This window comes from Homoserinimonas flava (genome assembly GCF_054969005.1).
The window spans coordinates 395,861-506,790 of record NZ_JBUEQS010000003.1; the positions used below are offsets into that span (position 1 = coordinate 395,861).

Annotated in this window: 121 protein-coding genes, 3 tRNA genes and 3 pseudogenes (2 of these 127 running past the window's edge); 55 read left to right on the forward strand and 72 right to left on the reverse strand. The window is 64.8% G+C overall.

Annotated features, from left to right (window positions below; all coding sequences use genetic code 11):
- Together ACY48M_RS10700 and ACY48M_RS10705 are read right to left on the reverse strand one after the other, a co-directional pair.
- Positions 1–917, reverse strand: partial view of a flagellin N-terminal helical domain-containing protein gene (locus tag ACY48M_RS10700; RefSeq protein WP_462820273.1) — the 5' portion only. 223 nt of this gene lie to the left of the window's left edge; the window shows 917 of its 1,140 coding nt (coding positions 1–917); the start codon lies at positions 915–917; its stop codon lies off the left edge, out of view.
- Between the two features lie 113 nt (positions 918–1,030).
- Positions 1,031–1,861 carry a sigma-70 family RNA polymerase sigma factor gene (locus ACY48M_RS10705; RefSeq protein ID WP_462820274.1) on the reverse strand — a complete coding sequence of 277 codons (831 nt, stop codon included), beginning with the start codon at positions 1,859–1,861 and terminating at the stop codon, positions 1,031–1,033.
- Between the two features lie 417 nt (positions 1,862–2,278).
- Between ACY48M_RS10705 and flgN the strand changes: the two genes are divergently transcribed.
- The 4 genes from flgN to fliW are packed head-to-tail and all read left to right on the forward strand — an operon-like array spanning position 2,279 to position 5,478.
- Positions 2,279–2,761 carry a flagellar export chaperone FlgN gene (gene flgN / locus ACY48M_RS10710; RefSeq protein ID WP_462820546.1) on the forward strand — a complete coding sequence of 161 codons (483 nt, stop codon included), beginning with the start codon at positions 2,279–2,281 and terminating at the stop codon, positions 2,759–2,761.
- Between the two features lie 3 nt (positions 2,762–2,764).
- Complete coding sequence (gene flgK, locus ACY48M_RS10715) at positions 2,765–4,189, forward strand: flagellar hook-associated protein FlgK (RefSeq protein WP_462820275.1); 1,425 nt, start codon at positions 2,765–2,767, stop codon at positions 4,187–4,189.
- A gap of 3 nt (positions 4,190–4,192) precedes the next feature.
- Positions 4,193–5,101, forward strand: a complete 909-nt coding sequence (locus ACY48M_RS10720) for a flagellin N-terminal helical domain-containing protein (protein WP_462820276.1) — start codon at positions 4,193–4,195, stop codon at positions 5,099–5,101.
- The gene (gene fliW / locus ACY48M_RS10725) at positions 5,098–5,478 is read left to right on the forward strand and encodes a flagellar assembly protein FliW (protein ID WP_462820277.1); all 381 of its coding nucleotides are present in this window, start codon (positions 5,098–5,100) and stop codon (positions 5,476–5,478) included. The genes ACY48M_RS10720 and fliW overlap by 4 nt, the downstream gene beginning before the upstream one ends.
- 12 nt (positions 5,479–5,490) lie before the next feature.
- Here fliW and ACY48M_RS10730 read toward each other — a convergent pair whose 3' ends face one another.
- Complete coding sequence (locus tag ACY48M_RS10730; protein WP_462820278.1) at positions 5,491–6,018, reverse strand: DinB family protein; 528 nt, start codon at positions 6,016–6,018, stop codon at positions 5,491–5,493.
- A 45-nt stretch (positions 6,019–6,063) separates the two neighbouring features.
- Between ACY48M_RS10730 and ACY48M_RS10735 the strand changes: the two genes are divergently transcribed.
- Both ACY48M_RS10735 and ACY48M_RS10740 read left to right on the forward strand, forming a co-directional pair.
- Positions 6,064–6,360 carry a DUF2470 domain-containing protein gene (locus ACY48M_RS10735; RefSeq protein WP_462820279.1) on the forward strand — a complete coding sequence of 99 codons (297 nt, stop codon included), beginning with the start codon at positions 6,064–6,066 and terminating at the stop codon, positions 6,358–6,360.
- A 96-nt stretch (positions 6,361–6,456) separates the two neighbouring features.
- Entirely contained in the window at positions 6,457–7,107 is a 651-nt protein-coding gene (locus ACY48M_RS10740; protein WP_462820280.1) for a biliverdin-producing heme oxygenase, read from the forward strand.
- 11 nt (positions 7,108–7,118) lie between these two features.
- Here the strand turns inward: ACY48M_RS10740 and ACY48M_RS10745 are convergent, their stop codons facing one another.
- Positions 7,119–8,408, reverse strand: coding sequence for an ATP-dependent DNA helicase (locus ACY48M_RS10745; RefSeq protein ID WP_462820281.1), 1,290 nt, complete (start codon positions 8,406–8,408; stop codon positions 7,119–7,121).
- Positions 8,409–8,495: 87 nt separating this feature from the next.
- Between ACY48M_RS10745 and ACY48M_RS10750 the strand changes: the two genes are divergently transcribed.
- A complete protein-coding gene (locus ACY48M_RS10750; RefSeq protein ID WP_462820282.1) occupies positions 8,496–9,497 on the forward strand; it encodes a hypothetical protein in 1,002 nt (333 codons plus the stop codon).
- A gap of 33 nt (positions 9,498–9,530) precedes the next feature.
- Here the strand turns inward: ACY48M_RS10750 and ACY48M_RS10755 are convergent, their stop codons facing one another.
- Entirely contained in the window at positions 9,531–11,507 is a 1,977-nt protein-coding gene (locus tag ACY48M_RS10755; protein ID WP_462820283.1) for a cytochrome c oxidase assembly protein, read from the reverse strand.
- Positions 11,508–11,676: 169 nt separating this feature from the next.
- Between ACY48M_RS10755 and ACY48M_RS10760 the strand changes: the two genes are divergently transcribed.
- The 4 genes from ACY48M_RS10760 to ACY48M_RS10775 all read left to right on the forward strand — a co-directional run bounded on the left by ACY48M_RS10760 (position 11,677) and on the right by ACY48M_RS10775 (position 15,198).
- Positions 11,677–12,975: an acyl-CoA dehydrogenase family protein gene (locus ACY48M_RS10760; RefSeq protein WP_462820284.1), complete on the forward strand. Its 1,299-nt coding sequence runs from the start codon at positions 11,677–11,679 to the stop codon at positions 12,973–12,975.
- Complete coding sequence (locus ACY48M_RS10765; RefSeq protein ID WP_462820285.1) at positions 12,972–13,622, forward strand: nuclear transport factor 2 family protein; 651 nt, start codon at positions 12,972–12,974, stop codon at positions 13,620–13,622. Before ACY48M_RS10760 ends, ACY48M_RS10765 begins: the two co-directional genes overlap by 4 nt.
- 95 nt (positions 13,623–13,717) lie before the next feature.
- Positions 13,718–14,395: a TetR/AcrR family transcriptional regulator gene (locus ACY48M_RS10770; RefSeq protein WP_462820286.1), complete on the forward strand. Its 678-nt coding sequence runs from the start codon at positions 13,718–13,720 to the stop codon at positions 14,393–14,395.
- 104 nt (positions 14,396–14,499) lie between these two features.
- On the forward strand, positions 14,500–15,198 hold the full coding sequence (locus ACY48M_RS10775; RefSeq protein ID WP_462820287.1) for a TetR/AcrR family transcriptional regulator: 699 nt from the start codon (positions 14,500–14,502) through the stop codon (positions 15,196–15,198).
- 17 nt (positions 15,199–15,215) lie between these two features.
- Here the strand turns inward: ACY48M_RS10775 and ACY48M_RS10780 are convergent, their stop codons facing one another.
- The 4 genes from ACY48M_RS10780 to ACY48M_RS10795 form a co-directional block, all read right to left on the reverse strand.
- Positions 15,216–15,737, reverse strand: a complete 522-nt coding sequence (locus tag ACY48M_RS10780) for a hypothetical protein (protein WP_462820288.1) — start codon at positions 15,735–15,737, stop codon at positions 15,216–15,218.
- Positions 15,737–17,188, reverse strand: a complete 1,452-nt coding sequence (locus tag ACY48M_RS10785; protein WP_462820289.1) for an acyl-CoA dehydrogenase family protein — start codon at positions 17,186–17,188, stop codon at positions 15,737–15,739. The genes ACY48M_RS10780 and ACY48M_RS10785 overlap by 1 nt, the downstream gene beginning before the upstream one ends.
- 101 nt (positions 17,189–17,289) lie before the next feature.
- On the reverse strand, positions 17,290–17,838 hold the full coding sequence (locus ACY48M_RS10790; RefSeq protein WP_462820290.1) for a flavin reductase family protein: 549 nt from the start codon (positions 17,836–17,838) through the stop codon (positions 17,290–17,292).
- Positions 17,839–17,995: 157 nt separating this feature from the next.
- On the reverse strand, positions 17,996–18,604 hold the full coding sequence (locus tag ACY48M_RS10795) for a TetR/AcrR family transcriptional regulator (protein ID WP_462820291.1): 609 nt from the start codon (positions 18,602–18,604) through the stop codon (positions 17,996–17,998).
- Positions 18,605–18,720: 116 nt separating this feature from the next.
- Here ACY48M_RS10795 and ACY48M_RS10800 point away from each other — a divergent pair, with 116 nt between their 5' ends.
- The 3 genes from ACY48M_RS10800 to ACY48M_RS10810 are packed head-to-tail and all read left to right on the forward strand — an operon-like array spanning position 18,721 to position 21,252.
- Positions 18,721–19,494 (forward strand): alpha/beta fold hydrolase, encoded by a 774-nt coding sequence (locus ACY48M_RS10800; RefSeq protein WP_462820292.1) that lies wholly within the window; start codon positions 18,721–18,723, stop codon positions 19,492–19,494.
- Positions 19,491–20,186, forward strand: a complete 696-nt coding sequence (locus tag ACY48M_RS10805) for an esterase/lipase family protein (RefSeq protein WP_462820293.1) — start codon at positions 19,491–19,493, stop codon at positions 20,184–20,186. The genes ACY48M_RS10800 and ACY48M_RS10805 overlap by 4 nt, the downstream gene beginning before the upstream one ends.
- 19 nt (positions 20,187–20,205) lie before the next feature.
- Positions 20,206–21,252, forward strand: coding sequence for a YihY/virulence factor BrkB family protein (locus ACY48M_RS10810; RefSeq protein ID WP_462820294.1), 1,047 nt, complete (start codon positions 20,206–20,208; stop codon positions 21,250–21,252).
- 27 nt (positions 21,253–21,279) lie between these two features.
- On the opposite strand, the gene ACY48M_RS10815 is transcribed toward ACY48M_RS10810, so the two are convergent.
- The 12 genes and pseudogenes from ACY48M_RS10815 to ACY48M_RS10870 form a co-directional block, all read right to left on the reverse strand.
- The gene (locus ACY48M_RS10815; protein WP_462820295.1) at positions 21,280–21,567 is read right to left on the reverse strand and encodes an HU family DNA-binding protein; all 288 of its coding nucleotides are present in this window, start codon (positions 21,565–21,567) and stop codon (positions 21,280–21,282) included.
- Positions 21,568–21,698: 131 nt separating this feature from the next.
- Positions 21,699–22,004 (reverse strand): 30S ribosomal protein S14, encoded by a 306-nt coding sequence (gene rpsN / locus ACY48M_RS10820; RefSeq protein ID WP_462820296.1) that lies wholly within the window; start codon positions 22,002–22,004, stop codon positions 21,699–21,701.
- A 3-nt stretch (positions 22,005–22,007) separates the two neighbouring features.
- Positions 22,008–22,175 carry a 50S ribosomal protein L33 gene (gene rpmG, locus ACY48M_RS10825; protein WP_462820297.1) on the reverse strand — a complete coding sequence of 56 codons (168 nt, stop codon included), beginning with the start codon at positions 22,173–22,175 and terminating at the stop codon, positions 22,008–22,010.
- Positions 22,175–22,411 carry a 50S ribosomal protein L28 gene (rpmB, locus tag ACY48M_RS10830; RefSeq protein WP_123044529.1) on the reverse strand — a complete coding sequence of 79 codons (237 nt, stop codon included), beginning with the start codon at positions 22,409–22,411 and terminating at the stop codon, positions 22,175–22,177. Before rpmB ends, rpmG begins: the two co-directional genes overlap by 1 nt.
- A gap of 151 nt (positions 22,412–22,562) precedes the next feature.
- Positions 22,563–22,979 (reverse strand): Fur family transcriptional regulator, encoded by a 417-nt coding sequence (locus ACY48M_RS10835; RefSeq protein ID WP_462820298.1) that lies wholly within the window; start codon positions 22,977–22,979, stop codon positions 22,563–22,565.
- Positions 22,976–23,872 carry a metal ABC transporter permease gene (locus tag ACY48M_RS10840; protein WP_462820547.1) on the reverse strand — a complete coding sequence of 299 codons (897 nt, stop codon included), beginning with the start codon at positions 23,870–23,872 and terminating at the stop codon, positions 22,976–22,978. Before ACY48M_RS10840 ends, ACY48M_RS10835 begins: the two co-directional genes overlap by 4 nt.
- Complete coding sequence (locus ACY48M_RS10845; RefSeq protein WP_462820299.1) at positions 23,869–24,693, reverse strand: metal ABC transporter ATP-binding protein; 825 nt, start codon at positions 24,691–24,693, stop codon at positions 23,869–23,871. The genes ACY48M_RS10840 and ACY48M_RS10845 overlap by 4 nt, the downstream gene beginning before the upstream one ends.
- A 43-nt stretch (positions 24,694–24,736) precedes the next feature.
- Positions 24,737–25,774 carry a metal ABC transporter solute-binding protein, Zn/Mn family gene (locus tag ACY48M_RS10850; protein ID WP_462820300.1) on the reverse strand — a complete coding sequence of 346 codons (1,038 nt, stop codon included), beginning with the start codon at positions 25,772–25,774 and terminating at the stop codon, positions 24,737–24,739.
- Between the two features lie 119 nt (positions 25,775–25,893).
- Entirely contained in the window at positions 25,894–27,204 is a 1,311-nt protein-coding gene (locus tag ACY48M_RS10855; protein ID WP_462820301.1) for a dihydrolipoamide acetyltransferase family protein, read from the reverse strand.
- Positions 27,205–27,262: 58 nt separating this feature from the next.
- Positions 27,263–28,327 carry an alpha-ketoacid dehydrogenase subunit beta gene (locus ACY48M_RS10860; RefSeq protein ID WP_462820302.1) on the reverse strand — a complete coding sequence of 355 codons (1,065 nt, stop codon included), beginning with the start codon at positions 28,325–28,327 and terminating at the stop codon, positions 27,263–27,265.
- Positions 28,328–28,527: 200 nt separating this feature from the next.
- Positions 28,528–29,421, reverse strand: a pseudogene (locus ACY48M_RS10865) (thiamine pyrophosphate-dependent enzyme); the annotation flags it as partial.
- 85 nt (positions 29,422–29,506) lie between these two features.
- Positions 29,507–30,610, reverse strand: a complete 1,104-nt coding sequence (locus ACY48M_RS10870) for a histidinol-phosphate transaminase (RefSeq protein WP_462820303.1) — start codon at positions 30,608–30,610, stop codon at positions 29,507–29,509.
- Positions 30,611–30,690: 80 nt separating this feature from the next.
- Here ACY48M_RS10870 and ACY48M_RS10875 point away from each other — a divergent pair, with 80 nt between their 5' ends.
- Complete coding sequence (locus ACY48M_RS10875; protein WP_462820304.1) at positions 30,691–31,095, forward strand: phage holin family protein; 405 nt, start codon at positions 30,691–30,693, stop codon at positions 31,093–31,095.
- Positions 31,096–31,105: 10 nt separating this feature from the next.
- Here the strand turns inward: ACY48M_RS10875 and ACY48M_RS10880 are convergent, their stop codons facing one another.
- Together ACY48M_RS10880 and ACY48M_RS10885 are read right to left on the reverse strand one after the other, a co-directional pair.
- Positions 31,106–32,509: a hypothetical protein gene (locus ACY48M_RS10880; RefSeq protein WP_462820305.1), complete on the reverse strand. Its 1,404-nt coding sequence runs from the start codon at positions 32,507–32,509 to the stop codon at positions 31,106–31,108.
- Positions 32,502–32,723, reverse strand: coding sequence for a hypothetical protein (locus ACY48M_RS10885; RefSeq protein WP_462820306.1), 222 nt, complete (start codon positions 32,721–32,723; stop codon positions 32,502–32,504). The genes ACY48M_RS10880 and ACY48M_RS10885 overlap by 8 nt, the downstream gene beginning before the upstream one ends.
- Before the next feature lie 195 nt (positions 32,724–32,918).
- Here ACY48M_RS10885 and ACY48M_RS10890 point away from each other — a divergent pair, with 195 nt between their 5' ends.
- Complete coding sequence (locus ACY48M_RS10890; RefSeq protein WP_462820307.1) at positions 32,919–33,440, forward strand: low molecular weight protein-tyrosine-phosphatase; 522 nt, start codon at positions 32,919–32,921, stop codon at positions 33,438–33,440.
- The gene (purB, locus tag ACY48M_RS10895; protein WP_462820308.1) at positions 33,437–34,822 is read left to right on the forward strand and encodes an adenylosuccinate lyase; all 1,386 of its coding nucleotides are present in this window, start codon (positions 33,437–33,439) and stop codon (positions 34,820–34,822) included. The genes ACY48M_RS10890 and purB overlap by 4 nt, the downstream gene beginning before the upstream one ends.
- A 60-nt stretch (positions 34,823–34,882) precedes the next feature.
- On the opposite strand, the gene ACY48M_RS10900 is transcribed toward purB, so the two are convergent.
- The 10 genes from ACY48M_RS10900 to rpsF all read right to left on the reverse strand — a co-directional run bounded on the left by ACY48M_RS10900 (position 34,883) and on the right by rpsF (position 41,675).
- A complete protein-coding gene (locus tag ACY48M_RS10900; protein ID WP_462820309.1) occupies positions 34,883–35,140 on the reverse strand; it encodes a hypothetical protein in 258 nt (85 codons plus the stop codon).
- Positions 35,137–35,820: a DUF308 domain-containing protein gene (locus ACY48M_RS10905; RefSeq protein WP_462820310.1), complete on the reverse strand. Its 684-nt coding sequence runs from the start codon at positions 35,818–35,820 to the stop codon at positions 35,137–35,139. Before ACY48M_RS10905 ends, ACY48M_RS10900 begins: the two co-directional genes overlap by 4 nt.
- A 34-nt stretch (positions 35,821–35,854) precedes the next feature.
- Positions 35,855–36,583: a formylglycine-generating enzyme family protein gene (locus tag ACY48M_RS10910; protein ID WP_462820548.1), complete on the reverse strand. Its 729-nt coding sequence runs from the start codon at positions 36,581–36,583 to the stop codon at positions 35,855–35,857.
- Positions 36,584–36,718: 135 nt separating this feature from the next.
- Positions 36,719–37,201 (reverse strand): hypothetical protein, encoded by a 483-nt coding sequence (locus ACY48M_RS10915; protein WP_462820311.1) that lies wholly within the window; start codon positions 37,199–37,201, stop codon positions 36,719–36,721.
- Positions 37,202–37,381: 180 nt separating this feature from the next.
- Positions 37,382–37,864 (reverse strand): hypothetical protein, encoded by a 483-nt coding sequence (locus ACY48M_RS10920; protein WP_462820312.1) that lies wholly within the window; start codon positions 37,862–37,864, stop codon positions 37,382–37,384.
- Between the two features lie 229 nt (positions 37,865–38,093).
- Entirely contained in the window at positions 38,094–39,473 is a 1,380-nt protein-coding gene (gene dnaB, locus ACY48M_RS10925) for a replicative DNA helicase (RefSeq protein ID WP_462820313.1), read from the reverse strand.
- Positions 39,474–39,950: 477 nt separating this feature from the next.
- Complete coding sequence (gene rplI, locus ACY48M_RS10930; protein ID WP_462820314.1) at positions 39,951–40,403, reverse strand: 50S ribosomal protein L9; 453 nt, start codon at positions 40,401–40,403, stop codon at positions 39,951–39,953.
- Between the two features lie 11 nt (positions 40,404–40,414).
- Complete coding sequence (gene rpsR, locus ACY48M_RS10935) at positions 40,415–40,675, reverse strand: 30S ribosomal protein S18 (protein WP_462820315.1); 261 nt, start codon at positions 40,673–40,675, stop codon at positions 40,415–40,417.
- A 46-nt stretch (positions 40,676–40,721) separates the two neighbouring features.
- The gene (locus tag ACY48M_RS10940; RefSeq protein ID WP_462820316.1) at positions 40,722–41,231 is read right to left on the reverse strand and encodes a single-stranded DNA-binding protein; all 510 of its coding nucleotides are present in this window, start codon (positions 41,229–41,231) and stop codon (positions 40,722–40,724) included.
- 3 nt (positions 41,232–41,234) lie between these two features.
- Positions 41,235–41,675 (reverse strand): 30S ribosomal protein S6, encoded by a 441-nt coding sequence (rpsF, locus tag ACY48M_RS10945; RefSeq protein ID WP_462820317.1) that lies wholly within the window; start codon positions 41,673–41,675, stop codon positions 41,235–41,237.
- Between the two features lie 156 nt (positions 41,676–41,831).
- On the opposite strand from rpsF, the gene ACY48M_RS10950 reads away from it, so the two are divergent.
- On the forward strand, positions 41,832–42,914 hold the full coding sequence (locus ACY48M_RS10950; RefSeq protein ID WP_462820318.1) for an inositol-3-phosphate synthase: 1,083 nt from the start codon (positions 41,832–41,834) through the stop codon (positions 42,912–42,914).
- A gap of 6 nt (positions 42,915–42,920) precedes the next feature.
- Here ACY48M_RS10950 and ACY48M_RS10955 read toward each other — a convergent pair whose 3' ends face one another.
- Complete coding sequence (locus ACY48M_RS10955; RefSeq protein ID WP_462820319.1) at positions 42,921–44,348, reverse strand: CCA tRNA nucleotidyltransferase; 1,428 nt, start codon at positions 44,346–44,348, stop codon at positions 42,921–42,923.
- A 113-nt stretch (positions 44,349–44,461) separates the two neighbouring features.
- On the opposite strand from ACY48M_RS10955, the gene ACY48M_RS10960 reads away from it, so the two are divergent.
- The 6 genes from ACY48M_RS10960 to ACY48M_RS10985 all read left to right on the forward strand — a co-directional run bounded on the left by ACY48M_RS10960 (position 44,462) and on the right by ACY48M_RS10985 (position 51,808).
- Complete coding sequence (locus ACY48M_RS10960) at positions 44,462–46,267, forward strand: DUF6049 family protein (protein ID WP_462820320.1); 1,806 nt, start codon at positions 44,462–44,464, stop codon at positions 46,265–46,267.
- Positions 46,264–47,919 carry a murein biosynthesis integral membrane protein MurJ gene (gene murJ, locus ACY48M_RS10965; protein WP_462820321.1) on the forward strand — a complete coding sequence of 552 codons (1,656 nt, stop codon included), beginning with the start codon at positions 46,264–46,266 and terminating at the stop codon, positions 47,917–47,919. Before ACY48M_RS10960 ends, murJ begins: the two co-directional genes overlap by 4 nt.
- Before the next feature lie 98 nt (positions 47,920–48,017).
- Positions 48,018–48,998, forward strand: a complete 981-nt coding sequence (gene trxB / locus ACY48M_RS10970; protein ID WP_462820322.1) for a thioredoxin-disulfide reductase — start codon at positions 48,018–48,020, stop codon at positions 48,996–48,998.
- Between the two features lie 34 nt (positions 48,999–49,032).
- On the forward strand, positions 49,033–49,359 hold the full coding sequence (gene trxA, locus ACY48M_RS10975; protein ID WP_462820323.1) for a thioredoxin: 327 nt from the start codon (positions 49,033–49,035) through the stop codon (positions 49,357–49,359).
- A gap of 106 nt (positions 49,360–49,465) precedes the next feature.
- Positions 49,466–50,803 (forward strand): aminotransferase-like domain-containing protein, encoded by a 1,338-nt coding sequence (locus ACY48M_RS10980; RefSeq protein ID WP_462820324.1) that lies wholly within the window; start codon positions 49,466–49,468, stop codon positions 50,801–50,803.
- Between the two features lie 39 nt (positions 50,804–50,842).
- Entirely contained in the window at positions 50,843–51,808 is a 966-nt protein-coding gene (locus ACY48M_RS10985) for a D-alanine--D-alanine ligase family protein (RefSeq protein ID WP_462820325.1), read from the forward strand.
- Positions 51,809–51,900: 92 nt separating this feature from the next.
- Here ACY48M_RS10985 and ACY48M_RS10990 read toward each other — a convergent pair whose 3' ends face one another.
- The 8 genes from ACY48M_RS10990 to rpmH all read right to left on the reverse strand — a co-directional run bounded on the left by ACY48M_RS10990 (position 51,901) and on the right by rpmH (position 57,091).
- Complete coding sequence (locus tag ACY48M_RS10990) at positions 51,901–52,866, reverse strand: ParB/RepB/Spo0J family partition protein (protein ID WP_462820326.1); 966 nt, start codon at positions 52,864–52,866, stop codon at positions 51,901–51,903.
- A gap of 43 nt (positions 52,867–52,909) precedes the next feature.
- The gene (locus ACY48M_RS10995) at positions 52,910–53,887 is read right to left on the reverse strand and encodes a ParA family protein (RefSeq protein WP_462820327.1); all 978 of its coding nucleotides are present in this window, start codon (positions 53,885–53,887) and stop codon (positions 52,910–52,912) included.
- A gap of 135 nt (positions 53,888–54,022) precedes the next feature.
- Complete coding sequence (rsmG, locus tag ACY48M_RS11000; protein ID WP_462820328.1) at positions 54,023–54,652, reverse strand: 16S rRNA (guanine(527)-N(7))-methyltransferase RsmG; 630 nt, start codon at positions 54,650–54,652, stop codon at positions 54,023–54,025.
- Positions 54,653–54,673: 21 nt separating this feature from the next.
- Positions 54,674–55,144 (reverse strand): Jag family protein, encoded by a 471-nt coding sequence (locus ACY48M_RS11005; protein ID WP_462820549.1) that lies wholly within the window; start codon positions 55,142–55,144, stop codon positions 54,674–54,676.
- Between the two features lie 60 nt (positions 55,145–55,204).
- A complete protein-coding gene (yidC, locus tag ACY48M_RS11010; RefSeq protein WP_462820329.1) occupies positions 55,205–56,149 on the reverse strand; it encodes a membrane protein insertase YidC in 945 nt (314 codons plus the stop codon).
- 9 nt (positions 56,150–56,158) lie between these two features.
- A complete protein-coding gene (yidD, locus tag ACY48M_RS11015; protein ID WP_462820330.1) occupies positions 56,159–56,536 on the reverse strand; it encodes a membrane protein insertion efficiency factor YidD in 378 nt (125 codons plus the stop codon).
- Positions 56,537–56,538: 2 nt separating this feature from the next.
- The gene (gene rnpA, locus ACY48M_RS11020; RefSeq protein WP_462820331.1) at positions 56,539–57,015 is read right to left on the reverse strand and encodes a ribonuclease P protein component; all 477 of its coding nucleotides are present in this window, start codon (positions 57,013–57,015) and stop codon (positions 56,539–56,541) included.
- The gene (rpmH, locus tag ACY48M_RS11025; protein ID WP_010204566.1) at positions 56,954–57,091 is read right to left on the reverse strand and encodes a 50S ribosomal protein L34; all 138 of its coding nucleotides are present in this window, start codon (positions 57,089–57,091) and stop codon (positions 56,954–56,956) included. Before rpmH ends, rnpA begins: the two co-directional genes overlap by 62 nt.
- Positions 57,092–57,381: 290 nt before the next feature.
- Between rpmH and dnaA the strand changes: the two genes are divergently transcribed.
- The 9 genes from dnaA (at position 57,382) to ACY48M_RS11070 (ending at position 67,541) form a co-directional block, all read left to right on the forward strand.
- A complete protein-coding gene (dnaA, locus tag ACY48M_RS11030; RefSeq protein ID WP_462820332.1) occupies positions 57,382–58,791 on the forward strand; it encodes a chromosomal replication initiator protein DnaA in 1,410 nt (469 codons plus the stop codon).
- 387 nt (positions 58,792–59,178) lie between these two features.
- Positions 59,179–60,327, forward strand: a complete 1,149-nt coding sequence (gene dnaN, locus ACY48M_RS11035) for a DNA polymerase III subunit beta (RefSeq protein ID WP_462820333.1) — start codon at positions 59,179–59,181, stop codon at positions 60,325–60,327.
- 2 nt (positions 60,328–60,329) lie between these two features.
- On the forward strand, positions 60,330–61,502 hold the full coding sequence (gene recF, locus ACY48M_RS11040; RefSeq protein ID WP_462820334.1) for a DNA replication/repair protein RecF: 1,173 nt from the start codon (positions 60,330–60,332) through the stop codon (positions 61,500–61,502).
- Positions 61,495–62,004, forward strand: coding sequence for a DciA family protein (locus tag ACY48M_RS11045; protein ID WP_462820335.1), 510 nt, complete (start codon positions 61,495–61,497; stop codon positions 62,002–62,004). The genes recF and ACY48M_RS11045 overlap by 8 nt, the downstream gene beginning before the upstream one ends.
- Before the next feature lie 165 nt (positions 62,005–62,169).
- Positions 62,170–64,224: a DNA topoisomerase (ATP-hydrolyzing) subunit B gene (gyrB, locus tag ACY48M_RS11050; protein WP_462820336.1), complete on the forward strand. Its 2,055-nt coding sequence runs from the start codon at positions 62,170–62,172 to the stop codon at positions 64,222–64,224.
- 41 nt (positions 64,225–64,265) lie between these two features.
- Positions 64,266–66,839, forward strand: coding sequence for a DNA gyrase subunit A (gene gyrA / locus ACY48M_RS11055; RefSeq protein WP_462820337.1), 2,574 nt, complete (start codon positions 64,266–64,268; stop codon positions 66,837–66,839).
- A 41-nt stretch (positions 66,840–66,880) separates the two neighbouring features.
- Positions 66,881–67,288: a DUF3566 domain-containing protein gene (locus ACY48M_RS11060; protein ID WP_462820338.1), complete on the forward strand. Its 408-nt coding sequence runs from the start codon at positions 66,881–66,883 to the stop codon at positions 67,286–67,288.
- Positions 67,289–67,354: 66 nt separating this feature from the next.
- Positions 67,355–67,428: transfer RNA gene (locus ACY48M_RS11065), tRNA-Ile, on the forward strand.
- A gap of 40 nt (positions 67,429–67,468) precedes the next feature.
- Positions 67,469–67,541, forward strand: a tRNA-Ala gene (locus ACY48M_RS11070).
- A gap of 80 nt (positions 67,542–67,621) precedes the next feature.
- Here ACY48M_RS11070 and ACY48M_RS11075 read toward each other — a convergent pair.
- A complete protein-coding gene (locus ACY48M_RS11075) occupies positions 67,622–68,248 on the reverse strand; it encodes a hypothetical protein (protein WP_462820339.1) in 627 nt (208 codons plus the stop codon).
- 141 nt (positions 68,249–68,389) lie between these two features.
- On the opposite strand from ACY48M_RS11075, the gene ACY48M_RS11080 reads away from it, so the two are divergent.
- A complete protein-coding gene (locus ACY48M_RS11080; protein ID WP_462820340.1) occupies positions 68,390–68,923 on the forward strand; it encodes a peptidylprolyl isomerase in 534 nt (177 codons plus the stop codon).
- Between the two features lie 222 nt (positions 68,924–69,145).
- Complete coding sequence (locus ACY48M_RS11085; RefSeq protein ID WP_462820341.1) at positions 69,146–69,811, forward strand: rhomboid family intramembrane serine protease; 666 nt, start codon at positions 69,146–69,148, stop codon at positions 69,809–69,811.
- 125 nt (positions 69,812–69,936) lie between these two features.
- On the opposite strand, the gene ACY48M_RS11090 is transcribed toward ACY48M_RS11085, so the two are convergent.
- Complete coding sequence (locus tag ACY48M_RS11090) at positions 69,937–70,179, reverse strand: cell division protein CrgA (protein WP_462820342.1); 243 nt, start codon at positions 70,177–70,179, stop codon at positions 69,937–69,939.
- A 40-nt stretch (positions 70,180–70,219) separates the two neighbouring features.
- On the opposite strand from ACY48M_RS11090, the gene ACY48M_RS11095 reads away from it, so the two are divergent.
- From ACY48M_RS11095 to ACY48M_RS11105, 3 genes are read left to right on the forward strand one after another with little or no spacing between them, the layout of a single operon-like run.
- Positions 70,220–71,011 carry a class E sortase gene (locus ACY48M_RS11095; RefSeq protein WP_462820343.1) on the forward strand — a complete coding sequence of 264 codons (792 nt, stop codon included), beginning with the start codon at positions 70,220–70,222 and terminating at the stop codon, positions 71,009–71,011.
- The gene (locus tag ACY48M_RS11100; RefSeq protein WP_462820344.1) at positions 71,011–71,166 is read left to right on the forward strand and encodes a hypothetical protein; all 156 of its coding nucleotides are present in this window, start codon (positions 71,011–71,013) and stop codon (positions 71,164–71,166) included. Before ACY48M_RS11095 ends, ACY48M_RS11100 begins: the two co-directional genes overlap by 1 nt.
- Complete coding sequence (locus tag ACY48M_RS11105) at positions 71,163–71,801, forward strand: anthranilate synthase component II (RefSeq protein ID WP_462820345.1); 639 nt, start codon at positions 71,163–71,165, stop codon at positions 71,799–71,801. The genes ACY48M_RS11100 and ACY48M_RS11105 overlap by 4 nt, the downstream gene beginning before the upstream one ends.
- Positions 71,802–71,866: 65 nt before the next feature.
- Here the strand turns inward: ACY48M_RS11105 and pknB are convergent, their stop codons facing one another.
- The 7 genes from pknB to ACY48M_RS11140 form a co-directional block, all read right to left on the reverse strand.
- Positions 71,867–73,561 carry a Stk1 family PASTA domain-containing Ser/Thr kinase gene (gene pknB, locus ACY48M_RS11110; protein WP_462820346.1) on the reverse strand — a complete coding sequence of 565 codons (1,695 nt, stop codon included), beginning with the start codon at positions 73,559–73,561 and terminating at the stop codon, positions 71,867–71,869.
- Positions 73,562–73,640: 79 nt separating this feature from the next.
- A complete protein-coding gene (locus ACY48M_RS11115; protein ID WP_462820347.1) occupies positions 73,641–75,344 on the reverse strand; it encodes a serine/threonine protein kinase in 1,704 nt (567 codons plus the stop codon).
- Positions 75,341–76,780, reverse strand: a complete 1,440-nt coding sequence (locus ACY48M_RS11120) for a peptidoglycan D,D-transpeptidase FtsI family protein (protein ID WP_462820348.1) — start codon at positions 76,778–76,780, stop codon at positions 75,341–75,343. The genes ACY48M_RS11115 and ACY48M_RS11120 overlap by 4 nt, the downstream gene beginning before the upstream one ends.
- A gap of 1 nt (position 76,781) precedes the next feature.
- A complete protein-coding gene (locus ACY48M_RS11125; RefSeq protein WP_462820349.1) occupies positions 76,782–78,167 on the reverse strand; it encodes an FtsW/RodA/SpoVE family cell cycle protein in 1,386 nt (461 codons plus the stop codon).
- On the reverse strand, positions 78,154–79,392 hold the full coding sequence (locus ACY48M_RS11130; protein WP_462820350.1) for a Stp1/IreP family PP2C-type Ser/Thr phosphatase: 1,239 nt from the start codon (positions 79,390–79,392) through the stop codon (positions 78,154–78,156). The genes ACY48M_RS11125 and ACY48M_RS11130 overlap by 14 nt, the downstream gene beginning before the upstream one ends.
- Positions 79,393–79,394: 2 nt before the next feature.
- A complete protein-coding gene (locus tag ACY48M_RS11135; protein WP_462820351.1) occupies positions 79,395–79,898 on the reverse strand; it encodes an FHA domain-containing protein FhaB/FipA in 504 nt (167 codons plus the stop codon).
- The gene (locus ACY48M_RS11140) at positions 79,895–80,629 is read right to left on the reverse strand and encodes an FhaA domain-containing protein (RefSeq protein ID WP_462820352.1); all 735 of its coding nucleotides are present in this window, start codon (positions 80,627–80,629) and stop codon (positions 79,895–79,897) included. Before ACY48M_RS11140 ends, ACY48M_RS11135 begins: the two co-directional genes overlap by 4 nt.
- Before the next feature lie 193 nt (positions 80,630–80,822).
- On the opposite strand from ACY48M_RS11140, the gene ACY48M_RS11145 reads away from it, so the two are divergent.
- A tRNA-Leu gene (locus ACY48M_RS11145) sits at positions 80,823–80,908 on the forward strand.
- Between the two features lie 45 nt (positions 80,909–80,953).
- Here the strand turns inward: ACY48M_RS11145 and ACY48M_RS11150 are convergent.
- The 5 genes from ACY48M_RS11150 to ACY48M_RS11170 are packed head-to-tail and all read right to left on the reverse strand — an operon-like array spanning position 80,954 to position 85,148.
- Entirely contained in the window at positions 80,954–81,550 is a 597-nt protein-coding gene (locus ACY48M_RS11150) for an energy-coupling factor transporter transmembrane component T family protein (protein ID WP_462820353.1), read from the reverse strand.
- Positions 81,547–82,227, reverse strand: a complete 681-nt coding sequence (locus ACY48M_RS11155) for an energy-coupling factor ABC transporter ATP-binding protein (protein ID WP_462820354.1) — start codon at positions 82,225–82,227, stop codon at positions 81,547–81,549. Before ACY48M_RS11155 ends, ACY48M_RS11150 begins: the two co-directional genes overlap by 4 nt.
- Positions 82,224–83,372 carry a thiolase family protein gene (locus ACY48M_RS11160; RefSeq protein WP_462820355.1) on the reverse strand — a complete coding sequence of 383 codons (1,149 nt, stop codon included), beginning with the start codon at positions 83,370–83,372 and terminating at the stop codon, positions 82,224–82,226. The genes ACY48M_RS11155 and ACY48M_RS11160 overlap by 4 nt, the downstream gene beginning before the upstream one ends.
- A complete protein-coding gene (locus ACY48M_RS11165) occupies positions 83,365–84,531 on the reverse strand; it encodes an AMP-binding protein (RefSeq protein ID WP_462820356.1) in 1,167 nt (388 codons plus the stop codon). Before ACY48M_RS11165 ends, ACY48M_RS11160 begins: the two co-directional genes overlap by 8 nt.
- The gene (locus tag ACY48M_RS11170; RefSeq protein ID WP_462820357.1) at positions 84,528–85,148 is read right to left on the reverse strand and encodes a biotin transporter BioY; all 621 of its coding nucleotides are present in this window, start codon (positions 85,146–85,148) and stop codon (positions 84,528–84,530) included. The genes ACY48M_RS11165 and ACY48M_RS11170 overlap by 4 nt, the downstream gene beginning before the upstream one ends.
- Before the next feature lie 104 nt (positions 85,149–85,252).
- Between ACY48M_RS11170 and ACY48M_RS11175 the strand changes: the two genes are divergently transcribed.
- Together ACY48M_RS11175 and aroQ are read left to right on the forward strand one after the other, a co-directional pair.
- Positions 85,253–85,885 (forward strand): TetR family transcriptional regulator, encoded by a 633-nt coding sequence (locus ACY48M_RS11175; protein ID WP_462820358.1) that lies wholly within the window; start codon positions 85,253–85,255, stop codon positions 85,883–85,885.
- Between the two features lie 12 nt (positions 85,886–85,897).
- On the forward strand, positions 85,898–86,344 hold the full coding sequence (gene aroQ, locus ACY48M_RS11180) for a type II 3-dehydroquinate dehydratase (RefSeq protein ID WP_462820359.1): 447 nt from the start codon (positions 85,898–85,900) through the stop codon (positions 86,342–86,344).
- Positions 86,345–86,370: 26 nt separating this feature from the next.
- On the opposite strand, the gene nhaA is transcribed toward aroQ, so the two are convergent.
- Entirely contained in the window at positions 86,371–87,717 is a 1,347-nt protein-coding gene (nhaA, locus tag ACY48M_RS11185; protein ID WP_462820550.1) for a Na+/H+ antiporter NhaA, read from the reverse strand.
- 223 nt (positions 87,718–87,940) lie between these two features.
- On the opposite strand from nhaA, the gene ACY48M_RS11190 reads away from it, so the two are divergent.
- From ACY48M_RS11190 to ACY48M_RS11200, 3 genes are read left to right on the forward strand one after another with little or no spacing between them, the layout of a single operon-like run.
- A complete protein-coding gene (locus tag ACY48M_RS11190; protein WP_462820360.1) occupies positions 87,941–88,993 on the forward strand; it encodes a type III polyketide synthase in 1,053 nt (350 codons plus the stop codon).
- Positions 88,990–89,502, forward strand: coding sequence for an isoprenylcysteine carboxyl methyltransferase family protein (locus tag ACY48M_RS11195; RefSeq protein WP_462820361.1), 513 nt, complete (start codon positions 88,990–88,992; stop codon positions 89,500–89,502). Before ACY48M_RS11190 ends, ACY48M_RS11195 begins: the two co-directional genes overlap by 4 nt.
- Positions 89,499–90,542, forward strand: a complete 1,044-nt coding sequence (locus tag ACY48M_RS11200; protein WP_462820362.1) for an NAD(P)/FAD-dependent oxidoreductase — start codon at positions 89,499–89,501, stop codon at positions 90,540–90,542. The genes ACY48M_RS11195 and ACY48M_RS11200 overlap by 4 nt, the downstream gene beginning before the upstream one ends.
- A 16-nt stretch (positions 90,543–90,558) precedes the next feature.
- Here the strand turns inward: ACY48M_RS11200 and ACY48M_RS11205 are convergent, their stop codons facing one another.
- The 5 genes and pseudogenes from ACY48M_RS11205 to ACY48M_RS11225 form a co-directional block, all read right to left on the reverse strand.
- A complete protein-coding gene (locus ACY48M_RS11205) occupies positions 90,559–91,215 on the reverse strand; it encodes an HAD hydrolase-like protein (protein WP_462820363.1) in 657 nt (218 codons plus the stop codon).
- Positions 91,216–91,254: 39 nt separating this feature from the next.
- Positions 91,255–91,539, reverse strand: a complete 285-nt coding sequence (locus ACY48M_RS11210; RefSeq protein WP_462820364.1) for a YciI family protein — start codon at positions 91,537–91,539, stop codon at positions 91,255–91,257.
- 15 nt (positions 91,540–91,554) lie between these two features.
- A complete protein-coding gene (nucS, locus tag ACY48M_RS11215; protein WP_462820365.1) occupies positions 91,555–92,250 on the reverse strand; it encodes an endonuclease NucS in 696 nt (231 codons plus the stop codon).
- Between the two features lie 90 nt (positions 92,251–92,340).
- Positions 92,341–92,652 (reverse strand): DUF7010 family protein, encoded by a 312-nt coding sequence (locus ACY48M_RS11220; protein WP_462820366.1) that lies wholly within the window; start codon positions 92,650–92,652, stop codon positions 92,341–92,343.
- Between the two features lie 9 nt (positions 92,653–92,661).
- A pseudogene (locus ACY48M_RS11225) lies at positions 92,662–92,814 on the reverse strand (endonuclease NucS); the annotation flags it as partial.
- A gap of 102 nt (positions 92,815–92,916) precedes the next feature.
- On the opposite strand from ACY48M_RS11225, the gene ACY48M_RS11230 reads away from it, so the two are divergent.
- On the forward strand, positions 92,917–93,786 hold the full coding sequence (locus ACY48M_RS11230; RefSeq protein WP_462820367.1) for an SDR family oxidoreductase: 870 nt from the start codon (positions 92,917–92,919) through the stop codon (positions 93,784–93,786).
- Positions 93,787–93,817: 31 nt separating this feature from the next.
- Here ACY48M_RS11230 and ACY48M_RS11235 read toward each other — a convergent pair.
- The 4 genes and pseudogenes from ACY48M_RS11235 to ACY48M_RS11250 all read right to left on the reverse strand — a co-directional run.
- Positions 93,818–93,970, reverse strand: a pseudogene (locus ACY48M_RS11235) (endonuclease NucS); the annotation flags it as partial.
- 68 nt (positions 93,971–94,038) lie between these two features.
- Positions 94,039–96,189, reverse strand: a complete 2,151-nt coding sequence (locus tag ACY48M_RS11240) for an AAA family ATPase (RefSeq protein WP_462820368.1) — start codon at positions 96,187–96,189, stop codon at positions 94,039–94,041.
- A gap of 172 nt (positions 96,190–96,361) precedes the next feature.
- Positions 96,362–96,643, reverse strand: a complete 282-nt coding sequence (locus tag ACY48M_RS11245; RefSeq protein ID WP_462820369.1) for a ribbon-helix-helix protein, CopG family — start codon at positions 96,641–96,643, stop codon at positions 96,362–96,364.
- Positions 96,644–96,740: 97 nt separating this feature from the next.
- Positions 96,741–97,970 (reverse strand): MFS transporter, encoded by a 1,230-nt coding sequence (locus ACY48M_RS11250; protein ID WP_462820370.1) that lies wholly within the window; start codon positions 97,968–97,970, stop codon positions 96,741–96,743.
- A gap of 65 nt (positions 97,971–98,035) precedes the next feature.
- On the opposite strand from ACY48M_RS11250, the gene ACY48M_RS11255 reads away from it, so the two are divergent.
- A complete protein-coding gene (locus ACY48M_RS11255) occupies positions 98,036–99,139 on the forward strand; it encodes a LacI family DNA-binding transcriptional regulator (RefSeq protein ID WP_462820371.1) in 1,104 nt (367 codons plus the stop codon).
- Positions 99,140–99,157: 18 nt separating this feature from the next.
- Here ACY48M_RS11255 and ACY48M_RS11260 read toward each other — a convergent pair whose 3' ends face one another.
- A complete protein-coding gene (locus tag ACY48M_RS11260) occupies positions 99,158–100,471 on the reverse strand; it encodes an MATE family efflux transporter (RefSeq protein ID WP_462820372.1) in 1,314 nt (437 codons plus the stop codon).
- 151 nt (positions 100,472–100,622) lie between these two features.
- On the opposite strand from ACY48M_RS11260, the gene ACY48M_RS11265 reads away from it, so the two are divergent.
- From ACY48M_RS11265 to ACY48M_RS11290, 6 genes are all read left to right on the forward strand, one after another.
- Complete coding sequence (locus tag ACY48M_RS11265; protein WP_462820373.1) at positions 100,623–102,590, forward strand: M13 family metallopeptidase; 1,968 nt, start codon at positions 100,623–100,625, stop codon at positions 102,588–102,590.
- Between the two features lie 4 nt (positions 102,591–102,594).
- Positions 102,595–103,515 (forward strand): serine hydrolase, encoded by a 921-nt coding sequence (locus tag ACY48M_RS11270; RefSeq protein WP_462820374.1) that lies wholly within the window; start codon positions 102,595–102,597, stop codon positions 103,513–103,515.
- A gap of 97 nt (positions 103,516–103,612) precedes the next feature.
- Positions 103,613–103,924, forward strand: a complete 312-nt coding sequence (locus tag ACY48M_RS11275) for a YtxH domain-containing protein (protein ID WP_462820375.1) — start codon at positions 103,613–103,615, stop codon at positions 103,922–103,924.
- A 9-nt stretch (positions 103,925–103,933) separates the two neighbouring features.
- Positions 103,934–104,347, forward strand: a complete 414-nt coding sequence (locus ACY48M_RS11280) for a phage holin family protein (RefSeq protein ID WP_462820376.1) — start codon at positions 103,934–103,936, stop codon at positions 104,345–104,347.
- A 65-nt stretch (positions 104,348–104,412) separates the two neighbouring features.
- Complete coding sequence (locus ACY48M_RS11285; RefSeq protein ID WP_462820377.1) at positions 104,413–104,685, forward strand: DUF3618 domain-containing protein; 273 nt, start codon at positions 104,413–104,415, stop codon at positions 104,683–104,685.
- Between the two features lie 162 nt (positions 104,686–104,847).
- Positions 104,848–105,627: a uroporphyrinogen-III synthase gene (locus ACY48M_RS11290; RefSeq protein WP_462820378.1), complete on the forward strand. Its 780-nt coding sequence runs from the start codon at positions 104,848–104,850 to the stop codon at positions 105,625–105,627.
- 46 nt (positions 105,628–105,673) lie between these two features.
- Here ACY48M_RS11290 and acuI read toward each other — a convergent pair whose 3' ends face one another.
- From acuI to ACY48M_RS11305, 3 genes are read right to left on the reverse strand one after another with little or no spacing between them, the layout of a single operon-like run.
- Positions 105,674–106,660 carry an acrylyl-CoA reductase (NADPH) gene (gene acuI / locus ACY48M_RS11295; protein WP_462820379.1) on the reverse strand — a complete coding sequence of 329 codons (987 nt, stop codon included), beginning with the start codon at positions 106,658–106,660 and terminating at the stop codon, positions 105,674–105,676.
- A gap of 26 nt (positions 106,661–106,686) precedes the next feature.
- Positions 106,687–107,097: an aspartate 1-decarboxylase gene (gene panD / locus ACY48M_RS11300; RefSeq protein ID WP_462820380.1), complete on the reverse strand. Its 411-nt coding sequence runs from the start codon at positions 107,095–107,097 to the stop codon at positions 106,687–106,689.
- A gap of 34 nt (positions 107,098–107,131) precedes the next feature.
- The gene (locus ACY48M_RS11305; RefSeq protein WP_462820381.1) at positions 107,132–108,157 is read right to left on the reverse strand and encodes a 6-phosphofructokinase; all 1,026 of its coding nucleotides are present in this window, start codon (positions 108,155–108,157) and stop codon (positions 107,132–107,134) included.
- Positions 108,158–108,318: 161 nt separating this feature from the next.
- Here ACY48M_RS11305 and ACY48M_RS11310 point away from each other — a divergent pair, with 161 nt between their 5' ends.
- Positions 108,319–108,825 (forward strand): hypothetical protein, encoded by a 507-nt coding sequence (locus ACY48M_RS11310; RefSeq protein WP_462820382.1) that lies wholly within the window; start codon positions 108,319–108,321, stop codon positions 108,823–108,825.
- Positions 108,826–108,841: 16 nt separating this feature from the next.
- Here ACY48M_RS11310 and trhO read toward each other — a convergent pair whose 3' ends face one another.
- Complete coding sequence (gene trhO, locus ACY48M_RS11315; protein WP_462820383.1) at positions 108,842–109,717, reverse strand: oxygen-dependent tRNA uridine(34) hydroxylase TrhO; 876 nt, start codon at positions 109,715–109,717, stop codon at positions 108,842–108,844.
- Positions 109,718–109,795: 78 nt separating this feature from the next.
- Here trhO and ACY48M_RS11320 point away from each other — a divergent pair, with 78 nt between their 5' ends.
- Complete coding sequence (locus ACY48M_RS11320; RefSeq protein WP_462820384.1) at positions 109,796–110,347, forward strand: thioesterase family protein; 552 nt, start codon at positions 109,796–109,798, stop codon at positions 110,345–110,347.
- 3 nt (positions 110,348–110,350) lie between these two features.
- Here ACY48M_RS11320 and ACY48M_RS11325 read toward each other — a convergent pair whose 3' ends face one another.
- Positions 110,351–110,557: a hypothetical protein gene (locus tag ACY48M_RS11325; RefSeq protein WP_462820385.1), complete on the reverse strand. Its 207-nt coding sequence runs from the start codon at positions 110,555–110,557 to the stop codon at positions 110,351–110,353.
- Positions 110,558–110,703: 146 nt separating this feature from the next.
- On the opposite strand from ACY48M_RS11325, the gene ACY48M_RS11330 reads away from it, so the two are divergent.
- On the forward strand, positions 110,704–110,930 hold the start of the coding sequence (locus tag ACY48M_RS11330; protein ID WP_462820386.1) for a proline dehydrogenase family protein. It continues 3,112 nt past the right edge of the window; 227 of the gene's 3,339 nt are visible here — the first part of the coding sequence; its start codon is at positions 110,704–110,706; its stop codon lies off the right edge, out of view.

Sequence of the window (110,930 nt, forward strand, 5' to 3'; positions counted from 1 at the left end):
GCGCTCGAGATGGCCGTGATCTGCGTGTCGATCGAGGTGATCGCTGCCTGAGCCTCTGCAGCGGAACCGAAGCCGACCGTCACCGAGCCGGTGGCGGCAGCGGCGATGTCGACGAAGGTGCCTGCAGTGGCGCTGTCGTCGGCGATCGCGATCGTGTCGGTGCTCGTGGTCTTCGAGGTCACGACGAGGGCGCCATCGGCGTCCTCCGTGGCGACGAAGTTCTGCGAGAACGCCGTGTTGGCGTTCAGCTCCTCCGCGAGGCCCTTCACGTCGGTTGCGGCGCCGGCGGCAACCGTGACGACGGTGTCGCCCTGCGTGAACTGCAGGTCGGCGGTGAAGTCGAGGTCTGCAGCCGCCGTGGTCGACGTCTGCTTGGCCGTGGCGCCGAAGTTGAGCGCACCTGCAACCGTGGCGACGTTCGAGGTCGACAGGTCGACACTGATCTGGCTGGCGGCGTCACCGTTTGCACCGACCTGGAAGGTCAGGTTCGCGCGGCTGCCGTCGAGCAGGTTGATGCCGTTGAAGTTGGTCGACTCCGAGATGCGAACGAGCTCCTCCTGGAGGGCTCCCGCCTCGGTGGCGATCGCGGTGCGCGACTCGGTGTTGTTCGAGTCGTTACCCGCCTGGACCGCGAGGTCACGCATGCGCTGCAGGATCGAGTGAACCTCCGTCAGGGAGCCTTCAGCGGTCTGGATGACCGAGATGCCGTCCTGAGCGTTGCGGGCAGCGACCGTGAGGCCGTTGACCTGGGCGCGGAGGCCCTCGGAGATCGCAAGACCAGCGGCGTCGTCCGCCGCACGGTTGATGCGGAGACCGCTCGAGAGCTTCTCAAGCGACTTGGACAGGTCGTTCTGCGTGTTGGACAGGTTGCGGTACGCGTTGAGCGCGGCAACGTTGGTGTTGATCTGCATACCCATGGTGTTTTCCTCCGTGATGTGGGTTCTGTTCCCCGGCCCATCCATGGGCCGGTAACTCTAGCTATCGACCGACGCGAAGCATCCGTTAGTCGCCCGTCGAACTTTTTCTTGCCTCAGGATGCGACGGTGTCGAAGACGGGCTTCGCGCCGGGCATCGTCGGCGCCGCCATACGGCTCATGCCGCTGAACGCCTGGTCGGCGAGGCGGGCCAGGTAGGCGCTGCGGCTCGCGGCCGAGATGCGCGATTCGGGCTCGTGCGTTGCCTCGTCGTCGGCGAAGTGCGTGTTCATGCCGTCGCGGAGCAGGCGAATAGCCTCTGAGCGCTGCTGCGACACCGCCGAGTGGGTGATGCCGAGCTCTTCGGCCACCTCTTTGACGGTGCGGTCGTCGAAGTAGATGGCCGTGATGATGTGGCGCATCTTTTCGGGGAGCACCTCGACGGCGGAGCGCACAAACCCTGTGCGCTCGTCTTCGAGCACCGAATCTTCTGGCAACACGGTTTCGGCGACGAGGTGGTCTGCCGTCACGTCATCGAGGGTGGTGAGGTGGCGACCGGCGTCGGCAATGGCTTCGCGCGCAGCATCCCGATCGATCCCGAGTGAGTTCGCGACCTCATCGACGCTGGGGGTGCGACCGAGGGCCGCCGTGAGCTGCTCTTCGACGGCGAGCGTCTCTTTGATGCGGCGGCGGGTGCCTCGGCTTGCCCAATCGGCGGAGCGAAGCTCGTCGGCGAAGGCGCCGGTGATGCGCTTGCGGGCGTAGGCCCCGAACGGGATGCCGAGCTCGGGCTTGAACGATTCGGCGGCCGCAATGAGGCCGATGGCGCCGGCTGAGGCAAGGTCGTCACGCGAGAGGTGGCTGGCTCGGGCGCACAACTCCGAGACGAGATACCCCACCAGTGGCAGGTTCTCGACCACCAGCGCGTTCCGTGCTTCGCGATTCACAGCATTTCCCCTGTCGTGCCACAAAAAAGAATCTGAGACTGCATTTTTGGGTAAGCGACGTGCTGGATTTCGGGTCCACGTCAGTGTCTGCATCACAGTTGGATTGGAACCTCCTATGAAGCAGTTGTGACTCTAGGGGTGCCCACGGGACGAGGGAACGGTATTTGGCTCATTGCATTAGCGGGCTGGCCCCCCAAGTGGGGAACGCCTCCCCATAACTGGGGTACGGGAGATTCTCAATGGGGTACATGGGGGTCCCCCTGACATTCGCTACCTCCTTGGGCGCGATTCGGCAGGTCATTCACCTAACGGCGGCGATACCCTTGCCGATAGTTCACTTCGGCGACGCTCAGGCGGCGTGTGCCTGACAGTCCAGCGGTCACCTCGATCTCAGAGGTCACGATGAACGGAGCAAGCGTGGGAGCGAATGAGGTCTCGGCCACCCTGTGGCGTGAGCGCGAGCTCCTCGAACTCCTCCTCTTCAAGCTCGAAGAAGAGCAGCTGCTGCTCACGACGGGCAAGACCCGGTGGCTGCAGCACGCCACGCGCGAGGTTGAGCAGGTGCTGGAGCGGCTCAGGGGCCTCGGCCTCACCCGCACCGTCGAGGTATCGGAGCTCGCAGAGGAGTGGGGAGCCACAGCGGATGCCACGCTTCGCGACCTGATTGCTGCGGCGCCGGCAGGCCCGTGGGGCGAGATCTTCGCACACCATCTCGCGGCGATGAGTGAACTCACCGCCCAGATCGCGCAGCTGCGCGACGTCAACGAGCAGTTCTTGCGCTCGGCCCTGCGATCGACGCAGGAGACCCTGGCTGGAGTCACTGGTGACTCCGGCACGTACGGGGCGAGCGGCCAGAACATCGACACCGACGCGGCTCGGCTCATCGACGAGAAGCTCTGAGTCATGAGCACGTTCAGTGGTCTCAACACGTCATACACGGCGCTCAATGCCGCGAGGCAGGGCCTCGATGTGGTCGGCCAAAACATCGCGAACGTCAACACGACCGGCTACACCCGCCAGCGCGTGACCACGTCGTCGATCGGCGGCGTCGCCCAGACGGGAGCGATCGCACACGGCACCACGCCCGGGCAGGGGGTCTCGGTCGACGGCATCGCCAGACTCGGTGACATCTTTCTCGACTCGAAGGTGCGCTCGTCAGCAGCATCTGCCGGGTTTTGGAACGTCAGGGCCACGGCGCTCAGCAACATCGAGAACGGGTTGCAGGAGCCAGGCGAGAACGGCATCTCCGCGCAGCTCTCCGAGTTTTGGGCTGCGTGGCAGGACGTCTCGAACAGTGCGGGTGAGCCGGCGGCGGCGGGCGTGCTGCTCGAGCAGGCCGGCGTGCTGACCTCGCGCATCGGCCAGGCCTACACCGGCATCGAGAACGAATGGGCTGCCCTGCGCTCCGAAACCGACGGCATGGTCGCCGAGCTGAACTCGGCCGCCCAGCAGGTTGCTGACCTCAATTCCCGCATCCGCACTGCGACCGCCGCTGGCGGTTCAGTCAACGAACTGCTCGACCAGCGCAGCCAGCTCACCGCGACCATTGCTGCCCTCGCCGGCGGCACGGCGCGCGAAACCGCCGACGGCACGGTCGAGGTGCTCGTTGGCGGCAATACGATCGTCTCAGGCGACACCTTCCGGCCGATCACCGTCAGCGGCGGGTACCGCATGGAAGACGGCGCCGTCGATGCTGTTCGTCTCGAATGGGCGCACCGCCCAGGTGCCGCCATCGCGCTCGACGGCGGAGAGATCGCGGCGGCCGTCGGCGTGCTCGCACCGGCCGACGGCTCCGGCACCGGCGGCGCGTTCGCCGAAGCCGCCGAAGCGCTCAACGTCTTTGCCACCACGCTCGCCGACAAGGTCAATGCCGTACACCGCACTGGCGAGAGCAGCACTGGGGCAAGCAACCTGGATTTCTTCGGCTTCGCCGCCGGCATCCCGGCGGCAAAAGCCATCACCGTCATCCCAACCTCGCTCGACGGCATCGCCTCCGCCACCCCCGGCAACGGCGCCCTCGACGGCGGCATTGCCGACGCGATCGCGCAGATCGCGAACGACCCCGCCGGGCCGAACTCGGTCTGGTCGTCGTTTGTCACTGGCATCGGCGTCGCCTCCCGCACGGCGGCACAGCAGTCGACGCTCGCCGACCTGAGCTCGAATGCGGCGGTGAGTGCCCAGCTCGCCCACTCTTCGGTCGACCTCGACGAAGAGAACGTGAACATGCTCACGTTCCAGCTCGCCTACCAGGGGGCGGCCCGCGTCATGACCGCGGTCGACGAAATGCTCGACACCCTCATCAACCGCACCGGAATCGTGGGGAGGTAGATCGTGATCACCCGGACGACGACCAGCACGCTCATGCGATCGGCACAGCTCAACCTGCAGGGGGCCGCCAACGCCCTCGCAACCGTGCGTGACCGCGCCACGACCCTGCAACGGATCTCAAAACCCTCTGACGACCCCATCGGCACCGCAAACTCGCTGCTTGTGCGGGCCGAGCAGCGCGCGACCGACCAGTACAGCCGCAACATCACCGACGGTTTGGGGTGGCTCACGACGGTCGACTCAACCCTCGGCACCGCAACCGATCTCGTCGGCAAAGTGCGCGACCTTACGGTGCAGGGCGCAAACGATGGCGCAATGTCGCCAACCTCAAAAGAGGCGATTGCGGTGGAGCTCGAAAGCATCCGGGCCGACCTGCTCACGCAGGCCAACACGAACTATCTCGGCCGCAGCATTTTTGCTGGCAACTCCGACGCCGGGGCCGCATTCATCGAAGACAGTGACGGCGATGGCGTGGCCGACTACGCCTTTACGGGCGTGGCAGGCAGCACAGTGGAGCGCCGCATCGATGCCGCAACGACCGTGCAGGTCGACGGCGACGGCGAGGCGATTTTTGGCAGCGGCGCCGGCTCCGTCTTTGCGCTCATCGACTCGATCATCAGCGATCTGCGGAGCGGCACCAATGTCGGCCCTCGACTCAATGAGCTCGATGCACGACTCGAAACCATGAACGGGCATCGCGCCACGATCGGCACGCGGCACGGCCAGATGATGCGGGCTGAGGAGACCAACTTGCAGCAGACCATCGCACTCGAGACGCAGCGCTCGGGAATCGAAGACCTCGACATATCGAAGGCGATTCTTGACCTGCAGTCGCAAGAAGTCTCATACCAGTCCGCCCTTGCCGTCACCGCTCGTGTGCTGCAGCCGACCCTCATGGACTTCTTGCGATGACCGCCAAGCTCAGCTTCATCGTCTCCCCTCCCGGCTTCGCACCGCACGTCGACTTCATCCTCGATGAGGTGCAGGGCGCGATCGGGCTCTTCACCCTGCGGGCGGTTGAGCCAGGAGCCCCCCGGCTCTACGTGCTCGATGCGGGCGTGTACCTGCCCGCCTACACGCCGGAACTCAGCGACCAGCAGGTCGCGAGCCTCGGCCTCACCTCGCCGCATGATGCGCTCGTGCTCGTCGTCGCCAACCCCGGCACCGACGGCACCACGACGACGAACCTCATGGCCCCCATCGTCGTCAACTCGACGAGCGGCGCGTGCGCCCAGTTCATTCTCGACAACCAGGACTGGCCGCTCCGCGCAGAGCTCGCCCGCGCCTAGCCCTCCCGCTACTCAAGCAGCGCGCTTCTCCACATCCCACACGTGGTGTTCCACATCGTGGAGCAGGTACTTCGCGAACGTCTCGACCGTGAACACCGCGCCATCGCTTCGGCGACCGGTGCGATGCCACTGCTCCGGGAGGAGTGCGGCGTATTCGGCCGCGATCGCCTCCCCAGCTGCAGCGACCTCAGCCCCAACCGTGGCCGGATGCTGCTGGTCGTAGCGTTCGGCGAGCGCCGTCGCATCCTGGTCCCAGTTGTCGAACTGTGGGTCGATCTCGTCGAGCATGAGCCGGAGCCGCGCGTGAAAGAGTCGGTAGACGTCGCGCACGTGGGCACCGTATTCGAGTGTTGACCAGGTCGACTCGTCGGGGCGCACCGTCGCGTCGTCGTTCTCGAGAAACCCAGGCCAAGCCCGCGCGTTCGCGCGAATCATGCCGGGCACTTCGGCAGCACCGAAGGTCGAGGCGTCGAAGTGGCATTCCGGGCAGGGGCGGTCGAGCACCCACGTCCAGTCTTTGGTGTCTGGCGTTATCGGCATGCCAATCATGATCGCAGGACGGGATCACCCGCTACCGTAGATTTCGTGCCAGTCTTCTCCCCCGACATCGTTGCCGCTGTGCTCCACCACATGAACGACGACCATCGCGACGACAACCTGCTCATCGCTCGCGCGTTCGGCGACCGGACCGCGGATGCCGCCACCATGGTCGGTCTCGATGAGCACGGCGGTCAGTGGACGTACTCCGCCGGGTCGCTCGAGCACGAGCTGACGGTGCCGTGGTCGTCGACGATCGGCGAGCGCGCGGAAATCCGCCGCGAGGTTGTCGCGCTCTACGACCGCGCCTGCGCCGAACTGGGTCTCACACCTCGCCCCCATTGAACTGGTGGCGCTGGCTCTGAGCTGGTGGAGCTGGGCTGCTGACACGAGGGCCGCAGTTCGCTATGGTTAGGTAACCCTAACCTCTGGAGTTGCACTGTGACCTCGATTCCTTTCTCGCAAGCGCTGCGCGAGCGCACCTGGTCGAGCCACGGCGAGAGCGAGGGCGCCGGCTTCATGACCGACCTCATGAAGGGCACTGGCACACTCGACGACTACACGAAGCTCGTGGCACAGCACTGGTTCATCTATGACGTGCTTGAGCGCGCAGCATCCGGCATGGCCGACGACCCTGTGGCCGGCCCGCTCATGGCATCCGAACTCACGCGCTTGCCGGCAATCGAGGCCGACCTCGACCACCTCATGGGCGACGGATGGCGCGAGCGCATCACCCCCGTCCCCGCAACCGTGCGCTACTGCGAGCGCATGCGCGAGGTCTCGTCGTGGAACGGTGGCGTCATCGCCCACCACTACACGCGCTACCTCGGTGATCTTTCCGGCGGGCAGCACATCGGCAAGGTCATGCAACGGCACTTCGGCCTCGGCGATGAGGGGGTCGCGTTCTACCGCTTCGAAAACATCCCTTCGGCGACCGACTTCAAGGACTCCTACCGCGGCAAGCTCGACGCGATCGAGTGGACTCCGGAGGAGCGCGATCGCGTCATCGACGAGGTGCTTGTCGCGTATGCGTTTAACACCGAGCTGTTCCACGACCTCGGCGCCTACAAGGCGGGCGCCCTCGCCGGTTGAGTACCGAAGCCTCAACCGGCCGCGATACCCGGCGTCATCGCCGCCCGCGACATGAACCGCCTCACGTTGTCATCGACGATGATGTCTGAGGGGCGCAGCGGTCGCGAGAGGTAGAGCCCGTCGAGTGCTGAGATGCGGCTCAGCGCGACATACGTCTGCCCTGGGGCGAATGAACGCTGACCAAGGTCGACGATGGCGCGGTCATAGGTTTTGCCCTGCGACTTGTGGATGGTCACAGCCCAGGCGGCACGGAGCGGAAACTGGGTGAACTCGGCGACGATGTCACGCCGCAGCTGCTTCGTGGCGGGCGAGTACGTGTACTTGATCTTCTCCCACACGGCGGGCAGCACTTCGTGCTCTTCTCCGTCGACCTCGACCCGCACGTTCGCGTCAATACGGGTCACGGTGCCGACGGTGCCGTTCACCCAGCGCTGGTCGGCGTCGTTGCGCAAGAACATGACGCGCGCGCCCACCTTGACCTCGAGGTTTTCGTCAGCCGGATAGGCGCGACCGCCGAAGTCGCCCGTGATGTCGGCTTTTGCCGTGAGGGCCCGCCCCGGCAGCCGCGCGAGCGAGGTCGCGTTGATGCGATTGACGGTGTCGTTGCGCGTTGCCAGCGTGATGGCGTCGTCGATGGGCGGCGTCCGCGCCCCCGTCTCGTTGAGGCGCTGCGCGATCTCGGCCGTCACCATGCCGTGGCGCACCGCGTTGAGCATGAACTTGAACTCTTCTTCGTGCTGGCGGTGGATCACCTGCAGTTCGAAGATGCGCAACTCCGTTTCATCCCACACCTTCGCGTCAAAGAACCACATGGAGCGGTAGGTGTCGGCGAAGTAGGCGCGCTCGTCGGCATCGCCCGGCACCGGCGCGAGCTGGTACGGGTCGCCGAACATGACGACTTGCACCCCACCGAATGGCTCGTTGCGCCGCTGCCGCGCCTGCCGCAGGCTTCGATCCATCGCATCGACCAGGTCAGCGTTGACCATCGATACTTCGTCGATCACAAGGGTGTCGATCGTGTTGAGGAGTTTGCGCAGTTCGCCATTCTGTTCGATGTCGTGATCGGCGATGACCCCGATCGGCAAGCGGAACAGTGAATGGATGGTCTGCCCGCCAACATTGAGGGCGGCGACCCCGGTCGGAGCGCAGATCACCACCTGCTTCGAGGTGTTCCACGCCAGGTGATTCAGCAGGGTCGACTTGCCGGTGCCGGCACGACCGGTGACGAAGATGTTCTCGCGGGTGTGCTCGATCGTGTCGAACACGGCCGCCTGCTCGGCGGACAGGGTGAGTTCGCTCATACGCCACCTCTCCGACCGAACAACCCTCCCAATCTACCCGCCCACCGCTCGGCGAGGGCTGCCGCGCCGGAGTCTAGGATTGTGCCCATGACGACCGGCGCCGTGGAGGAGACGAAGAGTCTCCCGTCCCGGCTCGCGATCATCTGGGCCGTCGCGTTCGGCCTGCTCATCGTCGCCTTCGCGGCGACCGTCATTGCGCTCAATGCGACCGTGTTCTCAGCATCCGGATTCGTTTCGGCCTATCTGCAGTCGCTCGCGCGCCACGACGTCAGCGCCATCGTTGCAATGGCCGGCGTCGAGGCCGATGACGATGCAAGCGATGCGCTCCTGCGGCGCGACGCGCTCGGCACGCTCAGCGACATCGAGCTCATCGATGATGAAGACCGCGGTGGTGGCGAGCATCACGTGACCTTCTCGTACCGCATCGACGGCGAGCGCGGGCGCACGACCTTCGTCGTGCAGCATACGGGTCCAAATATGGCGGTGTTTTCGGGGTGGGAGTTCACCGAATCGCCGCTCACGGTGGTCGAGGTGATTCCGCGCAACACTGTCGATTTCGAGGTCAACGGTGTGCCCGTCGTTGCACAATCGGGTGCCGGCGAGATCAACCGCTACCAGGTGCTCGTGCCGGGTGCCTATACCTTCAACCACGAATCGCTCTACCTCGAAGCCGAAGCAACGACCCTCCCGATCACGACAACCCATCGCGGAGAAGAGTTCACGCTCGAGGTGCAGGCGAGCCAAGAGTTCGAAGATGCGGTCGAAGACGAACTCGCCGCCTACCTCGACCGCTGCGCGCAGGAACAGGTGCTGCAACCGACCGGATGCCCGTTCGGCACGACGATCGCAAACCGCATCGCCTCCACCCCAACCTGGAGCATCACCGACTATCCGGCCGTCGATATCGAGCCCGGTACAGAAGCTGGCACCTGGATCGTTGGGCCGACCACGGGCGTCGCAAGCCTCAGTGTCGACGTCATGTCCCTGTTTGATGGCACGGTGTCGCAGTTCACCGAGAGCACCTCGTTCGCCGTCTCCTACCTTGTGACGTTCACGGCCGACGGCGGGCTCACCCTCACACCCCGGTAGCGCCAATCCGCGCAGAAGCTTACCGCTGAGGAACTACCGCTGCGGCGTCTTCGCGTCGCGCTCGGCGGTCTTCGCAAGCATGTCGTTGTAGGCGTTGAGCTCGGCGTCGCCATCGCGGTCGGCCTTGCGGTCGAGTCGTTTCGAGAGTTTGGTGTCACTCCGAGACCAGGCGATCGCGACACTGATGGCCAAGATGATGGTGGGCACCTCCCCCACGCTCCACGCAATGCCGCCACCGCGTTGCTGGTCGGCGAGCGCATCCGTGCCCCATCCCATCGCCCCGTACCAGTCGGCGAGCAGCAACCCTTCGCCCATCATGATGCCGAGACCGAAGAAGGCGTGGAAGGCCATGGTGCCGAGCAGCAGGATGAGCCGCAGCGGGTATGACGCGCGGTATGGCACCGGGTCGGTGCCGATGAGTGCCATGACGAAGAGGTAGCCGCTGATGAGAAAGTGCACGAGCATCCATTGGTGGCCGAGGTGTTCGGTCGTGGCCCAGCGGAAGAGCGGTGAGTAGTAGAAGACCCAGAGCGAGCCGGCAAAAATGATGGCGGCGACAACCGGGTTGGTGAGAATGGCCGAGACCCTGGTGTGCACGGCCCAGAGGAGCCATTCGCGCACGCCGCGGCTGCCGTCGTTGCGTTTCGCGATCGCCCTCGACGCCAGGGTGACGGGGGCGGCGGGCACGAGCAGCACCGGGATCATCATCGTGAGCAGCATGTGGCCGAGCATGTGCACGCTAAAGAGGTAGCGCTCATAGACGTTGAGCGCGCCGTTCGTGACGTAAAACAGCAGCACGAGCCCGGCGATCCAGCTCACGGTTCGCAGCACGGGCCATCGGTCGCCGCGCCGGCGAAGTCGCCACACCCCAGCGAGATAGAAGAAGGCGAGGAACGCCGCGATGAGCGTCCACAGCACGTCGAAGCGCCACTCGGTGATGAAGCTCATGGGGGTGAGCTCGGGCGGGAGAGGCTCGCCCGTCAAGATCATCGCGGGGGTGAGATCGGCCTGCTCCTCCCCCACCGGCGTCGCCGTGCGCGCGAGGGCGGATGCCACACCAGACGCGATGCCCATGAACCCGAGTTCCGCCACCGCGAGCCACCAGAACCAGCCGCGCCCGCCGTCGGGGCCGGCGGCGCGCATCCGTCGGATGACGTAGCGGCGGTGCAGGAGCCCGAACGCCCCGAGCGCGAGCAGGGCGAGCACCTTGATGAGCACCAGGACGCCGTACGGAGTGAGCAACGCGTCGAATTCGCCGACGCGGAGTGCCGCGCTGACGTAGCCCGAAATGGCGACGACGATGAAGCTCACAAGAGCGAGCGTCGAATACCGCTCGAGCACGACGACAAGCCGGCCCCCCGTGAGCTTGCGCTGCAGCAGCACCAACGCGAGGAGACCGCCGAGCCACACCGCGGCGAAGACAAGGTGCAGGCCGAGCGCGTTGACGGCGGCATCATGGCCGGCTGTGCCGGCGGCGTGGCCCTGGGTCGCCATGGGCACGAGGCCCGCAACAGCGAGCACCGCGGTGAAGGCGACCGCGGTCGGATGGCGCACCGCGAAGGCGAGCGCGGTAACAGCAGCCGCGATAAGCACGGTCACCAGCCACGCGATGCCGAGCTCGGTTTCGGTGATGAACTGGCCAAGCACCTGACCGAACGCCGGATCCGTCGAGATGGGTTGCTGGTAGACGCTGAGGAAGGTGAGAAAGCCCGTCGCGGCCGACGCGACTGTCCACACGCCGGCACCCGCGGCAGCAATGTCAATCGCTGGTGCCCACGCGGCTTCATCGCGCGCGAGCGCGAAGCACGCGAGGACGAGCGAACCAATGGCCGCCGCCGCCCCGAGATCCACAAAAAGCTTGGCGATCGGCAGGCCGTAGCGCACCACTTCGCCTGGATCGGTGATGGGCGCGGCATCCGCTCCACCGCCGTACGCCAGTGCGGCGATGAGTGCCACGAGCGCAACCATCAGCAGCACGGCTGGGCCGGCGACGCGTACAAGCCTGATCACCCATCAAGCCTAGGCGAGCGCGGATGTGCGCCGCTGTCGCCAAAATTTCGCAACTGGGAGTTCCTTTTGCGAAAGATGAACTGTACCGTACAGTTTGAAGTATGATACGTATGAATCCACACGCGTGCGCTCCGCACATCCTGGGGGTTCGAATCAAAGGAGATCCCACGTGACCAATGACCGTCCCGGACCGCCGCCAGAGGCGCCCGCCGGCCCAGTAGAACCCGTCGCCGCTCGGTACCTCACCCCGCAGGGCGTGAGCATGGCAGCTGAGATCGAAAAGATCCTGCCAACCATTCGCGAGCTCGCCCCACAGTCCGAGATCGATGGGCGGCTCTCGCCCGAGGTCATCAAGGCACTGACCGAGATCGGCATTTACAAGTCAGTTGCGCCCATCGAATACGGCGGATACGCCCTCGGCGCCCGCGATCTTGCCGAGATCGCCATCGCACTCGGACGTGGCGATGCCTCTGCCGGGTGGACGTTCTTCGTCGCCTGCAGCCTCCGCATGGTGACCTCGTTCCCGAAGCCGCTCGTTGACGACCTGTACAGCCGTTTGGAGTCGCACACGGGACCACTCGCGGCGGGTGGCTCGACCTTCGCTGCGATCACCGGCACCGCCACTCGCGTGGACGGCGGCTGGCAGGTCGAGGGCAAGTGGACCTACACCTCGGGCAACCACGACGCGGCCTGGCTGTTTGGCGGTGTCGCCTGGACCGACGGCGATCGCTCGGGTCACGCCATCGTGATGATGGAGCCCTCCGAGCTGGAGCCACTCGACGACTGGCATGTCTCCGGAATGGCCGCCTCCGACTCGAACTCTGTCGTCACGCCAAAGCCGATGTTCGTGCCTGACACCCGTTTCGTCGACATGGCGCAGCTTCCCATGCACATGAACTCGGTGGCAGAACGCTTCGAGGGGCTGGCCTATCAGGCTCGGGCCCGCGCCTCGATGCTCACCGTCGCAACCCAGAACATCGCGATCCTCGTTGGTATGGCTGAGGGCGCCTTCGAGGTCTTCGCTGACCTCGCCCAGAAGCGCAAGCCGTTCAGCCCGCCGTACCCCTCGATCGCCGAGATGCCATCGGCACAGGTTGCCGCGGGCAAGGCGCGAGCGATGATCAACATCGCGAAGGCAACCCTGCTGCAGTACACCGATCAGATCGATCACTACGCAACGACCGGTGGCGACTTCAGCGCGGATGCCGAAGCTCAGGGCTCAATGGATCTCGCCTACGCCGGTGCCCTGTGCCAGGAGTCGATCAACCTCGGGCTCAGGATCATCGGATCGTCGGCAATGGCGCTCTCAAATCCGCTCCAGCGCTACTCCCGCGACGCGCAGGTCATTCTGTCGCACGGCGCACTGCGTCAGGAGTCTTTGGCCGAGATCACCGGTCGCCGCCTCCTCGGCCAAGCGCCGTTCGACATGTTCGCAGCTGGCCTGCAGAATAAGGCCCCGTCGAAGTGACAGCGGATGTCAAAGCCGTCGCCATCGAGCGTCTGAGCACGTACCTCGAAACGTTCACGCCCGAGTTCATCATCGCCGAAGATGATCTCGTCACGGTGGCTGTTCACGAAGACCGCGGAGACGCTGGGGACTTCTTCACGTTCTACACCTTCCGTGTCACCGATGGAGTGATCACGGAGGAGTGGAACAACGATGCCATCGGGTCCGCTCCGATCGGTTCGGGCGTCCCGAACCCGGATCGCGCTCCTGTCGAAGTCGGGCAGGGCGATCCGAAGGTGAACAAGCGGGTCGTTGCGGACTTCTACCGCTGCGTCTTCGATGCGCACAACGCCGATGCTGTTCGTGACTTCGTCGCAGAAGATTACGCGCAGCACACGACGCACTTGCCAGAGGGCCGGGCGGGCCTCGAGGGCTTCGTTCGCTCCATATTTCCTGATGGCGCAATTGAGACTCCCGAGACGGCGAGCATCCCTCCCGCAATCCTCATGGGAGAGGGAGAGCTCGTTGTCATCGCTGCTGGCATTCCCCAGTCGACACCAAGCGGGGACATGAAGCTGCGGTACCTCTATGACGCCTACCGGGTGCGCGACGGGCTCCTTGCCGAGCACTGGAGCGGCGTCGACCCCGCAAATCCAAGCGGAATGTAGTTGGTGAGCGGCCGCATCTCGGCGATTGGCGAGATGTGGCCGCTTCTCACCTGTACTGTACGGTGTTGGCCAGACGATGACGTTGAGGAGGAGCCATGCCGCAACCGCACCCACACGGCACGACGACGAAGCACGATGCAATCCTCGACGCTGCCGCTGAAATCCTGCTCGCGAACGGGTTTGACGGCACATCGATGTCAGCCGTCGCCGTCAAGGCCGGAGTGTCAAAGACAACGGTCTACGCTCACTTCGCAGACAAGGGCAAGCTGTTCCACGCCGTCATGGTGCACGCGTCGGCGGCCCTGCTTCCCAACCTCGAAAAGGCCCTCGATCCTCTCCCGGATCTCAGCAGCACACAGCGGCTCACGGTCGCCCTCACCGAGGTGCTTCGTGCTGCAACGTCTCCGGAACTCATCGCCTTCTTCCGCGTGCTCATCGCTGAGCAGGGGCGTCGCGGCGAGCTCCGCGACGCGCTCAAGCAGGCTCGAACCGAGATGGATACGCCGACCGTGATCGAGATCCTCTCGCCCTTCCTCATCGCCGCGACGGAGGAGCGGGGCGTGACGCTTGCAGATCCCGACCTGTTGTCGGTTTTTCTGCTTCGATTGGCAGCGCCGACATTCCAGTTCGACATGCTCACGAGCGATTTTGTGCCCTCCGAAGAGCTTCTCCACCTCCACGCAGAACTGGTGGTGCGCGTCTTCCTCGACGGAGTGCTCCCCCTTGGTGACTCGACAGATTCGGTGCCCTTCGGCTACGCGAACTACCCGTAAGGCTCAACATTTGAGCGCGATCGCTCCGGCGTGAACTGGACTGGTCAGTGTAGGTTTGGTTCGTCACCACGGGGTGCGAGGCGACACGAAGACGAGGAGAAGCGATGTCGCAATCACGCGCGAGCAACAAGCGGTCGAAGCGCGACGCAATCCACGCCGCGGCGGTGGAGCTGGTGCTCGCAAACGGCTTCGACGGCACGTCGATGGATGCTGTCGCCGCGAAGGCCGGCGTCTCCAAGACGACCGTATACGCCCACTTCACCGACAAGGTAGACCTCTTCCGCGCAGTGATGGCGCATGCCTCGTCAACGCTCGTGCCTCGGCTGCGCATCGCGCTCGACCTCATCCCAGATCTCAGCACCGAACAGCGCCTCACCATCGCGCTGACCGAGGTCGTCCGTGCCGCGACAGCGCCCGAGCTCGTCGCGTTCTTCCGCGTGCTCATCGCCGAGCATGAGCGTCGAAGCGAGCTCAAAGGCGTGCTCGACGTGGCGCGCAACGACGCTGGCACCCCGAGCGTCGTCGAGATTCTTTCACCGTTCCTGGTCGCCGTGGCCGAGGAGCGCAAAGTGACGCTGTCAGACCCGGACCAGTGGTCGATCTTCTTGCTGAGACTGGCAGCACCAACGCTGCAGTTCGACATTCTCTCGTCGCCATTCACACCGAGTGATGAACTCATTGAGATCCACGTGCGCCTCGTGGTGCACGTCTTTCTCAATGGGGCATTCCCGGGCGAGGGAATGACGGCGTCGATCCCCCACGGATACGAGACGTACCCGTGGGGGCCGGCGTTCGAGCGCTAACTGGCTCGCTTCCCCGCTTAGAGCTGCGGCACCCCTGGTGGCATCTTGCGCATGGTCGTCCAGTGCTCGACGAACTGGAGGTTGCGCACCCGGAAGGTGGTGATCATGTACCACTTGTAGGTCTTGCCCGGTTCGACCGGGTCAGGCAACGGCATGCTCATCATGATGGTCGCAAGCTCACCATCGACCGACACTGAGACGACGGGCGGTGGCACCACTCCGGTGTCGGTCGGCACCATCTTGAAGTACTCGATGAGAGCGTCGCGGCCATCGCCGGGCGCGTTCGGGTCGTGCTGGATGTACCGCTCACCCGAAACGTACCGCTCCATGACCTCGGTGACGTTCTCTTGCACCGTGTTGTCACGCACGATCCTGGCCATGTCGGCCTCGAAGTCGACGCAGAGACGCTTGATGGCAGCGATCTCCGGCGAAGGATGCGCGGCAACTGCCTCCTTGAAGTCCTCGCGGTCGATCCAAGTGGAGTAGAGCTCTGGGTTGTGGATCTCGGCGACGCCGCCAACGATCTCGAAGTCGTTCACTAGTTCTCCTTGTTGTTTGGAAAGGCACCGGGAAAATCCGGAGGAGTGCCTGGCATGTCCGGGAGGTTGCCGGGCATGGGGGGAAGGTTGCCCATGTCCGGGAGATTGCCAGGCATGGGAGGAAGGTTGCCAGGGGCTCCATGGGTTTCAGCGCGGCGTTCTGGCACAGCGCCACCAAACATGGCGAACGGGGGCTGCCCGAGAAGCCGGCGACCGTTGATTTCGGCCTGAGGATCGAGGCGAATAGCCCCGTGAGAGGTGAGCACGCGGGCATCCCGAGCAAAACGCTGGATCGGGTTGCTGAGCACAACGGTCGACGAGCCGAGCGTCCTCTGCAGGAGGATGATGGCGTCTTCACACAGGTTGGCTGCATAGGCCAGAGCCAGGCTGATTCTGCTCTCTTCTTCGTGGGAGAAGTCGAGGCCCTCTGCAGCGCGAGCATCAACCTGATCGGCGATGCCCTCGACGGTTGCCGCCGAAACGTCAATCATTGCGAGCGCCTTGCCTGCTGCAACCTGCGCGCTCACCATTTCAGAAACGGTGGGGTACGGAAGGCTGAACGGCTTGCGCTTGAGCGCCTGCTCCGAGAAGCAGCTCAGCGTGCCCCGCGCCATACCGATGTTGATTGCCACATTGGCGAGCGCCACCGAGATAAGCAGTGCGGTGCCGCGCTGCTGGTAGGCCGGGCCGGTGTAGCGCTCGTGAAGGTGCTGGAAGCGAAGCGGGTACTCCGAGAGGTCGATGTAGCGACGCTCTGGAACGAACACCTCGTCGGTGACCTTGAGGCTGTTGCTCGCGGAGCCAGACAGACCAGCAACGTGCCAGTCATCCACGATCTCGTATTGGTCGCGCTCGAGGAGCACGGCGGCACGGCCAGAGCCCTGATGCGTCGACGGGTCGTATTCGATGCCGACCAGAGCCCACCGCGCGTGCTTGCAACCGCTGCCGAAGGCCCAGCGGCCCGAAACCATCCAGCCACCATCGACCCGGCGACCACTGCCGACATTGGTCGCAAACACCGAGGCACCCACGATTGCAGGGCCGACCCAGTTTTCGGTGTCGATGCGGACTTCTTCGACAACCTCGTCATCAAGCGCCAGAAGGTTCTTCACGCCGACGCCGACGAACGATGCCCAGCCGGCCGATCCGTCGCCTTCGCCGAGCGCTGCGACGACCTCAATGAGGTCACGGGTGCCAAGAGCAGAGCCACCCCACTCGTACGGCATGCTCATCTTGTAGATGCCGGCCTCGTTGAGCGCCTCAAGCACGCGCGGCGTCAATGATCCGATGCGCTCGCCCTCAGCGGCATCCTCGCGAATGAGGGGGATAAGTTCGCGCACACGATCGCGAATCTCGCGACCAGCATCGGTAAGCCACGGGGATTCGATAGAACCGACCGGGGCAGTGGGAAAGGGGGGCGGCGGCATTACAGCGCCTGCGGGTTGATTCATTGCAATCTCCTAGTGCTTGTCAAAACGACAGTGTTTCGTTTCTATTCGGGATAGATGGGGGGTGCTCTTGCTCAGCACGCCCACGAGGTCTTACGGCGTGGTCATCCGATTGCCTCGGCGGGGTCAAGCTGAAACCACTGCCGATTCACATACGCGAGCGGCTTGCGGTTCGGATCTTCGTCGATCTCAGCATCGAGCACGCCCACGACGACAAGGGTGGAGCCCCCCATGCGCAGCGTGGTCACGACCTCGCCCCGAAGACGGTTCGCCGGACCACAGAAGTAGGGCTCGCCTGTCGGCAATGTCGACCAAGAATCGCGATCGGCGAAGCGATCGATTCCGCTGGTGGCACCGAGACGAGCGAGATCCAGGTCGTCTGCCGAGAGCATGTGAATCACGAGCGTCGATGCGTCGCGCAACACGCCGGCAGCTGACGACATGTCTGATAGCGAGAACGCGACGAGCGGCGGCTGGGCACTGAGGGAGATGAAACTCGTCGCGGTCAGCGCGACCGGTCCGTGCGGCCCGGCCGCAGTGACGATCACGACTCCAGCCGGATGGTGGCGAAGCGCCAGCTTGTAGCGGTCGGGGCCGATGCCCCGCCCCGGGGCCTCGTCCACGCGCTCGGTCGCGACTACCTGTGTGCTCATCAATCGCTTCCCGTCGACATTGACCAAATCCAACGAAACAAAAGTGTTTCGATGGAGACGATAGTGCTCTCCGCGAGAGATGGCAAGCTCGACCGCGCGCGCTCGCCCTCCTCAATGCAAAGTTTCAGGTGACGTCAATGCAAAGTGTCAGGTGACGTCAATGCAAAGTGTCAGGTGACGCCGCCCCTGGGCGGGCGCCGAGCACTGGCATCAGGATGGTGTCAACGAAGCCCTCAAGGTAACGACGATCGGGACTGCTGCCCTCAACGAGGTGTCGCGCGAGAAAGATCGACATCATCACATGATGGGTATAGCGCCTCGTCTGATCTGAAAGATCAATCTCGCGGCGTTCGACCGCACGGTCGAACACCCGGTCGAGCGGCGTCACCGCAGGCGCAGCCAGCTCCCGACGGATGGTCAATGCGAGCTGATCATCGCGCATCGACGCGTGCGTGAGGGCGGCAAGCAGCGCCAACTCGGATTCGGCCAGCGAGGCGAGCTGTCCGACGACAGCCGCGAGGTCACCCCGGAGTGTCCCCGTATTCGGAACGTCTGGCACGTTGGGGCGACGAGCCTGCAGCGCCGCTGCGACCAATCCAGACTTGCCATTCCACTGTCGATACAGCGTCGCGGTGCTGCACCGTGCCCTCGCCGCGACGGCGGGCATCGCGAGCCCCTGATAGCCCTCCTCTTCGAGCAGCACCAGCGCAGCGTCGAGGATCTCTGACTCCCGCTCCGAAGAGAGGCGTCGTCGATGATTCTCCATGCGCTGCGGCTACCCCTCTGGTTGACGTCGAAGCAGACTCTACCGTCGGGGGCGAACGCGACCAAGCCTCAGGCGTCGCGCTCGGCGCTCCCATCCTTCGCGCGTACGCTCTCCCCATGCCTACCATCCGCACCCGAGTGACCGTCGAACAGCTCGACGTCGATGTCTTCTCCTCCCCCGAAGTACCGCGTGGTCATGTCGTGGTGCTCATTCACGGAATCGGGATGTCGCACCGCTACTTTGCGCGGCTGCAGGCCCGCCTGGCGGCAACCGCGACGGTGCATGCCATCGACCTGCCGGGGTTCGGCTCGACCCCGCGACCCGAGCACGCCCTCGCGGTGGAGGATCACGCGCGCATCATCGGGGCGACGCTCGACACGCTGGCCGTCGCATCCGCCACCATTGTCGGCCATTCGATGGGTACCCAGTTCGCGATCGAGCTCGCCCGCCAGAGGCCAGAGCTTGTCGAGCGTCTCGTGCTCATGGGGCCCGTCGTTGACCCGCGCCGCCGCTCTGTGCTCCAGCAGGCGCTCGCCCTCACGCTCGACGGTCTGCGCGAACCCGTCGGCGCGAATGCGCTTGTCTTCAGCGACTACCTGCGCGCAGGCCCCCGCTGGTACTTGCAGACGCTGCCGACGATGATGGACTACCCCACTGAGCAGCGCATCCGCGATGTCGCCTGCCCTGTGCTGGTGCTCCGCGGTGAACACGATCCCGTCGCAAGCCCCGAGTTCTGCCGCCAGCTCGTCGCCGCAGCACCGGATGCCCGGCTCCTGCAGCTCGCGGGTCGAGCGCACGTGCTGCAGCACGCCGCCCCAGGGTCGGTCGCTGCAGCCATCACGCGCTTCACCGCCGAAACGTTCGCCCGGGCGATGCTGGACGACTCGTGATTCGGCGCGCCTTCTGGTGGTGGCTCGACTACGCGTATGCCGGGTGGTGGCAGGTGCGAAGCCTGCTGCCGGGGCCTCGGCCGTCACGCTTTGCCGACGGCGACCGGCGACCGGTCGTCATCATCCCCGGCATCTACGAGACGTGGCGGTTCATGCAGCCCATTGTCACGGCGTTGCATGACGCCGGCCACCCCGTTCACGTCATGACGGCGCTGCGCCACAACCGCAGGTCGGTCACCGTCTCCGCCTCCGTCATCGCCGACTACCTCGCGTCGCACGACCTGCGCGATGTCGTCATTGTCGCGCACAGCAAGGGCGGGCTCATCGGCAAATTCCTCATGCTCGATGAGGGGGTGGGTGAGCGCATCACATCGATGGTCGCAGTGTGCACGCCGTTCTTCGGTTCCCGCTACGCGCGCCTCATGCTCATGCCGAGCCTCCGTGCGTTCTCCCCTCGTGAGCCCACCACGCTGCACCTTTCGGAGGAGCGCGGCATCAACACGTGCATCCGATCCGTGTACGGGGTTTTCGATCCGCACATCCCGGAGGGCAGCGAGCTGCCGGGTGCCGACAACGTGCGCCTGCCTGTCGGCGGGCACTTTCGCATTCTCGGCGACCGCCGCACGGTCGAACTCGTGCTCGATGCGGCCGCCAACGGGGTGGGCCAGGGTCGCGCTGCAGGGCACGCCTAGAGTCGAAGGGGAGGTACCAATGGCGAAGCAGCGCACCGAATCGCACGGAATCAGCGTGCCGAGGCTTGTCGACATTGCCCCGGCGACGTGGGCGTATGCCGCAAAACGCAGCGTGCGCGAGTTTCTCGACGACGACTGCATCACCCTCGCCGCCGCGCTGACGTTCTATGCGCTCCTCTCCATCTTTCCCGCGCTCCTCGCCCTAGTCTCCACACTGGGCCTCTTCGGCCAGAGCGAGCGCATCGTGGATGTTTTCCTCGACATCATCAACACGCTGGCCACCCCCTCCGTCGTCGATGTCATCGAAGGCTTCCTCACCGAGCTCACAGAGTTTTCGGGTGCCGGCTTCGCCTTCGGTGTCGGAATCGCCGGCGCGCTCTGGACGGCATCCATCTACGTCAACGCGTTCGCCAGGGCCATGAATCGCATCTACGAGGTTGACGAGGGTCGCCCCCTCTGGATTCTGCGCCCGATCATGATCGGCATCACCCTCGCCATGCTGCTGATCGCGCTCATTGTGGCGTTCGTGCTCGTCGCATCCGGACCGGTCGCCCAGGCCATTGGCGCTGCACTCGGACTCGACGACACCGTTCTCGCGGTGTGGAATGTGGCCAGGTGGCCGGTGCTCGCCGTCGTCGCGGTGCTGCTCGTCGCCGTGCTCTATCACGCCACACCAAACGTGCGTCAGCCGAGGCGGCGGTGGCTGAGCCCCGGCGGCACCCTCGCGCTTGCAGCGTTATCGCTCGCGTCGCTCGGGTTCTTCTTCTACGTCTCGAACTTCGGCAACTACAACGCCACCTATGGCAGCCTCGGCGGCATCATCGTGCTGCTGCTCTGGCTTTGGATCGCGAACCTCTCGCTGCTCTTCGGTGCAGAGTTCGACGCCGAACTGGAGCGCGGCCGTCAACTCCAGGGCGGCATCGTCGCGGAGGAGCGCATCCAACTGCGCCGACGCGACACCCGTCAGATCGAGAAGACCCGGGACCGGGAGCAGAAACTGGTCGACCGCGGACGGGAAATCCGTGAACACCACGGGAACGACGAAGGCGCCCACCCCGAGGGGTGAGCGCCTTCGTGACAGGCTGGCGAGAAGTTACTTCGCGGCGGCCTTGAGCTTGCTACCAGCGGAAACCTTGACGCCGTAGCCGGCAGCGATCTGGATCGCCTCACCGGTGGAGGGGTTGCGGCCCGCGCGTGCGGCACGGTGGGTGCGCTCGAAGGAGACCCATCCGGGGATGGTGATCTTCGTGCCCTTGCCGACCTCTTCGGCGACCGTGTTGAAGAGGGCGTCGAGCGTGGAGTTGACGGCGGCCTGGCTCTGGCCGGAGGCAGCTGCGACAGCAGCGACGAGCTCAGTGCGGTTGAGTGACTTGTCAGCCATTTAGTAGTCCTCCTCGGACGTTGTGCTCTGCAGTACAAACATGGCTGCTCGTGAGAACAGTCGTTGTATCTCGATTGGTTGGCATGGAACTCAGAGTCGTCGTAGTGACTGCCCCGGTTTCCAGCCCGAACTTACCAGCTTGACTTGGTAATTCCAGGCAATTCGCCCCGGTGCGCCATGTCACGGAAGCGAACACGGGAGACGCCGAACTCGCGGAGGAATCCACGGGGACGACCATCGATCGCGTCACGGCCGCGGAGGCGGACGGGCGAGGCGTTGCGGGGGAGCTTCTGGAGACCCAGGCGGGCTGCCTCACGCTGCTCATCGGTCGAGGTCGGGTCGACCAGGGCCTTCTTCAGCTCGGCACGCTTTGCGGCGTACCGCGCAACGATGACCTTGCGCTGCTCGTTCTTGGCAATCATGCTCTTCTTCGCCATGGTTTAGCGCTCCTCACGGAATTCGACGTGCTTGCGGATGACAGGGTCATACTTCTTCAGCACGAGACGGTCGGGGTTGTTGCGGCGGTTCTTGCGGGTCACGTAGGTGTACCCGGTTCCAGCCGTGGAACGCAGCTTGATGATCGGACGGATGTCCTGTGCTTTTGCCATCAGATCTTCTCCCCACGTGCGAGCAGGTCCTTGACGACCGACTCGATGCCCCGAGCGTCAATCACCTTGATGCCCTTGGCGCTGAGCGTCAAGGTCACGTTGCGGCGAAGCGACGGAACGTAATACGTCTTCTTCTGCACGTTCGGGTCGAAGCGGCGCTTCGTGCGGCGGTGCGAATGTGAAATGTTGTGTCCGAAGCCGGGAACGGCTCCGGTCACCTGGCAGGTTGCTGCCATGGGTGCCCTCTTCTCGATACCGTAAGGCGGTCTGCCTTACCCAAGATCTCTTGTCGGCATGACCCAACACCCTGAAACTGCGTTTGGGTGGGAGATCACACTGTGAGCAGATTGCTCAACCTGAACATGGTACGCGGTGGGCGGCGTTTTCTCAAACCTGCGCGCCTGACGACGTCGCCTCCCGACCCGCCGCCGTGCACGCCGGGCACAGCCCGAAGACATCGACGACGTGCTCTGCCTCGGTATAGCCGTTCTGTGCCGCGACCGAGCGCGCCCACGATTCGACGGCATCCGCCTGGATTTCGACCGTGTCGCCGCAGCGACGGCAGATGAGGTGGTGGTGGTGGCCGGTCGAAGCGCACGCGCGATACAGGCTCTCGCCCTCGAGCTGGAGGCTGTCGGCCTCGCCATCACCGACGAGCTGGGTGAGGGCGCGGTAGACCGTGGCAAGCCCGATCGTGCTGCCGCCGTCGCGCAACGAGGCATACAGCGACTGCGCGCTCACGAATCCGCCGCCAGTGCCGAGCGCCTCGCGCACCGCCTCACGCTGCCAAGTGTTGCGCTTCATGCAGTCACCCCGTTCAGCGTGTTGCGCTGGGCGGCGCGGCGCCCACTGAGCCCGCGACGGTCGAGCTGCCACCCCACGAGACGGCACACGAGGTAGATCGCGAACGAGATGGTCGTGACGAACGGGCTGATCGGTAGGGCGCCGCCGAGCGAGAGCAGGATGCCGCCGACAACCGACACCACGGCAAAGATTACGCTGAGGATGGGGGTGATGAGCGGCGACGAGGTCACGCGCATGGCGGCGGCGGCCGGGGTCACCAGCAGCGCAAGCACGAGCAGCGCGCCAACGATCTGGATGCTGATGGCCGTCGCGAGACCGAGCAGCACCATGAAGGCGATCGAGATGCCCGTGACGGGCACGGCGCGGGCGGCCGCGACATCCGGGTCGACGCTCGCGAAGGTGAGGGGGCGCCACATGATGATGAGGCCGATGATGACTACGACGGCGATGGCGACGAGGAGGCCGAGCTGCGGGTTGTCGACTGACACGATCTGGCCCGTGAGGAGGCCGAACTTGTTGGCGGTGCGACCCTCGTAGAGGGCAAGAAAGAGTATGCCGAGCCCCAGCCCGAATGGCATCATGACGCCGACGATGGAGTTGCGTTCGCGTGCGCGTGCCCCGAGAATCCCGATGATGAGCGCGGCGGCGAGCGACCCGCCGATCGACCCGGCGACGACGTTGATGCCAAGCAGGAGCGCTGCGGCCGCGCCCGCAAACGAGAGTTCGCTGATGCCGTGCACCGCGAAGGCGAGGTCACGGCTCATGACGAAGGGCCCGATGAGGCCGCCGACGATGCCGAGCACGGCGCCCGCGATGATGGAGTTGCGCACGAGGTAGAGCAGGTCACCGTAGTCGGTGAAATCGAAGAGTTGCGCCCACAGGTCGGGGTTCATCGCAGCCACGCTTCATCGTGGTGGTGTTCGAGGTGGTCGTGCACACCGTAGCCCTCCGGCGCCCCGAGCACGGCAACGCGACCGCGGGTGCGAATGACCTCGATGGGGGTGCCGTACATGTATGAGAGCACTTCGGAGCGCAGCACCTCCGACGGGGTGCCAACCCGGAAGCGCCCGCCAGCGAGATAGAGCACCCGATCGACCTTGTCGAGGATGGGGTTCACATCGTGGGTGACGAAAACGACGGCGGCCCCGGTGTCGCGGCGCTGCTCATCGATGAGGTCGCTCACGACCTGCTGATGGTTGAGGTCGAGTGAGCTGAGCGGCTCATCGCAGAGCAACAGTTCGGGGCGGCCGGCGACCGCCTGGCCGACGCGGATGCGCTGCTGTTCCCCGCCCGAGAGCATCGCGACCGGAACGTTCGCAAACGCCGTTGCCCCGACGCTCGCGAGCACCTCATCGACCCGGCGGCGCGTGGTGGCGGAGGTCACGGGCAAACCCCAGCGGTGGCCATCGACGCCGAGCGTGACGAGGTCGCGGGCGCGCAGTGGCGTGCCCTGCTCGATGAGTTTCTGCTGCGGGATGTAGCCGATGCCGAGGCTTCCGCGGCGCACCGGTTCCCCCTTCAGCGTGATGGTGCCGGAGGTGAGTTCGCGCTGCCCGAGGATCGCCTTGAGCAGGCTCGTCTTGCCGGTGCCGTTCGGGCCGAGCACGGCCACAAACTCCCCCGGCTGCACGTCGAGCGTGAGTTTGCTCCACAGCATGCGGTCGCCGAAGGCGAGCGTCGCGGAGCGCAAGCTCAGCACTGGCTGCTCGGTCATGGTGTCCTTGTTGGTGGTGGGTGCTCGCTGGGCACCCGCGCCGCTACTGCAGGGCGGCGTCGATCGCGTCGATGGTCTCGCCCATCCAGTCGAGGTAGCTGGTGTCATCCGGCAGGGTCTCGGCGATCACGACCACCGGAATCCCTTCGGCCTCGGCAAGCGCAAGGAGCTGCTCAGTCTCGGCGCCGGCAGTCTGCCCATTGTATGCGAGCAGTTGCACGGTGCCCTCCTCGAGCAGAGCCCGGGTTTCGAGCAGCACGGCGGGCGCGACATCCGTGCCGTTCTCAATCGCACTGCTGAACGCTTCGGGGGTCGCGTTGACGAGGCCGAGTTCTTCGAAAAGCAGCAGGGGCGCCGGTTCCGTGACCGCGACAGACACGCCGCCGTGGATGTCACGGAGCTCATGCACCCGCTCGATGAGGTCGTCGATGCCGGCGGTGAAGGCTGCAGCGTTCTCCTCATAGGCCTCGGACCCTTCGGGGTCGAGCTCCCCGAGGTGGTGCGCGATCTCGTCCGCCAGCAGCGCCACCGTCTCAAGGCTGTACCAGACGTGCTCGTTGCCGTCGCCGTGGGCGTGGTCATCGTCGGCTGTTTCGTCTTCGGCGTGCTCGTCCTCGGCATGCTCGTCATCGGCGTGCTCATCCTCGGCATGCTCGTCATCGGCGTGCTCGTCGTCAGCATGCTCATCTTCGGCGTGCTCATGCGCCTCTTCATCAGGAAAGAGCCCCGAGATTGCGGTTGCCGTGAGCACGTCCGGCTCGGTGTCGATGGCCGAGAGCATGGTGTCGATGAAGGGGTCGAACCCTCCACCGTTTTCGATCACGAGGTCGGCGCGGGAGAGCGCGAGCTGGTCCCGCGCGGTCGCTTCGTAGCTGTGGGGGTCTTGTGCGGTGCCGGAGATGATGCTCGTCACGGTCGCGCGGTCACCGGCGATCGTGGCGGCGATGTCGCCGTAGACATCGGTGGAGGCGACGATGCTGAGTTCGTCGTCAGCCGATGAGGTGCTCGGTGCGCAGCCGGCAAGAGCGAGCGCGGTTGCGCCGCTGACGACAATGGCGATGGTGCGGATGGTGCCCTTCATGTGGAAGGTTCCCTGTCTAGCTCGATGACTGTGGCTCGGTGCGGCCGAGCACAACGCTAAAGCTATTGATAACCATTGTCAAAACGGTCACCAGCTGCCGAAGGTCGCCAGCCGCCGAATCAGTCGAGCAGGAGGGCAGGCTCCTCGATGATGCTCGCGACGTCGGCAAGGAACCGGCTCGCAACATCCCCATCGACCACTCGGTGGTCAAAGCTCGCCCCGAGGGTCGTCACAAACCGCGGGCGCACCTCGCCGTCGACCACCCACGGCTTCTGCTTGATGGTGCCGAGGGCGACGATGCCGACCTCGCCGGGGTTGAGGATCGGCGTGCCCGTGTCCATGCCAAAGACGCCGATGTTCGTCACCGTGATGGTGCCGTTTGCCATGTCGCTCGGCTGCAGTTTGCCGTCGCGCGCCACATTCGTCATCGACTCGATCGCCTGCGCGAGGTCGCGCAGCGAAAGCTCCTGCGCATCCTTGATGTTCGGCACGACGAGCCCGCGCGGGGTTGCCGCCGCGAACCCGAAGTTCACGTAGTGATGCACAATGATCTGCTCGTCGGTCCACGTCGAGTTCACGGTGGGGTTGCGGCGCACCGCCCAAATCATGGCCTTCGCCATGACGAGCATGGGGGAGACCTTGACGCCCGCGAAGTCGGGGGAGTTCTTGAGGCGCTTCACGAATTCCATCGTGCGCGTCGCATCCACATCGACGAACACCCCGACGTGCGGCGCCGTGAAGGCACTCTTCACCATGCCGGTCGCGATCGCCTTGCGCACACCCTTGACTGGGATGTACTCCTCACGGTCGCTGCCCCATGCCGGCGTCTCGATGTTGCGGAACACGCTCGCCTGCGACGCTTCGCGCACCACGTCTTCACGCGTGATCTCGCCAGCCAGCCCCGTCGGATTCACAGTCGACAGCTCCACCCCGAGATCTTTGGCGAGCTTGCGGATCGGCGGCTTCGCGATGACGGATGCCGCGGCCGCAGCCGGCACGCGCGATGGGCGCACTGGCGCAGAGGCAGAGGGTGAGCGGTTGCGGCGCGAACTCACATGCCCCTTCAGCCCGTAGCCCACGAGAACCGCGCCTGGGGCATCATCGGCACGCTCGCGGGAGATGGTGTCGGCGGTGTCGGCAACCGTCTCTGCCGAAGCATCCGGGGCCTGATCTGGAGCCTCCGCTTCGCCGTCGGTCGCGACGGAAATGATGGGCGTGCCGACATCGACCGTGGCACCCTCATCGACGAGCACGGCGCGCACGATGCCGCTGAAGGGCGACGGCAGCTCGACGATCGACTTCGCCGTCTCGATCTCCACGATGACCTGGTTCACCGTCACGGTGTCGCCCGCTTTGACCCGCCACGAGACGATCTCGGCCTCGGTGAGGCCCTCGCCGACGTCGGGGAGGAGAAATTCTGAGGTGCTCACGGTGGTCCTTGTCTTGATGCCCGGCCGGCGTGTGGGCGCCGGGTCGGGCGATCTGGTCTCAGTAGGCGAGCGCCCGGTCAACCGCTTCGAGCACGCGGTCGGCGTCTGGCAGGTAGGCGGTCTCCAGTTTCGCAGGCGGGAAGGGCGTATCGAAGCCCGAAACGCGAAGCACGGGAGCCTCGAGCGAATAGAACGCCTGCTCGGTCACGGTCGCGGCGATCTCGGAGGGGATGCTCACAAACCCTGGCGCCTCGGATGCGACGACAAGTCGACCCGTCTTGCGCACCGACTCGAGGATGGGGGCGTAGTCGATGGGGGAGAGTGAGCGCAGGTCGACGACCTCGATGCTCGTGCCCTCGACCTGGGCGATCTCGGCGGCCTGCATGAGCACATTCACCATGGCGCCGTGGCCGACGAGCGTGACATCGGTGCCCGTGCGGACGACCTTGCTCGAGTGGAGGGCGGCGGGGTTCGCGGCGAAGTCGACCGGGCCCTTGTGCCAGTAGCGGCTCTTCGGCTCGAAGAAGAGCACGGGGTCGTTGCTCGCGATGGCCTCCTGGATCATCCAGTACGCGTCGTGCGGCGTGCTCGGGCTCACCAGCCGCAGGCCGGCCGTGTGGGCAAAATACGCCTCGGGGCTCTCCTGGTGGTGCTCGACCGCGCCGATGTGACCGCCGTAGGGAACCCGGATGACGACGGGCATCGACATGGCGCCCTGGTGGCGGTTCGTCATCTTGGCGAGCTGCGTCGTGATCTGGTCGAAGCCGGGAAAGATGAAGCCGTCGAACTGGATCTCGCACACGGGCCGGTACCCGCGCATGGCAAGCCCGATGGCGGCACCGATGATGCCGGATTCGGCGAGGGGCGTGTCCATGACCCGCTTCGCGCCGAAGTCACGCTGCAGGTGCTCGGTGACGCGGAACACCCCGCCGAGCGGCCCGATGTCCTCGCCCATGAGCAGCACACGGTCGTCATCGGCGAGCGCCGCGCGAAGCCCCGCATTGAGCGCCTTCGCGAGTGGCAGCTCACGCACATCGGCGGCGGTCGCGGCATCCGAAGTGCCGGTCAATGCTGCCTCGATCTCGGCAGCCTCAATCTCGGCTATTACGTCCTGCTCGCTCATGCGTCGCCTCCGAAGGATGCCTCGTAGTCGCGCAACCAGCGCTGCTGCGCCTCGGTCACGGGGTGCGGTTCGCTGTAGACGTGCTCGAACGCGAGCGACACGGGCGGCGCCTCGAGCGCGAGCGTGCGGCGGCGCACGTCGGCGGCGAGGTCTTCGGCCTCGCGCGTCACCTCGGCAAAGAAGGCATCGGATGCCCCGCGTCCGCGAAGATAGGCCTCATAGCGGGCGATGGGGTCGCGGGCACCCCACGACTGCTCCTCGTCGCTCGTGCGATATTTCGTGGGGTCGTCGGAAGTGGTGTGCGCCCCCATCCGGTAGGTGATCGCCTCGATAAGGCTCGGGCCTTTGCCCGCGCGCGCATCGTCGAGGTGCTTCGCCGAAACGGCGTAGCTCGCGAGCACGTCGTTGCCGTCGATCTGCACGCTCGGGATGCCGAAGCCTCGCGGGCGCAGGTAGAGGGGCACGCGCGACTGCACGCTCACAGGCACCGAGATGGCCCACTGGTTGTTCTGGATGAAGAACACCTGGGGGGTCTGGTAGCTCGCGGCAAACACAAACGCTTCGCTGACATCACCCTGGGATGTCGCGCCGTCGCCGAAATACACGATGACGGCTTCATCCGTGCTGCGGTCGCCCGTGCCGACGGTGCCGTCGAGCGCGATGCCCATGGCGTAGCCGGTCGCGTGGAGGGCGTGCGAGCCGATGACGAGCGTGTAGAGGTGAAAGTTGTTGGTCGCTGCAGGGTCCCAGCCGCCGTGGCTGTTGCCGCGCATCATCTCGACGATCTTCACGGGGTCGAGGCCGCGCACCATTCCGACGGCGTGCTCACGGTAGGCGGGAAAGATGTGGTCCTGGGGGAGGGCAGCGTGGGCCGAACCAACCTGGGCGGCCTCCTGGCCGCGATTCGGCGGCCAGAGCGCCATCTGCCCCTGACGCTGCAGGTTCTCGGCCTCCATGTCGACGTGACGGCTCAGCACCATGTCACGGTGGAACCGTTCGAGCTGAGGCTCGTCGAGCGCCTCGATGTACTGGAGGTATTCGGCGGCGACGTCATCCGTGCGCAGCTCCCCGCTCGGGGTGAGCACCTGCACCATGCTTGGGGCTTCTTCCACGCTGCTGACCTCGCTGTCCTTGGGTCTCGGGGTCGTGGCCTGCACGCCGGTCAGGCGCAACAAGGTTCTAATCTAACGCGGGCATCTGTGCCGCTGATGCAAGAAGTTCCACAACCTCCGCCGCAGCGCTTAGGAGTGTATCGACAGATTCCTCTTCGCCGATCGACACCCGCACGCCCTCGCCAGCGAACACCCGGGCGACGATCCCGTGTGCCAGGAACACCTCGGCGACGGCCGCAGTCTGCTCGCCCGCGGCAAACCACACGAAGTTGCCGTGCGGCTTCGGCACCCCCGCGCCGAGCGCTTCGAGGCGATCCCACACGTCGTCGCGTCGCGCAGCAATCTCAGCAACCTGCGCCAGGAGTTCGACCTGCAGGTCGAGCGCGACGAGGGCGGCGCGCTGCCCCGCCTCGGTGACCGAGAGCGGAATCGCGGCGGTCCGCGCGGCACCGAGCACCACCGGATGCCCCAGTCCGTAGCCGATGCGGAGCCCCGCGAGCCCATACGCCTTTGAAAACGTGCGGAGCACCACGAGGTTGTCGAATTCGCCAAGGAGTTCGGTGCCGCGGACCGCGTCGGGGTCGCTGACGAACTCGATGTAGGCCTCGTCGAGCAGCACGAGCACATCCGATGGCACCGCGGCCATGAGGCGACGGAACTCGTCGCGCGTCACGATCGTGCCGGTCGGATTGTTGGGGGAGCACACGATGATGGCGCGCGTGCGTGGCGTCACCGCCGCGATCATCGCATCGATGTCGTGACTGTGGTCGGCGCGATTCGGCACCGTCACACTCGTAGCGCCGGTCACCGTGACGAGCCCGGGGTAGGCCTCGAACGACCTCCACGAGTACAGCACCTCATCGCCCGTGGTGGCCACGGCAGCGATGAGCTGCCCGATCACCGACACCGAGCCGGCGCCGACGTGGACCTGCGCAGCGTCGAGACCGTAGACCTCGGCAAGGCGCTGACACACTTCGCCAGCACGGGCATCCGGATACCGGTTGGGGTGCGTGTCGGCGATGGCCGCCATGATCGCCGGATGCGTCGGGTAGGGATTCTCGTTCGACGACAGCTTGAAGGCATTGGGCGGTGCCGCCTTGCCCTGCTGATAGGCGACCGACTGGAGGATCTCTGGGCGGATGCGCACTGGCGCCTGCTCGTTGCTGCTCACGCTCTCAACTCTACGGTTCGCCTCCGCGTCGCCGCCTCGCGTTCATTGTCGTTCGCAGGGCGGGCTGAGATAGTGGTCGCATGCGATTCTTTCTCCGCCTCCTCATCAACGCGTTCGCCCTCTGGCTGACGACCCTCATCGTCGGCGGGGTCAGGGTCGTGTCCTACGAGGAGGGCGACACCCTTGCGACGGTGCTCACCTTCTTGCTGGTCGCCCTGATTTTCGGTGTCATCAACGGCGTGATCGGCACCTTCATCCGCATTGTCGCGTTCCCCCTCTACATCCTCACCCTCGGGCTCATTGCGCTGATCGTCAACGGCCTCCTCCTGCTGCTGGTCGCCTGGGTCTCCGACCTGATCGGTTTTGGCCTCGTCGTCGATGGGTTCTGGTGGGGTGTACTCGGCGCCCTTGTGCTCGCGTTGCTGAGCTGGCTCATCTCGGTCGTCGTGCGCCCCGTCGTCGGCAGCGAGATGCGGCGCCGCTAGGGCGTCACTCTCAACCACCGGCGTGCGCACGCTTCGCCTGCCACGTTGTCGACGTGACACTCTGTGCTCCTCGCGTGAAGTCATCCATGCTCTCGCGCACCCCGACGACCCGAACTTCGGTCGCAGTGTCGAGCAGCGCAGCGCTTTCGCGGTAGCGCTGCAGCTCGTGGGCGGGCAACTGCGAGGTGTTCGGCACCGCCGTGTCGCTAAACAGCGAGCGCTGCACGACGACCGTATCGACGTCAGCGTGGTGCCCGCCGAGCGCCACCACCACATCTTCCGAGTGTTCGAGCGCGAGGTACGGGGTGTCGTCGGGGACGTCGAGCTGGCCGGTGGGGCCGCCGACGGTGAAGATCCCACGGGTGTCGTAGTCGCCGGAGTTGGCGAGCGTCACGGCGACGATCGCCCCCTGCGAATACCCGGTGAACTGCACGGGGGTTTCGGCCGTGATTCCAGCCTCCTCCATCGCCATCTCCACGGCCCGCACAGAGCCAGCGTCGCCCATCGCCATCGCGGTGAGGTTGCTCGACATGTCGAAGGGTTCGTCGGTCGCGATGAGGGACCCGTCGCGGGTGCCCCCGACATACACCTCGAAGCGGTCGGGCTCTCCGGGGATCTCGTAGCGTTCGATTCTGATCTGGGACGAGTGGGCGGGGATGCGCTTCGCCCGGTCTTCCATTCCGGTGGGTGCAGCAGCGTGCACATTCGAGCCCGTGCGATTCACCGTCACCGGCGTCTCGGTCGCGCCGCCGAACGCACGCGCGACCATCGTCACTATGCCGGCACTCGCGGAGAGGCCGAGCACTCCGAGGGTTTCGCTGCCGAAGAGACCGATGAGCTGCGGCGGCAGGTGCACCATGCCGGCACCGATCTCGTCGGTGCTCATCGCCGCGAGGCGAACAAGTTCGACCAAACGGGGGTCGCTGAGGGCATCGCCGTGCGAGTCGAGCCAGTCGATGATGCGCTGCCGTCGCTCCTCCGGCGAGAGGAACCACGTGCCGGCGGTCGCCGTGATAGACGGCGCGAGCCAGCCGATGACGAAGGGGAACGTTGCGCCGAGTCCGTAGGCGAAGTACGCCGCAAGCTGCTGGGAGAACTGCTGCGAAAGGTGCTCCGCGAGGCCATACGTGTCGGCTGCCGACGCGAGGCCAACCTGAATCAGGTCTGCCTCGCGAAGTGCCCACCCCAGGATGTCGCTCGCTTCGCTGAGGCTCGATTCGGCCCTCACGGCCGACCACGGAACATCCATCGCCTGGAGTTGCCCCGCCGACAGAAGCCCGTCGATTGTGGCAATCCTCGAGCGCACCCCCTGCAATGCGGATGAGTACTGCTGGAGCTGCGCCGAGTACGTCGCCATCGCCTCGGTCGAGACGCGAACCATGCCGCCTCCCGAGACGGTGAAGTCGTCAGCCACGATCGCTCACCGTGTCGACAGCGGTCGAAGTGAGTTGCAGTGCCGTCCGCAGGTGCGTCGTCGCCGCCTCGATGTCACTCCTCAGCTTGAGGTCCAGACTCTCGAAGATGGTTCTCGCCGCACCCTGCCACTCCTCGGACTGCATCTTCGGCATCGCGGCCGTCGCCTGTTCGAGCAGCGCCAGCTCGCGGCTGAGCAGCGTCTGCTGTCTCACAAGTGCATCCTCCACGGGGGTCCTTTCTTCGCTGACGGATGTCGCCCGCCGCCGCCTGCCGACGAGCTTCGCAGTGTCATCCAGCAGGCTCGCGTCCGGAGTTTCTGCCGGGGGAGCGGAGCTGCATCCTCCGCCTGTGGAGGGGGGCACGATTCCGGTACTGCGCCGACCACCGAACTGCGAGACAATGGCCGCATGAGCTTCGATCGCCCCCTCGACGATTCGGCGCTCTTTCGCATCTGCTTCGTGTGCACCGGCAACATCTGCCGCTCACCGATGGCCGAGGTGGTGTTTCGCGATCTGGTCGCGAAGGCCGGCTGTGAGTCACTCATCTCGGTCATGTCGGCCGGCACCGGCGACTGGCATGTTGGCGAGCGTTCCGACGGGCGCACGCTCACCGCGCTCACCGCGCACGGCTACGACGGCGCCTCACACCGCGCCAAACAGTTCGACCCAAGCTGGTTTGAGCGGCTTGACCTTGTCGTCGCATTCGACCGCAGCCAAGAGCGCATCCTCAAAAACTGGGCGCCGACCGCCGCCGAACGCAGCAAGGTCCATCTGCTCCTCAGCTTCGACGCCGAGCAGCAGCTTGTCGATGTGCCAGACCCCTACTATTCCGATGCGGCGTTGTTTGACAACGTGCTGCGGATGATCCACCAAGCCAGCGCGGCACTGTTCCGCCAAATAGAGCCGGCCCTCCGGCGAGGAGTTTCATGACCCCCCTTCCCCTTCAGCCCCTCAGTCCGCTCGACGGACGCTACCGTGGCGCCGTGAGCGACCTCGGCGAGCACCTCTCCGAGGCGGGGCTGAACCGAGCTCGGGTGCAGGTCGAGGTTGAGTGGCTCATCTTTCTCACCGACCGCTCGCTGTTCGACTCCTCCCCCCTGTCCGAGTCGCAGAAGGCCGCGCTCCGCGCCGTCGTCACCGACTTCGGGCAGGATGCTATCGATGCGCTCGCCCGCGAAGAGGCCGTCACCCGGCACGATGTGAAGGCCGTCGAGTACTACGTGCGGGCGCAGCTCACGCGGCTCGGCCTTGACGGGATTGCCGAGCTCACCCACTTCGCCTGCACGAGCGAAGACATCAACAACCTCTCGTATGCCCTCACGGTGCGCTCGGCGGTCACAGAGGTCTGGCTGCCGCGCATCCAGACGCTCATCGACACGCTTGAGCAGCGCGCGCTCGCCCACCGCGACGTGCCGATGCTCGCGCTCACGCACGGGCAGCCGGCCACCCCGACGACGATGGGCAAGGAGCTCGCGGTGTTCGTGCACCGCGTCCGCCGCGTGCTTGCCCGCATCGAGCGGGTCGAGTACCTCGGCAAGTTCAGCGGCGCGACTGGAACCTTCGCGGCCCACGCCGTCGCCGAGCCCGCGCAGGACTGGCCGGCGCTCGCTCAAGAGTTCGTCGAGGGCCTCGGGCTCACGTTCAACCCCCTGACGACGCAGATCGAGTCGCACGACTGGCAGGCCGAGCTCTATCAGGCGGTCAACCATGCGGGTCGCATCCTCCACAACCTGTGCACGGATGTCTGGACCTACATCTCGATGGGCTACTTCACGCAGACCCCGGTGAAGGGGGCGACGGGCTCCTCGACCATGCCGCACAAGATCAACCCGATCCGCTTCGAGAACGCGGAGGCGAACCTTGAGCTCGCGGGTGCGCTGCTCGAATCGCTCGCACAAACGCTCGTCACCTCGCGCCTGCAGCGCGACCTCACCGACTCGACCACGCAGCGCAACATCGGGGTCGCGTTCGGTCACTCGCTGCTTGCGATCGACAACATCCAGCGGGGGCTCGCCGAGATCAACCTCAACGAGGCGAAGCTTGCGGCAGATCTCGACGCCAACTGGGAGGTCCTTGCCGAAGCGATTCAGACGGTCATCCGGGCCGAGGTGACGGCGGGGCGGAGCAGCATCGCCGACCCCTACGCCAAGCTCAAGGACCTCACGCGCGGCAACCGCGTCGACCAGGCACAGCTCCTCGAGTTCGTCGACACCCTCGATATCGGTGACGACGCGAAGGCGCGCCTCGCCGCGCTCACACCCGCCGGGTACACAGGGCTCGCGTCACTGCTCGTCGACCGTCTCGGCGACTGACCGCACTCTAGAGGCGGCCAGAGGGTTCGACGCGGCCCGGAGTCAGTCAGTCAGCGCGGCTTAGTGCGGTGATTTCGGCTCGTCGTCTTTCGACTGCGCCTCGAGGTCCTTGAGCTCTGCCTCGCTCGGCTTCATGGCGAGCGCGAGCAGCGCGAGCGTCATGAGGGAGATGATGAAGACGACGCCGAAGCCGATGGCACCGATGATGATGTCTCGAGTCGTGGCGAAGATGACGATGCCGGCGAACAGCGCGAGAACGCCAGCAAACGCGAGGTACTCGTACGGGCGCATGAGGTCTTTGCGGCTCGGCTGGGTCATGGTGTTGCTCCTGTGCTCGGCTCGGCGGCCGCTCGCTGGTCGTTGATGGCGCGCTCGTCGTCACTGGAGAGCTCATCGATACTGGCGCGCCCATCGATACTGGCGCGCTCTGCCGGCTTCGCCCACCGGAGCGACAGCGCAGCGATGACGAGGTAGACGCCGAGAATGACGCTGTAGGCACCGATGAGGCCGACCGTCAGCACTGAATCGGCGGGAATGACGAGCAGGACGAGGGCGAAAAGCATGGTGCCACCGCCGACCGTGAGCCAGTCACGACCGACCGTCGTCGACCTCGTGCGGTAACCGGCATACAGTTCGAGCACGCCGGTGAGCGCGGTGAACATGGTGGCGACAAGCAGGAGGGTTCCGATGCCGGCGGCGCTCGCACCGAGCGCGAGGGCTGCAGCGCCAATCACTGCCGCGATGACCCCCTGCGCCGTGAACACCCTGGCGGCGGTGCGGTCGGCGATGCGGGATCGACTGAACACCGCGATGACGAGCCCGCCACCGAGCGCGATCGTGCCGATGGCGTAGAGCCCGATGTGGGGGCCGTGGTCGGCAACGAACGTGACGGCTGTCCCGACCGCGATCGCGACGATTGCGCGAGCGAGCGGCACCGGCCAGTAGCTGGCGAGGCGCTCACTGCTTGCGACAGTGGGCGGTTTCAGGGCTTGTGACACGGAGCTTCTTCCTGCGGACGCGGACCCGCCCAGTCTACCGGCGCGGTGTCCACCCCGAGGGCAGGGGGCCATCGACCGCGGCCCGCTCGAGGTCGACCTGCGCCGACCAGCCCTGTGCGGCATCCGTCGTGTCGAAGCCGCCGCGCGCCACCCGGAATCCGACATCGTCGTGGTGCATCCTCGGCGCCCCACCCCGCCGGGTCGAGGCGCGCACGCTCCACGCATCGTCAGCGAAGCCGCCCCCGCGGAACACCCGGTACTCGGCATAGCGCGCCGGGTCGAGCAAGTCCCAGCACCACTCCCACACGTTGCCGAGCGTGTCGAACAGCCCGTTGAGATTCGGATGCTTCGCCCCCACCTCCTGCGGCACGCTCACGCCGTCGGCGCTCGTCCACGCCACCTCACTGAGCGGGCCGTAGTGTGCGCCCGTCGATCCCGCGCGGCAGGCGTGCTCCCATTCCGCCTCGGTTGGCAGGCGATAGCCATCGGCATCGACCTGCCACGTGACATCCTCGCCATCGACCGCGTAGGCGGGGTCGAGCCCCTCCCATTCGGAGGCGGCGTTGCAGAAGCGGATGGCGCGGAGCCACGTCACGTCGACTGCTGGGCGCCGCGGGTGTGTTGCGGTCTCCCCGAGCATCTCGGCGAGCTGCTCTTGCGTCACTGGGTACACGCCGATCTCGAAGGGCTCGAGGTCGACACTCCAGCGCACCTTGCGGCGGGCGTCGTGCAGCGTGACCGTGCCGGCGCCGATGCTCGCCATCTCAATGTCGTCAAGCACCGCTGGCCTCCCGGAGGTAGCGCCCGGGCGTGACCTCGGCGACGGTCGGGACTCGCCGCTCACATGCGCGTCGGGCGTCGGCAAAGTGAGATTTCTTGCCCAGCTGCCCGGCCGGGTTTATTTTAGGCTCTTGGCTGCCTCGTAGAAGCTGCAGCTTCCGCTGGAAAAGTCTTCCTTCACCCCGGAGGGGTCGCCAGCAAGTGCAGTCGCTACGACGTTTGAGTACCACCCTCGCTCCGGGTCGATAAAGAACTGCTTGGTCCATTCCAGCGACTCGAACTGGGCGATCTGCTCGATGGCGTGGGCCTGAGCTCTTTCATCTTTGACACTTGCCGCTTGGAGGTAGTTCTCCTCCCAGGCACAGAGCCAATACCGGACCGCGATCCCTTCTCCAACCCCAGGCTCGCTATAGGTATTCGGTTCAGCATTCGCAGGCGCTCGAGTGGGGAACTGAATCCCGTCCGGAAGGGGAAGCGGGAAGTCGGCGGTGGCACCGAGGAACTCTTCTCCCATTTTCTTCTCATTGAGGAGGTTTCCCACAGCACTCTCGTCGACCTGAGCCTCCTCGGACTTGACCGGGTTGCCTACCGCTGTCGACATTGCGCACCCCGTTGCGGCAAGCATGATCACAGTGCAACTCAGGACCGTTCTGAGCGCTCGTACTCGTACCGGGCTGCGTTTCGAGTTCTCCACCATGTGAACGCTCCACTCATAGGCATGGGGTAGTAGGTGCGGGCGCCGCTGTTCATGCGCCCGTTGAGCGATGTAGCAGAGGATGGTTCACGGGCCCTCGAGTAGGTAGATTTCCTGTCCCTCCATATTCGCTCCCAAGGCGATAGTCAGCAAGGCCGACTGCGTTCGAACCGCGCCTCTGGCCTCCACGTTGACGACACCGGCGTTCCCCTGCCCCCACATGACAAGGGGGTCGGTCCCCGAAACGCCGCTGCTATCGACGGCAGTGACCGGGAGAAGTGACTCTGCTGTCCCGCGGGGCAAGACCACAGCGATCCGAATTAGCGGGTCCCCGAACCCGCCGGAATAGTACGAAGCCAAGATCTCAGTCCCGGCAGGGAACTCCAACCCAAACTGTTCTTCAACGAATGCGGTCGGAAGGTTCGTACAGATGCGCCCAGTGAAGGTGTGCTCGCAGATTCCTCTGCTGTCGTCTGAGTAGCGAAACTCATCGATGAGGCCGCTGCCCGCCCACCACAGGAGGGATCCCGACCCGATGATCGCTACGACTATCAACACGACGGTGGCCACGACATTTCGGGTTGCGCCGTCACGGCTGGGTGCTCTGAATTGATCCTCACGAGTGTCTGGATCACTAGGGCTGGTGCACGAACCGTCCGTCATGTTCGCGGCCTCTCGTTGGCATCAACGGTACGTGAGATGAGCCCAGCATGCCAGCCAGACGCCGCCGAGAATCCGCTTCCCAGTCGTTCATCATGAACAGCTGGGATGTCCACCGAGCTGGGCGACGGCCAGGACTCTACATCGGCGCCATGTCGGTGAAGCGCGAGAAGTGGCCCTGGAATGCGACCGTCACGGTGCGGGTCGGGCCATTGCGGTGCTTCGCGACGATGAGGTCTGCCTCGCCCGCCCGCGGGTTCTCCTTCTCATAGGCGCTCTCGCGGTGGAGGAGGATGACCATGTCGGCGTCTTGCTCGAGCGAGCCCGATTCGCGGAGGTCGCTGATGGCTGGCATCTTGTCGGAGCGCTGCTCCGGACCACGGTTGAGCTGGGACAGCGCCACGACGGGAACCTGCAGCTCTTTGGCGAGCAGCTTGAGTGCGCGCGAAAACTCGCTGACCTCCTGCTGGCGCGACTCAACCTTCTTGCCGGAGGTCATGAGCTGGAGGTAGTCGATGACGACGAGCTTGAGCCCGACCTTCTGCTTGAGCCGGCGGCACTTCGCGCGGATCTCGACGAGCGTCATGTTGGGGCTGTCGTCGATGTAGAGGGGCGCGTCGTTGATGCGCCCGCGCGTCGAGGCGATCGTGGTCCAGTCGCGCGAGTCGACCGTGCCCTTGCGCATGCTCTGCAGCGGGACGGCGGCCTCGGCCGAGAGCAGACGCATGGCGATCTCCGAGCGACCCATTTCGAGCGAGAAGAAGATCGAGGGCATGTCGTGCTTGATCGAGGCAGAGCGGGCGAAGTCGAGCGCGAGCGTCGACTTGCCGAGCGCGGGCCGCGCCGCGACGATGATCATCTGGCCGGGGTGAAAGCCGTTCGTGAGTTCGTCGAGCTCGCTGAACCCCGTCGGCACGCCGGTCATGGACCCATCGCGCCCCTTCGCCGCCTCGATCTCGTCGATCGCGACCTCGACCGCGACCGTGAGCGGCACGAAGTCTTCGGCGTCGACGCCGCCCGCGACGTTGTAAATCTCGGCCTGGGCGTTATTGACGAGGTCGACAACCTCGCCCTCGCTCGCGTAGCCCATCTGCACGATGCGGGTGCCGGCCTCAACGAGGCGGCGCAGCACTGCCTTCTCGGCAACGATCGCGGCGTAGTAGCCGGCGTTCGCCGCGGTCGGCACGAGGCCCGTGAGCGTGTGGAGGTAATCGGCGCCGCCGGAGCGACTGAGGTTGCCGTTCTTGGTGAGCTCGTCGGTGACCGCGATGACGTCGGTCGGCTCGCCGTGCGAATACAGGCTGAGGATCGCATCGAAGATGAACTCGTGCTTGGGAATGTAGAAGTCGACGGCCCGCACCGACTCGATCACATCGGCCGTGGCATCTTTGCTCAGCATCATGCCGCCAAGTGCGCTCTGCTCGGCGAGCAGGTCATGCGGCGGGGTGCGGTCGCCCGGGCGCTGCTCCGAGGGGCGGTCGGTGGAGGTGCCGGCGAGCCCCAGGTGGGCTATTGACATCGTGCACCTTTCGTCTGCGGATGGTTCATTCGTATCGCACGCTTCCGACATTCCGGGCCGATTCTCCGGCCGTGCGGCGGCCAGAATCGAGGCTCGGTCGGTGCAGTGAGCGAGCCGAGAACGACCCGCCGACCAAGGCTAGGAAGCCCCGGTCGCCTCCACAACCAGCCCTGTGGAAAACTTTGTGGAAAGTCGGCACGAAACGCCGGGACAAATGTGTAGAACCTGTGGATAGTTGTGTGGAATTCGGAAAGAATTCTCGCCATAATCTGGCTCTGAACAGGGTTTTGTTGTTCCACATGCTGTGTGTAGAAACATGTTTAGAGTTCGACTTGAGGGTTGAGCGGATCGGAGCCAGTCTGTGCACAAACCCTTGACACGGGCGCGCGAAACCCGATACGGGCGCGGAGCTGAGACGGGAGTTAAACGACGATAGCGGTGGGCATTACGCCCACCGCTATCGCGAATCCGAGAAGACTACTTCGCGGCAACCACCTGAACGGTGATCGTCGCAACGAGGTCGTCACGCAGGCGAACAGTCGCCTCGTGGTCACCCGTCACCTTGATGGGTGAGGTGATCTCGATCTTGCGCTTGTCGACCGTGCCGAGCCCGGAGGCTGCGACCGCGTCGGCGATGTCAGAGTTCTTGACCGACCCGAAGAGTCGACCCTCCTTGCCCGCCTTGATGGAGAGCTTGACCTTGTTGGCCTCAAGCTTCGCCTTCAGGTCCTTGGCCTCTTCGATCGTCGCGTGCTCACGAGCGGCACGGGCCGCCTTGATCTGCTCGATCTGCTTTTCTCCGCCACGGCTCCACGCCACGGCGAGGCCCTGCGGCACGAGGTAGTTGCGGGCGAAGCCGTTCTTGACCTCGATGATGTCGCCGGGCGCACCGAGGCCGGTGACCTCATGCGTCAGAATCAGTTTTGACATTTCGATGCTCCTTAACGGCCCGAGCCGGCGTAGGGAAGCAGAGCCATCTCGCGCGCGTTCTTGACGGCACGGGCGATGAGGCGCTGCTCCTGGACGGAGACACCGGTGATGCGACGAGCGCGAATCTTTCCACGCTCCGAGATGAACTTGCGAAGGGTGGCGACATCCTTGTAATCGATGACGCCGACGCGAATGGACTTCGCGGGAGCGGCGTTCTTGCCGCCCTTAGTGCGGAGTGGCTTGCGGCGGTCGCCGCTGCTCTTTCCTGCCATGGTTATTCCTTAGGGATAGTGTTCGTGACCGAGCGCGAGGCGCGGTCTAGAAAGGTGTCTCGTCGTTGAAGTTGCCGGGGGTGTTCCAGACATCCCCGCCAGAGTTCGCTGACGCCGGTGCCGCGGCTGCCCACGGCTCGTCTGCTACGGCTCCACGATTGCCGCCGCCAGCGCCGCCGCCTTCGCGGGACGAAGACGTGCGGGTGACCTGGGCGGTGGCGTAACGCAGGCTCGGACCGATCTCATCGACCTCGATCTCGAAGCTGGTGCGCTTCTCGCCTTCCTTGGTCTCGTAGGAGCGCTGCTTGAGGCGACCAGTGGCGATGACGCGCGAACCCTTGGTGAGGGACCCCGCGACATGCTCGGCGAATTCGCGCCACACGCTCGCGCGCAGGAACAGCGCTTCGCCGTCCTTCCACTCGTTGCTCGCGCGGTCGAACGTACGCGGCGTCGAGGCGATGGTGAAGTTCGCCACAGCCAGCCCGTTCTGCGTGTACCGCAGCTCCGGGTCGGCCGTGAGGTTGCCCACCACGGTGATGACGGTTTCGCCGGCCATTGGCTACTCGCTCTTCGCGGCGTCGGCCGGTGCGGCCTTCGGAGCGTCGGCGGGCGTCGCCTTGGGCGCGTCGGCGGGGGTGGCCTTCGGGGTAGCGGCAGCCTTGCGGGCGGCCTTCTCCTCCGAGAGCTTCGCCGCGGCGGCGACCTGCGCGATGGCCTCTTCTGCACGCAGCACCTTGGTGCGCATGACGGCTTCGCTGAGGCCAAGCTGACGGTCGAGCTCGACGGTTGCCGACGAGTTCGCGGTCATCTCAACGACGGCGTAGATGCCTTCGGTCTTCTTGTTGATTTCGTAGGCCAGCCGGCGCTTGCCCCAAATGTCGACCTTGTCGATCGAACCACCATCGTTGCGGATGACGTTGAGGAACTTGTCCAGGCTGGGTGCCACGGTGCGCTCATCGATCTCTGGATCGAGAATGACCATGAGTTCGTACTGATGCATGACTAACCCACCTCCTTCGGACTGAAACGGCCACAGACGGTCTGTGACAGGAGGGTATGTGCATGTCGCTGTCGGTGGAGGCCCCGGATCGGGGCACACAGACAACCTGTCTAGTGTAGTCGTATCGATCCATCACTCTCAAGGAGCATTATTTCCATGTCGATTCGTGTTGCCATCGCGGGTGTCGGTAACTGCGCGAACTCCCTCATTCAGGGCGTCACGTTCTACCGTGACGCCGATGACAACGAGACAATCCCCGGCCTCATGCACACCAAGTTCGGGCAGTATGCGGTGCGCGATATCGAGTTTGTCGCCGCGTTCGATGTCGATGCGGCCAAGGTCGGCGCCGACCTCGCCGACGCGATGTGGGCAAGCGAAAACAACACGCTGAAGTTCGCCGACGTCGAGACGACCGGGGTGTCGGTGCTCCGCGGCCCCACCCTCGATGGGCTCGGAGAGTACTACCGCGACGTGGTCGAAGAGTCGGATGCTGCCCCCGTCGATGTGGCGCAGGCGCTCCGTGACGCGCGGGCCGATGTGCTCGTCTGCTACCTCCCCGTCGGTTCAGAAGATGCCGCACGCCACTATGCCCAGGCCGCGATCGACGCTGGGGTCGCCTTCGTCAATGCGCTCCCCGTGTTCATTGCGAGTGACCCGGTGTGGGCTGCGAAATTCGCGGATGCCGGCATCCCGATCGTGGGCGACGATATCAAGAGCCAGCTCGGCGCGACCATCACCCACCGGGTGCTCGCCCGTCTGTTCGAGGAGCGCGGGCTCGTGCTCGACCGCACGTATCAGCTCAACGTCGGCGGCAACATGGACTTCAAGAACATGCTCGAGCGCACGCGGCTCACGTCGAAGAAGATCTCAAAGACGCAGGCCGTGACGAGCAATGTCGACCAGGAGATTCACGCGAAGCACGTGCACATCGGCCCGAGCGACCACGTGCCGTGGCTCGATGATCGCAAGCTTGCCTTTGTGCGACTCGAGGGTCATGGCTTCGGCAACGCCCCGACGAGCCTTGAGTACAAGCTCGAGGTCTGGGATTCGCCGAACTCGGCCGGGGTCATCATCGATGCGGTGCGGGCCGCGAAGATCGCGCTCGACGCTGGGCTCGGCGGGCCGCTCGAGGCGGCCTCCGCCTACTTCATGAAGTCGCCAGCGAAACAGTACCCAGACCCGGTCGCGCGCGAGCTGCTCGAGGAGTTCATCCTCGACACCGCCACACCCGCTGGTTGAGTAGCGCTACTGGCGCGCGGCGTGCCAGTCGCGCAGCCGCCGCGTTGCTTCTTCTTCGCCGAGGGGTCCTTCGTCGAGGCGCAGTTCGAGCAGAAAGCGGTAGGCCTCGCCGACCTCTCGGCCGGGCCGGATGCCGAGCAGCGCCATAATCTGCTCGCCGTCGAGGTCGGGTCGAACGGCCGCGATCTCTTCTTGTTCGGCGAGCTCGGCGATGCGCTCCTCGAGGTCGCGGTAGGCGCGGGCGAGACGATCGGCCTTGCGCCGGTTGCGCGTGGTGACGTCGGCACGGGTGAGAATGTGTAACCGTTCGAGCTGGTTACCAGCGTCGCGAACATACCGGCGCACCGCCGAATCGGTCCACGCACCCTCCGTGTAGCCGAAGAAGCGCAGGTGCAGCTCGATCAGCCGACTCACCGACTGGATCGTCTCCTTATCAAAGCGCAACGCCTTGAGCCGCTTCGTCGCGAGCTTCGCCCCGACCACATCATGATGGTGGAAGGTGACAACGCCCCCAGCCTCGATGCGCCTCGTCGCCGGCTTGCCGATGTCGTGGAGGAGTGCCGCGAGACGCAGCACGAGGTCGGGTGCGGCATCCGGCATCCGCTGCTCTTCGAGCTCGATCGCCTGGTCGAGCACCGTGAGGCTGTGCTCATAGACGTCCTTGTGATGCGCATGCTCATCAACCTGCAAGCGCAGCGCCGGCACCTCCGGCAGCACCTGCTCGGCGAGGCCCGTCGCCACCATGAGTTCGATGCCGGCCCGCGGATGCCGCGTGCGCAACAGCTTGGCAAGCTCGTCGCTCACCCGTTCCGCCGAGATGATGCTGAGCCGCCCAGCGAGCGACGCCATGGCCTGCTGCACCTCGTCGGTCACGGTGAACCCGAGCTGCGCCGTGAAGCGGGCGGCCCGCAGCATCCTGAGCGGGTCATCGCCGAACGAAACCTCGGGAGCGGCGGGGGTCATGAGCCGCCGGGCGATGAGGTCTTCCATGCCACCGGAGGGGTCGACGAGTTTCTGCTCGGGCAGGCGGAGAGCCATGGCGTTGACGGTGAAGTCCCGGCGGGCGAGATCGTCGTCGAGGCTCGTGCCGAACTCGACTTCGGGTTTGCGCGTCTCGCCGTCATACGCGTCGGTGCGATAGGTCGTGATCTCCATCGTGTGGCCATCGACGACGGCGCCGATCGTGCCGAAGGCGCGCCCGATGTCCCAGTGGGCGGAGGCGATGGGCTTGACGATGTCGAGGATGCGCTCCGGCCGTGCATCGGTCGTGAAGTCGAGATCGTGCAGTTCGCGGCCGAGGAAGGCGTCGCGCACGGGCCCGCCGACCAGCGCGAGCTCGTGGCCAGCGCTCGCGAACGCGTCGGCGAGCCGCGCGACGTGAGGTGACTCCGCCAGGGCGGCAAGCCGTGTGATTGCCGAGGCGACGCTGTGCATCCGTCCAGACTAACCGGCGCATTCCCACCGGCCGCCGTGCCGTCGGCCTACCAGCAGGGACGCCCCAATAGAATCATCAGCATGCTGGCCCACCGCACGATCGGAGCCGGCCGATGCCTATGAACCCACTCATCGCTCGGTGGGGTGCCGCGCTGCTCGGTGCCACCCTCATGTTCGGCGGCTCGGTCGCGTCGTCAGCGACGCCACTTGCTGCCGTCGATCCTGAGGTCGATTCTTCGGTCGCCGCGAGCGATGGACAGGTGACGAACCTCGCCCTCGCGATGCCGATTGTGAGCCCGGTGTCCACGTCTGGGCTCATTTCGGCGGCAGACCTTGAGGAGTTCACGGGCCCAGCCGGTGTGCTCACTCGGCAACTCGACGCCGCCATTGACCGTCCGATCGCCCTGGGCATCGACCCGAAGATCATCGCGTCCATACGCATCCTCGGCAACACGGCCCCCGCCTCGGCCGTCGCCTGGCTGGAGCGTCTTCAGGATGCCAGCAACGAAACGTTCGCCCTCGCATACGGTGATGCGGATGTCTCGGGCCTGAGCCAGGCTGGTGCGACCTCGATCACCGTCCCGGTTGACTACCCCATCGATGAAGCGCTGTTCCCTGGGGGAGTTGCCACTCCCGGCACGGGAGACACCGACCCAGGAGACACCGACACGGGTGACGCCGATACCGATTCCAGCGAGCCGAGCACGAGCCCGTCGGCGTCAACGGATCCGTCGCCGTCTGCGTCACCGAGCGAGCCGACGGTGCCGACCGGCACTGATCTCGTCTCCCTCCCCTATTCGCTGGGGTCGATCGCCTGGCCGCGTGATAATTCCGTCGTTGCGAGCGACCTCGCGGTCTTCTCCGCTTCGGAGGAGACGACGACAATCCTGCAGTCTACGAATGTGACCTACGGGCGTGACGCCATTCCAGCGGCGGCGCAGACCAATGAGCAGTCGTTGCTTGTGTCAAACACCGACATTTCAGAGTTGTTCCGCGCTGCGACGCATGCCACGAGTGATCTCGCCTGGGCTGCGGCGATGACCGAGCTCACGGCGGCGCTTGCCGGGTGGACCGGCGGTTCGGCTCCCGTGCTCGCAACGCTCGATCGGGAGCTTCTCACCTCGACGAACCGCGTTGCCGAGACGATCGATGCGCTCGCGGCGAGCCCCGAGATTGCGATCACCGGGATTGAGGAGGTGCTCGATGAAGCCCCGGTTGAAGTCGGTGTCGTCGATTTCGCCCAAGACCCTGACCGTGTTTCGAAACTGCAGTCGATGCTCGCGACGGAGCCGTCTACCACGGCGTTCGCGACGGTGCTCGAAGACCCGACGGTCATCACTGCGGAGCAGCAGCGCACCCTGCTGACCCTCGCCTCGAATGGTTGGGCCGACAGCTCCGGCGACTGGAGCGCAGCTGTCGAGACGTATGTGGCGAATGTCGCTGAGACTCTCGCATCCGTGCAAGTGCTCGAGTCGAGCACCATCAACCTGCTGAGCGATACGGGCGACCTGCCGATTACTATCAGCAACGCGCTCCCATATGCCGTGACGGTTTCGGTGCATGTCACCGCCAACACCGGCATCCTCGATGTGCTCGACAAGAATGTCACGGTGACGATCGAGCCCGAGTCGCAGGCGCGTGCCGCGGTTCCGGTGCAGTCGATCGCGAACGGCACGACGCTGCTTGTGGTGACGCTCACGAGTCCCACCCAGGTGCCCATCGACTCACCCGTCTTCGTCACGACAAACGTGCAGGCCGGATGGGAGACCGCGTTCACCACAACGGTCGCGATCGTCGTGTTCATCATCTTCGTGCTCGGCATCCTCCGCACGGTGGCGAAGCGCCGCCGGGAGCGTCGCCTCCGCGAGGCAGCCCTCACGGATGCTTCGGCCGCCATGTCGCTCGAGGGCGGCGAGTGACGGCGGCTGGCGGGGGAGAGGCGCCCGGTCTCGGCCGATCGAGCGCACTGCTCGCCTCTGGCACGATTGTGAGCCGGGTGCTCGGCTTCGTGAAGGCGATCGTGCTCGCGCAGACGATTGGCCAGACCGGGTCGGCGGCGGCGGATGCTTTCGGTGTCGCCAATCAGCTGCCGAACAACCTCTATGCGCTCATCGCCGGGGGTGTGCTCGGGGCCGTCCTGGTGCCGCAGATCGTGCGTGCCGGTCAGCACGATGATGGCGGGGCCGGGTTCCTCAACAAACTCGTGACGCTCGGCATCACCGTTTTCCTCGGTGTGACGGTGCTCGCGACACTCGCGGCACCGCTGCTGGTGATGCTCTACATCCAGCAGTCCACCGACGGCGGTGATGGATTCTCTGGCCGCGCAGTGGCGCTCGCGACGACGTTCGCATACTGGTGCCTCCCCCAGGTCTTCTTCTATGCGCTCTACAGCCTGCTCGGCGAGGTGCTCAATGCGCGCGGGGCGTTTGGCCCGTTCGCGTGGGCCCCCGCCATCAACAATGTCGTTGCCATTGCCGGCCTCGTCGCGTTTCAGGTGCTCTTCGGTGGCGCCGACGTCAACAACTCTGTGGACGTGTGGGGGGCAGACCGCATCGCGCTGCTCGCCGGCACGGCGACCCTCGGCATCGCGGCGCAGGCATTCGTGCTGCTGTTTTTTTGGCGGCGTGCCGGCATCCGGTTCCGTCCAGATTTCCGCTGGCGGGGTGTCGGCCTCGCGAAGACGGGCCGTTCGGCCGGCTGGATCTTCGCGATGATCCTGGTGACCCAGATCGCCGGGCTGGTGCAGGTTAATGCAGCCTCGCTCGCGACGGGGGAGGCCGCCGGCATTGCGACCCTCCAAAATTCATGGCTCATCTTCATGCTCCCCCACTCCGTCATCGCGGTGTCGATTGCGACGGTGTTCTTCACCAGAATGAGCACGGCGGCCGGTTCTGGCGACCTCGCCGAGGTGAAGTCGGATGTTGCGTCGGCGCTGCGCACGATCGGGCTCATCGTCACCATCTCGGCTGTTGTGCTCATCGTCGTGGCGGCACCGTTCGCGCGCATCTTCGAGAGCGAGCATGTCAATGTGCTCGCGATGGGTTCCGTCATCGCGACCTACATGATCGGGCTTATCCCCTTCAGCGCGGTGTTCGTGCTGCAGCGCACGTTTTACGCGCTCGAAGACACTCGCACGGTGTTCTTCATCGAGCTGGCGAAGTCGGCGCTCTTCGTCGCAGGCTTTCTCGCGTGCATGCTCCTGCCCGTCGACCTCATCGGTGTTGGCATCGCCGCGGTGTCGTCGGTGACATTCTTCTTGCAGTTCGTGGTCACCTTCATTGTGCTCCGCCGCAAGATCGGGCCACTCGGTGGCCGAGACCTGCTGATTCGTCACGCGCGCTACCTCTTCGCTGCCGGGGTGAGTGCGCTCATCGGCGCCGGCGTTTTCGCGCTGCTCGGCGGTCTCGATGCCAGCGGCTTCGCACTGAACACCGCACTCACCGCGATCGCCTCCATGGCGCTCATCGGCGGGGTCATGGCGCTCGCGTACTTCGGCGCGCTCACCCTCATGCATGACACGGATGTGCGGATGGTGCGTGACCTGGTGCTGCGTCGCATCCGCCGCTCCTGACGCCTCCCGTTCAGGCGAAGGTCACCCAGCGGCCCAGGAATAGTGGCCGAATAGGATGTGTTGTACCGCACACGACATCATCCGAAGGAGGGCGCCCCTTGCGCCAGCTCATCATCATCGGTTCCGGCCCGGCCGGCTACACGGCGGCCATCTACGCTGCCCGCGGCGGCCTTGAGCCCCTGCTCATCGCGAGCTCTGTCGAGGCGGGCGGCGAGCTCATGAAGACGACCGACGTCGAAAACTTCCCGGGGTTCCCCGAGGGAATCATGGGGCCGGACCTCATGGAGAAGTTCCGTGCGCAGGCCGAGAAGTTCGGCACCGAGGTCGTCATGGACGATGTCACCGCGCTCGACCTCGTCGGCGATGTGAAGAAGGTCACGCTCGGCAACGGCGACACCCACGAGGCGCTCGCGGTCATCTTCGCGACGGGTTCGGCCTACCGCAAGCTCGGGCTGCCCGATGAAGACCGCCTGAGCGGCTACGGCGTTTCCTGGTGTGCCACGTGCGACGGATTCTTCTTCCGTCAGAAGACGATCGCGGTCGTCGGCGGCGGCGACTCGGCGATGGAGGAGGCGACCTTCCTCACGAAGTTCGCCGAGAAGGTCTACGTCATCCACCGCAGCGACGAGCTCCGCGCCTCCAAGGCGATGCAGGATCGCGCCCACGCAGACCCCAAGATCGAGTTCGTGTTCAACAAGCGCATCGAGCACATCTACGGCACCGACAGTGTCACGGGTGTCGGCCTCATCGACACGGTCGATGGCAGCGAGTCGACCCTCGACATCCAGGGGCTCTTCATCGCGATCGGCGCCGACCCGCGCACACACCTCGTGCACGGCACCCTCGATCTCACCGAGCACGGCACGATTGCCGTTGAGGGCCGCAGCTCCCGCACCTCCGTGCCAGGGGTGTTCGCTGCCGGCGATGTCGTCGATCCCACCTACCGCCAGGCCATCACGGCCGCCGGTTCCGGCACGGTCGCCGCCCTCGATGCCGAGCACTACCTCGCGGCACTCCCAGCGGCCGCCGGGGTACACGATCCGATTCCGGATGCTCCCCTCGAGACCGCGAACGCCTGATCCGCTTATTCACCAGCCTGAAAGAGAGAATGCAATGTCCAGTGCACGCGAAGTGACCGACGCCACCTTCGAGGCCGAGGTGCTCAATTCCGACAAGCCGATCATGGTCGACTTCTGGGCGGAATGGTGTGGCCCGTGCCGCGCTGTGTCGCCGATCCTCGACCAGATCGCCTCCGAGCACGCCGACAAGCTCCAGATCGTCAAGCTCAACGTCGATGACAACCCTCAGACCGCGATGAAGTACCAGATCACGTCGATCCCGGCGATGAAGGTCTTCAAGGGCGGCGAGGTTGTCAAGACCGTCATCGGTGCGAAGCCGAAGCCGGCGCTCGAGGCTGACCTCGCGGAGTTCCTCGCCTGATCGGCACCATCCCCATCATGACAACGGCCCGCCTGCGTTCGCAGGCGGGCCGTTGTCATCTACGCTGGAGAGTTCCAGCACCAACCTGACACTCACGGGATTCCCTATGGCACCGCACGAACCTTCATCGGGCGGGTCGAGCACGAGATTCGACCCCTGGTATGACCACTATGCCCGCCGCGCGGCGGGGCTCAGTGCATCAGAGGTCCGAGCGCTGTTCGCGGTGGCCTCCCGGCCCGAGGTTGTGTCGCTTGCCGGCGGCATGCCCTTCGTCTCCGCACTGCCACCAGAGCTCGTGACATCCTCGCTCGAACGGGTCATGCGCGACAGCGGCCCGACCGCGCTCCAGTACGGGTCAGGGCAGGGCACCCCTGAGCTTCGCGAGCAGATCCTCGAAGTCATGGCGCTCGAGGGCATCCGGGGGAGCGTCGATGATGTCGTTGTCACGACGGGCTCGCAGCAGGCGCTCGACCTCGTGACCAAGCTGTTTATCGACCCGGGCGACGTTGTCCTCGCCGAGGCGCCGAGCTATGTGGGTGCGATCGGCGTGTTCCGCTCGTATCAGGCCGAGATCGCCCACGTGCTCATGGACGACGACGGGCTCATCCCCGAGGCACTGCGCGAGGCCATTGCGCGGCTCAAGGCCGAGGGCAAGCGCATCAAGTTCCTCTACACGATCCCCACGTTCCACAACCCTGCCGGTGTCACGCTCACGTGGGAGCGCCGTCTTGAGATTCTCGAGATCTGCCGCTCAAACGACATCCTGGTGCTTGAAGACAACCCCTACGGGCTCCTCTACTTCGACACCCCGCCGCCGCACGCGATGCGATCGATCGAGGAGGACGGGGTCATCTACCTCGGCACGTTCTCCAAGACCCTCGCGCCGGGATTCAGGGTCGGATGGGCTCTCGCGCCACACGCGATCCGAGAGAAACTCATTCTCGCTAACGAGTCGGCCATTCTCTGCCCGAGCTCGTTCAGCCAGTTCGCCATCTCCGAGTACCTGCGCAGCGCCGACTGGAAGGGCCAGATCGACACCTTCCGTGACGTGTATCGCGGCCGACGAGACGCCCTCCTCTCCTCACTGCAAGAGCATCTGCCCGAGCTGGAGTGGACGGTGCCGAACGGCGGTTTCTACGTCTGGCTGACGCTGCCGGAGTCACTCGACTCCAAAGAGATGCTGCCCCGCGCCGTCAAAGAGCTCGTCGCCTTCACCCCCGGCACTGCCTTCTATGCCGACGGGGGCGGGCGCCACCACATCCGACTCTCGTTCTGTTACCCGAACGAGGAGACGATCCGCACCGGGGTGCGTCGTCTGACCTCGGTGATCAACGGTGAGCTCGAACTGCTGAAGACCTTCGCATCGTCTGGCCCCGTCGTCACCGGTCAGATGCCGCTCGTTGGCCCAGCCCACGTCACGAGCCCCCCGCCGAACATCAACTAGCCCGTTCCACCCGCCGTTCCACGAAAGAATCTGACGACTATGGACGAGTTCACTCCCAACACCGTGCTGATCCTCGCGGGCGGCATCTCGCATGAGCGCGATGTCTCGCTGCGCTCAGGTCGGCGCATCGCCGATAGCCTCAGCGCACAGGGCATCTCGGTCGAACTTCGCGATCCGGATGCCACGCTCTTCGCCCACATGGAGGCAAGACAGCCCGACGTGGTCTGGCCGGCGCTGCATGGTGCCGGGGGAGAAGATGGCTCGCTGCGCGGCTTGCTCGATTTTGTTGGTGTGCCGTTTGTGGGTTCGCGCGCGGCGGCGTCACGGCTTGCCTGGGACAAACCGACGGCCAAGATTCTTGTCGAGCGCGCGGGAGTGCCGACACCCCGTTCGATCGCCCTCTCCCGTGACACGTTCCGAGACCTCGGCGCCGTGAACGTGCTCGATCGCATCGCGGCCGAGCTCAGTGGACCCGTCGTCGTGAAGCCAGCACAGGGCGGTTCAGCGCAGGGCGTGACAATCGTCGATGAGCCGGCGGGCCTCGCGAACGCGATGGTGCACGCCTATCGATACTGGGATGTTGCGCTCGTCGAGCAAAAGATTGTCGGCACCGAGATTTCGGTGTGCGTCATTGACACGGGCGACGGACCCGTCGCGGTGCCGCCGGTAGAGATCGAGCCAATTTCGGGCTTCTACAGCTTTGAGGCTCGGTACAACGCAGGCGAAACCCGTTTCTATACCCCGGCTCGCATCGCCGATGATGTCGCGGCTCGCGCATCCGAGGTTGCTATCACAGCGCACTCGACACTCGGGCTACGCCACATCTCACGCATCGATCTCATGGTCGACGCCACGGGAACCCCGTTCTTTCTCGAGGCGAGCGTCATGCCTGGGCTCACGGAGACGTCGCTGTTCCCGCGGGCGCTCGAGGTCGCTGGTCACGATGTCGGATGGGCCTACCTCGCGCTCTGCCAGGCTGCAGTGCGCGACGCGAGGTCGAGCTAGAATCCTGATTCTATCGAGCTAAATGCCTGATCAGAGCAATATTCCGAGAATCGAATGCAGCTCTCACGCCGCTCGGCACGCGAGAGCTGAGGCTACTTGAAGCCGGGCTCTCCAAGCTCACCGAGGATCCGGTTGAGGTCGCCAACCGTGGCGAAGTCGATCGCGATGGAACCCTTCGTTGCACCGAGCGAGATCTTGACTCTGGTGTCGAGTCGATCGCCGAGACGCTCCGCGATTTCATCAAGCTGACCCTGGCGCCCGCCCTTGCTGGGCTTCGGGCCTCGCTTCGGCTTCGTCGACACGAGACCAGCGGCAACCTCCGCGGCGCGCACAGAGAGGTCTTCGTTGATGATCTTGTCGGCCAAACGCTCCATCGTCGCGGGGTCGCCAGTCGAGAGGATGGCGCGTGCGTGGCCTGCCGTGAGCACGCCAGCGGCGACGCGCTGCTGCACGCCTTCTGGGAGGCGGAGGAGTCGGATGGTGTTGGTGATCTGCGGGCGTGAGCGACCGATGCGCTCGGCGAGCTGATCTTGTGTGATGCCGAAGTCGGCGAGCAGCTGCTGGTATGCCGACGCTTCTTCGAGTGGATTCAGGTTCGCGCGGTGCAGGTTCTCGAGCAGCGCGTCACGAAGCATCGCGTCGTCCGCGGTGTCTTTGACCACGGCGGGAATCGTTGCCAGGCCCAGGTGCTTGGTGGCCCGGAGCCTGCGCTCACCCATGACGAGCTCGTACTTTGGCCCAGTCGCTTCAGAGCCCGGCAACGGCCGCACCACGATCGGCTGAAGCACGCCAAACTCACGGATCGAGTGGATGAGCTCTTCGAGGTCTTCCTGCACGAACGTGTGTCGCGGTTGTGCCGCGTTCGGCACAATGTCAGCGGGGTCGAGGTTCGCGAGCCGCGCCCCCGGCACAGCCGCAAGGGCATCGTCTGGCGCGTCCTGCTGCACTACTGCCCCAGATGTCGGAAAGAACACGTCAACGGGCCTCGCCGGGGATCCCTCGTCTGTCGGGATGAGGGCCCCGATGCCGCGGCCGAGCCCGGTGCGCTTTGCTGCCATCAGTGTTCCTACTTCTCTGGTGTGGTGTGAGCTTGGGGGAGGGTTACGCGCTCGTCGGTGCTGGGACAGGAGCCCCACGACGCGCAATCTCGGCCGCCGCCTCGAGGTACGAGATTGAGCCCGGTGAATTCGTGTCGTAGCTGATCACGCTCAGACCAAAGCTCGGAGCCTCGGAGATGCGCACGGACCTTGGAATTGGAGTGGTGAGGACCTGCTCCGGAAAGTGCTCCCGCACATCATCGGCGACCTGGTTCGCCAAGTTGGTCCTCGAGTCGTACATGGTCAACAAAATAGTCGAGACAGTGAGCGTTGGGTTGAGGTGTCGCTCAATGAGCTGGATGTTGCTGAGAAGCTGACTGAGCCCTTCGAGCGCGTAGTACTCGCACTGAATCGGGATGAGCACCTCCTGGGCGGCGACGAAGGCGTTAATCGTGAGCAGCCCGAGCGAGGGAGGGCAGTCGATAAAGACGTAGTGAAACAGTTCCGGGCTCTCGGCGAGGAATGTGTCGAGCGCCGAGCGAAGGCGCTGCTCCCTCGCGACAAGCGAGACGAGTTCGATCTCTGCACCGGCGAGATGGATGGTTGCCGGGAGGCAGTACAGCTCGTTTCCCTCGGGGCTCTTCTTGACGACGTCGGCCATCGCCACGTCATTCACGAGGACGTCGTACACGCTGATGGTTTCGGAGCGGTGATCGATTCCGAGCGCGGTCGAGGCGTTTCCCTGCGGGTCAAGGTCAATCACGAGCACCCGAGCACCGTTTCTGGCAAGCGCCGCGGCGAGATTGACTGTCGTCGTGGTCTTGCCAACGCCGCCCTTCTGATTCGCAACTGTGAACACTCGGGTGGCCTCTGGAAGGGGAAGCACCTCTGCCTCGAGTGCACGGCGGCGGCGGGTGATCTCCGAGAGCTCGCGAGCCAGTGGCGTGTCGGAGAATCCACCGAGCGCAGACTTCCCGGCGGGCTTCGCTGGTTCCGTGGCATCGATGGAGCCGTCGCGGTGAATGTCTTCGGGATGTTTCACGTGAAACCTTCTGGTCGATCGGGCCATGGATTCGTAGCCAGCGCAGCGTGCGTCTCGCGACACGAGGAACCGCGGATGCACCGAAAGTGTGGGGCGATGGGTTCGGCCGACGTGCTCTGTGGCGACGTACGCCGATCAGTCCACTGTAGCCCGAAAGACCCTCGTGGGTTCTGTGCCAACGTCGTCTCCGAGCATCAACACCTCCACGTCATGCAGGCGGTGCCTGCGAATGACTTTGGCAGCGGCTTCAATCTCAGAATCGACGCTCGCACCCTTGAAGAACAAGAGCTCGCCCCCCGACTTCATGAGGGGAGCAACGAGTGGAATGAGCTTCGAAAGTGCGCTCACGGCACGGGCGGTTGCCTGATCGAGCCACGGGCTGAGCTCTGCGTCTTCGGCGCGGGAGCGCACGACCTCCACGTTCGTGAGACCGAGCCGAGCCACTTGCTCATTGAGCCAGGCGACACGGCGCTCCATCGGCTCGATGAGCACGAAATCCACGTCTGGACGAGCGATCGCGAGCACAATTCCCGGCAAGCCCGCACCGCTCCCAATATCTCCGACACGACCAGGGCGAAGCAGGGGGGCCATCAGGGCCGAGTTCACGACGTGTCGGGTCCAGAGTCGTGGAAGTTCGAGCGGGCCGATAAGCCCGAGTTCTTCTCCCCGCGAGGCGAGGTCAGCGACGAACTCCCGCGCGACAGGAAGGCGTTCTCCAAAGAGCACCGCGGCAGCTGTGGGTTCCGTCTCGAGATCAGCATTCACTGGCTGATGTTTCACGTGAAACTATGCGCGCGAGATGACGGTGTGGCGATCGCGGCCTTCACCTTCGGACTCGGACGTGAAGCCGCGGTCTGCCACGATGTCGTGGACAAGCTTGCGCTCATACGACGACATCGGAGGAAGCGCGGCCGAGGGGGAGCCTCCCTCGATGCGCTCGATGGCGCGCTCCACAAGCAGGCTGAGTTCCTGCTGGCGAGCCTCACGTGATCCACCGACGTCAAGAATCAAGCGAGAGAAGTTGCCGGTCTTCGTCTGCACGGCGATCCGCGTCAATTCCTGCAACGCAGTGACGGTGTCGGGTTTGGAGAGGATCCGGAGGTCGCTGTGCTGGCTTGATGTCACGGAGAGATAGGCGCGCCCACCCCGCGCGTCGATCTCAATGTCTCCGTCGAGATCGGTGATGTCGAGGAGCTCCTCGATGTAGTCCGCCGCGATGTCGCCCTCTTCATCGAGGTCGACGGTGGGGGAATTCACATCATCAAGCGTGGAAGCCTCTGGTGCGGGGTGTTGAACGGTGTTCTCGGTCACGGGTGCCTACTTCTTTTTCTTCTTGCGGTTCTTGGGGTTGACGGGCTGTTGACGCTGGGCTGGCTTGGGAGCTTCGATGACCGGTGCTTCGTCTTCCATGATGGAGATGCCGCGCCGCTGAGCCCTCTTCGCCATGCGCGCTTCACGAGCGAGCGCCGCTTCTGAGCCGGGGGTCGGCATATTCCGGATGACGATGAACTGCTGCACCATGGTCCAGATGTTCGAGACGAGCCAGTAAAACATGACGCCAAGCGGGAACGTAAAGCCAGAGAAGAGGAAGACGAGGGGAAGCAGGTAGAGCAGGATGCGCTGCTGCTTGAACATCGGGCTGTTCTTCATCTCGGGCGACTGGTTCTTCGACATGATCTGCAGCTGCGTGATGAACTGTGACGCCGTCATGAGCACAACCATGATCGAGGCGAGCACGATCACCGCGATGTTGCCGTCCGCACTGCTGATCGCGAGCCGGAGAGGTGCGCCCCACAGCACCGATTCACCGAACGACGTTGAGAGGGTCTCGTTGAGGAACCCGACACCGACGCCATCGTGCTGGGCGTTCTGCAGCACGGTGAAGAGGCCGAAGAAGATCGGCATCTGAATAAGGAGGGGGAGACAGGAGGCAAGTGGATTGGTGCCGGTCTTCTTGTACAGCTCCATCGTCTCGCGCGACATGGCCTCGCGGGAGAACTGATCCTTCTTTCCCCGATACTTATCCTGGATCTTCTTGAGCTGAGGCGAGACCTCGAGCATGCGGCGCTGGCTCTTGATCTGACGCACGAAGAGGGGGATGAGCAGGGCCCGCACGACGAGGACGAGACCGACAATAGACAACACCCAGGTGGTTCCGTCATCCGCGTCCATCCCGATGGCCGTCCAGAGAGTGTGGAACGCCACAAGGATGGCCTCAATGGCCCACTTGATGGGCCACAGGATGAAGTTGATTACGTCCATTGCGTTGGATCAGACCTTTCGTTGCAGCATGAGATGACGCGTGGGGGAGTGGTCGTGAGGGCTCGACGCAGGATCAGCATCGGTCCTGACGTCGGTCCCGGTAACAAATCCAAAGCGGTTGATGTAGACGCTCCGTCGTGCATGCCGCGGCACATCATCGACCCCGCCGGCAGCCCAAGGGTGACACCGGGCAATCCGAGCCGAGCCGAGCGCAATGCCCTTGAACACACCATGGATACGAATCGCATCGAGGGCGTACGCAGAACATGAGGGGTAGTACCGGCAGACATCGCCGTAGAGGGGAGAAACCACCGCGCGATACACGTGAAGAATCGCGACGCAGCTGTTCCGCGGCAGCAGCAGGGCAAACGTGAGCGTCTTCTTCACCCTCATCCCCTTTGCCTCGCGTCAATGTGCCTAGCTTCGGTCTTCGGTGCGGTCTCGGCCGAAGTGAGGCGATTCACGAGCGAGGTCACGTCATCGTGGAGCTCATGAAAGTTAGCGGATGCCGCAGCTGGGTGAGCCCGAAAGACGAGGTCGAGCGTGCCACCGTTGCGAATCCCACGCTCGACTGATGCGCTGATGGCCTTCAAACGCCGACGTACGCGGTTTCGCACGACCGCGTTGCCGACAGCCTTTGAAACGATGAACCCGAATCTCCAGGTGCTCGACTGTTCGCCAGCAGCCGCGTACGCCGTCATAGTCGCACTCGAGGCGCGCCGACCGCGGCGAACCACGCGTCGATAGTCGGCGGCGCTGACGAGCCGCTCGGCTCGAGCCAGCACCGAACCGGACCGGACGTGGCTAAGCGGAAAGCTCGGTGCGGCCCTTGCGGCGGCGCGCACCGAGGATGGCACGGCCGGCACGGGTCCGCATGCGAAGACGGAAACCGTGCACCTTGGCACGACGGCGGTTGTTCGGCTGGAAGGTTCTCTTGCTCATGATGGGTTCTCCGCGGTGGTGTGAAAAAGTCGATGTCGCGCATCCGTCGGCCCTCGCGAAACCCTGTCGGAGGCGCACGGGATGACGAATTTGCCTGAAGGCAGAAGTCAACTGCTTAAAAATACGTTCTTTCGGCCCCCCGGTCAAACCGTGCCTTCAGTAAACGCACATTATCCACACGAAGAAACGAAGGTTGTGGATGACCCGCCGGGACAAACTAAGGTGGTTCCACTGCACAGCCGGTGGATAACCCTGTGCATAACGTCACGGATTGGGGAGGACAGCGCCGCATGATCGAAGCGAACGATCCGACGCTTGGAGTCTGGCACCGCATCCTGCAGTCACTCCGATCAGATGACCGCATCACCCCGCAGCTCCAGGGTTTCCTCAGCCTCGTCGAACCGCGAGGCATCATGGCCGGGACCCTGTATCTCGAGGTTCCAAACGACCTCACAAGGGGGATGCTCGAGCAGCGCATCCGAATTCCGCTTCTCAATGCGATCGCTGACCTTGACGGCGACGCAAATCTCACCAACTTCGCCATCGTCGTCAACCCGGAGATCTCGCACGTCACGCTCGACCAGAACGACGACACCGACGAGCAACCCATCCTTGAGCCGATTCCGACACCGCCGGCCGCCGAAACCGGGCGCCGGGCCGATTCCCGCCTCAACCCCAAATACAACTTCGACAACTTCGTTATCGGTGGGTCAAACAGGTTCGCTCATGCGGCGGCAGTGGCGGTCGCCGAGGCGCCGGCGAAGGCATACAACCCGCTCTTTATCTATGGGGACTCGGGTCTTGGCAAGACCCATTTGCTCCACGCGATAGGCCACTATGCGGAGAGCCTCTATCCCGGCATCCGCGTGCGGTATGTGAGTTCCGAAGAATTCACGAACGACTTCATTAACTCCATCGCAAACAATCGTGCCTCGGTGTTTCAGTCCCGGTATCGCGACATCGACATCCTCCTCATCGATGACATCCAGTTCCTCCAGGGCAAAGATTCGACGCAGGAGGCCTTCTTCCACACCTTCAACACCCTCCACGATCACAACAAGCAGGTGGTCATCACGAGCGACCTGCCGCCGAAACACCTCACCGGCTTTGAAGATCGGATGCGGTCGCGCTTTGAGTGGGGCCTCATCACCGACGTCCAGGCACCCGATCTCGAGACCCGCATCGCGATTCTCCGCAAGAAGGCACAGAGTGAGCGGCTGCAGGTGCCCGATGACATCCTCGAGTACATGGCGTCAAAAGTGTCGTCCAATATTCGGGAGCTTGAAGGCACACTCATTCGTGTGACGGCGTTCTCGAGCCTCAACAAGACGCCGGTCGATCTCGCACTCGTGCAGACCGTGCTAAAAGACCTCATCACACTCGACGACGACAATGTCATCGCGCCGGTCGAAATCATCAATCACACCGCGGCGTATTTCAAGCTTTCGGTCGACGACCTCTACGGGTCATCGAGATCTCAGGCAATCGCTACGGCGCGGCAGATCGCGATGTATCTCTGTCGCGAGATGACGAACCTGTCACTGCCGAAGATCGGCCAGCTGTTTGGCGGGCGCGACCACACCACGGTGATGTACGCGAACAAGAAGATCACCGAGCTCATGAAAGAGCGCCGATCGATCTACAACCAGGTCACTGAGCTGACGAGCCGCATCAAGCAGAACCACCGCTTCTCGAGCTGATTCGCTGCACCGATTCCGCGACGCGCGCGAATAGCAGAGAGAAACAGAAGTTCACACATGTGGAAACCCTGTGGATAACTGTGAATAACACGCCGCTGGCATGTGGATGAAAAACTCGCGCCTGTGGAAATGCGTCGGATGCACACCCGGATTCTCGGAGTTGTCCGCCCGGGTTCAACAGGGCCCCCACAACTCACACGCTTGTAGTTCCCAACACCTCGCACGCATCGAGCGGGTTATCCACAGTTTCCACACCTGTTAATACTTTTAGATCTCTTAATCAAGAATTGGGGTCCAGATAACCCTTGCGGCGTGGCGGACCGGCGACGCGGTCGCTGTGCCAGTATTAAGCCTCCGGGGTCATCTTCCGCGTCGAAAGGGCATCGCATGAAGTTTCAGGTGAATCGTGACGTTTTCAGCGAGGCCGTCTCGTTTGCCGTGAAACTGCTGCCGCAGCGCACAACCCTTCCGATTCTCAGTGGAATCCTCATTGAAACAACCGACTCCGGCCTTCGGCTTTCGTCGTTCGACTACGAAGTCTCAGCACAGACCGAGATCGATGCAACCGTCGATGAAGCCGGCACGATTCTTGTTTCCGGACGGCTTCTTGCCGATATTGCGAGCCGACTTCCGAACGCCCCGGTGCAGTTCTCGACAGAAGATTCACGCATCTCTGTCGTCTGTGGTTCAGCCAAGTTCACCCTGTTGAGCATGCCGGTCGAGGAGTATCCGACCTTGCCTCAGGTTGCGGAGCAGTCGGGGCTCCTGCCGGCAGATTCCTTCTCGGATGCGGTATCGCAGGTTGCCGTCGCAGCGTCACGCGACGATGTCACACCCGTTATCACCGGTGTGCAGCTCGAAGTCACTGACACGACCCTGAGTCTTGTCGCGACTGACCGGTATCGCGTCGCAGTCCGCGAAATCGACTGGGATTCTGGCGACCGTGACTTTTCAGAGCCGGTCACGGCGTTGGTGCCGGCACGCACGCTGCAGGAGATCGGCAAGACCTTCGGTCACAGCGGCACGATTTCTGTCGCGATCACGAACACCGACGATCGCGAGATCATCGCATTCAGCGCCGATCGCAAGACAGTGACCTCGCTGCTCATCAAAGGAAACTTTCCTCCCGTCAAGCGGCTCTTTCCCGAGCAGGTCGACAACTACGCGGTCATCAACACGGGTGAGCTGATCGAAGCGGTTCGTCGCGTTGCGCTCGTGCTTGAGCGCGAGGCGGCACTTCGCTTCACCTTCACGATCGACGGCCTCACCCTTGAAGCGATCGGCAGTGAACAGGCCCAGGCATCCGAAACCATCGATGCCCACCTACACGGCGGCGACATGGTGGTGTCACTGAAACCCCAGTTTTTGCTCGACGGTCTCGGCGCGGTGCACTCAGAGTTTGTGCGGATCTCGTTCACCCGCACCGAGAATCCCAACAAGCCAGGGCCGGTGCTCATCACGAGCCAGTCGTCTAAAGACCAGCCTGGCGCCGACAACTACAAGTACCTGCTGCAGCCAAACCTGCTGCTTCGCTAGCGTTGTTTGTCAGTCATCTCAGCCTCAGCGACTACAGGAATTACGAGCGTGCGGATGTCACGCTGCACCCCGGCGCCAATCTTTTCGTTGGCAGCAATGGCCAAGGCAAGACCAATCTCGTCGAAGCACTCGGCTATCTGAGCACGCTCGGTTCGCACCGGGTGTCGAATGACCAGGCGCTCATCCGCAAAGATCAGGATGCAGCCATCATCAGGGCGAAGCTGCAGCACGGTGAACGCCAGTTGCTTGTCGAAGTGCAGCTCAACCGCTCGGGGGCGAATAAGGCGCAGGTCAACCGTTCCGCCGTGAAGCCTCGGGAGCTCCCTCGCTATTTTTCGAGCGTGTTGTTTGCTCCAGAAGATCTTGCGCTCGTGCGCGGGGAGCCTTCGGGTCGACGCCGGTTACTCGATGAGCTCCTCGTGTTGCTCTCGCCGAGGTTCGCCGGCATCATCGCGGACTACGACCGAGTGCTCCGCCAGCGCAACACCCTGTTGAAGTCGGCCCGCTCGGCCGGGGTGAAGGGGAATCAGCTCAGCACGCTCGATGTTTGGGATGACCGTCTCGTTGATCTTGGTTCACAACTCATCGAGGCCCGCACGGGTCTTGTTGCGCGGCTACAGCCCGAAGTTGGGGTCGCATACGAGTCAATCGCCGGTGGGGACCATTCGGCAGAACTCGAGAACCGTCTCAGCATCTTCAACGCAAATGATGATGAGCAGGCGGGGGATGACCCGGGAGTCACGGGTGTCGTGACGGCAGAAGAAGCAGCATCCGCATTCCGTACTTCACTCGAGCGGCTTCGCCGCAGTGAATTGGACCGCGCCGTGACATTGGTCGGGCCACATCGCGACGATCTCGTGCTTCGCCTCAATGGGATGCCGGCGCGCGGTTACGCGAGTCACGGTGAATCCTGGTCGTTTGCGCTGTCGCTCAAGCTAGCTTCGGTGCAGGAGCTCCGGCGTGATTCCGCGACGGGGGATCCCGTGCTCATTCTGGATGATGTGTTCGCCGAGCTTGATTCGGCGCGACGGGAGCGACTCGCCGAAGCGGTGGGTGAGGTCGAGCAGGTGCTCATCACCGCCGCTGTGCACGATGACGTTCCGCCAGCGCTCCGGGCGAATACCGTGCGGATCGCGAAGGGCACCATTCTTGACGAAGCGAATCCCGATGACTGACCGGGAGGATCTGCCGCCGCGCGAGCAGGAGCATGTCGAGGTGTATTTGCGCTTTCGCCGAATCTTCGGCGACGGATCTACCCGGTCACGGGATGCGCGGCGCAGGTCAAAAAAAGAACCCGGCGCGAGCGTGCCGTTCGGTGCCGGCCGAGATCCTCGTGGTCTTGGCGAAGTGGTTGATGCCCTCACCGCGAAGCTTGGCTGGAGTTCGCCACTCGCCAAGTCTGAGCTGCTCGCATCGTGGGGGTCGATTGTTGGCCCAGACATGGCCGAGCACACCGATCCGGTTGGCATCGAGGAGGGCACTCTCACGGTGCGGTGCGATTCGACGGCGTGGGCGACGCAGTTGCGACTTATCCGCGGGGAGATTGTGACGCGCATTGCTGAATCATTCCCGGAGGCGGGAGTTGAGTCGGTGCGCTTTCTCGGCCCTGACACCCCTTCTTGGAAACGCGGCCCCAGATCGATCCAGGGGCGCGGTCCTCGCGATACTTACGGGTAACAGGGCAAAACAGTCCGACCGTGGTTTTTTCGTGCCGTAGACGCCGGAATTCGCCCGTTCGGCTCGTGAACATTGGTAGAATCACAGGGTTGCCGCGGCAGCTTTCGTGAGAGAGCCGGGCCCCGGACGACGGATATGCCCTACCGGACAGGAGTCCCATTTCAGATGTCATCACTGCCACCCCAGAATCCATCTGAAGAATCGAATCCATCCGAAGCGTCAGCCGCAGCAGCGGCCGTCCCTCGTTCACGCTCGGCAGACGAGCAGAAGCACGACAACGAGAGCTACGGTGCCGACCACATTCAGGTGCTCGAGGGTCTTGAGGCCGTGCGCAAGCGCCCGGGTATGTACATCGGTTCGACCGGCCCCCGCGGTCTCCACCACCTGGTCTATGAGATCGTCGACAACTCCGTCGATGAGGCGCTCGCCGGCTTCTGCGACACCATCACAATCGCCATCCAGCGCGATGGCTCTGTCAAGGTCGTCGACAACGGCCGCGGCATCCCGGTCGACATCCACCCGATCGAGAAGAAGTCGACCGTCGAGGTGGTGCTGACCATCCTGCACGCCGGCGGCAAGTTCGGCGGCGGCGGCTATGCCGTCTCGGGTGGGCTCCACGGCGTGGGCAGCTCCGTCGTGAACGCGCTCTCCCACACGCTCAAGGTCGAGGTGCGCCGGCAGGGCCATGTCTGGCGTCAGAGCTTTCAAAATGGCGTGCCGGATGCTCCGCTCGAGAAGGGCGAGGAATCGACCGAGACCGGGACGACCATTACGTTCTGGCCGAACGACGACATCTTCGAGACCGTCGAGTTTGACTACGACACCCTTCGGACCCGCTTTCAGCAGATGGCGTTCCTCAACAAGGGCCTGCGCATTCAGCTCGCGGATGAGCGACCGCAAGACGACGGCGGCGACGGGCGCAGCGACACCTTCATGTACGAGCGCGGCCTTGTCGACTACGTGGAGTATCTCAACGCGGCGAAGAAGGCCGAGGTGGTGCATCCGGAGATCATTTCGATCGAGTCAGAAGACACCGAGCGACGCATCGCTCTCGAGGTGGCGATGCAGTGGACGACGGCCTACAGCGAGAGCGTGCACACCTACGCGAACACCATCAACACGCATGAGGGTGGAACCCACGAAGAGGGCTTTCGCGCCGCCCTCACGACGCTCGTGAACAAGTACGCCCGCGAGAAGAACATCCTGCGCGAAAAGGACGACAACCTCACGGGCGACGATGTCCGCGAAGGCCTCACCGCCGTTATCTCGGTGAAGCTCGGCGAACCACAGTTCGAGGGCCAAACCAAGACCAAGCTCGGCAACACTGAGGCGAAGTCGTTCGTGCAGAAAGTCACGGGCGAGGCGCTCGCCGACTGGTTCGATCGCAACCCCGTGCAGGCAAAAGATGTCATCCGCAAGGCGCTGCAGGCGTCAGCAGCTCGCATGGCGGCCCGCAAGGCGCGCGAGCAGACCAGGCGCAAGGGCTTGCTCGAATCTGGTGGCATGCCCGGCAAGCTGCGCGACTGCTCGAGCAAAGACCCCAGCATCTCCGAGATCTTCATCGTCGAGGGTGACTCGGCCGGTGGTTCAGCGGTGCAGGGCCGAAACCCGGAGCGCCAGGCGATCCTCCCGCTCCGCGGCAAGATCCTCAATGTGGAGAAGGCCAGGCTCGATCGCGCCCTCGGCAATGCCGAAGTGCAGGCGATGATCACGGCATTCGGCGCTGGCATCGGCGAGGACTTCGACCCGGAGAAGGCCAGATATCACAAGATCGTGCTCATGGCCGACGCCGATGTCGATGGCCAGCACATCACGACGCTCCTCCTCACGCTGGTGTTCCGCTACATGCGCCCGCTGATCGACATGGGCTACGTCTACCTCGCCCAGCCACCGCTCTACAAGATCAAGTGGTCGAACTCGCCGCACGAGTACGTCTACACCGATCGCGAGCGCGACGCCCTCCTCGAGTCGGGTGCCGCCGCGGGCAAGCGCATCCCGAAGGAGAACGCGATCCAGCGCTACAAGGGTCTCGGCGAGATGGATTACAAGGAGCTGTGGGAGACCACGATGGACCCGGAGACGCGCACCCTGCTCCAGGTGACGCTCGATGATGCGGCAGCGGCCGACGAGATCTTCTCCACCCTCATGGGCGAAGACGTCGAGTCTCGCCGCAACTTCATTCAACGCAATGCCAAGGATGTTCGATTCCTCGACATCTGATTCCTGGCATCACTCCCGCGTAACCGAAGAACAGAGAATTCATGGCTGACACCGAAGACACCACGCCCGAGCACCAGATCCCGGGCAGGGAGATCGACACCACGCACGACAAAATCACGCAGGTCGACCTCCAGCTCGAAATGCAGCGTTCGTACCTCGACTACGCGATGAGCGTCATCGTCGGTCGCGCCCTGCCCGAGGTGCGCGACGGGCTGAAGCCCGTCCACCGCCGCGTGCTCTACGCCATGTATGACGGCGGATACAGACCAGACAAGGCGTTCTCCAAGAGCTCGCGCGTGGTCGGCGACGTCATGGGCCAGTTCCACCCGCACGGCGACTCCGCGATCTACGACGCTCTTGTGCGACTCGTGCAGCCATGGAGCCTTCGCTACCCGCTCGCGCTCGGCCAGGGCAACTTCGGCTCTCCCGGCAACGACGGCGCCGCCGCCCCGCGATACACCGAGACGAAGATGGCGCCCCTTGCCCTCGAGATGGTCCGGGACATCGAAGAGGAGACCGTCGACTTCCAAGACAACTATGATGGCCGCACGCAGGAGCCCACCGTGCTCCCCGCACGGTTCCCGAACCTCCTCGTCAACGGTTCCGTCGGCATCGCCGTCGGCATGGCGACGAACATCCCACCGCATAATCTCCGCGAGGTCGCCGACGGTGCACTCTGGCACCTGGCGAACCCCGAGGCAGGCCAAGAAGAACTCCTCGAGGCGCTCATGCAGCGGGTCAAGGGGCCCGACTTTCCGACGGGCGCCCAGATCCTCGGCACGAAGGGCATCCAGGATGCCTATCGCACGGGCCGCGGATCGATCACCATGCGGGCCGTCGTCAATGTCGAGGAGCTCCAGGGCCGCACGTGCCTGGTCGTGACCGAGCTTCCGTACCAGGTCAACCCCGACAACCTGGCGCTCAAGATTGCCGATCTCGTGAAGGACGGCAAGCTCGCGGGTATTGCCGACATTAGGGATGAGACATCCGGCCGCACCGGTCAGCGCCTTGTCATCGTGCTCAAGCGTGATGCCGTCGCGAAGGTCGTGCTCAACAACCTCTACAAGCACACCTCGCTGCAAGAGAACTTCGGCGCGAACATGCTTGCGATCGTCGACGGTGTGCCCCGCACGCTTGCGCTCGACGGCTTCATCACGGCCTGGGTTGCGCACCAGATCGAGGTCATTGTGCGACGCACGACCTACCGCCTGCGCAAGGCGGAGGAGCGCGCCCACATCCTGCGCGGCTACCTCAAGGCACTGGATGCGCTCGATGAGGTCATCGCTCTCATCCGTCGATCACCCACCGTCGAGGATGCCCGCGACGGCCTCATGACATTGCTCGACATCGACGAACTGCAGTCACGCGCCATCCTCGATATGCAGCTCCGTCGCCTCGCAGCCCTCGAGCGGCAGAAGATTATCGACGAGCACGACCAGATCGAACTCCAGATCGTCGACTTCAAGAGCATTCTCGATAGCCCCCAGCGTCAGCGCGACATCGTGAGCGCCGAACTCACGGAGGTCGTCGACAAGTACGGCGACGACCGCCGCACCGAAATCATGTACGGCTACGGCGGTGACATGAACATGGAGGACCTCATCCCCGAAGAGGAGATGGTGGTCACGGTGACGCGCGGTGGCTATATCAAGCGCACGCGGAGCGACAACTACCGCACGCAGCACCGCGGCGGCAAGGGAGTCAGGGGCGCACAGCTTCGGGCAGACGACGTCGTCGAGCACTTCTTCGTCACCACGACGCATCACTGGCTCTTGTTCTTCTCGACCAAGGGCCGCGTCTACCGTGCGAAAGCCTATGAGGTGCAGGAGGGCGGCCGTGATGCGAAGGGCCAGCACGTCGCGAACCTGCTCGCGCTGCAGCCGGGGGAGGAGATCGCTCAGATCCTCGATATCCGCGACTACGCCACCGCGAAGTATCTCGTGCTCGCGACGCTCGGCGGCCTTATCAAGAAGACCGCGCTGAGCGAGTACGACACCAACCGCTCTGGCGGCATCATCGCGATCAACCTCCGAGATGAGGATGAACTCGTCTCGGCGATGCTGGTGGAGGAAGACTCCGATCTGCTGCTCGTCTCGCGCAAGGGGCTCTCCATCCGCTTCACGGCGACCGATGAGGCGCTCCGCCCCATGGGTCGCTCCACGAGCGGCGTCATCGGAATGCACTTCAAGGAGGACGACCGGCTGCTCAGTGCCTCGGTTGTATCAGATGACGGATTCGTGTTCGTCGTCACGGAGGGCGGATTCGCCAAACGCACCGAGGTCAATCAGTACCGCGTGCAGAACCGTGGCGGCTACGGCATCAAGGTGGCCAAGCTGCAGGAGGCCAGGGGCGAACTCGCCGGCGCGCTCATCGTGCAGGAGCTCGACGAGGTCCTCGTGGTTCTTGCCAGCGGCAAGGTGGTACGCTCATCTGTCGCCGAGGTCACGGCCACCGGCCGCGACACGATGGGGGTTGTCTTCGCCCGTTTCGCGGACGACGACAAGATTATTGCCGTCGCCAAGAACACGGAGCGCAACCTGGGTCAGGATGTCCCCAGCGACGACCAGCAGACTGAGACAGGTTCGCCCGAGGCGGCATCCGCCGAGGAGGCCTGAGAACCGCATGACAATGACAACAGAGAAGGATGTGGCACTGGATGAGTAGCATCGCCGAAAAGCTCCAGCGAAAATCACAGAAGTCCGTCGGAACCAAGCAGGTGCGGCTCCGCCTCGTCTACATCGACTTCTGGTCGACGATCAAGCTCTCGTTTCTCATCGCTGTCGTGCTCGGCATCATCCTCATCGTCTTCACGTTCCTCGTCTGGACCATCCTCGCGTCGACCGGCATCTTCACTCAGCTCGACAGCATGCTCGGTGACATCACGGGGGATGAGCAGTTCAGTGTGCTCGGCAGCTTCTCGCTCATCCAGGTCATTGGGTTCGCCGTCGTCGTCGCGCTGCTGAACACGGTTGTTGGCACCGCGCTGGGTGCCATCGCGGCACTCATCTACAACTTCACGGTGCGCATTACCGGCGGGCTGCTCGTCGGATTCACCAACAACTAACCGTTGACCTAGGCGTCAATTTCAAGAAACGCAGCCGGTGCGATACTCTCGTATCTGCTCCAAAACGGGGATATAGCTCAGGCGGTTAGAGCGCTTCGCTGATAACGAAGAGGTCCCAGGTTCAAGTCCTGGTATCCCCACGCACGACCGGCGCATTCGCGCCCATCTCCCGCACGGTTCGGGGCCTTAGCTCAGTTGGTAGAGCGCCTGCTTTGCAAGCAGGATGTCAGGAGTTCGAATCTCCTAGGCTCCACAGTTTGCACTACCTCCACACGTCAAAGGCCACCGTCATCGAGAGATGACAGTGGCCTTCGTTGATTCAGACGTCAGCGCCTAGAGCGTCTCGGGGGCGGCGAGGTCTTCGGGCTCGTCGGAGATCCACAGGTCGTCGTCGGCGCGAAGCGTCTGCCACACGGCATAGCCGAGTCCGGCGAGGGCAACGACGCCGACACCGATCACAATGTAGCGGCCGGGGCCGGGGGTCGACTTCGGTGGGATAAAGCCGACCTTCTTGCTGAGCTCCTTGCGAAGCTTCGCGGCCTTCTTCTTCGTCTTCTTGCTCGACACGTCGATGACGTGGCCGGTCTTGTCGCTCGCCTTGCGCACCGCTTTCACGGCGTCGCGCACGCGAGCATCTTTCGCGACCTCGATGACAGCCAGGGCCGAGGCGAGTGCAGAGGCGACATTCGGGAAGATCTCTTGCGTGATCTTGTCACGCGTGTGCTCGGCCGCCGAGCGGGTGGCGGTCGCTCCGGTAGCGAACACCGGCTTCACACGGTGGTCGATGGTGTCGCGGACGCGGGGTGCGACCTCGTCACGACCGATGTAGCCGACCTGCCGGCCTGCCTCACGAACGACCTTGCTCGCGTGGTCAAGGACATCACGCTGGTCTTCCCAGAGATCGGATGCGGAGTGCTTCAATCGCTTGAGTTCACGGGCACGTTTACGGGACAAAGCCATGAGAGACCTCCAGTTGGCGGTATGTACAGCGGTTTCCATCCTCCCACGGGGTGGTCTGTGAGCGCACTGAGTATTGAGTGAATGCCCAGCCGTGAGCGAACATCGAGGCTTCGTGAAGCCCAAGAATGAAATACTGGGGCAATGCATACACACGTAGCGACCTTCCACACGACCCTCGGGGACATCAAGGTGAACCTTCTCGGCAACCACGCGCCGAAGACGGTCGAGAACTTCATTGGCCTCGCCACCGGCACCCGCGAGTGGACCGACCCGAAGTCGAATGAGAAGACGAACCGGCCGCTCTATGACGGCGTCATCTTCCACCGCATCATCGACGACTTCATGATTCAGGGCGGCGACCCGCTCGGTCAGGGCATCGGCGGCCCCGGCTACCAATTCGACGACGAGATCCACCCGGAGCTCGACTTCACGAAGCCCTACGTGCTCGCGATGGCGAACGCCGGCATCCAGATGGGCCGCGGCACCAACGGCTCGCAGTTCTTCATCACGACGGTGCCCACCACCTGGTTGCAGGGCAAGCACACGATCTTCGGCAAGGTCGAGGATGCCGAGTCGCAAGAGACCGTGAAGAAGATCGAAGCCGTGAAGAAAGACGGCCGTGACAAGCCGATCGATGACGTCGTGATCAACAGCATCACCATCGACGAGGTCTGATCCTTTGAACCACCATCGCCTGGAGGGCAGGTCGTGAGCGACCTGCCCTCCAGAGCCGACAACTTCTGCTACCGGCACCCCGATCGTCAAAGCTTCATCCTTTGCCAGCGATGCGGGCGCACCGTCTGCACCGACTGTCAGACCCAAGCTCCCGTCGGCGTGCACTGCCCAGAATGCGTACGGGAGCACCGCCAGTCGGCGCCGCGGAGCAAGCCGGCCGTTGTGACCGCCATCAATCGTGCGCGGCGCGGCGACGGCCCCATCGTGACCTACAGCATCCTCGCGCTTACCGGCCTCGTGTTCGTCGCGCAACTCCTCTCTGGCGGTGCCGTCGGTGACCTGCTGCTGTATTGGGGGCCGTACACCGAGACCCAGCCGTGGCGCCTGCTCACGACCGCCCTCGTGCACTCCGAAAGCTCGTTCTTCCACATCCTCTTCAACATGTATGCCCTGTGGATCTTCGGACGCATGCTTGAGACGGCCCTTGGCCGATGGAGATTTTTCGCACTCTATGTGCTGAGCGCCCTCGGCGGCTCGGTCGCCGTGCTGCTACTGGCTCCGATGACGCCAGTGGTCGGTGCATCCGGTGCCATCTTTGGCCTTCTCGCGGCGTTCTTGGTGATCCAACGCGGCCTCGGAGGCAACAGCACGCAGCTCATCGTCGTGCTCGCGCTCAACTTGCTCATTGGGTTTATCGTGCCGGGCATAGCGTGGCAGGCGCATGTCGGGGGTGCCATCGTCGGCGCGGCAGTCGGGTTCACGCTCATGCGGACTCGGAGGGCCACGCTGCTGCGCCGCCAGCAGTTGCTCATCGGCGCCATCGCAGGTTCGCTCGTCGTGCTCGCGGTCATCGGCGTGGTGCTGATGTACGCGCGCTATTCAGCGTGAGCGCTCTGTGCCAGCGAGTCGCACCCGAGTTATCCACAGGTGATTCCACAGTGGGGATAATTACACCCGTGTAGTTGCCCCTCGAACGGGTGGCAGGCCGCCGCTCTGGCGGCGGGCTGGGGTGCTTAGCGCCAGCGTGTCGTCATGAGAAAGCCGACGAACATGATGCCGAAGCCAACGAGGATGTTGCCGTCACCGAGTTCGGCAATCGGCAGGGCTGCCTGGCTGATGTAGTACACGATGATCCAGATCAGCCCGAGCAGCATGAGGCCGAACATGATCGGCTTGAACCACACCGGGTTGGGAGCGTCGTCGCCGGAGCGAACCTCGCGGGGAGTATCGGGCGTGTGATTCGTCGACCTGGCCATGCCCGAATTCTAGTGGCATCGGCCGCAATAGACTCATTGCATGAGCCGAGCAGCGACGAGAACCCCTCGGGGCCGCCGCCGGAGCGCTCCTGGAATCAGTGTCGTCGGAGTGCTGGGGGAGCTGCTGCTCACCGCTGGAGCACTCGTGCTGCTCTTTCTCGGATGGCAACTCTGGCTCAACGACTTGGTGGTCGGCGCTGAGCAACGCGACGCTGCTGTGGAGTTTGCCGAAGCGCTTGAGAGCGCCACGCCCACTCCGAGCGATGACGCCGAGCCCGAGTCTCCTGGTGACGAGACCGTCGACCCTGGAGCGCCGGTGAGCACGATCGTGCCCGTGACCAATGAGGGCTTCGCGACGCTCTACGTGCCGCGATTCGGGGCAGACTACGTTCGCGTCATCGGCGAAGGCGTCAGCCTCAGCGCGGTGCTGAACAACAGCGAGCTTGGTGTCGGACACTATTCCCAAACGCAGCTTCCCGGCGAGGTGGGCAACTTCGCCCTCGCAGCGCATCGCACGACGTGGGGGGCACCCTTCGGGTCGATCGGTGACCTCCAACTCGGCGACCGCATCTACGTGCAAACCGCTGACGGTTGGTACACCTATGCCTTCCGCAACCTCGAGTACGTGCTGCCGACCGGCGTCGGCGTGCTCGAGCCCGTGCCACAGGCCCCCGGTGTCACCGCGGGCGACCGCTACATCACCCTAACGAGCTGCAACCCGCGCTATTCGGCAGCGGAGCGCATCATCGCCTACGGCGTGCTCGAGTCATGGCAGCCCGCCGCTGAGGGAATGCCAGCCGAGCTCGCGGCCCTGCAGAGCGAAGGAGCCTGATGTACGCTGCACTCTGGCGCCTGTTGCCCGGACCGTTGTGGGTTCGCATCATCCTGGCAATCGCGGTCGCACTCCTTGTGCTCGGTGCTCTCGTGCTCTGGGTCTTTCCCTGGGTGAATTCCTTCATCAGCGTTCCGGAGGTGACGGTCGAATGACCAGGGTGCTCGTTATCGACAACTACGACAGCTTTGTGTACACCCTCAACGGCTATCTGCTTCAGCTCGGGGCAGAGACCGTGGTGATGCGCAATGACGAATTTGCGGCCGACGCGGCGAAAGAGCAGATCGCGCAGTATGACGCCGTGCTGCTGTCACCCGGGCCAGGAACTCCTGAGAAGGCGGGCGTCTCGATTCCCGTTGTGCTCGCCGCGGTCGAGCTGGGCACGCCACTCGTCGGTGTATGCCTCGGGCACCAGGTCATCGCTGAAGCGTTCGGCGCGACCGTGACCCATGCGACCGAACTCATGCACGGCAAGACCTCTGTCGTCACCCACGACAAGAGCGATTTCTACCAGGATGTTCCCGAGCACTTCACGGCAACGCGCTATCACTCGCTCGCGATCGTCAACTCCACGGTCCCTGCAGAACTCATCGTCAACTCGCACACCGAAGGCGGCGTCATCATGGGCGTACGCCATGCAACGGCACCCATTTTTGGTGTGCAGTTCCACCCAGAGTCGGTGCTCACCGAGGGCGGCCACGCGATGCTCGCGAACTGGCTTACCGTGGCCGGGCTCAGCGATGCGAGGGATCGGGCGCGCGGCCTGGGCCCGCTCGTCAACCTCGGCTGATACTCGCAAGACACCCTCGCAGAACACCAAATCACGCCGGAGGAAGGCTCCGGCAAGACCCGGTGCTATCCGGAGCAGTACGTGATGGTGATCTCTGAACGCTGCGGATGATCACCGGCGGCAAGGCTTTGCCCTGTGACTGCGAGCCCGGCACAGTTGGCGTCAGGGTTCGCCACGACGACAAGCTGCAGTGACGACAGCGTCGAGTTCGCGGTCGCAATTGGCTGACCGATGACGGAGGGCACCGTGACGAGACCACTCGACACGACAAGATTGACTGTGTCGCCTTCTTGAATCACGGTGCCTGCCTCTGGGTCACTCCTGATGACGGTGCCTGCCGGGAGCGTCGACGAGTTCTCTTGCGTTGTCGATCCGTAGACGAGATTGCGGTCGGCCAGCGCCTGCTGCGCCGAGGCTTCATCGAGGTTCGACAGGGTGGGCACAGCGACCGATGCCGGCCCCTGAGACACATACACCTTGACGGCTTGCTCTGACGCAACACGCGTGCCGGCTTCTGGGTCGGTGCTAATCACCTCACCGCGGGGAACCTCATCGTTGGCGATATCGAACCTGGTGGCAACGAGATCTGAATCTTGGAGGGTCTGCGCGCCCGCTTCGTATTGGGTGCCGACGATGTCCGGCACCTCGACGGAGATCGTGTCGCCGATCGTGCTCGGTGGCAGGTTCACCACCCAGATGGCGAGCGCGATGAGCATCGCGATGATGATGGCGATTCCCGCCCAGATCCAGGCCACCGGTGGCCGATTCTGCGTGCGAATGGCGCGGTCGGTGCTCTCGGCCGAGAGCTGACGAAGCGCCGCCTCCGAACCAGCGGCTGCCGTGGGATTTACGCCGAACAGGGTTGCACTGAACTCGCTTGCCGCCGGAACCTTGCGATGCGGCACCTCGCCGGATGCCGCGGTCTCGAGCTCCTCGCGAAACTCCGCAGCGGTCTGGAAGCGCTCGAACTTGTCCTTTTCGAGGGAGTGCAGCACGACGACATCGAGCGCTGGCGACACCTTGGAGTTGAGCGAGCTCGGCGGAAGCGGCGCTTCGCTGATGTGCTGATAGGCGACGGCTGCGGCGCGCTCACCGCGGAACGGCGGCTGGCCAGTGAGCATCTCGAAGAGCACGGTGCCCGTCGAGTAGAGATCGGTGCGAGCATCCACCGTCTCGCCCTTTGCTTGCTCTGGCGAGAAGTACTGCGCGGTGCCGAGCACCTTGCTGGTGTCGGCGACGGTCGCCGAGTTGTCACTGACGGCGCGCGCGATGCCGAAGTCCATGACCTTGACCTGGCCGTTGTGCGTCACCATGACGTTGCCAGGCTTGATGTCGCGGTGCACGACGAGCGCGCGATGACTGTATTCGAGGGCGGTGAGGATGCCGTCGGCGATGCGCACGGCCTCGCTTGGCTCGAGGGGGCCGTCCGCGATGATGTCTTTGAGCAGTCGCCCATCGACGTACTCCATGACGATGAAGGGGACCTGCGTTTCGAGCCCGTTCGCATCGGCGACGGTCTCTTCGCCCGCGTCGTAGACGCGCACGATCGTCGGGTGGGCCATTCGGGCCGCCTTCTGCGCTTCTTCACGGAAGAGCAGACGGAAGTTGGGGTCGGTCGCAAGCGACGGCTTGAGGAGCTTGATGGCGACGCGGCGTCCGAGTCTGGCATCGGTGCCGACGTGCACGTCGGCCATGCCTCCACGGCCGATGAGCTTGCCGATTTGATACCTGCCTGCGAGCAGCCGAGTATCTTCAGTCAATTCTCTCTCCAGGTCCGTTGGTCGACGCCTAGCAGTCTATTCGGTGCGCGCCGAGCGTCGGGGCGTGCACCGAGTGTGCTCAGTCGCCCGAACCCTCGCCCTCTTCGGGCGGCGGCTCCGAGATCGGAATGGAGAGCTGGGGAGATTCGGGCGAAGGGATGCCACCACATTCGGCGTGGTATGAGAACGTGACCGCAGTGCCGGGCGCGCCCGTGACAGTGAGGTTGAGGTTTTGGGTCGACGCCGGAAGCGGGTTGGATTCTGAGAACGTGGCACCATTTGCGGTGACGCGGTAGACCGTGTGGGTGGTGCCAGGTGGGCACCCCTGGTAGCTCTGCCAGCTCACCTGGATCGTCGATCCTGCTTCGGCTGTCGCGGGGCCAGTCGCGGCGGCGGGGGCCGTCGGCTCCGGGATCTCGGCGTAGATTTGCACCGAAATGACGGTGCCCTTCTCGACGGTTCCCGTGGGGTTGACCCGGTAGACGCGGCCAACCTGCTCGGGTGATGGGGCGACATTGCCGACCGTGATATCGGGAGTGAGCTCGAGCCCCTCAAGAATGCTGCGGGCCTCGGCCTCAGTTTTGCCTTCGAGATCGGCAGCGGAGAGCTGCACCCGAGTGCTCGGAGGTGAACTTGTCGCTGGGGGCGAGGCCGATCGGCTCTGCGTGGAGGGCGGCGTGGACGGCTCGGTGTCGTCGCCAGGGGAAAGCGCCATCGCGATGATGACACCAATGAGCGCGACCAACAGAACGCCAACGAGCACGATGAGCGGCCACGTCCAGGGGTTGCGCTCTTTCTTCTCCTCGGCCAGCGCGGCAGCCGCTCCGGCCCGTGTCTGCGGTGCCCCGCCGGCGGCAGGCAGCAGTCGCGTCGCCGCCGAGGTGTCGGTATCCCCCGTGGTGATGAGACTGGTGAAGTCACTTGCGCCGGCGACCCCAGCCACAGCTGCGGTCGCACCCGCGACGTCTCCACGGCGGAGGGCCTGTGCGGCGCGAGCGAGATGTGCGGCTGAAGCCGGACGCTCCGCCGGGCTCTTTGCGATGCACGCGTACACGAGATTGCGCACCGGTTCGGCGACACTCACCGGCAGGTCGGGTGCCTGCTCGTTGATCTGCGCCATGGCGATCGCCACCTGTGATTCGCCCGTGAACGGGCGACGGCCAGCGAGCGCCTCATACGCGACGATACCGAGTGAGTAGATGTCTGTTGTCGGCGATGCCGGATGCCCGCTCGCCTGCTCCGGCGAGAGGTACTGCACCGTGCCCATGACCTGGCCGGTGGCAGTGAGGGGAACCTGGTCGGCGATGCGGGCGATGCCGAAGTCTGTGATCTTGACGCGGCCGTCGGGCGTGATGAGCAGGTTGCCCGGCTTGATATCACGGTGTACGAGCCCCGCGGCGTGCGCGGCGTGGAGCGCCGAAGCGGTCTGGGCAACGATGTCGAGTACGCGGTCGGTCGAGAGCACGCGCTCGCGTTCGAGGATTGTCGAAAGCGCCTCGCCAGGCACAAGCTCCATCACGAGGTAGGCACTGCCATCCTCCTCGCCGTAGTCGAAGACGTTGGCAATGCCCTCATGGTTGACGAGGGCGGCGTGGCGAGCCTCGGCACGGAAGCGCTCGAGGAACCCCGGATCTCCGAGATACTCGTCCTTGAGAATCTTGATCGCCACGGTGCGGCCGATGACGAGGTCTGTCGCCTGCCAGACCTCGCCCATCCCGCCGATCGCGACGCGACTCGAGAGTTGATACCGTCCACCGAAGGTAAGGCCGCTTGTGGGTCTCATTTGCTCAGCACCGCCTCAAATACCTTCTTGGCGATCGGAGCGGAGACCTGGTTACCGAAACCGGTGCCATTCTCGACTACAACCGCGATCGCGATCTCCGGGTCGGACGCGGGAGCAAACCCCGTGAACCAGAGCGTGTTTGGTGTGCCCTCTGAGTTCTCGGCAGTACCAGTCTTCCCCGCTACATCGACCCCGTTTATTCTTGCATTACTGGCCGCACCATTGGCGACGTTCTCCACCATGAGCGCGGAAAGCGTGTTCGCCGTTTCTTCGCTAATTGGCTCGCTATAGACGCTGGGCTCGAATGACTGCAGCTCGGTGAGATCGGGAGCGAGAATGCTCTCGACGAGGGTCGGCTGCATGAGCGTGCCACCATTCGCCACCGCCGCCGAGATCATCGCGATCTGCAGCGGCGTCGTGCGCACATTTGCCTGGCCGAATGACGAGAGCATGAGCTGCGGCTCGTCGAGGTCATCCGGAAAGATGCTCGCCGTCGCGGACATAGGAACCTCGATGCGATCGCCGAAACCGAACGCCTCCGCGTACTCCGCGATAGTGTCCTCGCCCAGGGCCGAGCCGACCTGTGCGAACGGGATGTTGCACGAGAGACGGAACGCATCGGCGAGGGTTACAGTCTCGCCGCCGCCGCAATTGCCACCCTCAGCGTTGGAGATGAAGGAATTGCTCTGGGGCAGCTGGAGCGTCGAAGGGTTGGAGATGGCGGTGGTCGGTTCGTAGGCACCACTGTCGAGCGCCGCGGCCATCATGAGCACCTTGAACACGGAGCCAGGGGCATAGAGGTCGCCGGCGATTGCGCGATTGTCGAGGGGTGAGCCTGGGTCTGCCGTGAGCTGCTCGTAGGCCGTGATTACTGATGAGGTGTCGTGGGAGGCGAGGAGGTTCGGGTCGTACGACGGCTTCGACACCATGGCAAGGATCGCTCCCGTCGAAGGGTCGATTGCGACAATCGAGCCGCGATAGTCGCCGAGTGCATCCCAGGCGGCCTGCTGAATGTCGGGATCGATCGTGAGTTCCACCGCGGCGCCCTTCGGCGACTCGCCCGTGAAGATTGAGCTCAGTTGATCGAAGAACTGGTCGTTTGCGGTGCCGGAGAGGTAATCGTTGAGGGCGCCCTCAACGCCGGCACTGCCCTGATTCAGGGTGAAGTATCCGGTGACAGAGGCATAGAGCTCCGGGTTGTTGTAGACGCGCTGGAACTTGTAGTCATTGTCGACCGGCACCGACTCGGCGATGGGCTCGCCATCGACGAGCAATGGGCCGCGCTCGGCAGAGAAGCTGTCATACAGCGTGCGAACGTTGCGCTCATCAGCCCGCAGATTGTCGGACTGGAACACCGAGATGACGGTGCCGGAGGCGAAGAGGGCCACGAACATGAGCAGCACGGCAAGGCTCACTCGCTTGAGTTCTTTGTTCACGTCACACCACCAATCTGGACTGGTTGCGAATGGTGTCGGAGAGACGGAGCAAGATCGCGGCAATGATCCAGTTCGCAATGAGCGATGACCCGCCGGCTGCGAGGAACGGTGCGGTGAGTCCCGTGAGCGGGATGACGCGGGTCACGCCACCGACAACGACGAACACCTGCAGCGCCACGACGAACGACAGCCCGACGCCGAGCAGGCGGCCGAAATCATCCTGGCCCGCGAATCCGATGCGAAAACCGCGGGAGACGAACAGCAGGTAGAGCGCGAGGATGGCGAACAGCCCGGTGAGGCCAAGCTCTTCAGTGAGGCTTGCGATGATGTAGTCGCTCTGGGCCAGCGGCACGAGATCTGGCCGGCCGAGCCCGAGCCCCGTGCCGAGGAGCCCGCCGTTGGCGATGCCGAACAGCCCCTGCACGAGTTGGTAGCTGCCTCCGACGGAGTCATACACTTCGGGGTTGAATGGGTCGAGCCAACCGCGGAATCGACCGGCGACATAGCCGAGTAGCGTGCTCGCAAGCAGGGCACCGCCAACGAAGAGCCCGAGGCCCAAGAGCACCCAGCTCGCCCTGCCCGTCGCGACGTAGATCATCACCAGGAACAGGCCGAAGTAGAGCAGTGAGGTGCCGAGGTCGCGCTGGAAGATGAGCACCGCCATCGCGGCCATCCAGATGAGCAGGATCGGCCCGAGGTCGCGCGCTCGCGGAAACCGCATGCCGAGAAACTTTTTGCCGACCATCGAAAGGCTGTCGCGGCTTTCGACAAGGTATGCCGCGAAGAAAATGGCGAGCGCGATCTTGGCGAGCTCACCCGGCTGGAAGGTGAACGATCCGACACGGATCCAGATCTGAGCGCCGTACACGGAGTGACCGATGATCGGGAGCATCGGCAGAAGCAGCAGCACGATGCCCGCGAACATCGAGATGAAGCGGTACCGCTGCAGCACCCTGTGGTTGCGGATGATGATGACGACGGCGATGGCAACGGCGATCGCGAGGCCAGACCAGGCGATCTGACGGATGCCGGCAGCATCCCACCCACTCAGCCCGTCAGCGAGGTCGATGCGGTAGATCTGGGCAATGCCAAGCCCGTTGAGCACCGTGATGACGGGGAGGATGAAGGGGTCGGCCTGCGGGGCGACGACGCGGAGCACGACATGCATGGTGAGCACGAGAATGGCGAGGAGCCCACCGAGGATGATTGCCCCCGTGTCGACCGCCCCAAGGGCACCGATCTGCACGAGTGCCATCGTGGCGCCGTTGATGGCGCAGGCGACGAGCAGCAGTATGAGCTCGAGATTGCGAAGCTTGGCGGGCTGGCGGAGACGCACCCGGATGCTTGTGGTGTCGGCCGGCGCCGAGTCGAGGTTACTCGTCGTCATCGCTGAGCCTCGAGATAATGTCGCGGGCGTCGTCGAGGTCGGCCGCTGTGATGGTGTCGGTGATCTGGCGTTGCTCGAAGGCGGAAAGGGAATCGACCCGAATGCTCGTCTCCTCATAGACCTCGGAGAGGGGGAACGGCCCGATGCCCTGCTGCACACCCTGGTAGATGGCGACCGTGCTGCCGTTGATGCCCACGTAGTAGCGAGTCTGCGTCCACCGGTACCCCACGACGAGTCCCGTGATGATGAGCGACGCGATGAGGCCAATCGAGACGAGCCAGGTCGCCCGCCGCCGAATCGCCCGACGGCGGTCTTCGGCGATCAGCTCCTGCAGATATTCGTCAGATTCTGGCTCGAAGTGGCTGTCTTCTGGGAGTGCCTTGAGCGGGTGCAGCAGCAGCGTCGGCAGGCGGAGGGGCTTGCGGCCCGAGGCGGATTCGAACGCGAGGGGAAGCGCCGCCGCGCCGACCGTGACGGGCGGATGCGACGCCGAATCTGGGGTGTTGTCAATATCGACGATGACGATGGTCACATTGTCGGGGGCGCCCTGGTCGAGGCTTTCGCGCACGAGTCGCTCTGCAGCATCCTTCGGCGAGGGCACCGAGTCGAGCACCGAGGTGATCTTGTCGTCACTCACGTAGCTGCTGAGGCCGTCGGAGCAGAGAAGCCAGCGGTCGCCGGGCTCTGTCTCGACAATCGCGGTGTCAATCTCGGGGGAGGCGTCGATGTCGCCGAGCACGCGCATGAGCACGGAGCGGCGAGGGTGCACCGCCGCCTCCTCCGCGGTGATGCGGCCGCTGTCGACGAGTCGCTGCACAAACGTGTGATCAACCGTGACCTGCTCGAGCACCTGGCGGCGATAGAGGTAGAGCCGCGAATCGCCAATGTGGGCGATGGCGAGGTGCTCGCCCACACGGAGGAGGGCTGTGACGGTCGTGCCCATGCCGGTCAGCTCAGGGTGGTCGAACACCGTCTCGGCAATGAGTGAATTCGCGGCAATGAGGGCTGACTGCAGGGCAAACTCGGCGTCGTGGGCCGAAGTGAAGGGGCGATCCGCTTCAGTGATGCGCTTGACGGCGATCGCGGAAGCGATGTCGCCACCCGCGTGGCCGCCCATGCCGTCGGCGACGACGAAGAGCTGAGTGCCCGCATACCCAGAGTCCTGGTTGTTGGCACGGATCTTGCCAACGTGCGAGACGGCGGCGCTCTTGACGGTCGTCGACACGCCTACCGCCGCAACTCGAAGCTCGTCGTGCCGATCTTCACGGTCGAACCGAGAGGCACGGCGGTCGGCGCAGACACCCGCTTGCCGTCGAGGAAGGTGCCGTTGGTCGAATCGAGGTCTTGGACGACCCAGTCCTCGCCCCACAGCATGAGTCGGGCGTGGTGCGTCGAGGTGTAATCGTCGCGGATGACCAGCCCACTGTCGCTGGAGCGGCCGATCGTGAGCGGCTGGTCGTCGAGATCGAGCTCGATGCCGGCTTTCGCTCCCGAGGTGATCACGACGCGGCGGGCGCCGCCGGATGCTGCGGGGGTCGAGCGCGGGGCGGGAGCAACATTCACCGGCGCCTCATATGGTGCGGGCTCTGCGGCCCCGGAGTTCCCGGCAGGCATGCGGCGCACGCGCTCGCCAAAAAGGTCGGAGCGCAGGGCGTACACGATCGCGAAAATGAACGCCCAGAGCACGAGCAGAAACCCCAGCCGCAGCAGGAGCAGTGTCAGTTCACTCATCGACCGCTCGCCCCGTCCCTCGTGCCAGCGGGGTCGCCAAAGCTATTTCTGGCGCCGTCGGGGGCAGCGGACTGGGCAAGCACTCGGAAAACGATACGGGTTCTTCCTATGGAAATCACGGAATCTGTGGGGAGAGGGGCCTTTGAGACCTTGCGGCCGTTGAGCTCCGAGCCGTTCGTCGACCCCAGGTCGTTGACCTGGCCACGCTTGCCATCCCAGAGGATCTCGACGTGCTTGCGCGAGATGCTGCTGTCGTCGACGGTGATGTCGGCGTCGCTCCCGCGGCCGATGACGGTGCGCGCGCGGGTGATCGCATGCCGTTTGCCGTTGATGTCGACCACGGGAACCCAGGCGATCTCGCCCTTCACATTCTCCGAATCGATCTGGATGATGCCCTCGCTGAGGGCAGAATCCTCGTGCAGCCGCACCGAAACGCCCCCGGCAAACTGGTAGTTCTGTGAGCTCGCGTGGCGCTGCACGAGGCTTGTGAGTTCATCGACAAGGGTCGAGCCGAGAGTCGCCATGCGCTCATGGTCTGGCGTCGACAGACGCACGACAAAACGATTCGGCACCAGGATGCGGTCCCGGGCGACGATGACAGCGTTCGTGTCGAGTTCTCGCTTGAGGGCGCTCGAAATCTCGACAGGCTGCACTCCGCTTTTGAACGTCTTGGCGAACGCGCCGTTGACGGCGCGCTCAAGCCCCCGTTCGAAGCTGTCCAGAAGTCCCAATGGTTTCCTCACGTGCTGTCGGCCGCGCCGCTGCAATGGCACACACGATGTTAGCCCCAATGTATTGGGCGTCGCGGGCGCGCGGCCCAATGTCAGCCCACGGAACGACCCCATCCGCCACGGGAGCGACCGCCCGCAGGGGCCGAGAGGGCAGCGATCGGCGGCACTGCACTGTGATAATCTCGCTGAGTCTGCGCGAGTGGCGAAATGGCAGACGCGCTGGCTTCAGGTGCCAGTGCCCGCAAGGGCGTGGGGGTTCAAGTCCCCCCTCGCGCACCAAATTCAGGAAGAGCCCGACCATCGGTCGGGCTCTTCCTTTCTTCCTCACTCCACCCCGCGCGCCAGCATGGCTTCGGCGAGGTCGTCTGAGTGCATCAGTGACATCACCAGCAACGGAACCACGACCGACTGCGGACCGGCTGCGACGCCGCGTGCCCGCTGCGCCTCACGGATTTCGCCGGCAAAACGAGCGATGAGCGGAATCGTGGTCGCGGTGATCGCGAACAGCAGGCTCACGCTTGCGGGATTGACTCCCACCCGCGCGAGTGGGCTCAGCGCGCGTTCCAGGGCGGCGAGCATGTCGGGAACGCGAGTGGTGAGTGTGAGCAGCGCGGCGAGCAGGATGACGATCACCACTCGACCGGTGTTGACTGCCGCCGTCATGACCGGCAGGAACAACAGCTGCGTCACCACCATGACGAGGATGATCCAGCGAGCCGCGAGCACCTGACGCGCGAGCTCTCCGAGGCCCAAACCTGCGACGAAGTAGAGCGCGATGAGGAGAAGCAGCGCGATCCCAACGGAGACGGGCGTGGTGCCCACGACGCCGATCGCGAGCGCCAGTGCCGCAAAGACGAAAATCTTGAGCCCGGCAGGAATCCGGTGCAGAAGGCTTGAGCCGGGCCGGTACAGCGAGATCACGCGAAGCTCCGCTCGTAGTTCGCGATCACTTCGTCTGGTTCGCCGTGTTCGACGAGACGGCCGTCCGCGAATCTCAGGGCAACGTCGCATCGCGCGGCGAGGGCCAGGTCGTGCGTGACGAGCAGCAGCTGGTGGCGTCCGTCGAGGAGATGCCCGGCCATCCGCTTCGTGTTCGCGCCGTCGAGCGAGGCGGTGGGTTCGTCGGCGACGACGAGGGCGGGGTCGGTGACGAGGATCGCTGCGAGAGCGAGGAGTTGCTTTTGCCCACCGGAAAGGCTGTGCGCGGGCGCATCGGCGTGCTCGTCGAGTCCGAACGCATCGAGAGCGGATGCCACCCGCTGATCGATCTCGGACCGAGCGAGTCCGCGCCCGCGCAACGAGAATCCCACGTCTTCTGCCACGGTCGGCATGATGATCTGCGCATCCGGATTGCTGAACACAAACCCGACCTGCCGACGCACCAGCTTGCCCTGTCGTGCGGGATCCAGGTCGTGGACGAGAACGGTGCCAGAGGTTGCCGTCACCAGTCCGTTGACAAGCCGCGCGAAGGTGGACTTGCCTGAACCGTTGGGCCCGATCACCGCAATCCGCGGATGACTAAGGCTGACAGATACATCGCTCAGCGCCTGGCGGCCGGCGAAGTCCACCGAGACGTGATCGAAGCGGATCTCAGTCATCGCACGACCTGAACCAGCGCAGCCACGCCCATCCCGCCGCCGATCGCCGCAGTGGCAACGCCGAGCGAGCCGGCGGGCATCCCGGAACGCACGAGCCGCGAAAACAGGCGGACGACCCCGACCGCGCCGCTCGCGCCCCAAGGATGCCCAAGCGCGATGGCACCACCGTCGGAGCACACCCGCGGATCGATCCGGCCACCGTCGGCAAGGCCCAGCGGCTGCAACACGGCGAGGGTTTGCGCCGCGAACGCCTCTACGATCTCGAAGGCGGCGATGTCATCCAGGTCGATGCCCGCCACCCCCAGGAGCCGCTCGACAGCGGCGACCGGACCGATGCCGGGGAGGGCAGGGTCGCATCCGACCGTGGCATGCGCGATGAGGGCGAGTCCTGGCGCGCCGGCGCGGGAGGTTGCCGGCACAATCGTGACCGCCGCCGCCCCGTCGCTGTTTCGGCAGGAGTTGCCCGCGGTCACTGTCGGTGCGGGGTCGTCGGGATAGAGGGCGCTGAAACGGGAAAGCATCCGGGGCATCCCGCTGCGGGGGCCGTCGTCAGCGCTCATGTCGGCGATCGCGATGATTTCTTCAGCGAAGCGCCCGTGCGCCATGGCGTCGAGCGCGAGCCGGTGGCTTCGCGCGGCGTATGAATCCTGCGCCGCGCGATCAATACCAAACTTCGCGGCGAGCGCCTGGGCGGCAGGACCCATCTCGGGATCGGCGAAGCCGGCTGGGGCGAAGGGCGCACGCGCATAGGCGACCCCGTTGGCGATGCGACGTGGTGCGGTGGATGCGCTCTCCACCCCACCGGCGATGTGCGGGCGATCATCACCGGCGCGGATCGCGTCGCCCGCCAGGATGATCGCCGAAAGGCCGCTGCCGCACTGCCGGTCGATGGTGACGCCCGGCACCGTCACGGGGATGCCCGCTTCGAGCGCCGCAATTCGCGCGAGGTTCCCGCCCGGGCCCATGCAGTTGCCGAGCACCACATCGCCAACCTCCCTGGAGCCGGCGCCGGTGAAGCCCGCGTCATCCCGGCAGGTCGAGATCACCGCAGCCGCGAGCGCCTCGGCTGACAGCCCTGACAGGCGACCGCCGCGCACCGCGATGGGCGTGCGGCGGGCTGCCACGATTACCGGCGCATCAGACATAGCGCGCGATCCTTCCGGCGAGGGCATCATGCTCGATCTGTGCTCGTGCTGGTTTGCCTGACGCCGTGCGGGCGAGCGATTCCGTGCGGAACCACTGGCGAGGCAGGTGGCTCGGGGCGAGTCGCGTCCGTGCCTGCTCCCGCAGCTCGCGCAGGGCGGGTGCGCTCGCACCCGTCTCGATGACGGCTCCGACGAGCGATCCCGCGCCAGCGTTGGGAATCCCAAATACGACGGCGTCACTCACCCCAGCTATGGCTCGGAGCTCTGCCTCGACGTCTTCGGGGACGACCGTCGCCGCCGCCGTGAGAATCGCGCCGTCGCTGCGGCCCCGGAGTTGCAGCGAGCCGAGTGACGTATCCGCAAGCAGGTCCCCAACGGTGGCCCAGCCGTCGTCGTCGCGGCGAAGCGAACCGCCGGACGCCCCGAGATATCCGGCGGCGAGGTATGGCGAGCGCACCCACACCTCGCCAAGCCGCTCAGCGATCTCGACTCCTGGGAACGGGCGAAGCCCGCTCCCATCGGGATCCACTGTTACGAATGAGAGTTCGGCCGCGCCGTAGTACGAGATGACTCGGATGCCCTGGGCCTGCGCCCTCGCCCGGAGTGCGTCATCCAAGCGCGCCCCGCCCACCAGGGCGACGCGCAGGCGATGCGGAACCCCCGATTCAACGATTGACTGAAGCGAGTGTGGCGTGCCGTGCACGACGGTGGCGTCATCGAGCGCGTCCGGGGAGAAGGCGTGACCTCGCGGCAGTCGGATGCTCGCCCCGACCGCCTCGGCGTGGGCTACCGAGAACATCGACATCGACGCCGACAGCGGGGCTGGGAGGTACACCGTGTCATCGCTCGTGAGTTCGAGGAGCTCAGTGACGGCTGGGAACGAGTCGGCCCAGGATGCCGCCGAGCGCACGATCACCCTCGGTGCCCCGCTGGTGCCCGAACTCAATGTCGCCCACGCGATTCCCAACTGATCGACGCTCTTGTCGATGCGCCTGCGGAGCTCCGCCCAGTACGCGGGCGCCCAGCGGTCATCGCCGACGAGCGGTATCCCGCCGCCGCGCCGCACGGCCGCCACGGTGAGGAGCGTGTCGTTCGGGTCATCCGACCGGATCAGTGTGATGCGCCCTGGTGTGATCGGCCCCGCTTCGTGTGTGTTCACTCCGGCGATGCGTCTCCCTGGAGTGTTTTCGCCGGAACCGGGGTTGCACTGGAACTGCCCCGATCGAACGCCTTTGGGTAGGCGCGCCAGAGCGCAAGGGTGATGATCGTGGCAACGACGACTTTGATGATGTCACCTGGCACGAAGGCAAGGCTCGTGAGGGCGGTCGCATCGAGGGGCAGGCCGGTCACGAGCGACTGGATCGGGATGCCGACGGCGTAGATCACGAGAATGCCGCCGACGACACAGGCGAGCGCGGTGCGCCACCAGGTCGGCCGCACCGGCCCAGCGCGGAGGATGGCACCGATCACGAATGCACCGAGGATCCAGCCGAGGAGGTATCCGGCTGACGGTCCCACGAAGACGCCCGCACCACCGCGGCCGCCAGAGAGCAATGGCAGACCGACCAGCACGAGAACTTCAAATACCAGCACGGCGGCGGCACCGCGCCACGGGCCGAGCACCGCGCCCGCCAGCATGACGCCGAGGGTCTGCGCGGTGATGGGCACGGCACCGCCGAACGCGGGGATGGCACCGGGGATGCCAAGCACGGCGATAATCGCCGCGAAGACTGCAATTCGGGCCATTGACCCCATGGGCGAGACTTGCTGGTCCATCACGTTTCTCCTTGGTATGCCGTGTTCGGCCACACCTGAACACTGTTCACCTGAACGGTGTTTACACTAGCCATGGCTGTAGCGAAAAACCAAAAGGGGGCGCGATGAATCTCTCGAACGGCAGACACTCCCGCGACGACGTGGTCGAGGCGGCACTCGGCATCCTTGACTCACACGGTCTCGCCGACCTGACCATGCGCAGACTCGCGGCGGCCCTCGATGTACAAGCGAGCGCGCTGTATTGGCATTTTCCCAACAAGCAGACCCTGCTCGCTTGCGTGTCCGATCGCATTGTGGCCCGCGCTGACACCGCGACCGCTCCAGTCTCGGGCTGGCGCGACGCAACCGCCAGGCAGGCCTCGGCGCTTCGGGATGCGCTGCTCGCCTATCGTGATGGTGCGGAGGTAGTCTCGAGTTCCCTCGCGTTCGGGCTTGGCGGAGGGGGCGCCCTCGTGGGTCTCCGCAGGGTTCTCGCGCTCGGTGCCTTCGACGCGCGCACATGCGATATCGCCGCAGCCGCACTGCTCCACTTCATTCTCGGCCACGTCTTCCATGAGCAGCAGCGCCTGCAGGCCGACAGCCTCGGCCTCGTGGCGGAGCAGCACTCCGCGGCCGTCGCGAAGCTCGACGCCGAATCCGACGCCTTCAGCGGTGGGGTCACACTGTTTCTCAACGGACTGCGGTTCGAGTCGAGCGATCCCGTGGCACGGTTCGACTCACGAGCTAGGCGCGCCTGACAGAATGGGCGCATGACTCACGAACTGCCCCTCGTCCTCGTCGTCAACGGGCCAAACCTGAACCTGCTTGGCACGCGCGAGCCAGCGAAATACGGGCACGAGACGCTCGCGGATGTCGCGGCGCGCGTCACCCGCGCGGCCGAAGCAGAGGGCGTGCAGGTTGAGTTCGTGCAGAGCAATCACGAGGGCGAGCTCGTCGAGGCGATCCATTCGGCGCGCGGTCGCGCGGTCGGCATTGTGCTCAATGCGGGGGCTTACACGCACACCTCGGTGGCGATCCGCGACGCGGTCGTCGCTTCGGAGGTGCCGATGGTCGAGGTGCACATCACGAACGTGCACGCTCGCGAGGCGTTTCGTCACCACTCCTACTTGTCGGATGTCGCATCCGCTGTCATTGCGGGTGCTGGCACGCTCGGCTACGAGTTCGCACTGCAGTACCTCGCCCGCGCCGCAAAGTAGCGGCGAGGGTCCCGGCAGGGGTTGCGTTAGCGCTCCTCAGGGCCGCGCTGGTAGACATCCGGGATGCCGTCGGCGTCGGCGTCGACCTTCTCGAGGGCGGCGATGCGCTTGTAGTGGCGGTTGCGTGAGCGGAGCACGATCGCACCGAGGATGGCGGCGAGCACTGACGCGCTCAGAATGCCGACCTTCGCGTGGTCGTTCACGACCCCCATGCCAAAGCTGAGGTCGGCGATGAGCAGCGACACGGTGAAGCCGATGCCGGCGAGGAACGACACCCCCAAAAGGTCGACCCAGCGCAGGCTTGGGTCGAGCTTGATGCGGGTGATTTTGGAGAGCAGCCAGGTGAACCCCAGGATGCCGAGTGGCTTGCCGAGCACCAGGGCCACGATGATGCCGATGGTGACGGTGTCGGCGAGTGAGGATGCGAATCCTTCGACGCCACCGATCGCGACGCCCGCTGAGAAGAAGGCAAAGACGGGCACAGCGAAGCCGGCAGAGAGCGGCCGGAACCGGTGCTCAAAGATCTCGGCGAGGCCCGGCTTGTCGTCGGCGATCTCGGGGACACCGGGTCGCTTCTTATGGAGCACCGGGATGGCGAAGCCGAGCACGACGCCGGCGATGGTGGCGTGGATGCCCGAGGCATGCACGAGCGCCCACACCACCATGCCGATGGGCAGGAGGATGACCCAGGCGCTCGCCCGGTACTTGTCGAAGAGGTGGCGGTAGCGCTGTGCCAAGAACGTGTAGAGGGCGAGTGGAATGAGGGCGAGCAGCAGCGGCGTCATCTGGATGTCAGTTGTGTAGAACACCGCGATGATGCCGATCGCGAGCAGGTCATCGACCACAGCGAGGGTGAGGAGGAAGATGCGGAGCGAGGTCGGCAAGCTGGAGCCGATGATGGCGAGCACCGCAACCGCGAACGCAATATCAGTGGCGGTAGGGGTAGCCCACCCGCGTAGCGACTCAGGGTCTCCCATATTGATAAGCACGTAGAGGGCCGCGGGAACAACGACGCCGCCGATTGCGGCAGCGACCGGGACGATCGCCGTCGATGGTTTGCGGAGGTCGCCGGAGACGAACTCACGCTTGAGTTCGAGCCCGACGAGGAAGAAGAAGATGGCGAGCAGCCCGTCGGCCGCCCAGTGGCCGAGGGTCAACTCAAGGTGCCAAGGCTCGTATCCGATCTTGAAATCACGGAGTGCGAAGTAGTTCTCTGCCCAGGGCGAGTTCGCCCACACGATGGCGATGATCGCGGCGGCGACGAGAATGCCACCACCGACAGTCTCTTTGCGAAGGATCGAGCCGACACGGAGTGCCTCGCTGTAGCGGCCGAACCCGAAAAGGGTTCGGGTCTCGCGTGGTGCGCCTGGCATCTGGGGGCCGGGCTCAGAGGGGGCTGGGCGGGGGTCGGACACGGGGCTCCTCACAGGATTGCCGAACGGGGGTTGCGAAACCGAACGGGGGTTGCCAAACACAGTGTCGACCAGACTTCCCGACGCGCCGAAGCAAGTGTAATCGCCGCGGATGTGGAGAGCACACGAAATGGCAAGCAAACTCACACGAAACTCGGCAAATGGCCCGTGCTACGTTCTGCCCATGTCCCGTCTCTGCGCGATCGCGCCCGTGCTGCCCGAGCATGTCTATGCTCAGGCAGACATCACGGCCGAGCTTTCGGGGCTTCTCTCGTCGACGCCCACCCACCGCGCTGTCATTGATCGCCTCCACTCAGCAACGGGCATCGGCACACGGCACACCGTGCTGCCCCTTGAGCAGTATGCGCACCTCGGCGACTTCGGCGCGACCAACGACGTGTTCATTGAGCAAGGGACGCTGCTCGCGGAGCGCGCCGTCGCCGCGGCGCTCGCCGACGCCGCGCTCGTGCCAGCCGATGTCGACTACATCTTCTTTACCTCCGTCACAGGGATCGCCGCACCATCCATTGATGGCCTCCTCGTGCACCGCATGGGCTTCAGGCCCGACGTCAAACGTGTGCCCTCGTTCGGGCTCGGGTGTGTGGCCGGCGCGGCCGGCATTGCACGCGTCGATGACTACCTTGCGGGGCATCCGCTCGGGGTCGCCCTGCTTGTGAGCGTCGAGCTCTGTTCGCTCACGCTGCAGCGCGGCGACGCGAGCATGGCCAACTTTGTCGCGACCGGCCTCTTCGGCGATGGCGCGACCGCTGTCGTGATGGTGGGCGACGCGCGCCCGGAGACGGGGCCGACCGTCGTGGCGACACGGAGCGCCTACTACCCGGAGACCCGCGACGTCATCGGCTGGAATGTGAGCTCGACCGGGTTCGAGATCGTGCTGACCCCCGGCGTCGCCGAGGTCATTCTTGAGCGGTTCCCGGCGGATGTCGCTGCCTTCCTCGCCGAGCACCACCTCAGCATCGCGGCCATCGATGAGTGGATCGCGCATCCTGGTGGGCCCAAAGTGCTTGAGGCATTCGAGCAGGCGCTCGCGCTACCGAGGGCGGAGCTCGAGCGGAGCTGGGCGGTGTTGGAGCGCGTCGGCAACCTTTCGTCATCGGCGGTGTTGCATGTGCTCGCCGAGGTGATGCAGTCCGGCGTGCCGACGGGTGGAACCGGACTGCTCTTTGCGCTCGGGCCGGGTGTCAGCGCGGAATTCGTGCTCCTGGAGTGGGCATGATCGCCTACCTCGTGCTCATCCTCGCCACCGGTGTCGAGCGAATCGTCGAACTGGTGATCTCGACGCGCAACGCGAAGGCGGCGTTCGCCCGCAACGGCATCGAGTTCGGGCGGGAGCACTTCGGCTGGATGGTGCTGCTCCACACGGGCCTGCTGCTCGCCTGCGTCGCGGAGGTGTGGTTGCTCGATCGCCCGTTCGTGCCGTGGCTCGGCTGGAGCATGCTCGTGCTCGTGATCGCAAGCCAGGCGCTGCGGTACTGGTGCATCGCCACGCTCGGCCAGCAGTGGAACACCAGAGTCATCGTTGTCCCCGGCGCAGCTCGGGTGACGGGCGGGCCATACCGGCTCATGCAGCATCCAAACTACGTCGCCGTCGTCATCGAGGGCATTGCTCTGCCGCTCGTGCATTCGGCCTGGATCACCGCGATCGCCTTCACGCTGCTCAATGCGGTGCTGCTGCTTGGCTTCCGCATCCCGGTTGAGAAGCGCGCCCTGGGGATGCTCGCATGAGTGACGTGCTGATCGTTGGGGGTGGCCCTGTCGGACTCGCCGCCGCAATCGAGGCGCGGCTCGCGGGGTTCTCGGTCTCCCTCATTGAGCCGCGCATTGGCACGATCGATAAGGCGTGCAGCGAGAGTCTGCTGCCGGGCGCGATGCCCATGCTGCGTCGCCTCGGGGTCGTGCCGGGCGGGGTGCCACTGCGTGGCATCGCGTTCTGTGGTGCGGTCGGTGACCCGTGGCGGGTCGAGCATCGCTTCACTACGGGCGTCGGGGTCGGCGTGCGGCGCACGGCGCTCCACGCTGCCCTCACGAAACGCGCCGAGGAGCTAGGCATCGAGCGCGGCTACGGTCGGCTTCGGGGGCTCCACCAGGACGGACGCTTCGTCACCGCGTTCACTGATCTCGGCGAGACCATTCGGGCAAAGTGGATGCTCGGATGCGACGGCCTCCGCTCCTCGACGGCCCGCCTCGCGGGGCTCACGGCCCCCGCCCCGAAAGCGGAACAGCGCTTCGGCATCCGCCAGCATTTCGAGGTTGCACCCTGGACCGATCTGGTCGAAATCCACTACGCCGCCGAGGCCGAGGTGAATGTCACACCGGTCGCCCCGAGCGTTGTCGATGTCACCGTGATGGGCCCGCGCGGGCTGCCGTACGATGCGACGCTCCGCAGCATCCCCGCCCTGCAGGCGCGTCTTGAGGGCGCTGCCGTCGTGAGCCAGCCGAAAGGCGCAGGGCCGTTCCGTCAGCGCACGTTCGCCAGAACGGCGGGCCGCGTGCTCCTGGTCGGCGACGCCTCCGGCTATGTCGATGCGCTCGCCGGCGAAGGGTTGCGGCTCGGTTTCGCTCAAGCCCGCGCCGCTGTTGAGGCGATCACTCGCGGGCGCCCGGCGACCTACGAGCGTGAATGGCAGCGGGTCACGCGGCCCTTCAACCTCATCACGACGGGCCTGGTCGATTTTGCCGGTTCGGCGCTGCGGGCAGGGAGGCCCCCGGTGGTGGCGAGCATCCCGCGTGTCTTTGGCGCGGTCGTCGAGCGGCTTGCGCACTGACCCCGAAGCGCATCCGTTAGGGGAGCAGGATTTTGCGCAGTTCCGCGGTCGTCGACGCGACGGCGATCGCGCCCTCCTGCTCCACGACCGAGCCGTAGCCCCACTCGACCATGACGGTCGGGATGCCGTGGGCTGCAGCACCCTCAACATCGTGTTTGCGATCGCCGACCATCACCGGGCGACTTGTGTCGACCCCGATCATGCCGAAGCGGTGCATGGCCTCGGCGACAACATCTTTCTTGGCGCTGCGAATCTCATCAATCGACGAGCCGGCGAGCACGCGGAAGTACTGCGTGAGGTTCGCGTTGTCGAGGATCACGGATGCCGGAAACTCCGGCTTCGACGTCGCGAGCGACAGGGGAATCCCCGACCGGTGGATGTCCCGCAGCAGCGCCGGGATGCCGGCGAAGATGGCGCTCTCGCGGGCGCCGTTCTCAAGATAGTGACGCCGGTATACGGCGAGGGCCTGCGCCGACTCGATCTCGTTCATGCCGGCGCGGTCGCGAAACGAGTCAAGAATGGGCGGCCCGACCCAGGCGATGAGCTCCTCCTGCGACGGAACAGGGAGCCCAAGCTCCTCGAACATGTAGCCGAGTGACGCCGTGATGCCGGGCGCCGAATCGGCGATGGTGCCGTCGAGGTCGAACAGGATGCATGTCCAAGGTTCGGTCATGGCGCCAGCCTACGTCGCGCCGGTGCCCGAGCGGGCACGTTAGCCGAGAGAGCCGAGCACCACCGAGTAGTCGAGGATGCGGCGCGACGCGATAAGCCCTTCGATGGCGAACGGATCGACATCCAACAGCTCGGCGACCCGGTCGCTCGACGGGCCACGCATGATGAGCAGCGCGCCGGCCCGCTCACCCTCGAAGGTGGGGCCGCTCGCGATGAGTTCACCCGAATCGACCAGTGACGCAAGGTACCCGCGGTGCTCGGCCCGGTGCTCATCGCGCCCGCCGGGATTGTCGGTGTAGTCGTAGAGGACGGCGTACAGGTTCACGAATGCTCCTAACGATTAGAACAGCCGCAGGTGGCTGTCGTCGAGGCCCCGCATCGCGTCATAGTCGAGCACGACGCAGCGGATGCCGCGGTCCTCCGCCAGCGTGCGCGCTTGCGGTTTGATCTCCTGCGCCGCGAACACCCCGGCGACGGGGGCGAGCCGCGGGTCGCGATTCATGAGCTCCAGGTAGCGAGTGAGCTGTTCGACCCCATCGATGTCGCCGCGCCGCTTGATTTCGACGGCGACACTCGCGCCAGTGGCATCCGTCGCCAGAATGTCGACCGGGCCGATGGCCGTCATGTATTCGCGGCGCACGAGCCGGTAGCCGTCGCCGAGCGTGTCGATCTGCTCGGCGAGCAGCTTTTGCAGGTGTGCCTCGACCCCGTCCTTTTGCAGACCGGGGTCGATGCCGAGCTCGTGATTGCTGTCGTGCAACACCTCGTGGATGGAGATGACGAGCATGTCAGCCGTCTTCGCCTGCGTCACACGCCAGATTTCGGCGACGCCGGCGTCGGCCTGCTCTGGCTCCGGCTCCATGGTGGTGAGCGCGCAGGGCGGGCTCATCCAGTTGAGCGGCTTGTAGCTCAACGAGTCGGAGTGCACGAGCACGGAGCCGTCGGCCTTGAGCAGGAGCAGCCTCGTGGCGAGGGGCAGGTGGGCGCTGAGGCGTCCGGCATAGTCGACGGAACAGCGGGCGATGACGAGTCTCACTGTTCCTACGGTACCGGGCTTGCTCGCTCTTGTCGGTTGTCTCCGCGACCCAGGCCACCGAGGCGCGCATGGCGAGAGCCAGGGTTTGAACTATTCGGATGGCGGGTGGACTGGCTCTCGTTTCGCGAAGTAGAGCGGGATGGCAAATACCAGCAGAGCCGCCGCGCCAACCCAGCCGCTGGGGGTGCGCAGTTCCGGAAGGACGAACAGCGCGATCGAGCCAACCACTACGAGGACACCCGCGAGGGCGCTGAACTGCCACATTCCGTAAAGCGAGATGAACGTCAAGTAGTGCGCTCCGACGATAATCAACGACGCCGGGAAGAATAACGAAGGCTCAATGCTTCCGAGGGTGATCGTGACGAGAAACCCGATCGGGACGGTGAATGCACTTTGACACACCTAAGCGCGGCTCATCCAGTTCAAAGGTTTATACGAGAGCGAGTCGCTGTGCACGAGGACGCTTCCGTCGGCCTTGACCAGGAGAAGGCGGGTGGCGAGGGGAAGGTGAGCGCTGAGCCGCCCGGCGTAGTCGACCGAGCAGCACGCGATGACGAGACGCATTTCTCTACGTTAGCGACCGGACTATGCTCGTTCGTATGGCAGGCCAGTGATCTCCTCGTCCTTTACTTGAGCCGCGCTCGCGGCACAATCGAGAGGTTCACTGTGACCAGCGTTCAACCATTGCAGGGCAAGACGGCCCTCATCACCGGGGTTTCCCGGCGTCGCGGCATCGGCCACGCCGTCGCCGTGAAGTTGGCGTCCCTCGGCGCGAATATCGTGACTCACCACTACCGCCCGCACGACCTAGAGCAACCTTGGGGTGGGGACGATCTTGATGCTGTCCAGGACAGCATCAGAAGCAGTTTGCAGGGGGGAGCGCTGAGTGCCAATGTGGGCGCCGACCTTGGCGAGCGCGAGGCGGTCGATGATGTCATCGGCGTCGCCACGGCACTTACCGGCTCTCTCGACATTCTCGTGTGCAATCAGGCGAGGAGTGGACGCGACGGCAGCATCCTCGACATGACCTTCGATCGGCTTGACGCGCATTGGACCGTGAACGCGCGATCGACCTTGCTGCTCACCGCCGAGTTCGCGCGCCTCAAGGCATCTGCAGTCTCGGCCGCCCGCCGGCCGGGGGAGCGGATCGATAGCGGGAAGCCGTACCTAGTGCCGCGAGGCCATGTCTTTTGGATGACCTCGGGTCAGATGCACGGCCCTATGCGAGGCGAGGTCGCCTACGCGACGAGCAAGGCTGCGCTGGCTGGAGTCACCGCGACCGTCGCCGCAGAACTGCTCGAACTCGGTGTGATCCTCAACACCATCAACCCTGGCCCCGTCAACACGGGATATCTGGACCCTGAAAGCACAGACCGTTCACTCGACGAGCTGCAGCAGTATCTTGCATCGACGCCCTTTGGGCGTGTCGGTGTTCCCGAGGATCCGGCCGAGTTGATCGCCTGGCTCGCCACGTCACCCGGAAGCTGGATTGTCGGCCAAGTTTTGACGAGCGACGGCGGCTTCAGCCTCAGATGATCACCGCGAAGCACATACACACCTAAGCGCGGCTCATCCAGTTGAGCGGCTTGTAGCTGAGCGAGTCGGAGTGCACGAGCACGGAGCCGTCGGCCTTGAGCAGGAGCAGCCTCGTGGCGAGGGGGAGGTGGGCGCTCAGCCGACCGGCATAGTCGACGGAACACCGGGCGATGACGAGTCTCACTTACCCAGAGTACGGGGTCGGGCGACCCCTGAAAGCAGGGTTGTGAGCCAGCCTATGGCCGGTCGCCACTACGCGACGGGAGCCCGAGCCACGAGTTCAGTACAAGCTGCAATGACGAACTCAGGTACGGCGTCAAAGTCTCGAGGGTTCAGCTGCATCACGTACTCGTTTTCGATGTGGTAGGTCTCATTTACGAACTTCGTGAAAACATCGTCACCCTTCAGTGCATCCGGATCGAGCACCGACATGACCCGGAAAAGCTGAACCTTCTCGTAGCCGACGTCCGTGCGCTCGAAGCGCGCTTTGAGAGCACCAGGCTGCCGCAACTTGGAAAGAAGGTCCGCGTAGTCGAAGTCCGCGATGTGCTCCTTGACCAACTGGGTGGCCTCGCCAATCTCTGCTTCGGTCAGCGCGATCTGTTCGCCCGACTCAGCTCGTTTGGTGGGCTCAGCTCGAAGATGGAGGAGGCTCGACAGCAGGTCGTACCCGACACCCTTTGCTCCATGAACCTCAAACCGGCGGCGAAGGTAGATGCACTTGATTATTGAATCGGACGCGGAAGAGATATTCGAGTCACACACCTCAGAGAAGGTGGTGATGTCACCGGGCTCAATCGGCTTCTCGGCTACAGTTCCTGCTCGACCGCTCAGGAAGTGCACAACTGGTCTAGTTGCGAGGAACTGACTCGATGTTCCTGTTCGTACAATGTCAATGGCAGGTTCAATGTCGTGCGTAAGGAGGAGCGAAGTCAAGTCACGAAGGCTGTTCTTCCCATGGAACAGCTGGTGAAGGATCGCGAACTTCTTGGTCTTGTCAAAGCTCGAAACAGGGTCATCCAAAATGACGAGGTCCGGCTTCTCCCGCTGGACGTGGTGCATGAACAGCACCAACGCGAATGCGTTCTTCTCACCGTAGCTCAGGTGGTCCGACGCCGACTCAAGGTGGCCCGGCGAATCCTGGTGTTCCAAAAGCATGCGGTACGAGTCGTCCTGTGGTTCGATCCGGACGGTGTACCGGTAACCAGCAGACGTCAGAAACTCGTTGATAGCGTCCTGGTTGGCTTTGATCAGTCGCGCTACTCGAGTCTTCTGCTCCCCAATGCCGCGCCGAATTTCATTGATCTGTGTGGCAACTTCATCGAGTTTGCCGTTGATCAGGTCAACTACTGATTTGGTGGCTTTGGAGTTGAGCGCGTGGAGGAGTGTTAGGTCGATCTTTAGCTCGCTGAGCACTGCCGCCACGTTCTTTTCATCTCGAAGCGCGTGAAACGACAGCCCCTTGAGGGCGGACAGCTTGAGGAGAAGTGTCTCCACCTGTCCACGAAGTGTCACGAGAAAGAGTTCTTGCTCCGGGGTTACGCCTGTGAGAGAGGTCGTCAGCGCTTCAAGCTGCTTCAGATATCCGGGCTCGAAAAAGCGGCCAAGCTTTTCTATGACTGCTCGCAGCACGCTCATGTTCTTGACTGCAGCGGATTCGTACTCGACTGAGACCCGTGTTGCGGTCTCCTTGTCCACGCTCTCCACCGAGCAGAACGGGCAATTCTCTGAGAGCTCGAGGAACGCTTTGCCCTTGGACTGCCAAGTGATCCAGCCCGCCGGATCGTCGCTGTGCAGAAAGTGCTCGTATCCCTGCAGCTGGTCTGGGATTTTGTTCAGCTTCCCCGACATGCTGAGCGCCTTGTAGCCCCGGCTCGTCTTTGCGACAGCGCCACCCTTGGTCACGTTGAAGGCGTCGCGGAGTTCAGTGAAGCTGCTGAGCGCTTCATTGAACTCGGCCTGGTCCACGAAGGTCTGCTTCAAGGACTCGAACATCACCTCGATCTGGGCAAGACCGGACTTGTACTCCTCGGTATTAATGAAGATCTCGAAGCTGTTCTTGAGTACTTCATCCCTCTGAAAAACAAACTGCGAGACGTAGGTGTCGTTGAAAGTAAGGACACTACGGATCGCGTCCGCCCCCTGGACGGAGGGCCGCGTTCCGTTGCTGTCCGCCCGATGCTTGAAGGGAGTTAGCTCGTCAAGGTTGCCGTCGCCTTCGGTACTTAGCGTGAGAGCGCGAGCAATCGTGCTCTTCCCAATACCGTTCGGACCGTACTTGATGTTGAGCGACGACGGGCGCAGAGAGATGACGGCTTCGCCGATGCTGTTGCAATCCCTAATCGTGATTCGGTAGTCGCTGTCCTCGATTGTCGAGGAGTCCGTCACTTTAGCGTCTGTCATTGGTGGCTCCCTCGCCGATGCTTGCTGCCTCGCTACTAGGCACGATCTCTCCGAGAGTATCGGTGACTACCGACTCCTTGTCACAGGCGATCTCGCCCGCCTTCAGCGTCCCGCTCAACCCACAGTGCCCAGGTCGCGGCCTGTATTGCATCCTCGGATTCGATCCCGTGCTTCAGGACTGTCGGGTGTACCTTCCCGCTGTCGCCAGCGCCTCGCGGATCACTTCGGATCGGGACTTGCCCTCGCGCTGTGCACGCGCATCAAGGTCGGCGATCTCCTGCGTTGTCAGCCGGAGGGCGACGACCTGTGTCGGCTCGGCCCCTCGGCCGGGCCGACCTCGGCCGCGTCGCTTCAAGACCGCGACGTCGTATCCAGCTTCAGCCTCGGCCGCCCAAGCGGCGATCTGCTCTTCGGTAACGGGAACCCCGTTGATCGTCTCGCGAGTGTCGTTCACAGATTTATGTTATACGAAAATGGGGAATCGCAGAAGGGTGCCAATCGCAGAACTATAGAAGCGCCCGGCGATACCGGCAGCGGCGGCCAGCGACTGATCAGTGGCTGCGCGCTGGCTCGCGGGCAGCCCCCGAGGCAAGACCAGCCGCAACGACGAACACGAGCACGACGAGCAGGGCGTTGAGTAGGCCGAAGTGCTCGCCGAGTAGGCCGATGCTGAGCGGGCCCGCAAGGAACGCGATGTAGCCGATCGTGGCAACCGCACTCACGCGCGCCGCCGCCGTGCGCGGATCATCCGCCGCCGCCGACATGCCGGTCGGGAACCCGAGGGCCGAACCGAGACCCCACAGCACCACGCCGACCACCGCCACCCACACGATGGGCACGAAGATGACCATCACCAGTCCGAGGATTGCCAGCGCCGCCGACCACCGCAGCACCGGCACCCGGCCGAACCGATCGAGCACGAAGACACCGCCGAGCCGGCCGACCGTCATTGCGGTGACGAAGAGGCCGAACACGAGGGCCGCGGAGGCGCGTTCCATGTCGTGGCCCTCAACCATGGTCAGCGCGAGCCAATCGTTTGCCGAACCCTCCGCCAGCGCCATCCCGAGCACGATGACGCCGAGCAGGATGGTGCGGGGGTCTCGCCAGATCGTGAGGCGTTCACGCCAGGTTCCGTGGGCGGATGCTGCACCGTCGTCGTCGGCCGCGGCATCCGTCACGAGCGCCTCCGATTGGGTGAACCGCACCGCGCCGACCCCGACGACCGCGATGATGACGGCGACGACGAGGGACTGCGTCGCGATGGGCACCTTGGCGAGCTCGCCGAGGGCGCTGAGCCCAGCGCCGATCATGGTGCCGATGCTGAAGAACGCGTGGAAGACCGGCATCATGGTGCGCCCGAGAAAGCGCTCATTCACGGCGCCGGAGAGGTTCATAGCGACATCGCAGATGCCGAGTGCCGCGCCGAAGAGGGCGAGGCCCGGGCCGACGATCCAGAACCCGGTGGTGCCGCCGACGCTCACGCCGAGCCCCGCCACCACGAGGCCGATGGGGCCGATCGCGAGGCACCAGCCCATGACGCGCTGGGAGCCGAAGTTTGCGACGAGGTGGCTCGACGCGAGGAGCCCGAGGATCGAGCCGGTCGCGATGAACACGATGAGGTAGCCCATTTCGGCGGTCGAAGCGCCGAGTGCCTCCTTGACCGCGGGGGTTCGGGCCATCCAGCTCGCGATGCCGATGCCGCACATGCCGAAGATCGCGAAGATCGCGTTGCGCCACGTCGTGATCTGGCGTTGCGTGAGGGCTGGGGTGGGGTGCGGCATGGTTCCTCAGAGATCGACCCAATCGAATCGATTCGATCGAACCGATTCGAGTAGGCTAGCAAGCCATGAGCACGGATGCAACGAGACCACGGGCGACGCTCGCCGCCGTCGCCGACCTCGCCGGCGTTTCGCGCTCCACCGCCTCCCTCGCGTTCAGCGGTGCCGGCCCCGTCGCCGCCGAGACCCGCGATCGCGTGCTCGCTGCCGCCGACCGGCTGGGCTATGGAGGGCCAGACCCGGTTGCGCGCTCGCTGCGCCGCGGCCGCACCGGCATCGTCGGGGTCGTCATCGAAGATCGCCTGCGCGAAGCCTTCCGTGACCCCATGAACATCCCCATGCTCGACGGGCTCGCCGACGAGCTCGGCACCGCCGGGCACAGCATCCTGCTGCTCACCGACCCGACAGGGGGTGAGGGCACAGACGGCCATACAGCCGAGCCCGCAAGCCCCATCGAAACCGCGCCAATGGATGCCGTTGTGCTCGTCGGCTGCAGCACCCGCCTCGATCGTTCGGTCGCCATCCTTCGCCAGCGTCGCATCCCGATCGTCGCGATCGAAGCCGCGCCCATGGACGCGGTGCTCGACATTGCCCTCGACAATCGCCGAGCGAGCGCTGTCGGCGCGACCAGACTGCACGAACTCGGCCACCGCGACATCGCCGTCGTCACCCTCCCGCTCGGAGAAGGGCACCCCTCTGGCCCGCTCCGTGAGGACTGGGAAGAGCGCGCCACCTCGTTCCCCGCACTCGAGCGTCTGCGCGGCGTGCTCGAAGTGTATGAAACGCTTCGGGGCTGGATGGCGCCGGCAAGCTCAATCGCGTCGGGCTATGCCGCCGGGCGTGCGATCCTCGCCGGCCCGGCCAGGCGCCCGACGGCGGTCATCGCCCAGAGTGACCTGCTCGCGCTCGGGGTCATCCGGGCGGCACACGAGCTCGGCCTCGTCGTGCCGGCCGACCTCAGCGTGCTCGGGTTCGACGGCATCCGCACCGACGCCGTGGCGGCCGGGCCGGAGCGCGCACCCGAACTCACGACCCTCGTGCAACCAGCCCTCGAAAAAGGGCGTGCGGCCGGCCGCGGTGTGCTCCGGCTGCTCGCGGGCGAGAGCCCCTCACCCGTGCTGCTGCGCTGCACCCTGCGCGCGGGTGCCACCGTCGCAGCACCGCTCGCCTGAGCGAACGGCAGCTGCGCCTCAGCGTGTGCCCGTCACCATCCAGGCGGTCGATCGCGCGCGCCACCCGAGCGTCACCGCGCGCGCACCGATGTAGCCGAACCCGAAGGCGGCCCAGAGCCATGGCAGCGCGGCATCCGGTTGCGCCACCGCGACCCAGCCGAGCAGCGGGGCGTACATCGCCAGGTTCAGGGCTCCCGTAATGGCGAGATAGCGGGCGTCGCCGGCCCCGATGAGCACCCCGTCGAGCACAAAGACATACCCGGCGAGGGGGATGCCAGCCGCCATGACGAGCGCGGTCACGGTGAGCGCCGACCTGATCTCCACATCGGAGGTGAAGACCGGCCCGAGCACGGGGGCAAGGAGCGCCACCACCACCGCGAGGGCACACCCAGCGACGAGGCCGTGAACGATGAGGCGGCGGGTGACCGCCGTCACCCTGGGAACATCGGATGCTCCCAGCCCGTGACCGATGAGCGCCTGGCCAGCAATCGCGAGGGCGTCGAGCATGAAGGCGAGCATCGAAAACACGGTCATCGCGATCTGCAGGGTCGCAAGTTCGGTCACCCCGAAGCCCGCCGCGACCCCAACCGTCGCGAGCATGGCCGCACGCAGCCACAGGGTGCGCAGCAGCAGCCAACCGCCAGACTCCGCCGCAACGCGCACACCCCGCACCCCCGGACGCAGTGACGCGCCCGTCGCGCGGGCCGCCCGAACCGCCATCACGATGTAGACCGCGGCCATGCCCCACTGCGCAATCACGGTTCCGATCGCGGCACCGGCGATGCCGAGACCCAGCCCGTAGATGAGCAGCGCATTGAGCCCAATGTTCGCCGCGAACCCCACCGTCGCCACGACGAGCGGGGTGCGGGTGTCTTGCAGGCCGCGCAAAAGCCCCGTCGCCGCGATGACGAGCAACATGCCAGGAAGGCCCCAGAGCGAAATCGTGAGGTAGGTGGAGGCGAGCGCCGTGACATCCGCTCGCGTGCCAAACAGGGAGAGCAGGGGGGTCGCCGCCAACAGGCCGACCACCAGCAGCACCACCCCAATGGCGAGGGCGAGCCACAGCCCGTCAATACCGGCGCGGATCGCGCCAGCGCGATCGCCGGCCCCGAGCCGCCGCGCGACCATGGGCGTCGTTGCGTAGGCGAGAAATACGAGCAGGCCAACGACCGTCTGGAGCACGGCACTCGCGATGCCGAGCGCCGCAAGGGGAGCGGCGCCGAGGTGCCCAATCATCGCCGTGTCAGCGAGCAAGAAGAGCGGCTCGGCGATGAGCGCGCCGAGCGCGGGCAGGGCGAGCCGCACAATGTCCCGATCGAGTTGCCTGCGCATGCACTCATCATTCACGACGTTGCGATTCACGACACTGCGGTGCAGCTACGACGGGTCGACTCGCGAGGTCGCATCCGTCACCCCAGACACCATCCGCAACCCCATTCCCGAATGCTGAAAACACGCAGACGGGGATGGTTATGGTGGGTGCATGACGCTCGAATCCGGCATAGCCATCGACGAACTCGACCCAATGATCCGCCCCCAGGATGACCTGTACCGGCACGTCAACGGCAAGTGGATCCACCGCTCCGAAATCCCCTCAGACAAGGCGCGCTACGGCTCGTTCTACGTGCTGGCCGAAGAGGCCGAACGGGCGGTGCGCGCCATCATTGAGGAGGCGCAGCACGCCGAGCCCGGAACCGAACAGCGCAAAGTCGGCGACCTGTTCACGAGCTTCATGGACCTTGAGCGGGTTGAGGCGCTCGGTGCGGCACCGCTGCGGCCCGCCCTTGAGCAGGTCGACGCCGTGGCATCCGTCGATGACTTCATGGCGACGCTCGGCCGGCTCGAACGGCAGGGCGTGAGCGGCCTCATGCAGCTCTTTGTCGACAACGACCCTGGCAACCCCGAGCGCTACCTCGTCTTTGTCGAGCAGGGCGGCATCGGGCTGCCAGACGAGTCGTATTTTCGCGATGAGAAGTTCGCCGAGATCCGCGAGAAATACCGCGCCTTCATCGAGCACATGTTCACCCTCGCCGGCATTGAGGGGGCAGCGGATGCCGCGGCCCGCGTCTTCGACCTCGAGACGGTAATCGCGGCGCAGCACTGGGACAACGTGCGCACGCGCGACGCGGAGGCCACCTACAACCTGCGGTCGTGGGGCGACCTCGTGCGGGCGCACGGAGCGGAGGGTGATGCGGCATCGCTCGACACTTGGCGCAGCGCCATGGACCCGCCGGCCGGCAGTTTCGACGAGGTCGTCGTGCGCGAGCCGAGCTTCATCGACGGGGTCTTCGGTCTCGTGACCGCGGATGGCCTCGACGCGTGGAAAGACTGGCTGCGCTGGCAGGTCGTGCGGTCGTCGGCACCGTATCTCAGCGGGGACTTCGTCGACGCGAACTTCGACTTTTATGGCCGCACGCTCACGGGCACGCCCGAGTTGCGGGCGCGATGGAAGCGCGGCGTCTCGTTTGTCGAGGGCGCGATGGGTGAGGCGGTCGGTCGCATCTATGTTGAACGGCACTTTCCGCCGGCCGCGAAGCAGTCGATGGATGTCCTGGTCGAGCACCTTGTGGAGGCATACCGTCAGTCGATCACCTCGCTGCCGTGGATGACCGAGGCGACGCGGGGCCGTGCGCTCGAGAAGCTCGAGAAGTTCACCCCCAAGATCGGATTCCCGGTGAAGTGGCGCGACTACTCGACCCTCGACGTCGACCCGGCCGACCTCATCGGCAATGTGCGCGCGTCGAGCGAGTTCGAGTTCCAGCGTGAGCTTGGCAAGATCGGGCGCCCGCTCGATCGTGACGAGTGGTTCATGACGCCCCAGACGATCAACGCGTACTACAACCCGGGGTTCAACGAAATCGTGTTCCCCGCCGCCATCCTGCAGTACCCGTTCTTCGACGAGGGTCGGGATGCCGCAGCAAACTACGGTGCGATCGGCGCGGTCATCGGGCATGAGATCGGGCACGGCTTCGACGATCAGGGGTCGCGCTTCGATGGCGACGGGCGCCTCATCGACTGGTGGACGGGGGAGGATCGCGCGGCATTCGAGCGACTCACCTCGTCGCTCATCGCCCAGTACGACGCGCTCGCGCCGCAGCAGACGCCGGAGCACCACGTCAACGGTGCCCTGACGATCGGGGAGAACATCGGCGACCTCGGCGGGCTCGGTATCGCGTGGAAGGCATATCTCATCGCTCTCGATGGTGCGGAGCCGCCAGTGATCGACGGGCTTTCGGGCGCTGAACGCTTCTTTCTGTCGTGGGCGCAGGCATGGCAGCTCAAGGCGAGGGATGAAGAGGTCATTCGGCTGCTTTCGATCGACCCGCATTCGCCCAACGAATTCCGCTGCAACCAGATTGTGCGCAACATCGATGCGTTCTACGAGACGTTCACCGTCTCGCCGGATGACGCCCTGTGGCTGGCGCCGAGCGAGCGCGTCACCATCTGGTAGAGCCATGACGTCGCAGCGGCCAGGCCCTTCAACCGATCGTCAGCGGCGTCGCCGCGCGCGCTCGGAAGCGGCTGCGCGCCACCGCGGCACCGACGACGCCGAAAGCTTTGCCGAGAGCTTCACGGCGCTCGGCGAGATTGCCTACGGCGGCGCAAAGGTCTCCGCCACCGTGCTCGACCTGATGACCGGTCTGCCCCTGCTCGCGATTGACGACCGTGTGGCACTGCCAACCGCGAGCGTCGGCAAGGTGCTGCTCCTCGTGGAGGCGGCGGCGCGCATCACGACGCGTGACCCGAGTGTGCCAGGCATCCTCGACAAGACACCCGATGATGCCATCGCCGACTCTGGGCTGTGGCACCGGATGCAGGTGCCGACCCTTCCGATCGGCGATCTCGCGCTCCTCGTGGGAGCCGCCAGCGACAATGTCGCCACGAACGTGCTGCTGCGGCACCTCGGCATCGATTCGGTGCGGCATCGGGCCGAATCGCTCGGGCTGCGGCGCACCGCTCTCCTCGATCGCGTGCGCATACGCCGGGGCCCGGATGACGCACCCCAGTTCTCGGTTGGTGCCACCGCCGAGCTCGCCTGGTTGTTCTATGCACTCTCCCGCGGACAGGTGGTCGATTCTGTGACGAGTCAGCGGGTGCTCGACTGGCTCTCGCTCAACGCCGACCTCTCGATGGTGGCGAGCGCCTTCGGGCTCGACCCGCTCTCACATCGGGCGTCGAATCATGGTCTGCAGCTCATCAACAAGACAGGCACCGATGATGGGGTGCGGAGCGAGGCCGGCCTGCTGCAGGGTCGACGCGCCGGAGTGGCCTACGCGGTCACGGTCGAGTTCGTCGACTCGAGCCTGCACGAGCGGCTGCGGGTGCTCGACGCGATGCGTGCCGTCGGCCGCGACATCCTGGAATATGTGTACTGATGAGCGTCGGACGCTGGGAGTTTGCTAAAAGCCGGCTGGAGGCGACGGGGCTACGCTGGGACGACACAAGACCAACCCCAGTGGAATGGAGACCCCCATGCGCGGAAAAATTCTCATCCTGACCGGGCTGGCTGTCGGATACGTGCTCGGCGCACGAGCCGGCCGCGAGCGCTACGAAGAGATCAAGGCCACGGCCAGCAAGCTCTGGAGCGATCCGCGAGTCCAGGCCAAGGTTGACGCTGTCGAAGACTTCGCAAAAGACAAGGGACCCGAAGTTGCCGAGTTCATCGCCGACAACGCGAAAAAGGTCGTCTCGCAGGTGAGTGGCAAGAAGAGCACCAGCTCGGGCAGCAAGAGCAGCGGCCAGTCGAGCGGCTCGTCTTCGACCAGCGGCAGCACCTCGAAGTAGGTCGACTTCATGACGGATCACACGACTCCACCCCGCGCTCGACGACGCTCGCTCTTGGAGCTCATCGCCGACGTGCCGCGGCTGGTCTCCGAGTTGGTGACCGCCGAGATCGAGCAGCTCAAGGCCGAGATGACGGCCAAGCTCAAAGCACTCGGCATCGGTGCCGGCCTCTTGGCCGGTGCCGCCGTCGTGCTGCTCTTCATGATCGGCGTGCTGCTGACCGCTGCCATCCTTGCGCTTGCGCTAGTGATGCCAGGGTGGGCCGCCGCCCTCATCGTCGCGGGGGTGCTGCTCATCATTGCGGCGCTGCTGGCGTGGATCGGCTATGCCAAGCTGAAGTCCGGCATCCCACCGATTCCAGAAGACACCATCGAGAGCGTCAAGCACGATCTCGATACGGTCCGTGGCACCCGACGCCACTGAGTTCAACACGCACGACCCCGCAGTGCATCTGACAGCGACACCTGAACCCCCACAGGAGGAGAACCATGAGCGACTCGACACCCCTGAACGGCTCCGGATCAAGTTTCCCGGGAGCAGACACTGACGCTGGCAAGGCCGTCGCGGCCGCCCGCGAGTCCCTCGGCAACACCCTCGACGCGATCGAGGACAAGTTCAACGTTAAGCAACGTTCGAGCGAACTCGCCGAGCGCGCAAAGCGCTCATACGATGAAAACCCTGTGCCGTGGATCGTTGGCGCGACCGCAGCGGTCATCGCCATCGGCGGTCTCGTCGCGTGGGCGATCTTCAGCGACGACTGATTCCGTGGCCGGCACGGCCTCTGTGACCGGCAGCGGCCAGTTCGACTTCAGCGCCAGACCCGCGGTGCGTGGCACCGCGGGTCTGCCGCGTTGCCAGATCGATACCTTGAATGCTGCCTCGGCGGTTTGTGCGCACACGGCTTTGAGCGACAGGATGAGAGCATGACCCCCGATCGCCGAGCAAAACCCCTCACGGGCTGGCGTGTTCTCGTGCCGCGCGGCGGTGCCTACGGCGAAAATGTGGCGGCGACCCTCCGCTCCTATGGTGCGACCGCGGTGGTCGCTCCCATGATCAACTTCTCGATGCCAGAAGACCCGGTGCCGCTCGATCAAGCCCTTGATCGGCTCGAGGCCGGCCACTACGACTGGCTGGTCGTGAGCAGCGCGACCACGGTCGATGTGCTCAACATCCGCGGGGTGCAGGTGCCGCAATCGACCCGCATCGCGTGTGTTGGCGAAACGACGGCCGCGGCGCTGTCACTCGCCGGCTACGAGGTCGACTTCGTGCCAAGCCCCGACAACTCGCCTCGCGGCTTGCTCAGTTCCTGGCCGCACGACGCGCGCACGGGGCGCGTGCTTGCCCCGCAGGGCGAATCCAACGAAGCAGATAGTCTCGCCGGTCTCAGTGACCTCGGCCTCGAGGTAGATCTCGTCACCGCGCACCGAGTCGTCGGAGTGCCCGTCACCGAGCGCGTGGCGACGGATGTTGCATCCGGTCGCATCAGCGCAATCCTCATCAGTTCGGGCATCGTGGCACGCAAAGTGATGGAGCAACTGGGACCGCTGCCAGAATCCACTGTCGTCGCCTGCATCGGCCCTAGGACGGCGTTTGACGCCCGAGCTGTCGGCCTCACGGTGCACGTGATTTCGGAGGATCGATCGGCCGAGTCGCTCGTTGAGGCGCTCGCCGACTTCGCGCACCATCACGGCACCAACGACTGACGCAGGCTCTTGCTGCTGACAAGGACGTGCTCGGGCGCAGACGTGCTCAGGCGCGGACGTCGACCACCGTGCGACCGCGGACCTCGCCATTGAGGATGCGGGCGGCCACAGTCGTCGCCTCGGTGAGGGTGCTGTCGGTCGTGAGCAACTCGAGCAAGTCGAGGTCGAGGTCGGTGACGAGCCTCTCCCACGCTTCTTCGCGCAGGGCCGTCGGTGCGAACACGGAGTTGATGCCCGCGAGTGTCACGCCGCGCAAGATGAACGGCATGACGGTCGCGGGCAGTTCGGCTGACTGTGCGAGCCCGCACGCCGCAACCGTGCCGCCGTAGTTCGTCTGCGCGACCACATTGGCGAGCGTCGGGCCGCCGGCTGAGTCGATCGCCGCCGACCACCGCTGGCTCTGGAGTGGCTTGCCCGGCTCGCTGATGGTTGCGCGGTCGATAACGTCGCTCACCCCGAGCGCGCGAAGGTAGTCGGATTCGTCGAGGCGCCCCGTCGAGGCGGTGATCCGGTGGCCGAGCTTCGAGAGCAGTGCGATCGCGATCGAGCCGACGCCGCCAGAGGCACCTGTAACGAGCACCTCGCCATCCCTGTCGTCGAGCGCGCCGGCGCGCTCGAGCGCGAGCACCGCGAGCATGGCGGTGAAGCCGGCGGTGCCGACGGCGGCGGCCTGTCGAGGGCTCAGCGCCGACGGCACGGCCACAAGCCACTCCGATTTCACGCGAGCGCGTTCGGCGAGGCCCCCGTGATGCGTCTCACCGATGCCCCAGCCCGTGAGCAGCACCCGGTCGCCAGCAGACCATCGGCTGCCGGCATCCGCCGTCGCTACCGTGCCGACGAGATCGATGCCGGGGATGAGGGGGTAGTCGCGGATGACCCCGGGTTTGCCCATGATCGCGAGGCCGTCTTTGAAGTTGATGCTCGAGTATTCGACGTCGATCGTGACGTCGCCCGGCATGAGGTCGTCGTCGCCGAGCTCGCGCAGCGCCGTTGTGATCTCGCCGTCGTTCTTCTCAACCCTGAGTGCGCGCATCGCACCAGACTACGGAACCCGCCTGATCAGAGGGCGAGTGGTGGCCGCACGCCGCTCGTGCCGATGGCATCGGCGGCATCCGTGCCAAGGTGCACAATGCGGTTCGCGGCATCGACATGCACGATCGATGGTGTGAAGTCGCGCGCCTCCTCGGGCGTCATCGCGGCATACGCGATGAGAATGACGACATCACCGGGGTGCACGAGGTGCGCGGCGGCACCATTGATGCCGAGCACGCCGCTGCCCGGTTCGCCGGCGATCGTGTAGGTCTCGAGCCGGGCGCCGTTCGTGACATCAACGATCGAGACGAGCTCGCCGGGAAGAATGCCGGATGCCTCGAGCAGGTCGCTATCGACCGTGACCGAACCGACGTAGTGGAGATCGGCCTGGGTGACGGTAGCGCGGTGGATCTTCGCTTTGAGCATGGTGAGCAGCATGGCGCGACAAGATTACCCCACCGGTGTCGGGCGATCAGCCGAAGAGCACTGACGCCTCGTCGTAGCGCTCCTGCGGCACGGTCTTGAGCTTGCCGAGGGCATCGTCGAACGGCACTGTGACGATCTCGGTGCCGCGGAGGGCGACCATGCAGCCCCAGTCTTTTGCGATCGCGAGGTCGAGCACTGCCATGCCGAGTCGCGTGGCGAGGACTCGGTCATACGAGGTGGGGGTGCCACCACGCTGGATGTGGCCGAGGGTTGTCGCCCGCGTCTCGATGCCGGTTGCCGCTTCGATCTCGGGGGCAAGATTCTCGCCGATGCCACCGAGGCGTGGGCGGCCGAAGGCGTCAAGCCCTCGCTCGGAGTGCGGGTCGCTCATTCCGTCGAGCACGAAGCCTTCGGCGACGACGACGAGGGGGGAGCGACCGCGGTCGTGGGCGCTCGTGACCCATTCGGCGATCTGCTCGATTGTCGTGCGCTGTTCTGGGATGAGGATGGCGTGGGCACCTGCGGCCATGCCGGAGTGAAGGGCGATCCACCCGACGTGGCGACCCATGACCTCGGCGATCATGCAGCGACCGTGCGCATCGCCTGTCGTGCGGAGCCGGTCCATGGCGTCGGTTGCGATCTGCACCGCGGTGTCGAAACCGAAGGTGTAGTCCGTGGCCGAGATGTCATTGTCGATCGTCTTCGGCACCCCGACAATGGGGAGGCCCTCATCGGTCAGACGCTTCGCCGCAGCGAGCGTGCCCTCACCGCCGATCGCGATCAGGCTATCGATGCCGTTGTCGTCGAGGATCTGGCGAATCCGATCTGGCCCACCATTGCCCTCGAACGGGTTTGTGCGAGACGTGCCGAGAATCGTGCCTCCCTGCTTGGCAATCCCCTTCACCTCGTGTCGGCCAAGAGGAACGATGTCGGACTCGACAAGTCCCTTCCACCCGTTGCGAAAGCCCACGAACTCTTGTCCGTGGACTTTTTCGCCCTTGAGGACGGCCCCGCGGATGACGGCGTTGAGTCCGGGGGCATCGCCGCCGCTGGTGAGGATTCCGATGCGCATAGACCCATCTTGGTCGCATCTCGGGGGTGATGTGAACCGTGTCCCCCGAAAATGAGGGTGGCGCACGAAAGCGTCGCACGATACGCTCGGCGCCACCGAGAGATCTTACGCATTCGTTGCAACATGGGGGAGCAATGGACAAGAAGAATTCCAGCGCCGGAATGGACACGCAGACTACCGAGGCACCCGAGGCCCCGGTCGTTGATGAGCAGAACGAAGACGAGCACATGCCCGAAACGCCAGAGCATTTCGAGAGTGAATCGGCAGCGACGCCGGCCGAAAGCCAGCCTGCTCCAGAGAGCTCACCGAACGCCGAGGTCGTCTTTGATGACGAACTCCCCGAAAAAGATCCCGGCAAGGTGCTCAGCATCGTCACGTTCGTCTTGAGCGCACTGACCATTGTGCTCGGGTTCATCGTGCCCGCGGTCGGCGTCGGCATTGGCGTGGTCGGCATGGTGGTCGGGTTCATTGCCTATCGGCGTTCTCGTGCCGTTGGGTTCGGCGGCGCGGTGGGCCTCACGGCGACCATTGTGGCGTTCGCGGCAACCGCGCTCATCGTGTTGCAGTTGCTGCTCACCGCGACCGGACTTGGCCCTCTCGGAGCCTGCGAGGGACGCGAAGCTGGCGTGCACACGCTCGACGACGGCACGCGCATCAGCTGCCAGTAGCAGCACTCGTGTCGCGTCAGGCGACCTTCATCGGATGCGCCTCACATGCTGCGGCCGCAGCATGCTCCTCGCAGACGACCAGCTGGACGCGGCAGGAGGCATCGTGGCAGTTCTCCATGCGACTCGAGCCGGTGCCGCAGATGCCGCAGCGCCCGACGATCGCCGAAGCATCCGAGAATTGCACGGCCTTTCGCTGGTCGAAGACGTAGAGGGAGCCCTCCCACAGGCCCGTGTCGCCGAACTCTTCTCCGTAGCGCACGATGCCACCGTCGAGCTGGTAGACCTCATTGAAGCCTCGATGCCGCATGAGGCTTGACAGCACTTCGCAGCGGATGCCGCCGGTGCAGTAGGTCACCACCGGCCGGTCTTTGAGGTGGTCGTAGCGGCCGCTGTCGAGCTCGGCGACGAAGTCCCGTGTGGTCGCAACGGCGGGCACGACGGCACCCGAGAAGCGGCCGATCTCGGCCTCGAAGGCGTTTCGTCCGTCGAACAGGGTCACCTCGCGTGAGGCGACGAGCTCGTTGAGTTCTGCAGGGCTGAGGCGGGTGCCACCGTCGACAACCCCGTGCTCGTCGACCTGCAGCTCGCCCGGTGCACCGAAGCTGACGATCTCGTCGCGCACGCGCACACTGAGCCTTGGAAAGTCGGCACCCGTGCCATCGCTCCATTTGAAGTCGATGTGCTTGAACGGGGCGTACTCGCGCGTCTTGCGCACGTAGCGCTTCACATCGTCGAGCTCGCCGCCCACGGTGCCGTTGATGCCGTGCTCCGACAGCAGGATGCGGCCGGTGATGCCGAGCGATTCGCAGAGGTCGCGCTGCCAAAGACGGATCGCCTCGGGGTCGGCGAGGGGAGTGAAGCAGTAGTAGAGCAGGATCTTCGGCACAGACACCGCACCACTCTAGGCGGCTGTTGTTGGATGTATACAGCGGACTCGTCGCCGCCTGTGACGCGTGGCTAGCCTGACGGGGTGAATCTTCTCTGGCGCACGATGCTCCACTTCGTGCTCTCCTCCCGCCGCCCCAAAGCCGACGTGTTCGACGTCGTGCGTCTCGCCTTTCGTGTGCTGCCGACCGATCTCGACATCTACCGGCACATGAACAACGGCCGCTATCTCTCAATCGCCGATGTCGGGCGATTCGACATGCTCCGGCGCACGGGAATCTGGGAGGTACTGCGCAAGCACGGGTGGTACCCGGTCGTGCAGTCATCGACCATTACGCACCGCACCTCGTTGCTGCCATGGCAGCGCTTCATCATCGAGACGCGGGTCGTGGGCTTCGACGAGAAGGCCGTCTATCTGGAGCAGCGCTTTGTTGTGGGTGAGCAGATAGCGGCACGACTCGTGCTCAAGGGTCGCTTTCTCAAGCGCAGCGGCGGCACCGTGCCGCTCGGGGAGCTGTCGGCCGCACTCGGCATCGACGTTTCGAGTCACACCCCACCGGCGTGGGTGCACCGCTGGGCCGACGATGTCGCCCTGCCCACGACGAGGCAGCCAGCGCCGAGCGTCTGGAACGACTGAAGGTTATTCTTCGGCGGCGTCTGACTCGAGGTCGGGGTCTGGCATCGCGCCCGGCTGTTCGGGATTTCCGCCGCTCGGAATCAGCTCGTCATCCCTCACTTCGCTGTCTTCGGCGGCGAACAGCTCGTCGGCAGCCTTGTTGGATTCCGCGGCGACGCTGGCGTCCCACGCCGCAGCGCCGCCCTGGTTCGCAAACGGATCGAAGGTCATACCCCAGAGTTAACCAGCCGCTCGGCCGCACGTAAAGCCGCGGCATCCCTCGCCCAGCACGCACTCAGGAACTTTGGCCGCGCTCCGATGCCCTCGAGGCGACGGCAACCGCCGCTTCACAGGGTGTCGGCGGTACCCTTCTGCCCATGCAGTCTGCGTCGCAGTCCCCCGCTCGCGCGTCCGACATCATCGACCCAGCCGCCACCACCGTGCGACGCTGGGTCGACGAAAGCGCGGACGCCACGGCCGACCCCGCGGGGCGGAAGCTCTCCGAGATCGTCGCAGACCCGGCCGGCCTCGGTGTCATGATCGCCTTCGTCGATGGTGTCGTGCGGCCAGAAGACCTCAGGGTGGCTGCCCGAAACTTCGAGCG

Excerpts from the sequence above, each read along its gene's own strand:
- ACY48M_RS10950 (WP_462820318.1), top strand. The coding sequence starts at position 41,832 with ATGTCGATTCGTGTTGCCATCGCGGGTGTCGGTAACTGCGCGAACTCC.
- ACY48M_RS10990 (WP_462820326.1), bottom strand. The coding sequence starts at position 52,866 with ATGGCAGCAAAGCGCACCGGGCTCGGCCGCGGCATCGGGGCCCTCATC.
- ACY48M_RS10875 (WP_462820304.1), top strand. The coding sequence starts at position 30,691 with ATGCGATTCTTTCTCCGCCTCCTCATCAACGCGTTCGCCCTCTGGCTG.
- trxA (WP_462820323.1), top strand. The coding sequence starts at position 49,033 with ATGTCCAGTGCACGCGAAGTGACCGACGCCACCTTCGAGGCCGAGGTG.
- gyrB (WP_462820336.1), top strand. The coding sequence starts at position 62,170 with ATGTCATCACTGCCACCCCAGAATCCATCTGAAGAATCGAATCCATCC.
- acuI (WP_462820379.1), bottom strand. The coding sequence starts at position 106,660 with ATGCGCGCACTCAGGGTTGAGAAGAACGACGGCGAGATCACAACGGCG.
- aroQ (WP_462820359.1), top strand. The coding sequence starts at position 85,898 with ATGACTCACGAACTGCCCCTCGTCCTCGTCGTCAACGGGCCAAACCTG.
- ACY48M_RS11045 (WP_462820335.1), top strand. The coding sequence starts at position 61,495 with ATGACTGACCGGGAGGATCTGCCGCCGCGCGAGCAGGAGCATGTCGAG.
- ACY48M_RS11195 (WP_462820361.1), top strand. The coding sequence starts at position 88,990 with ATGATCGCCTACCTCGTGCTCATCCTCGCCACCGGTGTCGAGCGAATC.
- dnaB (WP_462820313.1), bottom strand. The coding sequence starts at position 39,473 with ATGTCAATAGCCCACCTGGGGCTCGCCGGCACCTCCACCGACCGCCCC.
- ACY48M_RS11200 (WP_462820362.1), top strand. The coding sequence starts at position 89,499 with ATGAGTGACGTGCTGATCGTTGGGGGTGGCCCTGTCGGACTCGCCGCC.
- ACY48M_RS10785 (WP_462820289.1), bottom strand. The coding sequence starts at position 17,188 with ATGAATCAACCCGCAGGCGCTGTAATGCCGCCGCCCCCCTTTCCCACT.
- ACY48M_RS10960 (WP_462820320.1), top strand. The coding sequence starts at position 44,462 with ATGCCTATGAACCCACTCATCGCTCGGTGGGGTGCCGCGCTGCTCGGT.
- ACY48M_RS11160 (WP_462820355.1), bottom strand. The coding sequence starts at position 83,372 with ATGTCTGATGCGCCGGTAATCGTGGCAGCCCGCCGCACGCCCATCGCG.
- fliW (WP_462820277.1), top strand. The coding sequence starts at position 5,098 with ATGACCGCCAAGCTCAGCTTCATCGTCTCCCCTCCCGGCTTCGCACCG.
- ACY48M_RS10980 (WP_462820324.1), top strand. The coding sequence starts at position 49,466 with ATGGCACCGCACGAACCTTCATCGGGCGGGTCGAGCACGAGATTCGAC.
- ACY48M_RS11275 (WP_462820375.1), top strand. The coding sequence starts at position 103,613 with ATGCGCGGAAAAATTCTCATCCTGACCGGGCTGGCTGTCGGATACGTG.
- dnaN (WP_462820333.1), top strand. The coding sequence starts at position 59,179 with ATGAAGTTTCAGGTGAATCGTGACGTTTTCAGCGAGGCCGTCTCGTTT.
- rpmH (WP_010204566.1), bottom strand. The coding sequence starts at position 57,091 with ATGAGCAAGAGAACCTTCCAGCCGAACAACCGCCGTCGTGCCAAGGTG.
- ACY48M_RS11075 (WP_462820339.1), bottom strand. The coding sequence starts at position 68,248 with ATGGCTTTGTCCCGTAAACGTGCCCGTGAACTCAAGCGATTGAAGCAC.
- ACY48M_RS11325 (WP_462820385.1), bottom strand. The coding sequence starts at position 110,557 with ATGACCTTCGATCCGTTTGCGAACCAGGGCGGCGCTGCGGCGTGGGAC.
- ACY48M_RS11305 (WP_462820381.1), bottom strand. The coding sequence starts at position 108,157 with ATGCGCATCGGAATCCTCACCAGCGGCGGCGATGCCCCCGGACTCAAC.
- ACY48M_RS10845 (WP_462820299.1), bottom strand. The coding sequence starts at position 24,693 with ATGACCGAGCAGCCAGTGCTGAGCTTGCGCTCCGCGACGCTCGCCTTC.
- rpsF (WP_462820317.1), bottom strand. The coding sequence starts at position 41,675 with ATGCATCAGTACGAACTCATGGTCATTCTCGATCCAGAGATCGATGAG.
- ACY48M_RS11310 (WP_462820382.1), top strand. The coding sequence starts at position 108,319 with ATGGACACGCAGACTACCGAGGCACCCGAGGCCCCGGTCGTTGATGAG.
- ACY48M_RS11060 (WP_462820338.1), top strand. The coding sequence starts at position 66,881 with ATGAGTAGCATCGCCGAAAAGCTCCAGCGAAAATCACAGAAGTCCGTC.
- ACY48M_RS10745 (WP_462820281.1), bottom strand. The coding sequence starts at position 8,408 with ATGAGCGAACTCACCCTGTCCGCCGAGCAGGCGGCCGTGTTCGACACG.
- ACY48M_RS11260 (WP_462820372.1), bottom strand. The coding sequence starts at position 100,471 with ATGCGCAGGCAACTCGATCGGGACATTGTGCGGCTCGCCCTGCCCGCG.
- rplI (WP_462820314.1), bottom strand. The coding sequence starts at position 40,403 with ATGTCAAAACTGATTCTGACGCATGAGGTCACCGGCCTCGGTGCGCCC.
- rpmB (WP_123044529.1), bottom strand. The coding sequence starts at position 22,411 with ATGGCAGCAACCTGCCAGGTGACCGGAGCCGTTCCCGGCTTCGGACAC.
- ACY48M_RS11205 (WP_462820363.1), bottom strand. The coding sequence starts at position 91,215 with ATGACCGAACCTTGGACATGCATCCTGTTCGACCTCGACGGCACCATC.
- ACY48M_RS10900 (WP_462820309.1), bottom strand. The coding sequence starts at position 35,140 with ATGACCCAGCCGAGCCGCAAAGACCTCATGCGCCCGTACGAGTACCTC.
- ACY48M_RS10730 (WP_462820278.1), bottom strand. The coding sequence starts at position 6,018 with ATGCCGATAACGCCAGACACCAAAGACTGGACGTGGGTGCTCGACCGC.
- ACY48M_RS11285 (WP_462820377.1), top strand. The coding sequence starts at position 104,413 with ATGAGCGACTCGACACCCCTGAACGGCTCCGGATCAAGTTTCCCGGGA.
- ACY48M_RS10835 (WP_462820298.1), bottom strand. The coding sequence starts at position 22,979 with ATGAAGCGCAACACTTGGCAGCGTGAGGCGGTGCGCGAGGCGCTCGGC.
- ACY48M_RS11280 (WP_462820376.1), top strand. The coding sequence starts at position 103,934 with ATGACGGATCACACGACTCCACCCCGCGCTCGACGACGCTCGCTCTTG.
- ACY48M_RS10775 (WP_462820287.1), top strand. The coding sequence starts at position 14,500 with ATGTCGCAATCACGCGCGAGCAACAAGCGGTCGAAGCGCGACGCAATC.
- ACY48M_RS11290 (WP_462820378.1), top strand. The coding sequence starts at position 104,848 with ATGACCCCCGATCGCCGAGCAAAACCCCTCACGGGCTGGCGTGTTCTC.
- ACY48M_RS11080 (WP_462820340.1), top strand. The coding sequence starts at position 68,390 with ATGCATACACACGTAGCGACCTTCCACACGACCCTCGGGGACATCAAG.
- ACY48M_RS11105 (WP_462820345.1), top strand. The coding sequence starts at position 71,163 with ATGACCAGGGTGCTCGTTATCGACAACTACGACAGCTTTGTGTACACC.
- ACY48M_RS11135 (WP_462820351.1), bottom strand. The coding sequence starts at position 79,898 with ATGAGTGAACTGACACTGCTCCTGCTGCGGCTGGGGTTTCTGCTCGTG.
- ACY48M_RS10800 (WP_462820292.1), top strand. The coding sequence starts at position 18,721 with ATGCCTACCATCCGCACCCGAGTGACCGTCGAACAGCTCGACGTCGAT.
- ACY48M_RS10890 (WP_462820307.1), top strand. The coding sequence starts at position 32,919 with ATGAGCTTCGATCGCCCCCTCGACGATTCGGCGCTCTTTCGCATCTGC.
- rpsR (WP_462820315.1), bottom strand. The coding sequence starts at position 40,675 with ATGGCAGGAAAGAGCAGCGGCGACCGCCGCAAGCCACTCCGCACTAAG.
- ACY48M_RS10770 (WP_462820286.1), top strand. The coding sequence starts at position 13,718 with ATGCCGCAACCGCACCCACACGGCACGACGACGAAGCACGATGCAATC.
- ACY48M_RS11175 (WP_462820358.1), top strand. The coding sequence starts at position 85,253 with ATGAATCTCTCGAACGGCAGACACTCCCGCGACGACGTGGTCGAGGCG.
- ACY48M_RS11255 (WP_462820371.1), top strand. The coding sequence starts at position 98,036 with ATGAGCACGGATGCAACGAGACCACGGGCGACGCTCGCCGCCGTCGCC.
- rpmG (WP_462820297.1), bottom strand. The coding sequence starts at position 22,175 with ATGGCAAAAGCACAGGACATCCGTCCGATCATCAAGCTGCGTTCCACG.
- ACY48M_RS10790 (WP_462820290.1), bottom strand. The coding sequence starts at position 17,838 with ATGAGCACACAGGTAGTCGCGACCGAGCGCGTGGACGAGGCCCCGGGG.
- ACY48M_RS11240 (WP_462820368.1), bottom strand. The coding sequence starts at position 96,189 with ATGACAGACGCTAAAGTGACGGACTCCTCGACAATCGAGGACAGCGAC.
- ACY48M_RS10915 (WP_462820311.1), bottom strand. The coding sequence starts at position 37,201 with ATGTCGACAGCGGTAGGCAACCCGGTCAAGTCCGAGGAGGCTCAGGTC.
- dnaA (WP_462820332.1), top strand. The coding sequence starts at position 57,382 with ATGATCGAAGCGAACGATCCGACGCTTGGAGTCTGGCACCGCATCCTG.
- purB (WP_462820308.1), top strand. The coding sequence starts at position 33,437 with ATGACCCCCCTTCCCCTTCAGCCCCTCAGTCCGCTCGACGGACGCTAC.
- ACY48M_RS10860 (WP_462820302.1), bottom strand. The coding sequence starts at position 28,327 with ATGAGCGAGCAGGACGTAATAGCCGAGATTGAGGCTGCCGAGATCGAG.
- ACY48M_RS10910 (WP_462820548.1), bottom strand. The coding sequence starts at position 36,583 with ATGGCGAGCATCGGCGCCGGCACGGTCACGCTGCACGACGCCCGCCGC.
- ACY48M_RS11265 (WP_462820373.1), top strand. The coding sequence starts at position 100,623 with ATGACGCTCGAATCCGGCATAGCCATCGACGAACTCGACCCAATGATC.
- ACY48M_RS11190 (WP_462820360.1), top strand. The coding sequence starts at position 87,941 with ATGTCCCGTCTCTGCGCGATCGCGCCCGTGCTGCCCGAGCATGTCTAT.
- ACY48M_RS10985 (WP_462820325.1), top strand. The coding sequence starts at position 50,843 with ATGGACGAGTTCACTCCCAACACCGTGCTGATCCTCGCGGGCGGCATC.
- panD (WP_462820380.1), bottom strand. The coding sequence starts at position 107,097 with ATGCTGCTCACCATGCTCAAAGCGAAGATCCACCGCGCTACCGTCACC.
- ACY48M_RS11115 (WP_462820347.1), bottom strand. The coding sequence starts at position 75,344 with ATGAGACCCACAAGCGGCCTTACCTTCGGTGGACGGTATCAACTCTCG.
- ACY48M_RS11155 (WP_462820354.1), bottom strand. The coding sequence starts at position 82,227 with ATGACTGAGATCCGCTTCGATCACGTCTCGGTGGACTTCGCCGGCCGC.
- yidC (WP_462820329.1), bottom strand. The coding sequence starts at position 56,149 with ATGGACGTAATCAACTTCATCCTGTGGCCCATCAAGTGGGCCATTGAG.
- ACY48M_RS10815 (WP_462820295.1), bottom strand. The coding sequence starts at position 21,567 with ATGGCTGACAAGTCACTCAACCGCACTGAGCTCGTCGCTGCTGTCGCA.
- ACY48M_RS11125 (WP_462820349.1), bottom strand. The coding sequence starts at position 78,167 with ATGACGACGAGTAACCTCGACTCGGCGCCGGCCGACACCACAAGCATC.
- gyrA (WP_462820337.1), top strand. The coding sequence starts at position 64,266 with ATGGCTGACACCGAAGACACCACGCCCGAGCACCAGATCCCGGGCAGG.
- ACY48M_RS11090 (WP_462820342.1), bottom strand. The coding sequence starts at position 70,179 with ATGGCCAGGTCGACGAATCACACGCCCGATACTCCCCGCGAGGTTCGC.
- ACY48M_RS11095 (WP_462820343.1), top strand. The coding sequence starts at position 70,220 with ATGAGCCGAGCAGCGACGAGAACCCCTCGGGGCCGCCGCCGGAGCGCT.
- ACY48M_RS10795 (WP_462820291.1), bottom strand. The coding sequence starts at position 18,604 with ATGGAGAATCATCGACGACGCCTCTCTTCGGAGCGGGAGTCAGAGATC.
- ACY48M_RS10750 (WP_462820282.1), top strand. The coding sequence starts at position 8,496 with ATGACGACCGGCGCCGTGGAGGAGACGAAGAGTCTCCCGTCCCGGCTC.
- flgK (WP_462820275.1), top strand. The coding sequence starts at position 2,765 with ATGAGCACGTTCAGTGGTCTCAACACGTCATACACGGCGCTCAATGCC.
- ACY48M_RS10955 (WP_462820319.1), bottom strand. The coding sequence starts at position 44,348 with ATGCACAGCGTCGCCTCGGCAATCACACGGCTTGCCGCCCTGGCGGAG.
- ACY48M_RS11170 (WP_462820357.1), bottom strand. The coding sequence starts at position 85,148 with ATGGACCAGCAAGTCTCGCCCATGGGGTCAATGGCCCGAATTGCAGTC.
- rpsN (WP_462820296.1), bottom strand. The coding sequence starts at position 22,004 with ATGGCGAAGAAGAGCATGATTGCCAAGAACGAGCAGCGCAAGGTCATC.
- ACY48M_RS10940 (WP_462820316.1), bottom strand. The coding sequence starts at position 41,231 with ATGGCCGGCGAAACCGTCATCACCGTGGTGGGCAACCTCACGGCCGAC.
- ACY48M_RS10840 (WP_462820547.1), bottom strand. The coding sequence starts at position 23,872 with ATGAACCCCGACCTGTGGGCGCAACTCTTCGATTTCACCGACTACGGT.
- ACY48M_RS11250 (WP_462820370.1), bottom strand. The coding sequence starts at position 97,970 with ATGCCGCACCCCACCCCAGCCCTCACGCAACGCCAGATCACGACGTGG.
- ACY48M_RS10850 (WP_462820300.1), bottom strand. The coding sequence starts at position 25,774 with ATGAAGGGCACCATCCGCACCATCGCCATTGTCGTCAGCGGCGCAACC.
- nhaA (WP_462820550.1), bottom strand. The coding sequence starts at position 87,717 with ATGCCAGGCGCACCACGCGAGACCCGAACCCTTTTCGGGTTCGGCCGC.
- ACY48M_RS10810 (WP_462820294.1), top strand. The coding sequence starts at position 20,206 with ATGGCGAAGCAGCGCACCGAATCGCACGGAATCAGCGTGCCGAGGCTT.
- ACY48M_RS11270 (WP_462820374.1), top strand. The coding sequence starts at position 102,595 with ATGACGTCGCAGCGGCCAGGCCCTTCAACCGATCGTCAGCGGCGTCGC.
- ACY48M_RS11100 (WP_462820344.1), top strand. The coding sequence starts at position 71,011 with ATGTACGCTGCACTCTGGCGCCTGTTGCCCGGACCGTTGTGGGTTCGC.